Origin of the sequence: uncultured Sphingomonas sp., assembly GCF_936927845.1 — a bacterium.
Taxonomy (GTDB): Bacteria; Pseudomonadota; Alphaproteobacteria; order Sphingomonadales; family Sphingomonadaceae; genus Sphingomonas.
The window spans coordinates 118,390-228,004 of record NZ_CAKZHV010000059.1 but is presented as its reverse complement, the minus strand read 5'-3'; the positions used below and the strand labels follow the sequence as shown (position 1 = coordinate 228,004).

Annotated in this window: 117 protein-coding genes (2 of these 117 running past the window's edge); 80 read left to right on the top strand and 37 right to left on the bottom strand. The window is 68.0% G+C overall.

Annotated features, from left to right (window positions below; translation table 11 throughout):
* On the top strand, positions 1–101 hold the final stretch of the coding sequence (locus Q0579_RS11455; protein WP_298812274.1) for a TIGR02117 family protein. Its footprint begins 553 nt before the window's first position; the window shows 101 of its 654 coding nt (coding positions 554–654); its start codon lies beyond the left edge, outside the window; its stop codon occupies positions 99–101.
* A 13-nt stretch (positions 102–114) separates the two neighbouring features.
* Here Q0579_RS11455 and Q0579_RS11450 read toward each other — a convergent pair whose 3' ends face one another.
* Both Q0579_RS11450 and Q0579_RS11445 read right to left on the bottom strand, forming a co-directional pair.
* Entirely contained in the window at positions 115–489 is a 375-nt protein-coding gene (locus Q0579_RS11450) for a hypothetical protein (RefSeq protein WP_298812272.1), read from the bottom strand.
* A gap of 7 nt (positions 490–496) precedes the next feature.
* Positions 497–1,111 carry an SOS response-associated peptidase family protein gene (locus Q0579_RS11445; protein WP_298812270.1) on the bottom strand — a complete coding sequence of 205 codons (615 nt, stop codon included), beginning with the start codon at positions 1,109–1,111 and terminating at the stop codon, positions 497–499.
* A 466-nt stretch (positions 1,112–1,577) separates the two neighbouring features.
* Between Q0579_RS11445 and Q0579_RS11440 the strand changes: the two genes are divergently transcribed.
* From Q0579_RS11440 to Q0579_RS11420, 5 genes are all read left to right on the top strand, one after another.
* The gene (locus tag Q0579_RS11440; RefSeq protein WP_298812268.1) at positions 1,578–2,849 is read left to right on the top strand and encodes a hypothetical protein; all 1,272 of its coding nucleotides are present in this window, start codon (positions 1,578–1,580) and stop codon (positions 2,847–2,849) included.
* A gap of 379 nt (positions 2,850–3,228) precedes the next feature.
* Positions 3,229–3,501, top strand: a complete 273-nt coding sequence (locus Q0579_RS11435) for a BrnT family toxin (RefSeq protein WP_298812265.1) — start codon at positions 3,229–3,231, stop codon at positions 3,499–3,501.
* On the top strand, positions 3,461–3,760 hold the full coding sequence (locus Q0579_RS11430) for a BrnA antitoxin family protein (protein ID WP_298812263.1): 300 nt from the start codon (positions 3,461–3,463) through the stop codon (positions 3,758–3,760). Before Q0579_RS11435 ends, Q0579_RS11430 begins: the two co-directional genes overlap by 41 nt.
* Before the next feature lie 70 nt (positions 3,761–3,830).
* The gene (locus Q0579_RS11425; RefSeq protein ID WP_298812261.1) at positions 3,831–4,499 is read left to right on the top strand and encodes a hypothetical protein; all 669 of its coding nucleotides are present in this window, start codon (positions 3,831–3,833) and stop codon (positions 4,497–4,499) included.
* 15 nt (positions 4,500–4,514) lie between these two features.
* Complete coding sequence (locus Q0579_RS11420) at positions 4,515–5,375, top strand: FRG domain-containing protein (RefSeq protein WP_298812260.1); 861 nt, start codon at positions 4,515–4,517, stop codon at positions 5,373–5,375.
* A 4-nt stretch (positions 5,376–5,379) separates the two neighbouring features.
* On the opposite strand, the gene uvrA is transcribed toward Q0579_RS11420, so the two are convergent.
* Positions 5,380–8,292 carry an excinuclease ABC subunit UvrA gene (gene uvrA / locus Q0579_RS11415; RefSeq protein ID WP_298812257.1) on the bottom strand — a complete coding sequence of 971 codons (2,913 nt, stop codon included), beginning with the start codon at positions 8,290–8,292 and terminating at the stop codon, positions 5,380–5,382.
* 226 nt (positions 8,293–8,518) lie between these two features.
* Here uvrA and Q0579_RS11410 point away from each other — a divergent pair, with 226 nt between their 5' ends.
* From Q0579_RS11410 to Q0579_RS11395, 4 genes are all read left to right on the top strand, one after another.
* Positions 8,519–8,698 (top strand): hypothetical protein, encoded by a 180-nt coding sequence (locus Q0579_RS11410; protein ID WP_298812255.1) that lies wholly within the window; start codon positions 8,519–8,521, stop codon positions 8,696–8,698.
* A 231-nt stretch (positions 8,699–8,929) separates the two neighbouring features.
* Positions 8,930–9,988: a bile acid:sodium symporter family protein gene (locus Q0579_RS11405; RefSeq protein WP_298812253.1), complete on the top strand. Its 1,059-nt coding sequence runs from the start codon at positions 8,930–8,932 to the stop codon at positions 9,986–9,988.
* 108 nt (positions 9,989–10,096) lie between these two features.
* Positions 10,097–12,241, top strand: a complete 2,145-nt coding sequence (locus Q0579_RS11400; RefSeq protein ID WP_298812248.1) for a hypothetical protein — start codon at positions 10,097–10,099, stop codon at positions 12,239–12,241.
* Positions 12,242–12,271: 30 nt separating this feature from the next.
* Entirely contained in the window at positions 12,272–12,637 is a 366-nt protein-coding gene (locus Q0579_RS11395) for a hypothetical protein (RefSeq protein ID WP_298812246.1), read from the top strand.
* 10 nt (positions 12,638–12,647) lie between these two features.
* On the opposite strand, the gene Q0579_RS11390 is transcribed toward Q0579_RS11395, so the two are convergent.
* Entirely contained in the window at positions 12,648–13,409 is a 762-nt protein-coding gene (locus Q0579_RS11390) for a helix-turn-helix transcriptional regulator (RefSeq protein ID WP_298812243.1), read from the bottom strand.
* 105 nt (positions 13,410–13,514) lie between these two features.
* Here Q0579_RS11390 and Q0579_RS11385 point away from each other — a divergent pair, with 105 nt between their 5' ends.
* The 3 genes from Q0579_RS11385 (at position 13,515) to rpiA (ending at position 16,275) form a co-directional block, all read left to right on the top strand.
* Positions 13,515–14,594, top strand: a complete 1,080-nt coding sequence (locus Q0579_RS11385) for a zinc-binding dehydrogenase (protein ID WP_298812241.1) — start codon at positions 13,515–13,517, stop codon at positions 14,592–14,594.
* A gap of 85 nt (positions 14,595–14,679) precedes the next feature.
* Positions 14,680–15,570 (top strand): crotonase/enoyl-CoA hydratase family protein, encoded by an 891-nt coding sequence (locus Q0579_RS11380; RefSeq protein WP_298812238.1) that lies wholly within the window; start codon positions 14,680–14,682, stop codon positions 15,568–15,570.
* Between the two features lie 39 nt (positions 15,571–15,609).
* Positions 15,610–16,275: a ribose-5-phosphate isomerase RpiA gene (gene rpiA, locus Q0579_RS11375; RefSeq protein WP_298812235.1), complete on the top strand. Its 666-nt coding sequence runs from the start codon at positions 15,610–15,612 to the stop codon at positions 16,273–16,275.
* 41 nt (positions 16,276–16,316) lie between these two features.
* On the opposite strand, the gene Q0579_RS11370 is transcribed toward rpiA, so the two are convergent.
* Entirely contained in the window at positions 16,317–16,493 is a 177-nt protein-coding gene (locus tag Q0579_RS11370; RefSeq protein ID WP_298812232.1) for a hypothetical protein, read from the bottom strand.
* Positions 16,494–16,659: 166 nt separating this feature from the next.
* Between Q0579_RS11370 and Q0579_RS11365 the strand changes: the two genes are divergently transcribed.
* The 4 genes from Q0579_RS11365 (at position 16,660) to Q0579_RS11350 (ending at position 24,113) form a co-directional block, all read left to right on the top strand.
* Positions 16,660–17,280 (top strand): GDSL-type esterase/lipase family protein, encoded by a 621-nt coding sequence (locus Q0579_RS11365; RefSeq protein ID WP_298812228.1) that lies wholly within the window; start codon positions 16,660–16,662, stop codon positions 17,278–17,280.
* 9 nt (positions 17,281–17,289) lie between these two features.
* Positions 17,290–19,743 carry a DUF3772 domain-containing protein gene (locus Q0579_RS11360; protein ID WP_298812226.1) on the top strand — a complete coding sequence of 818 codons (2,454 nt, stop codon included), beginning with the start codon at positions 17,290–17,292 and terminating at the stop codon, positions 19,741–19,743.
* Between the two features lie 35 nt (positions 19,744–19,778).
* Positions 19,779–23,225: an amidohydrolase family protein gene (locus Q0579_RS11355; protein ID WP_298812223.1), complete on the top strand. Its 3,447-nt coding sequence runs from the start codon at positions 19,779–19,781 to the stop codon at positions 23,223–23,225.
* 66 nt (positions 23,226–23,291) lie between these two features.
* Complete coding sequence (locus tag Q0579_RS11350) at positions 23,292–24,113, top strand: rhodanese-related sulfurtransferase (protein WP_298812220.1); 822 nt, start codon at positions 23,292–23,294, stop codon at positions 24,111–24,113.
* A gap of 304 nt (positions 24,114–24,417) precedes the next feature.
* Here Q0579_RS11350 and Q0579_RS11345 read toward each other — a convergent pair whose 3' ends face one another.
* The 3 genes from Q0579_RS11345 to Q0579_RS11335 all read right to left on the bottom strand — a co-directional run bounded on the left by Q0579_RS11345 (position 24,418) and on the right by Q0579_RS11335 (position 27,899).
* Positions 24,418–25,038 (bottom strand): glutathione S-transferase, encoded by a 621-nt coding sequence (locus tag Q0579_RS11345; protein ID WP_298812218.1) that lies wholly within the window; start codon positions 25,036–25,038, stop codon positions 24,418–24,420.
* A complete protein-coding gene (gene yghU, locus Q0579_RS11340; protein ID WP_298812215.1) occupies positions 25,035–25,919 on the bottom strand; it encodes a glutathione-dependent disulfide-bond oxidoreductase in 885 nt (294 codons plus the stop codon). The genes Q0579_RS11345 and yghU overlap by 4 nt, the downstream gene beginning before the upstream one ends.
* A 117-nt stretch (positions 25,920–26,036) precedes the next feature.
* The gene (locus Q0579_RS11335; protein ID WP_298812213.1) at positions 26,037–27,899 is read right to left on the bottom strand and encodes an ABC-F family ATP-binding cassette domain-containing protein; all 1,863 of its coding nucleotides are present in this window, start codon (positions 27,897–27,899) and stop codon (positions 26,037–26,039) included.
* 187 nt (positions 27,900–28,086) lie between these two features.
* Here Q0579_RS11335 and uvrC point away from each other — a divergent pair, with 187 nt between their 5' ends.
* The 6 genes from uvrC (at position 28,087) to leuB (ending at position 36,771) form a co-directional block, all read left to right on the top strand.
* The gene (gene uvrC / locus Q0579_RS11330) at positions 28,087–30,003 is read left to right on the top strand and encodes an excinuclease ABC subunit UvrC (RefSeq protein WP_298812211.1); all 1,917 of its coding nucleotides are present in this window, start codon (positions 28,087–28,089) and stop codon (positions 30,001–30,003) included.
* A 98-nt stretch (positions 30,004–30,101) separates the two neighbouring features.
* Positions 30,102–32,897, top strand: a complete 2,796-nt coding sequence (locus tag Q0579_RS11325) for a DUF3857 domain-containing protein (RefSeq protein ID WP_298812209.1) — start codon at positions 30,102–30,104, stop codon at positions 32,895–32,897.
* A 66-nt stretch (positions 32,898–32,963) separates the two neighbouring features.
* Positions 32,964–33,917, top strand: a complete 954-nt coding sequence (locus Q0579_RS11320) for a polysaccharide deacetylase (RefSeq protein WP_298812207.1) — start codon at positions 32,964–32,966, stop codon at positions 33,915–33,917.
* Positions 33,914–34,795: a GNAT family N-acetyltransferase gene (locus Q0579_RS11315; protein WP_298812205.1), complete on the top strand. Its 882-nt coding sequence runs from the start codon at positions 33,914–33,916 to the stop codon at positions 34,793–34,795. Before Q0579_RS11320 ends, Q0579_RS11315 begins: the two co-directional genes overlap by 4 nt.
* Before the next feature lie 166 nt (positions 34,796–34,961).
* Entirely contained in the window at positions 34,962–35,693 is a 732-nt protein-coding gene (gene recO / locus Q0579_RS11310; RefSeq protein ID WP_298812203.1) for a DNA repair protein RecO, read from the top strand.
* A 28-nt stretch (positions 35,694–35,721) separates the two neighbouring features.
* A complete protein-coding gene (gene leuB, locus Q0579_RS11305; protein ID WP_298812201.1) occupies positions 35,722–36,771 on the top strand; it encodes a 3-isopropylmalate dehydrogenase in 1,050 nt (349 codons plus the stop codon).
* Here leuB and Q0579_RS11300 read toward each other — a convergent pair.
* Complete coding sequence (locus Q0579_RS11300; RefSeq protein ID WP_298812199.1) at positions 36,768–38,012, bottom strand: glycosyltransferase family 39 protein; 1,245 nt, start codon at positions 38,010–38,012, stop codon at positions 36,768–36,770. The two genes, leuB and Q0579_RS11300, sit on opposite strands and share 4 nt — an antisense overlap.
* A 104-nt stretch (positions 38,013–38,116) precedes the next feature.
* Here Q0579_RS11300 and Q0579_RS11295 point away from each other — a divergent pair, with 104 nt between their 5' ends.
* Genes Q0579_RS11295 through Q0579_RS11285 form a run of 3 tightly spaced genes read left to right on the top strand, consistent with a single transcriptional unit; the run spans position 38,117 to position 40,505 of the window.
* Positions 38,117–39,322: an aminotransferase class I/II-fold pyridoxal phosphate-dependent enzyme gene (locus Q0579_RS11295; RefSeq protein ID WP_298812197.1), complete on the top strand. Its 1,206-nt coding sequence runs from the start codon at positions 38,117–38,119 to the stop codon at positions 39,320–39,322.
* Positions 39,319–39,717 carry a Co2+/Mg2+ efflux protein ApaG gene (apaG, locus tag Q0579_RS11290; RefSeq protein ID WP_298812195.1) on the top strand — a complete coding sequence of 133 codons (399 nt, stop codon included), beginning with the start codon at positions 39,319–39,321 and terminating at the stop codon, positions 39,715–39,717. Before Q0579_RS11295 ends, apaG begins: the two co-directional genes overlap by 4 nt.
* Complete coding sequence (locus tag Q0579_RS11285) at positions 39,714–40,505, top strand: LysR substrate-binding domain-containing protein (protein WP_298812194.1); 792 nt, start codon at positions 39,714–39,716, stop codon at positions 40,503–40,505. Before apaG ends, Q0579_RS11285 begins: the two co-directional genes overlap by 4 nt.
* A gap of 203 nt (positions 40,506–40,708) precedes the next feature.
* Here Q0579_RS11285 and Q0579_RS11280 read toward each other — a convergent pair whose 3' ends face one another.
* Together Q0579_RS11280 and Q0579_RS11275 are read right to left on the bottom strand one after the other, a co-directional pair.
* Positions 40,709–41,086 carry a hypothetical protein gene (locus Q0579_RS11280; protein ID WP_298812193.1) on the bottom strand — a complete coding sequence of 126 codons (378 nt, stop codon included), beginning with the start codon at positions 41,084–41,086 and terminating at the stop codon, positions 40,709–40,711.
* A 62-nt stretch (positions 41,087–41,148) separates the two neighbouring features.
* Positions 41,149–42,000, bottom strand: a complete 852-nt coding sequence (locus Q0579_RS11275) for an ABC transporter permease (RefSeq protein ID WP_298812192.1) — start codon at positions 41,998–42,000, stop codon at positions 41,149–41,151.
* A 63-nt stretch (positions 42,001–42,063) separates the two neighbouring features.
* Here Q0579_RS11275 and Q0579_RS11270 point away from each other — a divergent pair, with 63 nt between their 5' ends.
* From Q0579_RS11270 to Q0579_RS11260, 3 genes are all read left to right on the top strand, one after another.
* Positions 42,064–42,861 carry a GcrA family cell cycle regulator gene (locus tag Q0579_RS11270; RefSeq protein ID WP_298812191.1) on the top strand — a complete coding sequence of 266 codons (798 nt, stop codon included), beginning with the start codon at positions 42,064–42,066 and terminating at the stop codon, positions 42,859–42,861.
* Between the two features lie 250 nt (positions 42,862–43,111).
* Positions 43,112–43,480: a TadE/TadG family type IV pilus assembly protein gene (locus tag Q0579_RS11265; protein ID WP_298812190.1), complete on the top strand. Its 369-nt coding sequence runs from the start codon at positions 43,112–43,114 to the stop codon at positions 43,478–43,480.
* Entirely contained in the window at positions 43,480–45,159 is a 1,680-nt protein-coding gene (locus Q0579_RS11260) for a pilus assembly protein TadG-related protein (protein ID WP_298812189.1), read from the top strand. The genes Q0579_RS11265 and Q0579_RS11260 overlap by 1 nt, the downstream gene beginning before the upstream one ends.
* A gap of 42 nt (positions 45,160–45,201) precedes the next feature.
* Here the strand turns inward: Q0579_RS11260 and Q0579_RS11255 are convergent, their stop codons facing one another.
* Positions 45,202–46,074: a hypothetical protein gene (locus Q0579_RS11255; RefSeq protein ID WP_298812188.1), complete on the bottom strand. Its 873-nt coding sequence runs from the start codon at positions 46,072–46,074 to the stop codon at positions 45,202–45,204.
* Between the two features lie 115 nt (positions 46,075–46,189).
* Between Q0579_RS11255 and parE the strand changes: the two genes are divergently transcribed.
* Positions 46,190–48,184, top strand: coding sequence for a DNA topoisomerase IV subunit B (gene parE, locus Q0579_RS11250; protein WP_298812187.1), 1,995 nt, complete (start codon positions 46,190–46,192; stop codon positions 48,182–48,184).
* A gap of 117 nt (positions 48,185–48,301) precedes the next feature.
* Complete coding sequence (locus tag Q0579_RS11245) at positions 48,302–49,450, top strand: VacJ family lipoprotein (RefSeq protein WP_298812186.1); 1,149 nt, start codon at positions 48,302–48,304, stop codon at positions 49,448–49,450.
* 127 nt (positions 49,451–49,577) lie between these two features.
* On the opposite strand, the gene Q0579_RS11240 is transcribed toward Q0579_RS11245, so the two are convergent.
* Both Q0579_RS11240 and Q0579_RS11235 read right to left on the bottom strand, forming a co-directional pair.
* Positions 49,578–51,557: an oligopeptide transporter, OPT family gene (locus tag Q0579_RS11240; protein ID WP_298812185.1), complete on the bottom strand. Its 1,980-nt coding sequence runs from the start codon at positions 51,555–51,557 to the stop codon at positions 49,578–49,580.
* A gap of 76 nt (positions 51,558–51,633) precedes the next feature.
* Complete coding sequence (locus tag Q0579_RS11235; protein ID WP_298812184.1) at positions 51,634–52,029, bottom strand: cupin domain-containing protein; 396 nt, start codon at positions 52,027–52,029, stop codon at positions 51,634–51,636.
* Between the two features lie 116 nt (positions 52,030–52,145).
* Here Q0579_RS11235 and Q0579_RS11230 point away from each other — a divergent pair, with 116 nt between their 5' ends.
* Positions 52,146–53,432 carry a homoserine dehydrogenase gene (locus Q0579_RS11230; protein ID WP_298812182.1) on the top strand — a complete coding sequence of 429 codons (1,287 nt, stop codon included), beginning with the start codon at positions 52,146–52,148 and terminating at the stop codon, positions 53,430–53,432.
* Positions 53,433–53,736: 304 nt separating this feature from the next.
* Here the strand turns inward: Q0579_RS11230 and ctrA are convergent, their stop codons facing one another.
* From ctrA to Q0579_RS11200, 6 genes are all read right to left on the bottom strand, one after another.
* On the bottom strand, positions 53,737–54,438 hold the full coding sequence (gene ctrA, locus Q0579_RS11225; protein WP_298812180.1) for a response regulator transcription factor CtrA: 702 nt from the start codon (positions 54,436–54,438) through the stop codon (positions 53,737–53,739).
* A 117-nt stretch (positions 54,439–54,555) separates the two neighbouring features.
* A complete protein-coding gene (locus Q0579_RS11220; RefSeq protein ID WP_298812178.1) occupies positions 54,556–55,656 on the bottom strand; it encodes an AI-2E family transporter in 1,101 nt (366 codons plus the stop codon).
* 220 nt (positions 55,657–55,876) lie between these two features.
* Positions 55,877–57,271: a dihydrolipoyl dehydrogenase gene (gene lpdA / locus Q0579_RS11215; RefSeq protein WP_298812175.1), complete on the bottom strand. Its 1,395-nt coding sequence runs from the start codon at positions 57,269–57,271 to the stop codon at positions 55,877–55,879.
* Positions 57,272–57,363: 92 nt separating this feature from the next.
* The gene (locus Q0579_RS11210) at positions 57,364–57,711 is read right to left on the bottom strand and encodes an acyl-CoA thioesterase (RefSeq protein WP_174193803.1); all 348 of its coding nucleotides are present in this window, start codon (positions 57,709–57,711) and stop codon (positions 57,364–57,366) included.
* 40 nt (positions 57,712–57,751) lie between these two features.
* Positions 57,752–57,967, bottom strand: a complete 216-nt coding sequence (locus Q0579_RS11205) for a hypothetical protein (RefSeq protein WP_298812173.1) — start codon at positions 57,965–57,967, stop codon at positions 57,752–57,754.
* A gap of 9 nt (positions 57,968–57,976) precedes the next feature.
* Entirely contained in the window at positions 57,977–59,353 is a 1,377-nt protein-coding gene (locus Q0579_RS11200; protein WP_298812170.1) for a pyruvate dehydrogenase complex dihydrolipoamide acetyltransferase, read from the bottom strand.
* Between the two features lie 145 nt (positions 59,354–59,498).
* On the opposite strand from Q0579_RS11200, the gene Q0579_RS11195 reads away from it, so the two are divergent.
* Together Q0579_RS11195 and Q0579_RS11190 are read left to right on the top strand one after the other, a co-directional pair.
* Positions 59,499–59,951 carry a universal stress protein gene (locus Q0579_RS11195; protein WP_298812167.1) on the top strand — a complete coding sequence of 151 codons (453 nt, stop codon included), beginning with the start codon at positions 59,499–59,501 and terminating at the stop codon, positions 59,949–59,951.
* 86 nt (positions 59,952–60,037) lie between these two features.
* Positions 60,038–61,384 (top strand): M20/M25/M40 family metallo-hydrolase, encoded by a 1,347-nt coding sequence (locus Q0579_RS11190; RefSeq protein ID WP_298812164.1) that lies wholly within the window; start codon positions 60,038–60,040, stop codon positions 61,382–61,384.
* A 161-nt stretch (positions 61,385–61,545) separates the two neighbouring features.
* On the opposite strand, the gene Q0579_RS11185 is transcribed toward Q0579_RS11190, so the two are convergent.
* On the bottom strand, positions 61,546–62,754 hold the full coding sequence (locus Q0579_RS11185) for an RcnB family protein (protein WP_298812161.1): 1,209 nt from the start codon (positions 62,752–62,754) through the stop codon (positions 61,546–61,548).
* A 142-nt stretch (positions 62,755–62,896) separates the two neighbouring features.
* On the bottom strand, positions 62,897–63,391 hold the full coding sequence (locus Q0579_RS11180) for a GAF domain-containing protein (protein WP_298812472.1): 495 nt from the start codon (positions 63,389–63,391) through the stop codon (positions 62,897–62,899).
* A 136-nt stretch (positions 63,392–63,527) separates the two neighbouring features.
* Here Q0579_RS11180 and Q0579_RS11175 point away from each other — a divergent pair, with 136 nt between their 5' ends.
* The gene (locus Q0579_RS11175) at positions 63,528–64,580 is read left to right on the top strand and encodes a hypothetical protein (protein ID WP_298812159.1); all 1,053 of its coding nucleotides are present in this window, start codon (positions 63,528–63,530) and stop codon (positions 64,578–64,580) included.
* Positions 64,581–64,586: 6 nt separating this feature from the next.
* Here Q0579_RS11175 and arfB read toward each other — a convergent pair whose 3' ends face one another.
* Together arfB and Q0579_RS11165 are read right to left on the bottom strand one after the other, a co-directional pair.
* A complete protein-coding gene (arfB, locus tag Q0579_RS11170) occupies positions 64,587–64,985 on the bottom strand; it encodes an alternative ribosome rescue aminoacyl-tRNA hydrolase ArfB (RefSeq protein WP_298812157.1) in 399 nt (132 codons plus the stop codon).
* Complete coding sequence (locus Q0579_RS11165) at positions 64,978–65,628, bottom strand: RluA family pseudouridine synthase (RefSeq protein ID WP_298812154.1); 651 nt, start codon at positions 65,626–65,628, stop codon at positions 64,978–64,980. The genes arfB and Q0579_RS11165 overlap by 8 nt, the downstream gene beginning before the upstream one ends.
* 54 nt (positions 65,629–65,682) lie before the next feature.
* On the opposite strand from Q0579_RS11165, the gene Q0579_RS11160 reads away from it, so the two are divergent.
* Positions 65,683–66,408: a M15 family metallopeptidase gene (locus Q0579_RS11160; protein WP_298812150.1), complete on the top strand. Its 726-nt coding sequence runs from the start codon at positions 65,683–65,685 to the stop codon at positions 66,406–66,408.
* 152 nt (positions 66,409–66,560) lie between these two features.
* On the opposite strand, the gene wrbA is transcribed toward Q0579_RS11160, so the two are convergent.
* Positions 66,561–67,160, bottom strand: a complete 600-nt coding sequence (gene wrbA / locus Q0579_RS11155) for an NAD(P)H:quinone oxidoreductase (RefSeq protein ID WP_298812148.1) — start codon at positions 67,158–67,160, stop codon at positions 66,561–66,563.
* Positions 67,161–67,242: 82 nt separating this feature from the next.
* Positions 67,243–67,983, bottom strand: a complete 741-nt coding sequence (locus Q0579_RS11150) for a pirin family protein (RefSeq protein ID WP_298812145.1) — start codon at positions 67,981–67,983, stop codon at positions 67,243–67,245.
* A gap of 95 nt (positions 67,984–68,078) precedes the next feature.
* Here Q0579_RS11150 and Q0579_RS11145 point away from each other — a divergent pair, with 95 nt between their 5' ends.
* Positions 68,079–68,966, top strand: coding sequence for a LysR family transcriptional regulator (locus Q0579_RS11145; RefSeq protein WP_298812142.1), 888 nt, complete (start codon positions 68,079–68,081; stop codon positions 68,964–68,966).
* A 26-nt stretch (positions 68,967–68,992) separates the two neighbouring features.
* Here the strand turns inward: Q0579_RS11145 and Q0579_RS11140 are convergent, their stop codons facing one another.
* Positions 68,993–69,721 (bottom strand): HPP family protein, encoded by a 729-nt coding sequence (locus tag Q0579_RS11140; RefSeq protein WP_366522284.1) that lies wholly within the window; start codon positions 69,719–69,721, stop codon positions 68,993–68,995.
* A gap of 38 nt (positions 69,722–69,759) precedes the next feature.
* Here Q0579_RS11140 and Q0579_RS11135 point away from each other — a divergent pair, with 38 nt between their 5' ends.
* On the top strand, positions 69,760–70,116 hold the full coding sequence (locus tag Q0579_RS11135; protein WP_298812140.1) for a DUF3140 domain-containing protein: 357 nt from the start codon (positions 69,760–69,762) through the stop codon (positions 70,114–70,116).
* Between the two features lie 61 nt (positions 70,117–70,177).
* Positions 70,178–71,200 carry an alpha/beta hydrolase gene (locus tag Q0579_RS11130; RefSeq protein ID WP_298812138.1) on the top strand — a complete coding sequence of 341 codons (1,023 nt, stop codon included), beginning with the start codon at positions 70,178–70,180 and terminating at the stop codon, positions 71,198–71,200.
* On the opposite strand, the gene Q0579_RS11125 is transcribed toward Q0579_RS11130, so the two are convergent.
* The gene (locus Q0579_RS11125; RefSeq protein ID WP_298812135.1) at positions 71,154–71,717 is read right to left on the bottom strand and encodes a hypothetical protein; all 564 of its coding nucleotides are present in this window, start codon (positions 71,715–71,717) and stop codon (positions 71,154–71,156) included. The genes Q0579_RS11130 and Q0579_RS11125 overlap by 47 nt on opposite strands.
* Positions 71,718–71,969: 252 nt before the next feature.
* Between Q0579_RS11125 and rpsL the strand changes: the two genes are divergently transcribed.
* The 27 genes from rpsL to Q0579_RS10990 all read left to right on the top strand — a co-directional run bounded on the left by rpsL (position 71,970) and on the right by Q0579_RS10990 (position 89,208).
* Positions 71,970–72,341, top strand: a complete 372-nt coding sequence (gene rpsL / locus Q0579_RS11120) for a 30S ribosomal protein S12 (RefSeq protein WP_022691828.1) — start codon at positions 71,970–71,972, stop codon at positions 72,339–72,341.
* A gap of 43 nt (positions 72,342–72,384) precedes the next feature.
* Positions 72,385–72,855 carry a 30S ribosomal protein S7 gene (rpsG, locus tag Q0579_RS11115; protein WP_298812131.1) on the top strand — a complete coding sequence of 157 codons (471 nt, stop codon included), beginning with the start codon at positions 72,385–72,387 and terminating at the stop codon, positions 72,853–72,855.
* A gap of 222 nt (positions 72,856–73,077) precedes the next feature.
* Positions 73,078–75,171 (top strand): elongation factor G, encoded by a 2,094-nt coding sequence (gene fusA, locus Q0579_RS11110; protein ID WP_298812128.1) that lies wholly within the window; start codon positions 73,078–73,080, stop codon positions 75,169–75,171.
* A gap of 218 nt (positions 75,172–75,389) precedes the next feature.
* Complete coding sequence (tuf, locus tag Q0579_RS11105; protein WP_219768194.1) at positions 75,390–76,586, top strand: elongation factor Tu; 1,197 nt, start codon at positions 75,390–75,392, stop codon at positions 76,584–76,586.
* A 205-nt stretch (positions 76,587–76,791) separates the two neighbouring features.
* Positions 76,792–77,100, top strand: a complete 309-nt coding sequence (gene rpsJ, locus Q0579_RS11100; RefSeq protein ID WP_019516011.1) for a 30S ribosomal protein S10 — start codon at positions 76,792–76,794, stop codon at positions 77,098–77,100.
* Between the two features lie 288 nt (positions 77,101–77,388).
* Complete coding sequence (rplC, locus tag Q0579_RS11095) at positions 77,389–78,141, top strand: 50S ribosomal protein L3 (protein WP_298812470.1); 753 nt, start codon at positions 77,389–77,391, stop codon at positions 78,139–78,141.
* Between the two features lie 2 nt (positions 78,142–78,143).
* Positions 78,144–78,770, top strand: coding sequence for a 50S ribosomal protein L4 (rplD, locus tag Q0579_RS11090; protein ID WP_219768196.1), 627 nt, complete (start codon positions 78,144–78,146; stop codon positions 78,768–78,770).
* Positions 78,763–79,077, top strand: a complete 315-nt coding sequence (locus Q0579_RS11085; RefSeq protein WP_298812121.1) for a 50S ribosomal protein L23 — start codon at positions 78,763–78,765, stop codon at positions 79,075–79,077. The genes rplD and Q0579_RS11085 overlap by 8 nt, the downstream gene beginning before the upstream one ends.
* 1 nt (position 79,078) lies before the next feature.
* Positions 79,079–79,912 (top strand): 50S ribosomal protein L2, encoded by an 834-nt coding sequence (gene rplB / locus Q0579_RS11080; protein ID WP_298812118.1) that lies wholly within the window; start codon positions 79,079–79,081, stop codon positions 79,910–79,912.
* Positions 79,912–80,187 (top strand): 30S ribosomal protein S19, encoded by a 276-nt coding sequence (gene rpsS / locus Q0579_RS11075; RefSeq protein WP_019516016.1) that lies wholly within the window; start codon positions 79,912–79,914, stop codon positions 80,185–80,187. The genes rplB and rpsS overlap by 1 nt, the downstream gene beginning before the upstream one ends.
* A complete protein-coding gene (gene rplV / locus Q0579_RS11070; protein ID WP_019516017.1) occupies positions 80,187–80,564 on the top strand; it encodes a 50S ribosomal protein L22 in 378 nt (125 codons plus the stop codon). Before rpsS ends, rplV begins: the two co-directional genes overlap by 1 nt.
* Positions 80,564–81,271, top strand: a complete 708-nt coding sequence (gene rpsC, locus Q0579_RS11065; protein WP_219768199.1) for a 30S ribosomal protein S3 — start codon at positions 80,564–80,566, stop codon at positions 81,269–81,271. Before rplV ends, rpsC begins: the two co-directional genes overlap by 1 nt.
* 15 nt (positions 81,272–81,286) lie before the next feature.
* Positions 81,287–81,721 (top strand): 50S ribosomal protein L16, encoded by a 435-nt coding sequence (gene rplP / locus Q0579_RS11060; RefSeq protein ID WP_019516019.1) that lies wholly within the window; start codon positions 81,287–81,289, stop codon positions 81,719–81,721.
* 1 nt (position 81,722) lies between these two features.
* The gene (gene rpmC / locus Q0579_RS11055; RefSeq protein ID WP_219768200.1) at positions 81,723–81,935 is read left to right on the top strand and encodes a 50S ribosomal protein L29; all 213 of its coding nucleotides are present in this window, start codon (positions 81,723–81,725) and stop codon (positions 81,933–81,935) included.
* Between the two features lie 13 nt (positions 81,936–81,948).
* The gene (gene rpsQ / locus Q0579_RS11050; protein ID WP_019516021.1) at positions 81,949–82,221 is read left to right on the top strand and encodes a 30S ribosomal protein S17; all 273 of its coding nucleotides are present in this window, start codon (positions 81,949–81,951) and stop codon (positions 82,219–82,221) included.
* 250 nt (positions 82,222–82,471) lie between these two features.
* Positions 82,472–82,840: a 50S ribosomal protein L14 gene (gene rplN / locus Q0579_RS11045; RefSeq protein WP_019516022.1), complete on the top strand. Its 369-nt coding sequence runs from the start codon at positions 82,472–82,474 to the stop codon at positions 82,838–82,840.
* A complete protein-coding gene (rplX, locus tag Q0579_RS11040) occupies positions 82,840–83,163 on the top strand; it encodes a 50S ribosomal protein L24 (RefSeq protein WP_246248589.1) in 324 nt (107 codons plus the stop codon). The genes rplN and rplX overlap by 1 nt, the downstream gene beginning before the upstream one ends.
* Entirely contained in the window at positions 83,156–83,743 is a 588-nt protein-coding gene (rplE, locus tag Q0579_RS11035) for a 50S ribosomal protein L5 (RefSeq protein ID WP_298812102.1), read from the top strand. Before rplX ends, rplE begins: the two co-directional genes overlap by 8 nt.
* 18 nt (positions 83,744–83,761) lie before the next feature.
* A complete protein-coding gene (gene rpsN, locus Q0579_RS11030) occupies positions 83,762–84,067 on the top strand; it encodes a 30S ribosomal protein S14 (protein WP_298812100.1) in 306 nt (101 codons plus the stop codon).
* An 11-nt stretch (positions 84,068–84,078) separates the two neighbouring features.
* Entirely contained in the window at positions 84,079–84,474 is a 396-nt protein-coding gene (gene rpsH, locus Q0579_RS11025; RefSeq protein WP_093005713.1) for a 30S ribosomal protein S8, read from the top strand.
* Positions 84,474–85,007 (top strand): 50S ribosomal protein L6, encoded by a 534-nt coding sequence (gene rplF / locus Q0579_RS11020; protein ID WP_298812099.1) that lies wholly within the window; start codon positions 84,474–84,476, stop codon positions 85,005–85,007. Before rpsH ends, rplF begins: the two co-directional genes overlap by 1 nt.
* Positions 85,004–85,360, top strand: coding sequence for a 50S ribosomal protein L18 (gene rplR, locus Q0579_RS11015; RefSeq protein WP_219768204.1), 357 nt, complete (start codon positions 85,004–85,006; stop codon positions 85,358–85,360). The genes rplF and rplR overlap by 4 nt, the downstream gene beginning before the upstream one ends.
* Before the next feature lie 3 nt (positions 85,361–85,363).
* Complete coding sequence (rpsE, locus tag Q0579_RS11010; protein ID WP_298812097.1) at positions 85,364–86,170, top strand: 30S ribosomal protein S5; 807 nt, start codon at positions 85,364–85,366, stop codon at positions 86,168–86,170.
* A gap of 6 nt (positions 86,171–86,176) precedes the next feature.
* Positions 86,177–86,356: a 50S ribosomal protein L30 gene (gene rpmD / locus Q0579_RS11005; RefSeq protein WP_219768205.1), complete on the top strand. Its 180-nt coding sequence runs from the start codon at positions 86,177–86,179 to the stop codon at positions 86,354–86,356.
* A gap of 98 nt (positions 86,357–86,454) precedes the next feature.
* The gene (rplO, locus tag Q0579_RS11000) at positions 86,455–86,973 is read left to right on the top strand and encodes a 50S ribosomal protein L15 (protein WP_298812096.1); all 519 of its coding nucleotides are present in this window, start codon (positions 86,455–86,457) and stop codon (positions 86,971–86,973) included.
* 180 nt (positions 86,974–87,153) lie between these two features.
* Positions 87,154–88,518: a preprotein translocase subunit SecY gene (gene secY, locus Q0579_RS10995; protein WP_298812095.1), complete on the top strand. Its 1,365-nt coding sequence runs from the start codon at positions 87,154–87,156 to the stop codon at positions 88,516–88,518.
* 42 nt (positions 88,519–88,560) lie between these two features.
* Entirely contained in the window at positions 88,561–89,208 is a 648-nt protein-coding gene (locus Q0579_RS10990) for an adenylate kinase (protein ID WP_298812094.1), read from the top strand.
* Here the strand turns inward: Q0579_RS10990 and Q0579_RS10985 are convergent.
* On the bottom strand, positions 89,195–89,338 hold the full coding sequence (locus Q0579_RS10985; RefSeq protein WP_298812093.1) for a hypothetical protein: 144 nt from the start codon (positions 89,336–89,338) through the stop codon (positions 89,195–89,197). The two genes, Q0579_RS10990 and Q0579_RS10985, sit on opposite strands and share 14 nt — an antisense overlap.
* 301 nt (positions 89,339–89,639) lie before the next feature.
* On the opposite strand from Q0579_RS10985, the gene Q0579_RS10980 reads away from it, so the two are divergent.
* From Q0579_RS10980 to Q0579_RS10915, 14 genes are all read left to right on the top strand, one after another.
* On the top strand, positions 89,640–89,873 hold the full coding sequence (locus Q0579_RS10980) for a hypothetical protein (RefSeq protein WP_298812091.1): 234 nt from the start codon (positions 89,640–89,642) through the stop codon (positions 89,871–89,873).
* Between the two features lie 173 nt (positions 89,874–90,046).
* Positions 90,047–90,415, top strand: coding sequence for a 30S ribosomal protein S13 (rpsM, locus tag Q0579_RS10975; protein WP_298812089.1), 369 nt, complete (start codon positions 90,047–90,049; stop codon positions 90,413–90,415).
* Positions 90,416–90,514: 99 nt separating this feature from the next.
* A complete protein-coding gene (gene rpsK / locus Q0579_RS10970) occupies positions 90,515–90,904 on the top strand; it encodes a 30S ribosomal protein S11 (protein ID WP_019516037.1) in 390 nt (129 codons plus the stop codon).
* Between the two features lie 91 nt (positions 90,905–90,995).
* Complete coding sequence (locus tag Q0579_RS10965) at positions 90,996–92,060, top strand: DNA-directed RNA polymerase subunit alpha (RefSeq protein ID WP_298812087.1); 1,065 nt, start codon at positions 90,996–90,998, stop codon at positions 92,058–92,060.
* A 215-nt stretch (positions 92,061–92,275) separates the two neighbouring features.
* Positions 92,276–92,698, top strand: a complete 423-nt coding sequence (gene rplQ / locus Q0579_RS10960; RefSeq protein ID WP_298812085.1) for a 50S ribosomal protein L17 — start codon at positions 92,276–92,278, stop codon at positions 92,696–92,698.
* A 156-nt stretch (positions 92,699–92,854) separates the two neighbouring features.
* Positions 92,855–93,484 (top strand): LysE family translocator, encoded by a 630-nt coding sequence (locus Q0579_RS10955; protein WP_298812083.1) that lies wholly within the window; start codon positions 92,855–92,857, stop codon positions 93,482–93,484.
* A gap of 126 nt (positions 93,485–93,610) precedes the next feature.
* On the top strand, positions 93,611–95,167 hold the full coding sequence (guaA, locus tag Q0579_RS10950; protein WP_298812468.1) for a glutamine-hydrolyzing GMP synthase: 1,557 nt from the start codon (positions 93,611–93,613) through the stop codon (positions 95,165–95,167).
* 79 nt (positions 95,168–95,246) lie between these two features.
* Complete coding sequence (locus Q0579_RS10945; protein WP_298812081.1) at positions 95,247–95,600, top strand: ArsC family reductase; 354 nt, start codon at positions 95,247–95,249, stop codon at positions 95,598–95,600.
* A 52-nt stretch (positions 95,601–95,652) separates the two neighbouring features.
* Positions 95,653–96,087 carry a hypothetical protein gene (locus Q0579_RS10940; protein WP_298812079.1) on the top strand — a complete coding sequence of 145 codons (435 nt, stop codon included), beginning with the start codon at positions 95,653–95,655 and terminating at the stop codon, positions 96,085–96,087.
* Between the two features lie 22 nt (positions 96,088–96,109).
* The gene (gene panB, locus Q0579_RS10935; RefSeq protein ID WP_298812077.1) at positions 96,110–96,988 is read left to right on the top strand and encodes a 3-methyl-2-oxobutanoate hydroxymethyltransferase; all 879 of its coding nucleotides are present in this window, start codon (positions 96,110–96,112) and stop codon (positions 96,986–96,988) included.
* Positions 96,989–97,061: 73 nt separating this feature from the next.
* Positions 97,062–97,772: a tetratricopeptide repeat protein gene (locus tag Q0579_RS10930; protein ID WP_298812075.1), complete on the top strand. Its 711-nt coding sequence runs from the start codon at positions 97,062–97,064 to the stop codon at positions 97,770–97,772.
* Positions 97,769–99,106 (top strand): PQQ-like beta-propeller repeat protein, encoded by a 1,338-nt coding sequence (locus Q0579_RS10925; RefSeq protein WP_298812073.1) that lies wholly within the window; start codon positions 97,769–97,771, stop codon positions 99,104–99,106. Before Q0579_RS10930 ends, Q0579_RS10925 begins: the two co-directional genes overlap by 4 nt.
* A 78-nt stretch (positions 99,107–99,184) precedes the next feature.
* Entirely contained in the window at positions 99,185–100,552 is a 1,368-nt protein-coding gene (gene der, locus Q0579_RS10920; RefSeq protein WP_298812071.1) for a ribosome biogenesis GTPase Der, read from the top strand.
* A 99-nt stretch (positions 100,553–100,651) separates the two neighbouring features.
* A complete protein-coding gene (locus Q0579_RS10915) occupies positions 100,652–101,062 on the top strand; it encodes an Hpt domain-containing protein (protein ID WP_298812069.1) in 411 nt (136 codons plus the stop codon).
* Here Q0579_RS10915 and Q0579_RS10910 read toward each other — a convergent pair.
* The 8 genes from Q0579_RS10910 to aroQ all read right to left on the bottom strand — a co-directional run.
* Positions 101,059–102,270, bottom strand: a complete 1,212-nt coding sequence (locus tag Q0579_RS10910) for a DUF418 domain-containing protein (protein ID WP_298812067.1) — start codon at positions 102,268–102,270, stop codon at positions 101,059–101,061. The two genes, Q0579_RS10915 and Q0579_RS10910, sit on opposite strands and share 4 nt — an antisense overlap.
* A gap of 5 nt (positions 102,271–102,275) precedes the next feature.
* Entirely contained in the window at positions 102,276–103,073 is a 798-nt protein-coding gene (locus Q0579_RS10905) for an enoyl-CoA hydratase-related protein (RefSeq protein ID WP_298812065.1), read from the bottom strand.
* Between the two features lie 66 nt (positions 103,074–103,139).
* Entirely contained in the window at positions 103,140–105,356 is a 2,217-nt protein-coding gene (purL, locus tag Q0579_RS10900; protein WP_298812062.1) for a phosphoribosylformylglycinamidine synthase subunit PurL, read from the bottom strand.
* A 233-nt stretch (positions 105,357–105,589) separates the two neighbouring features.
* The gene (locus Q0579_RS10895) at positions 105,590–107,020 is read right to left on the bottom strand and encodes a phospholipase D-like domain-containing protein (RefSeq protein WP_298812060.1); all 1,431 of its coding nucleotides are present in this window, start codon (positions 107,018–107,020) and stop codon (positions 105,590–105,592) included.
* Positions 107,017–107,337 carry an ArsC/Spx/MgsR family protein gene (locus tag Q0579_RS10890; protein ID WP_298812059.1) on the bottom strand — a complete coding sequence of 107 codons (321 nt, stop codon included), beginning with the start codon at positions 107,335–107,337 and terminating at the stop codon, positions 107,017–107,019. Before Q0579_RS10890 ends, Q0579_RS10895 begins: the two co-directional genes overlap by 4 nt.
* Before the next feature lie 141 nt (positions 107,338–107,478).
* Entirely contained in the window at positions 107,479–108,831 is a 1,353-nt protein-coding gene (gene accC, locus Q0579_RS10885; RefSeq protein WP_298812058.1) for an acetyl-CoA carboxylase biotin carboxylase subunit, read from the bottom strand.
* A 6-nt stretch (positions 108,832–108,837) separates the two neighbouring features.
* Positions 108,838–109,326, bottom strand: coding sequence for an acetyl-CoA carboxylase biotin carboxyl carrier protein (gene accB / locus Q0579_RS10880; protein ID WP_298812466.1), 489 nt, complete (start codon positions 109,324–109,326; stop codon positions 108,838–108,840).
* A gap of 43 nt (positions 109,327–109,369) precedes the next feature.
* Positions 109,370–109,615, bottom strand: partial view of a type II 3-dehydroquinate dehydratase gene (aroQ, locus tag Q0579_RS10875; RefSeq protein ID WP_298812056.1) — the 3' portion only. It continues 216 nt past the right edge of the window; the window shows 246 of its 462 coding nt (coding positions 217–462); its start codon lies off the right edge, out of view — the gene reads right to left on this strand; its stop codon occupies positions 109,370–109,372.

Below are 109,615 nucleotides of genomic sequence, written 5' to 3'. Positions count from 1 at the left end.
TCAACACCTGCAACAACTGGACGGGTCGCGCGCTCGCGGTGGCCGGGGTGCGGGTGGGGCGATGGACGCCGTTTTCCGCGACGGTCGGCTGGTGGCTGTGAGCGCGCGGGATCTTCAATTGGCGGCGCCGGTCTGATTGGCGATCTCACCACGGGTGGCGGCGAGCGTCGGGGCGGGGCCGGTGGCGGGGCGCAGCGCGTCGCGCTCGCTCGCCGGAACCGCGGCGGTCGGATCGGGGCGGAAATCGACCGGCGCGCGGGTGGTGCCGGGTGTCGGCGCGGATGGCTTCAGGTCGGGGGCGGGATGTTCGCCGCCCGACGGCCGGCTGGCGAGCAATTTGTCGAACAGGCCGAAGCGGAGCGCACCGAACAGGCCGGCGGCGACGACACCGATCCCGGCGGCGACGGCGACGCCGCCCTTTTTCTTCACCGGCTTGTCGGCGGGTTTGCGGTTCGCGCTGCGGCGGGTTGCGGGATTGTTCTGTGCCATGCGCGGGTCAACCGCCGGGCGAAGCAGGCGTTCCGTCGACGCGGGTGGCGACGAGCGTGCCCGCGGGCGCGGGGCGGCAGAGATCGGCGGACGATGCCGAGCCGTCGAGCCAGCCGCGCCAGTCGCTTCGGTCGAGTACCACCACCTGACGATCGTGATAGGGAGCGATGTCGGGACCAGGGCGGGTCGTGAGCATGGCGAAGGCCTGCCCGACCGCGGGGTCGTCGCGCCACACGCCGGCGATACAAAACCAGGGTTCGCCAACATGGGTGAACAGCCACCGGGTCTTGCGCTTCTGCCCCGGATCGGTCGGGGCGGTGAATTCGTAGAAGCCGTCGACGGGGATCAGGCAGCGCCCGTGCGCGATGTTCCGCCCGTCGGAGCGGTAATTGTAGACCGGACGACCGTGCGCGCCCGGCCAGCTCCAGCGACGGGTGACGAGTTCGGCCCCGCCCGGCGCATCCGATGATGAGCGGACGATGACGGTCGGGTCGGTGATCCGGATCGAGGCGAGCGGGGCCATGTTGGGAAGCCCCTCGGGAAAGCGCAGCGGGATACGCAGGTCGTGGACATCCTGGCGCAGGAGGCCGAGTTCGATCCGCCGGGCGGCTTCGTTGCACATCGCATGATGCTAGGCCGGAGGGAGCCGAATGGCGAGCGTCGTGCATCCGGGCACCGGCCGCGGGGGTCGGATCGGCGCTGCCGGGGTCGGTAGCACGGGGGACCGTGCCCGCGAGGTCGGCGGGGCTGGCAGGGTCGGCGGGGGTGACGGTGTCGGCATCGGAGGCGGTGACGAGGTCTGTGTCGGTGACGGGATCGGTGAGGCGGGTGAGGACGATGCCGTCTCGCGCACCGGCGGGGTTGTTCAGCGCTGCGCACGGCGAAGCGACCCCGCGCGGCGGATGGTGGGGGATGGTGTCGGCGGTGACGGGGGCGGGAAAGCCGGGGTAATCGGTGCTGTCCTGAGCGGCGGCGGAGGCGTCCTGTCTCACGTATGCCGGAGCAGTTTCACGGGGTCGATCGCCGGGGGGCGTGGCGGGAGTGTCGGGTCGGTCGTTGGGGGATGACAGGCGGGTGAAGCCGGGGGTTTGTTCGCCGCCTTGGTCGGGCGTGGAGGGGGCAGGGGGATCGGGGTCCGTCGGGAGGTTAGAGTCGGCGGCGGGGTCGTCGCCGTCGTCGTCATCGTCCGCGCGGGTCCGGGCGGCGTCGGCGAACCATTGGTCACGCTCGCGCGCCTCGGCGACGTGGCGGACGGCGGCGTGGATGCGGTGGGGGCGTTCGAGCTGGTCGAGCTCGTCGAAGGTGAGTTCGCGGCAGTAATCGCGGTCGCCCCATTCGCCGTCCTCCTCGCCGATGAAGTCGTCGGGCGGGGGGAAGCGGGTGCGCCAGGCGTCGGACAGGTCGCACCACCAGACGGGTTCGGGCTGGTCGGCGGGGCTGACGTAAGCGGGCAGGTCGCAGGCTGGCAGGTCCGGGCGAAGTTGAGAAAGTTGAGGTTCTCGCGCGGGCGCGGGAGCGGGTGCGAGCGCGAGGAGGCCGGCGGCCTCGGCACGGGCCCATTGCTCGGCGGACCAGCGCGCGCGGGCGGCGGGATCGAGGTCGGACACGTCGATGTCGCCGGCGAGCGCGGCGCCGCTGGCGATCCAGCGATCGGCGCGGGCAAGCGCGGCCAAGGGCGCGAGATCGGCGACGTGATGCGCTGCGCCGGGCTTCATGAGGCGGGGGGCGAGGAACAGCCCGGCGCGCGCGGGCGATGCGCCTTGGTCGATCAGGTCGAGAAAGGCGTCGAACTCACCCGCGACCGCACGCGCGGCGGTGCCGTGCGCGCTGCCGCTGGCGGCATCGGAGAAGCGGTCGAGCCGGTGGAGCATGTGGGTGGCGAGGCGATTGTCGTAGCGGAAGCGGGTGACGACCGAGCCGTCGGGGCGGGTGATCACCTCCTCCTGCCCCTCGAGCGCGCGGGTGAGGAGCGTGTCGGCGAGCGTTTCGCGCGCGAGCAGCCGCGCGCCGTCCCAGGCGAGCGCGAAGGCGGCCCCGTTGGCGCGGCGGCGAAAGGCGTAGGCCGCGCTGGCGGTCATCCCGGCGCGGCGGCAGGCCTGATCAACGGTGTCGCCGCCGGCGATGGCTTCGACAAAGGTGCGCTGACGCTCGGGCGTCCAGCCGTCGTGGCGGCTGGGACACGGGCCGGGGCCGGCTTCGGGCACCGGTGGCGCATCGGGAGCGGCTCGATGACCGTCGGGCGGGCGGGCGGGGGTGGGTGGGGCGAGCGGGGTCATCGGCGGCACAGCCCGCCCGAGCGGAACAGCGCCTCCATCGCGCGCGCGCGGCGATGTGTTCGGGGGCGAGCGGTGTGGTGGTGATGCGGCCGGCGTCGACGTGCGCCTGCCACTCGCGCCACGGCTGCTCGCCGCTGTCGGGGGAGGAGTCGATGGGGAAGGCGGGGTAGAGCGGTAGCGTGTCCATGCGCGTGGGTCCCGTTGTTTGGGGGAACCGGGGAGGTAGGCAGGGAAGGCGCGTGTAGGACAGGCCGGCGCGGCAAGGCGGTAGCGCAGCTAGCGCCGCGCGCACCAGCGCCGGCCCGGCCAGCGGCGCCAGCAGCGCCGACTGACGACGCGGCTTCGTCGCGGCGGGGCTTGGTTGTTCTTCCCCGTTGCTACTTCACCGCTAGCGCCACGTCCGAAGGCGAGGCTTCGCCGCGGCAGCACTTGACGCCGCATTAAGTAGGTACAAAATACCCTCGTGGAGATCAGCTACGATCCGGTGAAGCGGGATGCGACGCTGCGCGAGCGAGGACTGGACTTCGCCGAGGCGTCGGGCGTGTTTAACGGGCCGGCGTTCGAGTTCGAGGACGTGCGGTTCGAATACCCTGAGCGGCGGTTCTGCACGATCGGGCTGCTGGGCGAGCGGATGGTGGTGATCGTGTGCGCGGCGATCGAGCGCGGGCGGCGCGTCATTTCGATGAGGAAGGCCAATGAGCGAGAACAAGCACGATTTCGCAGCCGGCTCGCCTGACCCGGCGGACGACCTGCCGGAGTGGACCGACGAGATGCTGGACACCGCCGAGTTCTCGATCGGCGGGAAGGTGATCCGGCCGGCGACGGGCTATCTGGGGCCGAACGGCGTGGTGCGCGGCCGCCCGCCGCTGCGCGGGCGCGCGAAGGAGCAGGTGACGCTGCGGCTCGATCCCGACGTGATCGAGCGGTTTCGTGAGGGTGGGCCGGGGTGGCAGGGGCGGATGAACGAGGCGCTGCGGAAAGCGGTGGGGTTGTAGGCCCCCACGTAACCAATTCGGCGCGTTGATCGTCTTGGTAAGTGCGAACTTTAGATGATACGTAGTCGGAATGTCTCTGCAGGTGATTAATCTTCGCAAGCTGCTAAAGCTCATGTTCTACGGGCCGAGAGAACTTACCTCCGCCTTGCGCGACGATATTCGCGAAGACCGAGATCGGGAACGAGGCCAAGTCTCAGGGGGTGGAGACTTCTATGGCCCCTTTTGGCACGACGCAAAGAACCACGTTTTTGGTTTTTCAGATTTAACAGATACTACGGCTGAGAGAATATCAGCGAACGACCGAAGAAAGGGGTTGTATCCGACGTTAAAGGACGGATTTTTACTCTGGTGGAATCAACGTAGGCGATGGACTAATGCTCCATTTGAGCCAATCGATACCCCAAAGACGAGATTTAAAATCTCAGAACTCGACCTGACAGTTAAGATAGACTGCGTTTTGGCGGTTCAAGACGGTAGGGGTGATGATCATTACGTCTATCCCTATTGGTTTCCAGAGCCTGCTCTTACTGAGGAATCTGCACGTCTCGGACTCTGGGTCTTAAGTCAGTCACTGCCGCAGATTAATCCTTTTGAGTTGCGTTTGCTCGACGTTATTCGAGGCCAAACGTTTGCTCTCGATCGTATGCCTCTACAAGGGGACGAAGAAAGCGTGTTCAAAAGGCATTACCTTAGAATTAGTCAGCGCCGTCAGCAACTCCGAGATGAATATGATCACTGAGGCGAGGATCTAGCAGTGGTCAGGCCAAAGAGCGGCCCTCGCATTACAAGTACGCGAGGCTTTATCGATGCAGCTTTTAAGCTGCCCAAGGATAGAGAATACTTTTATGCCTACCGCGGACATAAGTCGGAAGACTACGACATTCTTCCATCTATTTTGAGAACAGCGCAGGGTAGGATACAGGAGCGGCGAGCATTTCAGGAACTGCTCGCAACCTCGTCCAATGAATTTCAAGGGGATGCGAACGCTTTTCAGCGATTAGTGAGAGCGCAGCACTATGGCCTTCCTACTCGGCTTCTCGATGTTCCACTGAATCCCTTGGTAGCCCTCTACTTCTCGACAGAAGAACTAACCCACAACGAAATTGAAGGGGAGTTTTCTCCGGTTGGAGAAGTGGTTGCATTCAAGATTCGTTGGGGGGATGTTAAATACTCCGATAGCGACGCTGTCAGTTGCATAGCCAATATGGCGTATATGACGGCTGATGAGCGTCGAGAGCTTCGAATACTCGGGCGGCTAAATGAGGCCGACTATAATAAACAGGCTGTTGTTGATCGCTTGCGGCAGTTTGTTCGAGCGGAAAAGCCTGGATTTCGTCCTAACATTGACCCTAAAGAGATACGAAATACCTATTTTGTAAACCCTAGAGACTCAAATAATCGTATGATTGCTCAAGCTGGTAAATTTTTGATATACGGAGAGAGGGTAGGTTACGGTCATATAGTCGATGACTTTGATGTTATGACTTTCAAGATATCTTCTTCGGCTAAGGCGACAATTCGAGAGCAATTAGACGCACTCTCGATCAATGGTCGTACTCTTTTTCCAGAGGTGGAGTCAGCTGCACGGTACATCAGGGCTAAATTCCTAACCTAGAGAGCTACTCCGCCGCAATCGCCTCCGCCACCTTCCGCTTCCCGAGCAACGGCGCGAGGTAATGCCCGGTGAAGCTGCCCTTCACCTTGGCGACCTGCTCGGGCGTGCCTTCGGCGACGACGCGGCCGCCCTTGACGCCGCCTTCGGGGCCCATGTCGATGATGTGGTCGGCGGTCTTGATGACGTCGAGGTTGTGCTCGATCACGACGACGGTGTTGCCCTGTTCGACGAGGGCGTGGAGCACTTCGAGGAGCTTGCGCACGTCTTCGAAGTGCAAGCCCGTGGTCGGCTCGTCGAGAATGTAGAGCGTGTTGCCGGTGGCTCGGCGGGCGAGTTCCTTGGCGAGCTTGACGCGCTGCGCCTCGCCGCCCGAGAGCGTGGTCGCCTGTTGGCCGACCTTGACGTAGCCCAGGCCCACCTCGACCAGCATCGCCATCTTGTCGCGGATGGGCGGCACGGCCTTGAAGAACTCGGCCGCGTCCTCGACCGTCATGTCGAGCACGTCGGCGATCGAGTGACCCTTGAACTTCACCTCGAGCGTTTCGCGGTTGTAGCGTTGGCCGTGGCAGACGTCGCAGGTGACGTAGACGTCGGGGAGGAAGTGCATCTCGATCTTCAAGACGCCGTCGCCCTGGCACGCCTCGCACCGCCCGCCCTTGACGTTGAAGGAGAAGCGGCCGGGCTTGTAGCCGCGCGCGAGTGACTCGGGGAGGCCCGCGAACCAGTCGCGGATCTGCGTGAACGCGCCGGTGTAGGTCGCGGGGTTGGAGCGCGGGGTGCGGCCGATCGGCGACTGGTCGATGTCGATGACCTTGTCGAGATGCTGCAGCCCGGTGATCTTGTCGTGCTTGCCCGCGAGGATGCGCGCGCCGTTCAGGGTGCGGCTGGCGGCGGCGAAGAGCGTGTCGATGGTGAAGCTCGACTTGCCCGAGCCCGACACGCCGGTGATGCAGGTGAAGGTGCTGAGCGGGATCGACGCGGTGACGCCGGTCAGGTTGTTGGCGGTGGCGTTGTGGACGGTGAGCTTCTTGCCCGAGCCCTTGCGGCGCTTGGCCGGGACGGGGACCTCGCGCACGCCGTTCAGGTAATCGGCGGTGACGCTGCCCTCGGTCGCCAGCACCTCGGCGAGGGTGCCGGCGGCGACGACCTGCCCGCCGTGGACGCCCGCGCCCGGCCCCATGTCGATGACGTAATCGGCGGTGCGGATCGCGTCCTCGTCATGCTCGACGACGAGCACGGTGTTGCCGAGGTCGCGGAGACGGCGGAGGGTCGCGAGCAGCATGTCGTTGTCGCGCTGGTGCAGGCCGATGCTCGGTTCATCGAGCACGTAGAGCACGCCCGACAGCCCTGAGCCGATCTGCGAGGCGAGGCGGATGCGCTGGCTCTCGCCGCCCGATAGCGTGCCCGAGGTGCGGTTCAGGTTGAGATAGTCGAGGCCGACGTTGTTGAGGAAGCCTAACCGCTCGACGATTTCCTTCAGGATACGCTCGGCGATGGCGCGCTGCTGATCGCCCAGATGGTTCGGGAGATCGGTGAAGAAGGCGAGCGCGTCGACGACCGAGAGGTGGGTGGCGTGGCTGATGTCCTGCTGCGCGATCTTGACCGCCAGCGCCTCGGGCTTGAGGCGCGCGCCGTGGCAGGTTTCGCAGGGTTGCGCGGACTGATACTTCGACAGCTCCTCCTTCATCCACGCGCTCTCGGTCTGGAGCATGCGGCGGTTGAGGTTGCTGATGACGCCCTCGAACGGTTTCTTCACGTCGTAGGACTTCTTGCCGTCGACGAAGGTCAAGGTGACGGGTTTGCCGCGGGTGCCGTGGAGGATGGTCTTCTGGATCTCGGCCGGAAGCTCGCCCCAGGGGGTGTCGAGCGCGAAGTCGAACTCACGCGCGAGGCTGCCGAGCACCTGCATGTAATAAGGCGAAGGCGGGTTGGACTTGGCCCAGGGGACGACCGCGCCTTTCTTGAGCGACAGTTCGTGGTTGGGGACGACGAGGTCCTCGTCGAAGATCAGCTTCTCGCCAAGACCGTCGCACGCGGGACAGGCGCCCTGCGGTGCGTTGAAGGAGAACAGCCGCGGCTCGATCTCGGGGATGGTGAAGCCCGAGACGGGGCAGGCGAACTTTTCCGAGAAGACGATGCGGCCGTCGGGGGCGTGGTCGCCGAGCACCGCGCTCTGCGGCGTGCGGGGTTCGACCGGATCGGCGGGGTCGACATAGGCGAGGCCGTCGGCGAGCTTCAAGGCGGTCTCGAAGCTCTCGGCCAGGCGCGTGGCGATGTCGCCGCGCACGACCAGGCGGTCGACGACGACCTCGATGTCGTGCTTGAACTTCTTGTCGAGCGCGGGCGCCTCGTCGATCTCGTAGAGGGTGCCGTCGATGCGGACGCGGGTGAAGCCCGCCTTCTGCCACTCGAGCATCTCTTTCCGATACTCGCCCTTGCGCCCGCGCACGACGGGGGCGAGCAGGTAGAGGCGGGTGCCCTCCGGCAGCGACATGACGCGGTCGACCATCTGGCTGACCTGCTGCGCGGCGATCGGCTCCCCGGTGGCGGGGGAGTAGGGCACGCCGACGCGCGCCCAGAGCAGGCGCATGTAATCGTAGATCTCGGTCACGGTCGCGACGGTCGAGCGCGGGTTGCGGCTGGTGGTCTTCTGCTCGATCGAGATCGCAGGGGACAGCCCCTCGATATGATCGACGTCGGGCTTCTGCATCAGTTCGAGGAACTGGCGCGCGTAGGCCGACAGGCTCTCGACGTAGCGGCGCTGCCCCTCGGCGTAGATGGTGTCGAAGGCGAGCGAGGACTTGCCCGAGCCCGACAGCCCGGTGATGACGGTCAGCGTGTCGCGCGGGATGTCGACGCCCACGTCCTTCAAATTGTGCTCGCGCGCGCCGCGCACCGAAATCGTCGTCAAAGCCATGTGGGGCGTTCTACCTTCGTTCCGCGGCGGATGCCAGTATGCGGGAGATAGTAACGCGGGGAGGGCCTTGCGAGGTTCGTGGGGCGCGGGCCGGGCCTGACATCCGCGCCCGAGGCCACGGCGCAGTCACGCTGACTCAGGTGAGGACGATTGCTGGTGACGCGCGCGCCCGGTTGCGGAGCGACGCCGACGCTTGCGCGTTCGAGCGGGCAAGGAGTTGAACGACATGAGCGACCTGCCCCCACGCGGGAACCCCGGGCCGAAGAGCCGCGGGCGCTTCCTGACGGTGACGTTGATCGTGCTGGCGCTGATTGTGGTGATCTTCGTCGGCACCAACCTGAACCACGTGAAGACCGAAGGCGACCGCCCGATGGGCGAGGACCGGCCGAGTCCGACGCAGCGGTGAGAGCGGAAGGAGCAGTGAGGCTCATATTCGGCGATGGGGTAATCCGCGCCGATTGAACGCGCGGCCGGTTGGTTGATCGCTGTGGAGCGCGCGCGCCCCGCCAGAGGCGTCTCTGATCCGATCTACCCGAGCGTGGAGGCGCCGCGCATGTCGGTTCGGCACGCGTGATTGCAGGCGGCGGTGGTCGCGTGTGGGGGCGGGGCGTGCCATGGGCGGGCGATCGGAGGTTTCATGTCGTTCATTCGCCGCTTCATCGATCCTTACCTGTTGCTGCTGCTCGCCACGGTGGCGCTCGCCGCGGTGTTGCCGGCGCGCGGTATGGGGGCCGAGATCGCCGACACCGCGGTGACGGTGGCGGTGGCGTTGCTGTTCTTTCTCTATGGCGCGCGACTGGCGCCGGCGGCGATCTGGGCCGGGTTGACGCACTGGCGGTTGCAGGGGCTGGTGTTCCTGAGCACCTTTGCGCTGTTTCCGCTGCTGGGGCTGGGCGCGAGCATCGCGGGGCGCGGCTGGCTGCCGCCCGAGATCGCCACCGGCATCCTGTTCCTGACGCTGCTGCCCTCCACGGTGCAGTCGTCGATCGCATTCACGGGGATCGCGGGCGGCAACGTGCCCGCGGCATTGTGCAGCGCGTCGGTGTCGAACCTGGTCGGCACGGTGTTGACGCCCGTGATCGTCGCGCTGCTGTTGCCGCTGACCGGGTTGCTGCCGGCATTCGGCGGCAGCGGCGGCGGCGGCGGGGGCGTGTCGTGGCACGCGATCGAGGGGATCGCGGCGCAGATCCTGCTGCCGTTCGTCGTCGGGCAGCTCGCGCGGCCGTTGATCGGCGGGTGGATCGCGCGGCACAAGGGGCCGACCACGCTGGTCGATCGCGGGTCGATTCTGCTGGTGGTCTATGCCGCGTTCAGCGAAGGCGTGGTGTCGGGCATCTGGAGCCGGGTGAGCGCGGGCGACCTGGCGCTGGTGGTCGTGCTCGACGTGATGCTGCTGGCGGCGGTGATCGTGGCGACGACGGCCGTGTCGCGGGCGCTTCGTTTCTCCAGAGCCGACGAGATCGCGATCGTGTTCTGCGGATCGAAGAAGAGCATGGCGAGCGGCATCCCGATGGCGACGATCCTGTTCGCGGGCTCGTCGGTCAGCCTGATCGTGCTGCCGTTGATGCTGTTCCACCAGATCCAGTTGTTCGTCTGCGCGGTGCTGGCGCGCCGTTATGCGGCGCAGACGGCGGCGGGGATCGATCCGGCGCGCGCGGACGAGCGCGTCGTCGAGGCGGCGGTGGATGGTCGCTGAACGGGCTTGCTTTAGGTGTGGTGGTGAAATAATACAGTAGGACGAAAACAAGCGTTGACGAACAATGACTACGTTTGTAGTCAACCGCATCGACGAGAGGGATGGGCGATGCCGGTGTGCGGATGGAAGGTGGGAACGACCGCGGGCGGGCTGGCGCTGGTCGTCGCGCTGGCGAGCGGACCGGCTGCGGCGCAGACCGCACCCGCGCCGACCACGGTGACCGCGCCCCGGCCGGTCGATCCGCAAGGGTCGCAGCCCGCCGGCCAGCCCGACCGCGTCACCGGGCGGCGGACGTATGACGCGGCGTGGTTCGCGACCTTTGCGCCCGCCACCGCGCTGCAGATCGTCCAGCGCGTGCCCGGCTTCACGATCGAGAGCATCGATCCGAGCGTACGCGGCTTCGGCGGGGCGGCGGGCAACGTCGTCGTCAACGGGCAGCGGCCATCGGCGAAGAGCGACACGCTGGAGACGATCCTGTCGCGCATTCCGGCGGGGCGCGTGGTGCGGGTCGAGGTCGGCCCGGGCGACCTGTACGGCGCGGAGTTCACCGGCAAGCCGCAGGTGCTGAACCTCGTCACCTCGGCGACCGGCGGGCTGGCGGGAACGCTGACCGGGAGCGTGCGACGCGATTACCTGGGCAAGTTCTACCCCGAAGGCAGCGCGTCGGCGCTGCTGCGATCGGGCAAGTCGACGTTCAACCTGGCGCTGAACGTCACCAACCAGAACAGCGCGCAGGAGGGGTTCGACCGCGTCACGTCGTTGCCCGACGAACAATTGGTCGAATATCGCTACCGCGTGAACCGGTACCGCGAGCCGGGCGGATCGCTGTCGGGATCGTGGGAATATAATGACGGCGCCAACCGCACCGCGCACCTGAACGCGCGCGCGGCGGTGGACCATTTCGCGCTCGACCAGTCGAACAGGGTCGACCGGGTCGGGGCACCGCGGCGCGAGGATGCGCTGATCAGCCGGTCCGACCTGACCGAATATGAGCTGGGCGGCGACGTGACGCGGCCGCTGGCGGGCGGCGGGATCAAGCTGATCGGGCTGGCGACGCGGCGGCGGCGCGACAATGACGATCTGTCGCTGGTGGACCTGTTCGCATCGAACGGTCCGGGTCCGACCGGGTTCAGCCAGACGCTGAACGATCGCGAGTCGGAGACGCTGGCACGGCTGGTGTGGAACCGGTCGGGGTGGAACGGCTGGAACGTCGAGGCGGGCGCGGAGGGCGTGATCAACGAGCTGCGCAGCCGGGTGAACCTGTTCGATCTGGCAGCAGGTGGCGCGCGGACGCGGATCGACCTGCCGGTGGACGACGCAACGGTGCGCGAGGTGCGCGGCGAGGCGTTCGTGAACGTCGGTCGCGCGCTGTCGCCGACGCTCCGCGTCGACGGCGGATTGACAGTGGAAGCGTCGCGGCTGACCGTGTCGGGCGACGTGGACGCCAAGCGGACGCTGTCGTTCCTGAAGCCCAAGCTGGTGCTCGACTGGCGTTTCGTGCCCGGCTGGCGCGCGCAATTGTCGGCGCAGCGCACCGTCAACCAGTTGCAGTTCACCGACTTCATCTCGGTCGCCGAACTGGGCAACGACCGCGTCAACGGCGGCAACGCGCAGCTCGTCCCGCAGCGTAGCTGGGAGCTGCTCGGCACGCTGGAGCATCCGATCCTAGGTGACGGGCTGGTGCGGCTGGAGGCGGGTTATACGTACATCAGCCTGGTGCAGGACCGCGTGCCGACGCCCGAAGGGTTCGATGCGCCGGGCAATCTGGGCGACGGCACCGTGCTGATCGCGCGCGCACGGGTCGAGGCGCCGCTCAAGACGCTGGGGGTGAAGGGCGGGCGGTTGACGCTGTACGGGTCGTACGTGCCGACGTTCGTGACCGATCCGTACACGCTGACGACGCGGCCGTTCACGGGCAACAGCGCCTTTTACGGCTCGGCCGAGTTCCGGCAGGATCTAGGCAGTTTCGCCTGGGGCGTGCTGGCGGAGAATGCGACGAGTTCGACGCAATATCGCCGTGACGAAACCGACCGAAGCTTTCGCGGGATCTACACGCAGGTGTTTGCGGAGTGGCGGCCGACCAAGACGAGCGTCGTCACCTTCACGCTGGAGAATGCGCTGGCGAAGCCCGCCTATCGCGAGCGGTTGTTCTACGTGCCCGATCGTACCTCGACCACGCCGGTGACGCGCGAGTTCCGGCGGCGCAACGGGTTCATCGTGCCGCTGCTCACCTTCAAGCGGACGTTCGGGTGACCATATAGACGCGCAAAGGAGTGTGTTCGCATGGCCAAGAAGAAGAAACGCATCCCCAAGACGATCGGCGGGGTGAAGCTGCCCAAGGAACTGCGCCGCGCGGGCGAGAAGATCATCGACCAGGCGATCACCACCGCCAATTCACCCCAAGGCAAGGCGATGATCGCGACCGGCCTGTCGATGGCGGCGGCCGCGGCGATGAAGGCGGCGGAGGCCAAGGCGGCCGAGCGCGCGACCGCGTCGGCGGAAAAGGACAAGCCGGCGGAGAAGCCTTCGCCCGCAAACGATGCCGGGGCGCAGGCAACCCGCCAGCCCGGCGCGAGCGGGATCGACGGCGACGCGATCGGGCAGGCAGTAGAGCAGGTGCTCGGGCGGTTGTTCGGTCGTCGCGCCTGAGCGCTACGCGTCACGCGCGCGTGTAGATGGTGAGGCGCAGCGACGGGTCGTCGTTGGCCTGAAAACTGGCGTGCGCGTATGACACCAGCCCGAGCACGGGATGGTGAAGCCGTTTGATGCCCGAGCGCGGCGTGCGGATGTTGTGATCGTCCCACCACGCGGCGAACGATGGCGAAGCGGCGCGAACGCGCGAGACCAGCGCGGCGAAGGCGGGGTCGCCGCGCCACAGGTCGTGGCTGACGCGGAACAGGTCAACGACGCGGCGCGCCTCGTCCGACCAGCCTTCGCCGAACAGCGTGCGGGCGGCGGGGTTGGTCAGCATCCAGTGCAGGATGTTGCGATCGTCGTCGGCGAGCAGCGCGAAATCGCCGAACAGCGCGCGCGCCGCTGCGTTCCAGGCGAGCACGTCGAAGCGCCGTCCGGTGACATAGGCGGGTTCGGCCATTCCCGCGACGAGCGTGCCCAGCAGATTGGGGACGACCTCGCGGTCGAAGGTGCGGGACGGTGCGGAGTCGGCTAGCGCGCGCAGGTGCGTGGTCTCAGCCGGGTCGAGCATGAGCGCGCGGGCGAGCGCGTCGACCGTGCCGGGCGAGGGCGAGACCCCGCGCCCTTGTTCGAGTTTCACATACCATTCGACGCTGATGCCGGCGCGTTGCGCCACCTCCTCGCGCTTCAGGCCGGGCGTGCGGCGGCGCGTGCGCGCCGCGTCGCTCGGTGGAAGCCGCGTGCGGCGCGAGCGGAGGAATTCGCCCAACGCGTGATTGCCCGGCATGATGCTCGCTCCAGCGTGGTGGCACCGGGTACCAGTATAAGTCCGTTCCTTCCTGCCGCCCAGCCGCTCGTTATCTGTTGCCCGAGACCACCAAGGAGATCGGGTGTGCGGGCTGCTGTTCTGAATGCGTTCGGCGAGACGTTGCGGGTCGAGGAGGTCGCCGATCCGGTGATCGGCACCGGCGAGGTGGTGGTCGACGTCGTCGCCGCGCCGGTGCTGTCCTATACCGCGGAGGTGATGAGCGGTGCGCGCGGCTATCTGCTGCCGACGCCGGTCGTGCCGGGGGCGGGCGCGATCGGGCGGGTGCGCCGCGTCGGGCCTGATGCGACACGGCTGCAGGTGGGGGATTGGGTGTTGTGCGATCCAACCGTCCGATCGCGCGACGGGGGCGTCGCGCCCGACATCACCTTGCAGGGGGCGAGCGCGCGCGGCGCGGGCGGGCAGTTGCTGCAACGTTATCACCGCAACGGCAGCTTCGCCGAGCAGATCCGCCTGCCGACCGAGAATGCCGCGCCGATCGGCGACATCGAGCCCGGTGAGGCGGGACGCTGGTGCGCGGCGACGACGCTGCTGGTGGCGTATGGCGGGTTGCTGGCGATGGAGTTCCGTGCTGGTGAGACGTTGCTGGTGAGCGGGGCGACGGGCAATTTCGGGTCGGCGACGGTCGCGCTCGCGCTCGCGATGGGGGCGCGCTGCGTCGTTGCGCCGGGGCGCAACACGCGCGTCCTGGACGACCTGCGACGACGGTTCGGCGAGCGGCTGATCCCGGTCGTGCTGACGGGCGACCGTGCCGCCGACACCGCGGCAATGCAGGCAGCGGCCCCAGCGGGGATCGACGCGGTGCAGGATTTCCTGCCGCCGTCGGCCGAGGCGGGCGCTGCGCGCGCGGCGATCATGACGCTGCGCCAGGGGGGACGCGCGGTGTTGATGGGCGGGGTGGGAATGCTGGGCGGCGAGGAGCTGTCGCTGCCGTATCCGTGGATCATGCGCAACCTGATCACGGTGCGCGGGCAATGGATGTACGACACGGCAGCGATCCCCGGGCTGATCGGGCTGATCCGCGCTGGGTTGGTCGATCTGGGCCAATGGACGGTGACCGGATATCCGCTCGAACAGGCGAACGAGGCGGTGGCGCACGCTGCGGCACATGCCGGACCGTTTCGCCAGACGGTGCTGCTGCCCTGATCGCGCGCGCGGGCGAGCGCGAAAAGCCGTTGCGCCGCGCAGCATAACTGCTGTTATGTTTGCTCCATAGCGAGGGAGAGCGGCGATGGAGTTCGAGCAGATCGGTTACGCGGTGGCGGACGGGGTGGCGACGATCACGCTGTCGCAACCCGACAAGCTCAACGCGTTTACCGGCCGGATGATGGTGGAGATGATCGCGGCATTCGACCTGGTCGACGCCGACGACGACGTGCGCGCGGTGATCGTGACCGGTGCGGGGCGTGCCTTTTGTGCCGGGGCTGACCTGTCGGCGGGTGGCGCGACGTTCGACTATGCCGACGCGGGTGCGGATTCGCCGGTCGGGCCGAAGGGCGAATTGCGCTACGGTGTCGAGCGCGCGCGCGACGGGGGCGGGCGGTTGACGCTGCGTATCTTCCAGTGCCTCAAACCCGTGATCGCGGCGATCAACGGCGCGGCGGTGGGGATCGGCGCGACCATGACGCTGCCGATGGACATTCGCGTCGCGAGCGAGACGGCGCGGTTCGGTTTCGTGTTCGCGCGCCGCGGGATCGTGCCGGAGGCGGCGTCGTCCTGGTTCCTGCCGCGCGTCGTCGGCATCAGCCAGGCGCTCGAATGGTGCTACTCGGGTCGCGTGTTCGACGCCGCCGAGGCGAAGGCGGGTGGGCTGGTCAAGGAGGTGGTGCCCGCCGACGCGCTGCTGGCGCGCGCTACGCGAATCGCGCGCGAAATCGCGGACAACACCGCGCCCGTGTCGATTGCGCTGACACGGCAGATGATGTGGCGGGGATTGGGCTATCAGCATCCGATGGAGGCGCACCGCGTCGACAGCCGCGCGATCCTGTCACGCGGGCGGTCGGGCGACGCGCGTGAGGGGGTGACGAGCTTTCTGGAAAAGCGCGCGCCCGCCTATCCCGACCGGGTGAGCGCGGACATGCCCGACTTCTTTCCGTGGTGGGAGGAGCCGGCGTATCGTTGAAGCCGGGAACGTCGCGCGCGCTGCTGCGTCGGGGCGAGCATGGCGGATGATGACAAAAGGCTGGCGGCCGAGGCGGCGCTCGGCGAGGTGCACGACGGGATGCTCGTCGGGCTGGGAACGGGATCGACGGTCGCGTTCCTGATCGCGGCGCTGGGCGAGCGGGTGCGCGCGGGATTGCGCGTCGAGGCGGTCGCGACCAGCATCGCGAGCGCGCGCGCCGCGGAAGGCGAGGGGATCATCGTGCGCGACTTCGCGGGCGTCGCGCGCGTCGACCTGACGATCGACGGCGCGGACGAGATCGACGCGCGGCTCTACGCGATCAAGGGTGCGGGCGGGGCGATGCTGCGCGAGAAGGTGGTGGCGGCGGCGTCCGACCGGATGGTGGTGATCGCGGATGCGTCGAAGCGGGTGGAGGCGATCGGGGCGGCGAAGCTGCCGGTCGAGGTGCTGCCGTTCGCGCGCAGCTTCGTCACGGCGCGGCTGGAGGCGATGGGCGCGGCGGTCGCGGTGCGGGCGGGCGGAACCGACAACGGCAATCTGATCCTGGATGCGCGGTTCGGGCAGATCGACGACCCGCGCGCGCTCGCGGCAGCGATCGACACGGAGCCGGGCGCGCTGGGCCACGGGTTGTTCCTGAGCGAGGTCGACGCCGCCTATGTCGCCGCGGATGGCACGGTTACGCGGATGGAGCGTAGAAACGGCTGAGCGTCTGAATGCACGCCGCGATCATGTGACGGAGATTTCCGTCAGGCGTGGTTCGCGCGCTGGCGATCGGACACGGGCAGGTCGACGGCGTCGAGCTTGCGCAGCAGATCGGAGAAAATGTCGTCACGCGGGACGGGGAAGTGTCGGGTGAAGCTGGTGCCGAGCACGTCCAGGTCGCGCTGTGTCAGCAATCCAACCGAGACGATCTTGTCAGTCACCGCGCACCTCCTGATGCTCGAACGGCCCGCCGGGCATTTGGTGCCGTGGATGGAGCGCGCGGGGACGAAAGTTGCAAAAAACTACAAGCTTCTCTGGTGTTTAACTTAGGTTAGTTGCGGAGTGAGCCTGGTCGCACGGGCGGGCGGCCGTTCCTATGTGCAGCCGATGGATGCTTCTGGTCCGACGATCCTGGCACTCGGCGACAGTCTGGTCGCAGGCTACGGTTTGAGCGTGGATGACGCGCTGCCGGCGCAATTGCAGCGGCGCTTGCGTGGCCGCTACCCGCAGGCGCGGGTGATCGGGGCGGGCGTGTCGGGTGCGACCAGCGCGGACGTGCTGCGGCGCTTGCCGGCCGCACTCGAGCAGGCGGGCGCGCTCGATCTCGCGCTGGTGCAGGTCGGGCCGAACGACGTCCTGCGTGGGGTCGCGCCCGACGTAGTGCGCGCGAACCTGGCGCGTGTTCTGGCGACGTTCGCGGGCCGCAGTGTCCCCGTGCTGCTGACGCGGGTCGACCCGCCGGCGATGCTGCGGGCGCGGGCCGCGCCTTACCGCACGATTCACGCCGATCTGGCGCGCGATCATGACGTGGGTCTGGTCAGTTTCTTTCCGCCGGGGGTGCTGGGCCATCCCGAAATGGTGCTGGCCGACCGTGTCCACCCCAATGCGCGCGCGATCGCCGCGGTGGCGGCGCATCTGCTGCCCGCGGTGGAGCACGCGCTGGCGCGCTCGCACGCCGGCGCGGGTCTGGTGGGCGAAGACTTTCCAAGCGGGGCGGAGCTTCGATAAGCGGATCGCATGGCTATGATCACCCGATTGCTGCGCGCCTGCTGGATGACCGCGCTGCTGGTGGCCGCAGGCGTCGGCTTGTTGGCAGGGCTGTTCACGGCGCGGCCGGCGGCGGCGCAGGCGACCCCGGTCGCGACGCTGACCGCGCAGCTCGCGCAGGCGGAGCGCGACGTGGCGAGCGTCGATGCCGCGCTCGACCGCCGCGTCGACCCCGACGATCGGCTCGCGCTGCGCACCAAGGCGCTGGCGGCGAAGGATGCCGCGACCGATGCTGCCGGGCGGTTGCAGGATCAATTGTCGCTGGTCGACGCCAAGGTGGCGCAGCTCGGCGCGCCGGCATCGGGTGTCGGCGAGGCGGCGGACATTCGCGCGCAGCGCGCCGACCTGGCGCGCCAGCATGCCGCGCTCGATTCGGCGGTGAAGCGCGGGCGGTTGCTGGGCGTCACCGCGCAGCAACTGGTCGACGAGATCGCGCAGGGGCAGGCGGCGCAGTTCAGCGAGCGTTTGTCGGCGCACAGCCCGTCGCCGCTCAGTTCCGCGTTCTGGCGTGCGGTGCTGCTGTCGGCGCCGCGCGACCTGCGCCGCATCTCCGCGTTCGTGACGAGCGGCGCGGCACAGGTGCGCGCGCAACTGCGTGATCGCTCGCGCGGGCAGGTGCCGTGGCAGGCGTTGCTGGGCGCGGTGTTGTTCGTCGCGCTGATGGGGCCGGGGCGGCTGGCGTTGCAGCGCGTCGGCAAGCGGTTCCTGATCGAGGGCGCGCCGGGGCACCGCGTGCGCCGTTCGGGCTACGCGATCTGGCGGATCGCGGTGGGCACACTCACGCCACTGTTGGCGAGTTTCACGCTGGTACAGGGCGTGCGCTGGGCGCGGCTGGAGGCGACGAGCTGGACGTCGATGCTCGACGGGCTGGTGGGGGCGATGACCTTTGCCGGGCTGACCGCGTCGGTGACGGGCGCGCTGCTGATGCGGACGCAGCCGTCGTGGCGGGTCGCCGCGATCGGCGATGCGGCAGCGACGCGGCTGCGGCCGTTCTCGCTGCTTCTCGCCGGACTGTCGTTCGCGACGATCATGGTCGAGGTGTTCAACCGCGCGGTGAACGCGAGCGGCGCGGCGCGGGTCGCGTCGCAGGCGGCGGAAGCGTCGCTCCACCTGCTGCTGCTCGCCGCGACGCTGCTGGCGCTGGGTCGGCTGCGCGCCGAGCAGGCACGCGACGAGCAGGGCGAGACGACGCGCGCGGGCCTTGCCGCGGTGACGCTGCTCGCCTGGGCGGTGGTACTGGTGGCAGGCGGCGCGCTGTTGATCGGCTATATCGGGTTCAGCCTGTTTCTGGTGCAATTGGTCGCCTGGGGCGTGGTGCTCGGCTCGGGCGCGTACCTGTTGATGACGGCGATCGACGACGTCGCGACCAGCGTGTTCAAGCGCAGCAGCGCGACCGGGCGGACGCTGGTGCGCGCGCTGGGCTTGCGGGGCAGCAGCGTCGACCAGTTCGGCGTGCTGTTGTCGGGGTGCCTGCGCGTCGTGGTGGCGCTGACCGCGGTCGGGCTGCTGTTGTCGCCGTTCGGCGCAGGCAACGGCGTGTCGACCCTGTTCGGGCGCGTCGGCACGCTGGCGCAGGGCGTCGAGATCGGCGGCGTCGCGATCTCGCCCGGCACGATCGTGCGCGGGCTGGTGGTGCTGTTCGTCGGGCTGGCGCTGGTGCGCGCGTTCATGGGATGGCTGGAGGGGCGGTACCTGCCCGCGACCGACCTGGACGGGTCGGGTCGCAATTCGGTGAGCCTGGTCGCGCGCTACGTCGGCGTCGCGCTCGCCGTGATCTGGGCGCTCGCCTCGCTCGGCATCGGGGTGGAGCGGATCGCGCTGTTGCTGTCGGCCTTGTCGGTCGGCATCGGTTTCGGGTTGCAGGCGATCACGTCCAACTTCGTGTCGGGGCTGATCCTGCTCGCCGAGCGGCCGATCAAGATCGGCGACCTGGTGCGCGTCGGCACCGACGAGGGCGACGTGAAGCGGATCAGCGTGCGCTCGACCGAGATCGAGCTCGCCGACCATTCGACGCTGATCGTGCCCAATTCGGAGCTGATCACCAAGTCGGTGCTCAACAAGACGCTGGCGAGCCCGCTGGGGCGGATCCAGATCCAGTTCTCGGTCCCGCTCGGCACCGACGCGGCGCGCGTGCGCGAGATCGTGCTGGCGATCTTCACCGCGGAAACAGCGGTGCTCGACGACCCTGCACCTTCGGCGTTCATCGATTCGATCGCGGACGGGCGCATCCTGTTCAACTGTTTCGCGCACGTGGAGACGCCGCGCGCGGCTTACCCGACGCGGTCGAGCGTGTTCATGGCGCTGCTGGGTCGGTTTGCCGACGAGGGGATCGACATCGGCACGGTGCCGCAGCGGCTGGAGATGATCGCCGCACCGCCGCGCGACGGGGGACGCGAGCGGGAAAGGGGTGACGCGCGCGATTGATCGGGTAAACAGGCGGCAAAAGAGGGGAAACCAGCATGACCTACCGTGCCGCCACCGCCATCGCCTTGTGCCTGATGGCGGGCCAGCTTTCGGCGCAGATTGCGCCGGCCCAGGGTTCCTCGGCGCAGAAGCCTATCGAGCAGACGCAGGCGCCCGAGAACCAGATCACGCAACCCAATCCCGAGGTCGTCACCGAACGCCCGCCGGTCGCGCCGCCCGCGACACCCGCGCCCGACGCCAACGCCAACGCCCGCACGGTCGCGGCGACGACGCCGGCCAAGCCCGCGAAGTGGGACGTCAACGCGCCGCCGGGAATGCGGACGCGCGAGGTGGCGATCAACACCGATAACGGCAGTTGGATGAACGTCGACGTGTCACCCGATGGTCGCTTGATCGCGTTCGACATGCTGGGCGACATCTACACCATGCCGCTCGCGGGGGGCACGCCGACGCGGATCGCGCAAGGATTGGCGTACGAGCATCAGCCGCGCTTCTCGCCCGACGGGCGGCGGATCGCGTTCACCTCCGATCGCGGCGGCGGCGACAACATTTGGGTGATGAACGTCGACGGCAGCGACAAAAGGCAGGTGACGAAGGAGGATTTCCGCCTGCTCAACCAGCCGTCGTGGAGCCCCGACGGGCGTTTCATCGCGGCAAAGAAGCATTTCACGACCGGCCGCTCATTGGGCACCGGCGAGGTGTGGCTGTACCACGTCTCGGGCGGCGGCGGCGTGCAGTTGGTCAAGCGCAAGAGCGAGCAGCTGCAGAAGGAGTTGGGCGAGCCGATCTACGCGCCCGACGGCAAGAGCATCTTCTACACGCGCAACGTGACGCCGGGTCCGATCTTCGAATATGCGCAGAACTCGCGCACCGACCTGTTCAACATCGAGCGCTACGACATCGACAGCGGCGAAGTGACCACCGCGGTGTCGGGGGTCGGCGGATCGGTGCGCCCGACACCGTCGCGCGACGGCAAGCGGATCGCGTTCGTGCGCCGCGAGAACAACAAGACCAAGCTGTGGGTCAAGGACCTGTCCACTGGCGTGGAGCGCGTCATCTACGGCGACCTCGACCGCGACGTGCAGGAAACCTGGGCGGTGACGGGCGTGTACCCCAACATGGCGTGGACACCCGACAATGCGGCCATCCTGATCTGGGCGGGCGGGCACATCCAGCGCGTCGCGGTCGACGGATCGGGTGCGCGCGTGGTGCCGTTCCGCGTCAACGACACGCGCGTGGTGATCGACGCGACGCACCCGCAGGTCGAGGTATCGCCCGACCGTATCCAGACAAAGATGCCGCGCTGGGCGAGCGTGTCGCCCGACGGGCGTCAGGTCGTGTTCGAGACGCTGGGCAAATTGTACGTCAAGCCGATGGCGGGCGGTGCGGCGCGGCGGCTGACGCGCGCCACCGACGAGCTGGAGCTGTGGCCGAGCTGGTCGCGCGATGGGCGGCAGATCGTGTTCGTCGGCTGGACCGATGCGGGGCTGGGGCAGATCAAGACGGTCGCGGCAGGTGGCGGCTCGGCCAAGGTCGTGACGAGTGCGGCGGGGCTGTATCGCCGGCCGCATTTCTCGCCCGACGCCAAGGTGATCGTGTTCGAGCAGGGCGAAGGCGGCGGGCTGACCGCGGCGCGTGGGGCCGGCGGATCGGGCGCGTACCGCGTCGCGGCGACGGGCGGCGCGCCGGTCAGGATCGCGGAAGGCGCGGCCGAGCCGCAGTTCGGTAACCGGAACGACCGCGTGTTCCTGCTGACGAGCGAAAAGGACAAGCGCCAGCTCGTCAGCACCGATCTGAACGGCGAAGCCAAGCGGGTCCACGCGCAGGGCGAGCTGGTCAGCGATTATCAGGTGTCGCCGACGGGCGAGTTCGTCGCGTTCAAGCAGAATTACCAGGCGTTCGTCATGCCGCTGATGCCCGGCACGCAGGGGGTGGAAACCGACAAGAAGGCCGGGCCGCTGCCCGTCACGCAGGTGAGCGCGGACGGCGCGGACTTCATCAACTGGTCGAACGACGGACAGGCGCTGCACTGGAGCACCGGGCCGACGCTCTACACCGCGCAGGTCAACGCGCTGTTCCAGCAGGCACCAGTGGGCGAGAACGCGCCGAAGTTCGCGGCGCCGCGCACCGGCGTGTCGCTGTCGATGGACGTGCCCGCGGCGAAGCCGACGGGCACGGTCGCACTGACCGGCGCGCGCGTGGTGACGATGGCGCGCGCGGATGGCGGGATCATCGACGATGCGACGATCCTGATCCGCGGTGATCGCATCGTCGCGGTCGGCCCGCGTGCCTCGGTTACGATCCCCGCCGGCACCAAGACGATCGACGTCGCGGGCAAGACGATCATCCCCGGGCTGGTCGACGCGCACGCGCACGGCCCGCAGGGCGACGACGAACTGGTGCCGCAGCAGAACTGGAACGCGATGGCGAACCTGGCGCTCGGCACCACGACGATCCACGATCCGTCGTCGCGCTCGGCCGAGATCTTCCCCGCGGCCGAAATGCAGCGCGCGGGGCTGATCCTGGCGCCCCGCATCTTCTCGACCGGCGAGATCATCTACGGCGCGAAGTCGCCCGACGTGTACGCGGAGATCAACAGCTACGACGACGCGCTCGCCGACGTGCGCCGGTTGAAGGCGCAGGGCGCGCACAGCGTCAAGAACTACAACCAGCCGCGGCGCGAGCAGCGTCAGATGGTCGTCGCCGCCGCGCAGGCCGAGGGGATGGAGGTCGTGCCCGAGGGCGGGTCGCTGTTCACGCAGGACGTGACGCTGATCCAGGACGGCAACTCGACCGTCGAGCACAACATCCCGCTCGAGCATTTCTACGACGATCTGGTTCAGTTGTGGACGCAGACCAAGACCAACTACACGCCAACGCTGGTCGTCACCTATGGCGGGCCGGCGGGTGATCCGTACTGGCGCGCGCACACCGACGTGTGGCGTCACCCGATCCTGTCGCGCCACGCACCGCAAGCGCTGCTCGCGGCGCAGAACGCGCGGCGTGAATTAGCGCCCGAGGAGGATTACGTCGACGGCGAGAGCGCGCGCGAGGCGAAGAAGCTCGCCGACAAGGGCGTGCAGGTGTCGATCGGCGCGCACGGACAGCAGGCGGGACTGGGCGCGCATTGGGAGATGTGGAGCTTTGCCAAGGGGGGGTGGTCGCCGATCGAGGCATTGCGCGCGGGCACGATCATGCCGGCGACGTCGCTCGGATATCAGAAGGACGTCGGCTCGCTCGAGCCGGGCAAGCTCGCCGATCTGGTGGTGCTCGACGCCGATCCGACGGTGAACATCCGCAACACCGACAAGGTGAGCCGCGTGATGCTGGGTGGGCATCTGTATGATGCGGCGACGCTCAACGAGGTCGAGACGGGCAACCGCCAGCGGATGCCCTACTGGTTCGAGGGCGCGAACGGCGGCGGGGGTACGGGCACGCGGATGACCACCGGGCACGGTTACGGCGACGCGGATCAGGATTGATCTGACGCGCCGGCGTCCGATCTGCTAGGGGCACGCGCTACCTCACGTGCCCCCAAGCGGATGAGAATGATCGAGACTTCGCCTCCGCCGCCGATCCTCGTCGCGGCGCTGTACCAGTTCACGACGCTAGACGACGTGGCGGCGGTGAAAGCCGCGCTGCGGCCGGTGTGCGAGGCGGCCGAGGTGCGCGGATCGCTGCTGCTGGCGCACGAAGGCGTCAACGGGACGATTGCGGGCAGCGACGACGGGATCGCGGCGGTGCTGGCGCATTTGCGCGCGTTGCCGGGATGTGCGGCGCTGGAGGTCAAATATTCGCGCACCGATGCGATGCCGTTCGGGCGGATGAAGGTGCGGTTGAAGCGCGAGATCGTAACGATGGGGCAGCCTGACCTCGATCCGGTGGAGGGCGTGGGGGCGTATGTCGCGCCCGAGGACTGGAACGCGCTGATCGACGATCCCGACACGATCCTGATCGACACGCGCAACGATTACGAGGTCGCGCTGGGCACGTTCACGGGGGCGATCGACCCGGGTACGCGGAGCTTCCGCGACTTTCCGGCGTGGTTTCGCGAACGGCGCGACGCGTTGCTGGGGAAGCGGCGCACGCCCAAAATCGCGATGTTCTGCACCGGCGGCATCCGGTGCGAGAAGGCAACGGCGTTCGTGCGCGCCGAGGGCATCGACGAGGTGTTCCACCTGAAAGGCGGCATCCTCAATTATCTGGAACAGGTGCCTGAGGCCGACACGCGCTGGCAGGGCGAGTGTTTCGTGTTCGACGAGCGGGTGAGCGTGACGCACGACCTGACGCCGACGCACCGGGCGATGTGTAAGCGGTGCCAGCGGCCGGTGGATGATGAGCGCGGGTGCGGGTGTGCGGCTGAGGCGTAAGCGGGACGGTTGGGCCTGACGGCGTCATCCCGGCCTTGAGCCGGGATCCCGCTGCTTCGGTCGCTCACTGGAAGCGGGACCCCGGATCAAGTCCGGGGTGACGGGGGGAGGGTGTGAGGTGGAGGATGCCTGCTCAACCTACCCACCCCCGACTCCTCCCTTGTCAGGGAAAAGGTGAGGGCTTGCGCTCGGCTGTTGGGCGCCAAGACTCACCTCCCTGACAAGGGAGGGGCCGGGGGTGGGTTGGCGCGACACGATGCGTTTCGGTGACGGCCAACCCACTCCTCCTAAAGAGGACAGAAGCTCAGACTCCGGCGCTGGCCGCGGGGCGGTCGCGCATCGCCTCGATCCAGCGCGCCAGGTGGGTGTGTTCGGGCGCGGGGGTGAATTTCACCATGCGCGCGAAGTCGAGGCCGGTGTAGGCGACCACGTCGGCGATGGTGACGCGGTCGGCGGCGATGAATGCGCTCTCGGCGAGGCGGCGGTCGAACACCTTCAATGCGCGCGTCGCGGCGGCGGTGTTGGTTTCGGCGATCGCCGCCACCTGCGTCTCGATCGCGGCGAGCGCGGGGTGGCCGTGGCGGACCGACATCATGAGCGGAGTCGCGAGCAGCATCTCGGCGCGGCGCATCCACATTTCGATCACCGCGGTTTCGAGCGGATCGCGGCCGAACAGGTTGGGCTCGGGGTAGACGCTCTCGAGATAGCGGCAGATCGCGATTGATTCGGTGATCGTCGTGTCGGCGTCGATCTCGAGCGCGGGGACGTTGGCGAGCCCGGCGCGCGCGAGGTAATCGGGGGTGCGGTGCTCGCCCTTGAAGATATCGGTTTGGACGATCTCGATATCCTCGATGCCCTTTTCCGCCATGACCCAGCGAACGCGGCGCGGATTGGGGGCGCGGCGGCTGTCGTAAAGGCGCATCATGCCTGTGCTTCCTTGTTATCGGGCGCGATCTTGTCCTGCGTCTTGGTGTCGAAATCGCTCGCGTCGTGGCGTTCGTGGAGCTGGCTGGCGGGGTCGCCCATCACGCGGTTGACCATGCGCCCGCGCTTGACCGCGGGACGCTCGGCGATCTGGTCGGTCCAGCGCAGCACGTTCTTGTACTCGTGAACCTGGAGGAAGGTGCCGGCGTCGTAGACGAGTCCCTTCACCAGCGCGCCGTACCACGGCCAGATCGCCATGTCGGCGATCGTGTAATCGGCGCCGGCAATGTATTCGCTTTCGGCCAGGCGGCGGTCGAGCACGTCGAGCTGGCGCTTCACTTCCATCGCGTAGCGGTCGATCGCATATTCGATCTTGGTTGGGGCATAGGCGTAGAAATGGCCGAAGCCGCCGCCGAGCAGCGGGCCTGCGCCCATCTGCCAGAACAGCCACGACAGGCATTCCGCGCGGGCGGCGGGTTCGGTGGGGAGGAAGGCACCGAACTTCTCGGCGAGGTAGACAAGGATCGAGCCCGATTCGAACACGCGGACGGGCGTGTCGCCGCTGCGGTCGACCAGCGCGGGGATCTTGGAATTGGGGTTGGCGGCGACGAACCCGCTGGAGAATTGGTCGCCCTCGTTGATGCGGATCAGCCAGGCGTCATATTCGGCGCCGCTGTGCCCGGCGGCGAGCAGTTCCTCGAGCATCACCGTCACCTTCACCCCGTTGGGCGTGGCGAGCGAGTAGAGTTGCAGCGGATGGCGCCCGACCGGCAGCTCCTTGTCGTGCGTCGCGCCCGCGGTCGGACGGTTGATGTTGGCGAAGCGCCCGCCGTTGTCCTTGTTCCAGGTCCAGATTTCGGGCGGCGTGTAGGTGTCGGTCACGGCTGCATCCTCTCAGACGACGATCGCCCGAGACTAGCGTCGCGCGCGGCGCGGGTCCAATCGCCCGCGCCGCGCGCTGATCGTGCCGCCAGCGGTCAAGCCGCCAGTGATCGCGTATCAGGCGGCGATCGCTTCCAACTGCTCGCTCAGTTCGAGCCAGCTCTGCTCGGACGCGTCGATCTGCTCCTGCACGCTGGCGCGGCGCTTCATCAGCTCGGTCATGCTGAGCTTGGCGAGCGGGCCTTGCGCGGTCGAGGGGTCGAACATCGCGCGGTCGAGCGCGCTCAGCTGCTCGGTCAGCTTGGCGAGCGCGGCCTCGGCATCGCGTGCCTGCTTGCGCAAAGCCTTGTCCTGTTCGCGCTGCTCGGCCTGCTTGCGCGCGTCGGCCTTTGCCTTGGCCTTCGACTGCTTGCCCGAGCCGTCGCCCGACAGGATCAGCTTGATATAATCCTCGATCGCGCCGTCGAAGTCGCGCGCGGTGCCCCCATCCACCAGCACGAGGCGGTCGGCGGTCATCTCCAGCATGTGACGGTCGTGGCTGACGATGACGACCGCGCCGGTGTAGCCGTTCAGCGCCTGGATCAGCGCCTCGCGTGCGTCGACGTCCAGGTGGTTGGTCGGCTCGTCGAGGATCAGCAGGTGCGGCGCGTCGCGGGTGATGAGCGCGAGCGCGAGCCGCGCGCGCTCGCCGCCCGACAATTTGCCGACCTTGGTGATCGCCTTGTCGCCCTGGAACCCGAAGCGGCCGAGCTGCGCGCGCACCGCGGAGGGCGACGAGCCCTCCATCAGCGCCGACATGTGCTGGAGCGGCGTCTCGTCGCGGTCGAGTTCCTCGACCTGGTACTGCGTGAAATAGCCGACGCGCATCTTGCCGCTCGCCTGCATCGCCCCCTCCATCGGGGTGAGCTGCGCGGCGAGCAGGCGGGCGAGCGTCGTCTTGCCGTTGCCGTTGCGCCCGAGCAGCGCGACGCGCTCGTCGGGGTCGATGCGCAGGTTCAATCGCTTGAGGATCGGCGTCTCGCCATAGCCGACGGTGGCGAGGTCGAGCGTGATGAGCGGCGGGCGCAGCGCGGTCGGATCGGGGAAGTCGAACGACAAGGACGGATCGTCGAGCACCTCGGCGATCGGCTGCATCCGCGCGAGTGCCTTGACGCGCGACTGCGCCTGTTTCGCGGTCGAGGCGCGGGCGGAGTTGCGCGCGACGAACTCCTTCAATTTCTCGCGCTCCGCCATCTGCTTCTCGCGCGCGGCGGCCTGCTGCGCCTGACGCTCGGCGCGCTGGCGCTCGAACGCGTCATAGCCGCCGGGGTAGAGCGTCAGCTTGCCGCGATCGAGGTGGAGGATATGGTCGACGACGTTGTTGAGGAAGTCGCGCTCGTGGCTGACGACGACGATCGTCGCCTGATAGGATTTGAGGAAATCCTCCAGCCACAGCACCGCTTCGAGGTCGAGGTGGTTCGACGGCTCGTCGAGCAGCAGCAGGTCGGGGGCAGAGAAGAGCAGTGAGGCGAGCGCGACGCGCATCCGCCAGCCGCCCGAGAAGCTTTCCAGCGGGCGGTTCTGCATCTCCTCGTCGAAGCCGAGCCCGACGAGGATGCGCGAGGCGCGCGCGGGCGCGGACCAGGCGTCGATCGCCATCAATCGTTCGTGGATGTCGCCGAGCCGATCCATGTCCTCCATGTTCTCGCTCTCGGCGAGCAGCGCGGTGCGCTCGACGTCGGCGGCGAGCACCGTTTCGATCGGGGTGGAGTCGCCGCCGGGCGCCTCCTGTGCGATGTAGCCCAGGCGCGCGCCGCGCGGCATGTCGGCGGAACCGGTGTCGGGCTCCAGCATCCCCGCGATCACGCGCACCAGCGTCGACTTGCCAGCACCATTGCGGCCGATCAGCCCGATGCGCCCGCGCGGCGGCAGCGCGGCGGTGGCGCGATCGAGGATCGTCCGCCCGCCGAGGCGAACGGTGATGTCGGAAAGATTGAGCATGCGCGCGCGCTTAGCAGATGCGGCGGGGAAATTCGATCGGGTTGTTTGAGCGCTTCGTCGCCCCGGACGTGATCCGGGGGCTCGCTGCTTGCGACGCACGGAGAGAAGGTAGCGGATCCCGGGTCGAGCCCGGGATGACGGGGGAGAGCGGTTGCCGGTGAGTCCGCCGGCACCTAGATGGCACATCATGTCAGGCTACGGCCCCCCCGAACGTTTCAACGAAGAAGCCGCCACCTTCACGATCCGCGGCAGCGACGCGCCCGATCTGCAGGCGGGGGTGGCGGCGATCCGCAACGTGCTGAAAACGCTGCCGCTCAAGCCCGGCGTGTACCGGATGCAGGACGCGAAGGGCGAGGTGCTGTACGTCGGCAAGGCGCGCGCGCTGAAGAACCGCGTCGGCAATTACGTCCAGATCGAGCGGCTGTCGAAGCGCATCCAGCGCATGGTGTCGCAAACGCGGTCGATGACGATCGTCACGACCAACAACGAGGCCGAGGCGCTGCTGCTCGAGGCGCAGCTGATCAAGCGCTATCGCCCGCCGTACAACGTGCTGCTGCGCGACGATAAGAGCTTTCCGTTCATCCTGCTGCGCGCCGACCACGACTTTCCGCGGGTGCAGAAGCATCGCGGGGCAAGAAAGGCGAAGGGCAATTACTACGGGCCGTTCGCGAGCGCGGGGAGCGTCAACAATACGCTGAACGCGTTGCAGAAGCTGTTCCTGCTGCGCAGTTGCACCGACGGGTTCTTCAAGACGCGCGACCGGCCGTGTCTGCTGTACCAGATCAAGCGCTGCTCCGCGCCGTGCGTCGGGCGGATCGATAAGGCGGGCTACGAGGAACTGGTCGGCGACGCGAAGAAGTTTCTCGCCGGCAAGACTACCGACGTGCAGGCGAAGCTCGGCGCGCAGATGCAGGCGGCGGCGGAGAACATGGACTTCGAGCTCGCGGCGGTGCTGCGCGATCGGTTGAAGGCGCTGACCTTCATCCAGGGGACGCAGTTCATCAACGCGGAAGGCGTGGGCGACGCCGACATCTTCGCGCTCGCGTGCCTGGAAGGCGTGATCGGCATCCAGGCGTTCTTCATCCGCGGCGGGCAGAATTGGGGGCACCGCAGCTTCTTTCCGTCGCACACCGCCGAGGTGAGCGAGGAAGAGGTGCTGCAACTGTTCCTGATGCAATTCTACGAGGAGGTGCCACCCGCGCGGACGATCTTCGTCGATCGCGAGCTGCCCGAGGCGGCGCTGCTGATGGAGGCCTTGTCCGAGCAGGCGAAGCGCAAGGTCGAGATCACCGTCCCGCAGCGCGGCACGCGGCGGCGGCTACTCGATCAGGCGACGCGCAACGCCAAGGAAGCGCTGGAGCGGCGGCTGGCGGAGAGCACGACGCAGACGCGGCTCAACCGCGAGGTCGCCGAGCTGTTCGAGCTCGCCGAACCGCCCGAGCGGATCGAGGTGTACGACAACAGCCATATTCAGGGGACGAATGCGGTCGGCGCGATGGTGGTCGCGGGGCCGGAGGGCTTCCGCAAGGGTCAGTATCGCAAGTTCAACATCAAGCAGGCGGCGACCGACGACGATTTCGCGATGATGCGCGAGGTGCTGACCAGGCGTTTCTCGCGCGCGCTGGAGGAGGATCCGGATCGCGACTCCGGCGAATGGCCCGATCTGGTGCTGCTCGACGGCGGGCGCGGGCAGTTGAACGCGGCCAAAGCGGTGCTGGAGGATCTAGGCATTGAGGACGTGTGCCTGGTCGGCGTCGCCAAAGGGCCGCACCACGGGCGCGAGGGGCGCGAGGTGTTCCACCTGATGGACGGGCGCGAGCTGACGCTGCCGGTCAACGCGCCGGTGCTGTTCTACTTGCAGCGCCTGCGCGACGAGGTGCACCGCTACGTCATCGGCGCGCACCGGGCGAAGCGCGCCAAGGCGATCGGCGCCAGCCCGCTCGACGAGGTGCCGGGCATTGGTCCTGCACGCAAGAAGGCGCTGTTGATGCATTTCGGCACCGGCCGCGCGGTGAGGAACGCGAGCCTGGAGGACCTGCAGAAGGCGCCGGGCGTGTCGGCCAGCGTCGCGCAAACGGTGTACGACTTCTACCACGCGCATTGAGGGGCGCACCGAGGCGAGCCAGAACTGTAAATTCCCGTCGCTTGTCCGCGGACGTCGGCACGCTAAGCTGTTTGCCGGGGCTTTCGGGGGAATGAGTCATGCGGCGTGCGCCGTTGTTTTTCGCGTTGCTGGCGAGTGCGGGAGCCGCGCAGGCGGGTGACAAGCCGGTGTATCAGGCGGCACCCGCCTGGTTGAAGCCGGCACCCGCGATCGACGTCGCCAAGCTGACGGACGAGACGCCGATGATCGTGCGCCTCGACAACCAGCAGCGGATCGAGAACGGGCAGGTGTGGTCGTTCTTCGACACCGCGACGCGCGCCGCCTCGGCACAGGCGCTGAGCACCATTGGCGACATCAAGCTGCAATGGCAGCCCGCGCAGGGTGATCTGGTGATCCACCAAGCCGAGATCATTCGCGGCACGCAGCATATCGACCTGATCAAGAACGGGCAGCCGTTCACGGTGCTACGCCGCGAGGAGCAGCTGGATCAACGCCAGATCGATGGCGTGCTGACCGCGACGATGAATGCGGAAGGCCTGTCGGTCGGCGACGTGCTGCACGTCAGCTTCTCGATCACGCGGCGTGATCCGACCTTGCAGGGTGCGGCGCAGAGCTTTGCCGGATTGCTGACCGAACCCGCGCGGATCGGCTTCGGCCGGGTCCGCCTGGTCTGGCCGGAGGCGACTGCGGTCAAGTGGCGCAGCTACGCCGAGGGCGGGAAACCGGTGGAGACGGTGGCGAACGGATGGCGCGAGATCAACCTGACGCTGCCGCTCGCCAAGCAGCCCGAGATGCCCGACGATGCGCCCGCGCGCTTCCGTGCCCTGCCGATCCTGGAAGCCACGACGTTCGCGGACTGGGGCGCGGTGTCGAAGGTGATGGCGCCGCTCTACCGCACCGAAGGGCTGATCGCACCCAACAGTCCGCTGGCGGCGGAGGTGGCGCGGATCAAGGCGGCGACGACCGATCCGCGCGCGCGTGCCGCGATGGCGCTGCAGAGCACGCAGGACAAGATCCGCTACCTGATGCTGGGCATGGACACGGGCAATTACGTGCCGCAGACACCCGCGCAGACGTGGGAGCGGCGCTACGGCGACTGCAAGGCTAAGACGCTGCTGCTGCTCGCGATGCTGCACGCGATGGAGATCGAGGCCGAGCCGGTGCTCGCCAGCGCGCAGCTGGGTGGTCTGGTGCCGAACCGGCTGGCGAGCGCGGGCGCGTTCGACCATGTCCTCGTCCGCGCGACGATCGCGGGTGACACGCTGTGGCTCGACGGCACGCAATCGGGCACGCGGCTGGCCGATATCGGCGACACGCCCGCGCTCGGCACGGTGTTGCCGATCCGCGCAGAGGGCGCGACGCTGATGCCGATCGTGCTTCACGCCGACGGTCGCCCGACCGCGGTGGTAACGACCGAGCTCGACGACCGCGGCGGGGTCGATACGCCCTCGGTCGCGAAGGTCGAAATGACGCTGCGCGGTGCGGCGGCGGAGGCGATCGGCACCGCGGCGGCGCAAGCCACGCCCGACCAGCGCCGGCAGCTGGCGCAGCGCCTGTTCGCCGAGCAGGTGGGCAGCGGCAATTACATCGACCCGAAGATTTCGTACGATGCCGCGACCGGCATCACCACGATCAGCGCCGTGGGCATTGCGTCGACGCGCTGGTCGAAGGTCGACCGGCGCTACCGGCTCCAGCTCGACAAGGCGGTTGGCGGGTTGAACTTCGACCCGGACCGCGCGCGTACGGCCTGGTCGGCGATACCGGTGGTGCTGCCCGGGCCCGGCAGCGTGATCTATCGCACCATTGTCCGCCTGCCCGACGGGGGCGAGGGTTATACGCTCGACGGCGACCGCGACCTGTCGGCGACACTGGGCGGCGCGCGCATCAAGCGCGCCATGTCGCTGAGCGGCGACACCGTCACGCTCGAGGACCGCATCGACCAGATCGGGGGCGAGATGGCGGCGGCCGACCTGCCGGCGGCGCGCGCGGCCTTGTCGCAGGCGAAGAACCGGTTGGTCACGGTCGTCGCTCCGGCCAGTGTCGCTGGCATGCCATATTACGAGGCGAAGCGCCGCGCCGGGCTGCAGAAGCCGGCCGACGCGATGTTCACGCGGGTAATGGCGGCCGACCCCAAGGTCACCGATCCGTACGAATGGCGCGCGCGCTTCCGCGCCGCCGCCGTCGACCGGGCGGGCGCGGTCGCCGATTACACCAGCGCGATCGCGATCGAACCGAGCATCGACCTGTACCTGGCGCGCGCGCGATTGAACGCGACGCTGGGCCAGGACGCCAAGCAGCTCGCCGACATCGAGGCGGCGCGCAAGCTGGACCCGGATTCGGACGACGCCATCGGGGCGTTGGCGGATTACAAGGCCAACCACAACCAGGCCGAGGCGGCGATCGCGCTGCTCGACGCACGCATCGCGCGGGCGGGGAGCAAGGACCGGGTCGACTGGCTGGCGAACAAGGCCAATGCGCAAGCCGAAGCCGGGCAAAAGGACGCCGCGCTGGCGACGATCGACGCGGCACTGGCGGAGAAGCCGGGCAGCCCCAATCTGCTGAACACTTGCTGCTGGTTGCGTGGGGTGGGCAATCAGGTGCTCGACGGTGCGTTGAAGGATTGCACCAAATCGATCGAGCTGTCCGATTCGACCACGGCCGCGCTCGATAGCCGCGCGATGGTCTATTACCGGCTCGGCCGCTTCGACGATGCGCTGGCGGACCTGAACGCGGCGCTGGACGCCTCGCCTGATCTGGCGGCGAGCCGCTACATGCGCGGGGTCGTGCTCTACCGCGCCGGCAAGAAGGTCGACGGCGATCGCGAGCTGGCGCGCGCGCGGTTGCTCAATCCGCAGATCGACAAGGAATATGCGCGTTGGGGCATCAATCCCTGAGCGACGGTGCCGAGCGTTCGGCCCGCGTAAGCGTGGCGTTTACGTCTGGGGGGTAAGGCGGGCGGCATGCCGGCCGTCTTTCTGACCATCGATACCGAATTCGCGTGGCGGCACCATGCCGCCGGGCTGGATGCGGCGACGATCCACGCGCGATCGGTCGAGCCTGCGGGTGTGGGGCTGACGTGGCAGCTCGCGGTGCTCGCGCGGGCGGGATTGAAAGCGACCTTCTTCGTCGATCCGCTGCCGGCACTGATCTACGGCGAGGAATGGGCGCGGCGGATGGTCGAGCCGGTGCTGGCGGCGGGGCAGGAGGTGCAGCTCCACTGCCATCCGAACTGGATCGGCGCGGTGGCGGGCGACCGGGGGGCGGCGCACGGCGTGTTCGAGCTGATCGACCTGTCCGCCGATCGCCAGCGCACGGTGCTGGCGTGCGCGATCGACCTGCTGGTGGCGGCGGGTGCGCCGCGGCCGGTGGCGTTTCGTGCCGGCAGCTATTCGGCGAATGACGAAACCCTGTGCGCGCTCGCCGCGCTGGGGCTTGCATATGACAGCAGCCACAATGGCGCGCACCATCCATGGCCGAGCGCGATCGCGCTCGATCCGGCGCAGATCGCGCCGGTCGTGCGGCGCGGGGTGACCGAGGTGCCGGTGACGGTGATCGAGGACAAGCCCGGCTGCTGGCGCAATTTCCAGATCTGCGCGCTGTCGACGCGTGAGATGCGCGCCGCGATCGATCATGCGGTGACGCAGGATCACGCCGCGGTGACGATCGTCGGACACAGTTTCGAGCTCGCCAACCGCGCGGGCACCGCACCCAACCGCGTCCACGTCCACCGGTTCGAGGCACTCTGCGCGATGCTGGCCGAGCGGCGCGACGTGGCGCCGACGTGCCGTTTCGCCGACCGCCCGGCGCTGCCGTTGGGGCAAGGCGATCGTCCGCTCGGGCCCGACGCGCTGCGCTTGCGCTGGCGGCAGGCGGAACAGCTCTGGTCGACCCTGGTGGCGGAGCGCGCAGCGTGAGCGCAAGCGCGCTGAAGCTGCAGGTCGGCGCGCGCACGCTGGTCACTTTCCCGCGTCGGCTGGTGCGCGTGGCGTGGTCGCTTGAGCAGGTGCTGGCGGCACGCGGGCCGGTGCTGCCCGCCTTGGCGGACGCCGATGACGGCTATCTCGTCACCTCGCTGCCCGAGCAGGTCGCGCTTGCTGCACGTGGGCTGCGCTTCGTGCGGCAGCGTTACGTACGTTACTATGTCGATCTGGCGGGCGGGCGCGAGGCGTGGGCGGCGGGGCTGTCGGGGCAAGCGCGGTCGGGGTTGAAGCGCAAGGCGAAGAAGCTGGCGGCGGCGAACGGCGGCGTGCTCGACGTGCGGCGGTATCGCTCCGCCGAGGAGATGGCGGTGTTCCACCCGCTGGCGCGGCGCGTGTCGGCGACGACCTATCAGGAGCGGTTGCTCGGGTCGGGGCTGCCCGCGGATGCGGCCGGGCTGGTCGCGGCGGCGACGCAGGACCGGGCGCGCGCGTGGCTGCTGTTCCTGGGCGACGCGCCGATCGCCTATCTGTGGTGCGGAGCGGACGGCGACACGCTGCGCTACGATTATGTCGGGCACGATCCGGCGCATCAGGCGCTGTCGCCGGGCAGCGTGTTGATGGGCGAGGCGCTGGGCGACCTGTTCGCCGATCGTTTTCGCTGGTTCGACTTCACCGAAGGCGAAGGCCAGCACAAGCGCGGGCTGGCGAGTGGGGGCGTCGCGTGTCACGACATGCTGCTGCTGCGCGCGACGATCGCCAATCGGGCGGCGGTGGCGGCGGTCGGCGGGTTCGATGCGGCGATGGCGGTGGCGAAACGGTGGGGCGAGACGCCGGCGTTGAAGGGGATCGCGCAGCGCGTGCGGCGGGCGTGAAGGGCGGAGTTCGGCGGGCGTTTCTCCCTCCGACGAGAGAGTGACGGTGGCGGGTTGGTCGGTGCGCTGCGTTTCGTGACGGGCCGACCCACCCCCAGCCTCTTCCTTTCAGGGAGGGGAGTGAAGGTGCCGTGACCCGCCGCGTCTCGCATCCTATGTAGCGAACATGCACCTCGTCGCCGATGCCATTGTCCTGTCCGTGCGCGCGCATGGTGAGCATGGCGCGGTGGTGCGCGGCTTCACGCGGGAAGCGGGGGTGTGGCCTGGTTACGTGCGCGGCGGGCATTCGCGGCGGCTGCGGCCGATCCTGCAACCCGCCAATCTGGTGCGGGCCGAGTGGCGCGCGCGGACCGACGAGCAATTGCCCGCGCTGACCGTCGAGCTGATCCACAGCCGCGCGCCGCTGTACGCCGAGGCGCTGGCGGCGGCGGCGCTCGAGTGGCTGGCGGCGCTGACCGCGGCGGCCTTGCCCGAGGCGCAGCCGTATCCGCGCGTGCACGACGCACTGGCGGGGGCGCTCGACGCGATCGAGGCGGCGCCGAGTGCCAAGGGCTGGGCGGGGGCGCTGGCGCGCTATGAGTTGCTGTTGCTCGCCGAACTCGGCTTCGGGCTCGACCTGTCGGCGTGCGTCGCGACCGGTCGGGTCGACGATCTCGCCTTTGTCAGCCCGAAGAGCGGCGCGGCGGTGAGCCGGGCGGCGGCGGTGGGGTACGAGGCCCGGCTGCTGCGCTTGCCCGCCTTCCTGAGCATGGGCGGCGCGGCGACGTGGGACGACGTGACCGACGCGCTGGCGATCACCGGGCATTTCCTGGAGCGCGACGTGCTGGTCGATCGCCGGCGCGAGACGCTGGCGGCGCGTGACCGGCTGGTCGACCGGCTGAAAATGGCGGTTGCCTGAGCGGGGCGGACGCGCCATTCGGATGGCCATGAGCACGCCCCTGATCGCGATCCTGGCCGGCGACGGCATCGGCCCCGAAGTCACCGTGCAGGCGCGGCGCGTGCTGGAAGCGCTGGAACTTGATCTCGCGTTCGAGGAAGCGGCGGTCGGCGGCGCGGCGTACCGCGTGAGCGGGCATCCGCTGCCGCCCGAGACGCTGGACCTTGCACAGCGCGCCGACGCGATCCTGTTCGGCGCGGTGGGCGATCCGGCGTTCGACGCGCTGGAGCGCGCGTTCCGGCCCGAGCAGGCGATCCTGGGGCTGCGCAAGGAATTGGGCACGTTCGCCAACCTGCGCCCGGCGAAGATCTTCGACGGGCTGGAGGATGCCTCGACGCTCAAGCCCGAGGTGGCGCGCGCGATCGACCTGGTGATCGTGCGCGAGTTGAACGGCGACGTGTATTTCGGCGACAAGGGGCGGCGCACGACCGCGGCGGGCCTATGCGAGGGGCACGACCTGATGCGCTACGACGAGGACGAGGTGCGGCGGATCGCGCGCGTCGGGTTCGAGACCGCGGCCAAGCGGCGCGGCAGGCTCTGCTCGGTCGACAAGGCGAACGTGCTGGAAACCTCGCAATTGTGGCGCGACGTGGTGATCGAGGTATCGGCGGACTATCCGAACGTCGAACTGAGCCACATGTACGTCGACAATGCCGCGATGCAGCTGGTGCGCAACCCGGGCGCATTCGACACGATCGTGACGGGCAATCTGTTCGGTGACATCCTGTCGGATCAGGCGAGCATGTGCGTCGGCTCGATTGGGATGCTGCCGTCCGCCTCGCTCGATGCGGCGGGCAAGGGGCTGTACGAGCCGATCCACGGCTCCGCCCCCGACATCGCCGGGCAGGGCAAGGCGAACCCGTGCGCGGCGATCCTGTCGGCGGCGATGATGCTGCGCCACTCGCTGGGGCAGGGCGCGGCCGCCGACCGGGTCGAGGCGGCAGTGGCGGCGGCGCTTCGGACGGGAGTGCGTACGCCCGACCTGGGTGGCGATGCGTCGACCGGCGCGATGGGCGATGCGGTGGTGGCGGCGCTCTAAACCCAGCTCGCGAACCACGTCCACCGGCGGAAGGCGCCGGCGTCGGTCAGCGGCTCGGCGCAGAGCACCGGCAGGAAGTAGATCAATAGCGCGAAACAGGCGAGCAGGTAGAGCTCGTCCCAGCCGCGCAAGGCTGCGCGCCAATGATCGAGCGCGACCGTGACCGCGACCACCAGGAAGATGCCGCTGGGATAGTAATAATAATAGAAGCCGAGCGATTTGGGGATCAGCGCCCAGATCAGCAGGCTCGCCACCCACAGCATCGCGGGCGCGAGCAGGCGGGCTGAGTCGGTCTTGACCCAGGCCCAGAACAGCGCCGCGACCGCGACCAGCCCGCCCCACATGATCGCAGGGTTGCCGATCATCAGGATGCCGCGCTGGATGCCCTCGACGGGTTCGTAGAGGTACCAGATCGGACGCTGCATCAGCGGCCAGGTCCACCAGTTCGACTGATAGGTGTGCGGCGGCAGGATCTGAGTCTGGCGCGCATACATCTCGAGCTGGAACGGGATCAGCCGCGAAAGCGTGAGCGGGTCTTGCGTGTAGAAGAACGCCGGCGCGAAGGTGAGGAAGTAGGTGCCGACCGACACGAGGCCGAGCAGTACGACCGCGAGCGCCGGGTTCATCCCCGGCCAGCGATCGGGCCGACGGTGGCGCAGCCGCAGATAGGTGACGGCGGCGAAGGCGACGTAGGGCCCCGCGGCCCATTTGCACGCGGTGGCGAGCCCGAGCAGCGCGGCACCCGCGCACCAGCGCGCATAACCGGCGTGGCGCATCGACCAGCTCAGCACGACGATGCCCCAGATGAGGAACGCGGCCAGGAAGGTGTCGAGCATCGCGATCCGCGCCTGCACCGCAATCGTGAACGACATCAGCGCGAGCGCGCTGCCGATCAGGCTGGCGCGCAGGCGGCCGGTGAGGAGGTGGACGAGCGCGAACACGCCCGCGATCGTTGCCGCGCCCGCGAGCGTCGAGGCGAAACGCCAGCCGAACGGTTCGTCGCCGAACCAGCGAAGCGACAGCGCGATCAACTCCTTGGCGAGCAGCGGATGCTCGATGTTGGTCGGGCCCGACAGGTCGCGCAACGCGCGGGCGGCGGGGACATAATGGACCTCGTCGAACACCAGCTTGTTCGGCACGCCTAGGCGGATCAGGAAGAGCAGCTCGCTCAGCAGCGCGACAAGCGTGCCGACGATGAGCGGGCGGGCGAACGGTCGTGTGGTGAGGGGGGAGGCGGCCACCTGCGCTCTCTCACCCGGCGCGCCGCCCGGGGCAAGCGGAAGCTTGGCGGGCCTGCATGAGGCGGGGGTTGAGAATGCCGCCACGCGCGGGCAAAGCGGAGCCCATGAAGCGTCGCACTGGCCAGAACCGTTCGATCACGCAGACTTGGCGCCCCGCCACCCAGGCGATCCGTGGCGGGACCGCGCGATCGGAATGGGGCGAGACGAGCGAGGCGTTGTTCCTCACCTCAGGGTACAGCTACGACCGGGCAGAGGACGCCGCGGCGCGTTTCGCGGGCGAGCAAGCCGGCATGACCTATTCGCGGTTGCAGAACCCGACGGTCGAGATGCTGGAAGAACGCATCGCGCTGCTGGAGGGGGCGGAAGCGTGCCGGACGATGGCGACCGGCATGGCGGCGATGACCGCGGTGCTGTTGTGCCAGCTCGAACAAGGCGACCACGTCGTCGCGGGGCGTGCGGCGTTCGGGTCGTGTCGCTGGCTGACCGACACGTTGCTGCCGAAGTTCGGTATTCAGACCACGATCGTCGACGCGCGTGACCCGCAGCAATTCGTCGATGCGGTGCGGCCCGAGACCAAGCTGTTCTTCTTCGAAACGCCCGCCAATCCGACGATGGACGTGGTCGACCTGCGCGCGGTGTGCGCGATCGCGCGCGAGCGCGGCATCCGCACCGTGGTCGACAATGCGTTCGCGACCCCCGCGCTTCAGCGGCCGATGGAGCTGGGCGCCGACATCACGGCCTATTCCGCGACCAAGATGATGGACGGGCAGGGGCGCGTGCTGGCGGGCGCGGTGTGCGGGACGGCCGATTTCGTCAACAACACGCTGCTGCCGTTCACGCGCAACACCGGGCCGACGCTGTCGGCGTTCAATGCCTGGGTGGTGTTGAAGGGGCTGGAAACGCTCGACCTGCGTATCAGGCGGCAGTCGGCATCGTCGGTGCAGGTTGGTAGCTTCATGGAAGCGCGCGTGCCGCGTATCCTCCACCCCGGGCTCGCCAGCCATCCGCAGCACGAGCTGGCGATGAGCCAGATGGAGGCGGCGGGGCCGATCTTCGCGTTCGAGGTCGAGGACCGTGCGCAGGCGCACGCGCTGCTCAACGCGCTGACGCTGATCGACATATCGAACAACATCGGCGATTCGCGCTCGCTGATGACGCATCCCGCCTCCACCACGCATTACGGCGTCGCGGAGGACAAACGGATCGAGATGGGGGTGACCGAGGGGCTGATCCGGTTGAACGTCGGGCTGGAAGACCCGCTCGACCTGATCGACGACCTCGACCAGGCGCTTCGCCAGGTCGGCCTGTGAAGTCGCTGTTCGACGTCGCCGAGACGACGCGCGGCGTGACGGTGCGCGTGTCGGTTAGCTACCTCGCCGAACAGTCGGAGCCGGCGCGCGGGCGGTGGTTCTGGGCCTATCATATCCGCATCGAGAACGAGTTTCCGGGTGCGGTGCAGCTGCTGACTCGGCACTGGATCATCACCGACGGACGCGGTGCGCGCCATAGCGTCGAGGGCGAGGGGGTGGTCGGCGAGCAGCCGGTGATCGCGACCGGCGGCAGCTACGATTACGTCTCGGGCTGCCCGCTCTCCACGCCGACGGGGGCGATGCAGGGCAGCTACCGCATGGTCGACGAGGCGGGTGCGGTGTTCGACGTCGCAATCCCGAAGTTCGCGCTCCACGCGCCCGCGGTGGCGGGATGAAGCGGACGCACCTGCCGCTGAACGGCCTGCGCGTGCTCGATGCCGCGGCGCGGCACCTGTCGTTCACGCGCGCGGCGGACGAATTGGCGGTGACGCCGGCGGCGGTCGGGCAGCAGGTCCGCGCGCTGGAAGATACGCTGGGCGTCGTGCTGTTCCGCCGCACGACCAAGGGGCTGGAGCTGACCGACGAAGCGGCGGCGGGGCTGGGGCCGCTCCGCGCGGGGTTCCTGCATTTCGAGGAAGCCGTGCGCGCGATGCAGGCGGGACAATCGTCCAAGTCGCTGACGATCGCCGCGCCGCGCGACCTGACCGAGAAATGGCTGCTGCCCCGCCTCGCCGAGATCGCGGCGGGCGACCCCGATCTGCGTTTCTCTTTGGTGGTGGCGGACGAGGGGCTCGACTTCACCGAGGCGAACCTCGACCTCGCGATCCGCTGGGGCGAGGGGCCGGGAGCGCACGAGGGCGAGGCGATCGAGAGCGACGGGCTGGTGACCGTCGAGCGACCGGGCGGCGGGGCGGACACGGTGATCGCATGGCCGGGCTCGCCCGAGGGTGCGGCGACGCCGGTGGTGCGCGTCGGCGACGCGGGGCTCGCGATCGACGCGGCGGCGGCGGGGCTGGGGCGCGCGATCGTGCCCGAATTGCTCGCGGCGCGCGATGTGGCGGAGGCGCGGGTCGCGGTGGTGGGCGCGGCGCAGCCGTCGCGGCTGGGTTACTGGCTGGTCGCGCCGACCCCGCAGTGGCGGCAGCGCAAGGTGCAGGCGCTGGTGGAAGCGCTGGCGGGATAAGTTAGAAGGGGTTGTCGAAACCGGCGATCGCTTGTCCCTTCGATCGTCATCCCGAACTTGATCCGGGGTTTCGCTTCTTCGCGAGCGTGGAGAACGCAGCGGGATCTCGGGTCAAGCCCGGGATGACGGGAGCGGGGGCGCTGCGTCCTGCGGCGACCTACCCACCCCCGGCCCCTCCCTTGTCAGGGAGGGAAGTGACGAGGTTACTTCTTGCGCGCGCGCTTCGGGGCGGCGGCGGCTTCCTGGTCCTCTTCCTCGTCGTGCTCTTCCTCGCCCGCCTCGGTCAGCGCCTCGCCGAGTGCCTTGAGCTTGTCCTGCGACTTGTCGGCCTTGTCGGCAATCTTGGTGGTAGCGACGCCCAGGCGATGGAGAAGGGCATGGACGCGGTCGGCGTCGGGCGTATCCTTTTCCAACTGCTTGCGCAGCGATCCGAGGTCGCGGAGGATGCCCTTCGACCCGCTGACCTCGCTGTCGGCGAGCGCGGCTTCCCAATCCTCGATCATGTCGGCGCCCTTGGTGGGCTTGGTCGTGTCGAGCCCGCGATTGATCGCGTTCATCGTTCCAGCGAATTTGACGGCCATGTGGACTGCTCCTGCGGGCGAATGCCCGCGCCCTCAAACGAGGCCGGCCGTCTAAATGTCCGTCAGTTCTTGAGTTTCCATCCGCGCTTGAGCAGCGTGTAGCACAAGACGCCCATCACCACGTCGATCCCGAGGATCACCGCGCTGCCGAGCATCACGGGCGAGTCGGCGGTGCCGAGGAAGCCGTAGCGAAAGCCAGAGATAACGTAGAAGAACGGGTTGACGTGGCTGAACGCGCGGAACGCGGGTGCGAGGTGGTCGACCGAGTAGAAGGTGCCCGACAAGAGCGTCAGCGGTGCGATGACGAAGTTGGTGACCGCGGCGGCATGGTCGAACTTTTCCGCCCAGATCGAGGTCAGCACGCCCGCGAGGCTGAGGAACAATGCGCCGAGCAGGCCGAACCACAAGACCGCGAGCGGATGCTGCGGCGTGACATGGACGTCGGGCCACAGCGACATCGCCAGCCACACCGCCGCGCCGACGCAGAAGGCGCGCGTGACCGCGCCGCCGGTCAGCGCCGCGAGCAGCTCGGCGGTGGAGAGCGGCGGTTGCAGACAGTCGACGATCGTGCCCTGGATCTTGCCGACGAGCAGCGAGAAGCTCGCATTGGCAAACGCGTTCTGCATCATGCCCATGATGATGAGGCCGGGGGCGACGAAATCGGCGAAGGGCACCACCGTGCCGCCGACGCGCACCGGCGCGCGCGCGCCGTTCGCGACCGTGAAGATGACGAGGAACAGCAAGGTCGTGATCGCGGGCGCCCACACGGTCTGGAGCTGCACCTTGAAGAAACGGCGCACCTCCTTCACATAGAGGGTTCTAAGGCCGCCCCAATTGACGTTCCGGATGACCGGGACGCCCGGTGCGTTCCTGACTGCCGATTGGACTTGGCCGATTGGGGGCTGGCTGCTCATCCCGCGTGCGGGTAAACGTTGCCGGTGCCGCCCGCAACCGGCACCGCTTGAGGAAACACACGAATGTCCTGGACCGACGAGCGCATCGACACGCTCAAGACCATGTGGGAAGCCGGCCAGACCGCCAGCCAGATCGCGGAAGCGCTGGGCGGGGTCAGCCGCAATGCCGTGATCGGCAAGGCACATCGCCTGGGCCTGCAATCGCGTCCGTCGCCCGTGGTCAGCAAGGAAGAAGCGCGCCAGCAGGCGGCCGCGGCGGCGCAGGAAGCCGCCGGGGGGGTGACGCCGGAGACGGTTGCGGAACCGGTCGAGGCGACGCCGGTCGAGACGGTCGTGATCCCCGCGCCCGAGCCCGTCATCGCGGCAGCGCCCGCGGCAGAGGCAGCACCCGCGCCGGTCGCCCCGGTGGCAGACGAGGTCGCCGATGCAGACGGCGACACCGACGCGGAAGAGGACGCCGACGAGGAAGAGGATGCGCCGGTGGCGGCCGCGCCCGCACCGCGCGAGCGTCCGGTCGAGTCGCAGCAGCCAATCCTGCGCTCGGTCGGACCCGGCGGTTTCGTGCGTCAGGCACCGGGCGAGCAGCAGGCGCCGAGCACGCCCGCGCCGCCTCGCCGGCTGGTGCCCGCGCGCACCGCGCCCGAATATGCCGACAAGACCTCGCTGCTCGATCTGAGCGACAAGGTCTGCAAATGGCCGCTCGGCCACCCCGGTGAGCCCGATTTTCATTTCTGCGGCGAGAAGGTGAACCCGGGCTTCCCTTATTGCGTGACGCACTGCGGCCACGCCTATCAGGCGCAATTGCCGCGCCGCGATCGTCGTGCGCCGCCGCTGCCCTTCGGTGGTCCGCGCATGCGCTGAACCGCGCGCATTCGGCAGCGCGGCCTCGCAAGTCCGCGTGATGTGAAGGGTCGGTCCGATCTGGAGAGATGGGCCGGCCCTTCGTCGTGTCTGCAGCACGTAAATTCCGTAGCTTAGCGCCATTTGGGCGTTCCCGATCGGATACCGGAGGCGTGCGACACACGGCCTGAAAGGTCAGGTCATGGTCGGCTCCACATCCGCATCCTTTACTTGCGCATATCGGCTTGCCCGCGACGCTCGCGGCGCCGCGTTGATCGAATTCGCGTTGCTGCTGCCGGCGCTGCTGAGCCTCGTCATGGGGGTGCTGTGCTACGGTCAGTATATCTGGCTCGCCCATAGCGTGCAGGCGGCGGCGAACGACGCGGCGCGCGCGATCGTCGCGGGCGTGACCCCGGCCGAGCGGCTGTCGCTGGCACAGGCGGCGGTGGCGACCGACATGGCGAGTGTGCCCGAGTTGCGCGCGAACCAGGTTTCGGTCTCGATCGACGAGGCGAATGCGCGCGCGACCGTGCGGCTGCGCGTCGACGCGCGCGCATTGACGCTGCTGTCGACCGGCATGGTTCCGCTGCCCGAGCCGGTGATCGAGCGCCGGGCGGTCAGCGCGCTGAGCACGTCGTGATGCCGCGCGGGATGACGCTGCGCCCGGTGCTGCTGTGGCACTTGTTGCTGTGGCGGGTGTGGCGTGATGCGCGCGCGGGCGTGGGCGTGTTCGTCGCGCTGGCGATGCCGCTGCTCGCGGGGTTCGCGGCGTTCGCGGTCGATCTGGGCACGGTGCAGCTCGACGCGCGGCGGTTGCAGGGGGTGGCGGACGCAGCGGCGCTGGCGGCGGCGGGCGATCCGGCGAAGGCCGACGCGGTGGCGCGCGGACTGGTGGCGGCGAGTTGGGATCAGGCGGCGGTTGTCCGCGTCGTGCCCGGCCGCTACCGCGCCGACGCGGGCATTCCGCTGGCGCAGCGCTTCGTCGCCGACGCGGCGGGCGATGCCGCGCAGGTGCAGGTGACGACGCGATCGCCGACCTTTTTCGCGAAGGTTTTCGGGATCGATGACGTGCCGATCGTGCGTCAGGCGACCGCGCAGCGCCGTGCGGTGACGAGCTTCTCGGTCGGGTCGCGGCTGGTCGGGCTGGACGGTGGCGTGCTGAACGCATTGCTGTCGGCGCTGACCGGGCGGCCGGTCACGCTGGGCGTGCTCGATCAGGGTGCGCTGGTGTCCGCGAACGTCGACATGGTGCACGTGCTCGACCGGGTGCGGGTGCGCGCGAACATGTCGGGGGCCGATTACGCGACGGTGTTGTCGAGCGAGGTGCAGGTGGGCGACGTGCTCGCCGCGCTAACCGACACGCTCAACGCCACCGGGCAGGGGACTGCGGGCGGTGCGGTGGGGCGGATCGGTGCCGCGGTCGGCGGGCAGACGATCAAGCTCGGAACGCTGATCGACGCAGGTCCGCTCGCGCATCAGGCAGGTGCGGGCGGGCTGAGCGCGCGCGTGCCCGTGCTGGCGTTCACGACCGCGGTGCTGCAGTCGGGCGGGGCACGGCGGCTGTCGCTCGACCTGGGGGCAGGCGTGCCCGGCGTGGCGTCGCTCAAGATGAGCGTGGCGATCGGCGAGCGCGCGCAATCCTCGCCGTGGCTCGCGATCACCGACAAGGGCGACACCATCGTCCGCACCGCGCAGGCGCGCATCTACGCGCGTGCGCGACTGGCGCCGACCTTGCTGCCGGGGCTGTCGAGCCTGGCGTCGGTCGACCTGCCGCTGTTCGTCGAAGCCGCGGGTGCGGAGGCGCGATTGAAGAGCATCGACTGCGCCGCGACGCCGCGCAGCGTGACGCTCGAAGGGCGCGTCAGCCCGGTGCAGGCCGCAATCGGGAGCGTCGACGAGGCACAATTGGGTGACTTCTCCCGCGCGATCACGCCGTCGAGTGCGCGCCTCGTCGACACCTTGCTGGTCGACGTGACGGGCAGCAGCCGCGTGTCACTGGGTGCGGCCGAGCCGTGGCAGACGCGTCGCTTCACCCAAGCGATGATCGATGCAGGCAGCACCGAGACGATCCGGTCGACCACGCCGGTGCAGGGGATTGCGGCCTCGCTGATCCAGCAGGCCTCGCTCAAGGTGTCGCTGGTTGGATTGCCGATCGCGATCGACCCGCTGTTGCGCGCGGTCGGAACGTTGTTGTCGGGCGTGGCGGGACCCATCGACACGGTGCTGAGCGCGGTGACGGGGACGCTGGGCGTCGGGATCGGCGAGGGCGACCTGCAGGTCAACGGCCTGCGGTGCAGCAACGTGGTGCTGGTGGGATAAGCCATCGGGCCGACGCGCGGACGCCGGCCCGATGGTGAAGGATCAGAAGCGGAATGCCGCCGTGGCGCGGATCGAGTGCCAGCGGAAGTTGTTGTCGCTGCGCGCGAAGTCGGTGCCGCCGGTGTTGGGCGTCAGGATAAACGGGTTGGTCGCGGGCGTGGTGCCGGTCGAACCCGCGCGCACGCGGTAGTCGCTGTCGTCATATTGGTGGAACAGATATTCGAGCCCGATCGAGAAGTTGTTCCCGATGCGCTGCTCGACGCCGCCGCCACCCTGGATGCCGAACTGGTTGCGCTTGCCACGCTGTGCGAACGAATTGGCGGTGTTGGTGGTGAAGAACTCGCGATCGATCCGCGCGTAGCCGGGGCCGAAGGTGCCGTAGAACAACGTCGAATCGTTCGGTGTGTAACCGGCGCGTGCGCGGATGCCGGCTTCCCAGCTGATCTCGCGGTACATCACGTAATTGGCCGGCGTGGTCGAATAGGCCGAGACGCTGTCGTTGATCTCGGTCTTGCCGAACTCGCCCACGACGCCGACGACGAAGCGACCCATCTGCTGATCGGCGCCGATGCGCCCGTAATAGGACCAGCCGTCCTTGTCGTTGCGGCACCCGGTGCCGGCGGGAACGGTCGGTGCGGCGGTCGCGGTGCGGCCGGGTGCGTTCACGCTGGTCGCGCGACCGTTGCAGAAACCGGGCGAGAAGGCGTTGGCGCCGGCCGCGGTCGTCACCGTGTCACCGAAGCGACCGTCGAGGTTGCGGTCGAACAGGATCGACGAGCCGCGATCGTTGCCCTGCACGTCGTAGCCGCCCGCCGCACCGACGTAGATGCCGCTGAAACCGGTGGTGACTTCCTGCGCGAGCGCGGGCGTGGCGGTGAGAAGCGCGGCTGCGCCGGCGATGAGCTTAACCTTCATTATAACCTCCCGTAAACTTGGCCGCAGAACCACCCGATCCGGCATTATGTTGCGTGACAAATTGTTGCGATGTTGTGCCCCTTCTGTTCACGGTCACGCTGGCGTATAGCGAAGCATGGCCGACGATCTCTTTGCCTCATCCACCACGAGCGCCGGCGATTACGACGCGTCATCGATCGAGGTGCTGGAAGGGCTGGAGCCCGTGCGCCGCCGGCCCGGCATGTACGTCGGCGGCACCGACGAGCGCGCGCTGCATCACCTGGCGGCCGAGGTGCTCGACAATGCGATGGACGAGGCGGTCGCGGGTCACGCGACGCGAATCGAGGTGACGCTGGAGCCGGGCAACCGGCTGACGATCACCGACAATGGTCGCGGCATCCCGGTCGACCCGCACCCGAAGTTTCCCGACAAGTCGGCGTTGGAGGTCATCCTGTCGACGCTCCACTCGGGCGGCAAGTTTGCGGGCAAGGCGTATGCGACGAGCGGCGGGCTGCACGGCGTCGGCGTATCGGTGGTGAACGCTCTGTCGGCGGAAACGGTGGTCGAGGTCGCGCGCGAGCGGCAATTGTACCGTCAGCGGTTCAGCCGCGGCGTGACGGTCGGCGCGCTGGAGCATGTCGGCGCGGCGCCCAACCGGCGCGGAACGAGCGTGTCGTTCGTGCCCGACCAGGAGATCTTCGGGCCCGAGCTGAGCTTCAAGCCGGCGCGGCTGTACAAGCTGGCGCGGTCGAAGGCGTATCTGTTCGCCGGCGTCGAGATCCGCTGGAAGTGCGCGGCCACAATCATCTCGGACGATACCCCGGCGGAGGCGGTGTTCCAGTTTCCGGGCGGGCTGGCCGATCACCTGCGCGAGCAGCTGGGCGGGCGCGAGTGTGCGACCGCGGACGCGTTCTCGGGCACGCAGGACTTCGCCGATGGTCCGGGCGGCATGAAGATGGGCAAGGTCGAGTGGGCGGTGGCCTGGCCGCTGTGGAGCGAGGGCAGCTATAGCTGGTATTGCAACACGATCCCGACCCCGGACGGCGGCACGCACGAGCAGGGTCTGCGTCAGGCGCTGGTGCGCGGGCTGCGCCAGTTCGGCGAGCTGGTGAACAACAAGCGCGCGAAGGAGCTGACCGCGGACGACGTGATGGTCGGAAGCGAGCTGATGCTGTCCGTCTTCATCCGCGATCCGCAGTTCCAGAGCCAGACCAAGGACCGGCTGACCAGCCCGGAAGCCGCGGGGCTGGTCGAAAAGGCGGTGCGCGACCATTTCGATCATTGGCTTAGCCACAACATGGAGCGCGGGCGTGCGCTGCTCGGCTACGTGCTGGAGCGGATGGACGAGCGGCTCAGGCGCAAGCAGGAGCGCGAGGTCAAGCGCAAGACCGCGACGAGTGCGAGGAAGCTGCGGCTGCCGGGCAAGCTGACCGACTGTTCGGCCGACGCGCCGGCGGGCACCGAGCTGTTCATCGTCGAGGGTGATTCGGCGGGCGGAAGTGCCAAGCAGGCACGTGACCGCAAGACGCAGGCGATCCTGCCGATCCGCGGCAAGATTTTGAACGTCGCCAGCGCGACGAGCGCCAAGATCCTGGCGAACCAGGAGATCGCCGATCTTGGCCTGGCGCTGGGGTGCGGGACGCGCAAGGACTGCGTCGCGGAAAATCTGCGCTACGAGAAGGTCATCATCATGACCGACGCCGACGTCGACGGCGCGCATATCGCGACGTTGCTGATGACGTTCTTCTTTCAGGAAATGCCCGACATCGTTCGCCGCGGGCATCTCTACCTCGCGCAGCCGCCGCTCTACCGACTGACGCATGGCGCGAAGAGCCTGTACGCGCGCGACGACGCGCATCGCGCCGAGCTGGAGCGCACCGCGTTCCGCGGCAAGAAGGTCGAGGTCGCGCGGTTCAAGGGGCTCGGTGAGATGAACCCGGGGCAGTTGCGCGAAACGACGATGGACCCAGGCTCCCGCTCGCTGATCCGCATCACGCTGCCGCAGAAATATGAGGAGCGCGCGGGGGTGAAGGACCTGGTCGACCGGTTGATGGGGACCAATCCGGCGCACCGTTTCGCGTTCATCCAGGAGAATGCAGCGCGACTGGATGAGGAAGCGATCGACGCCTGACGCTCGCTGCGCTGCGCCCCGGTTGTGCGTTGCAAGCGGGCTTTGTACTAGCCGGACGCGCGGTGTCGCGCTGGCCGGTGTTCCGGGCGGCGGGCACCGGCTGCTAGGAGCCGACGATTGAGCCTGTTGCTTTGGACCAGCGTGTCGGTCGCCGCGATGACGCCGGGTGCGTTCGAGACCGCGCTGTTCGCCGATCAGCCCGCCGGTGCCTCCATCGAAGCCGTCGCAGCGCCCCCCGTGTCGATGCAGCAGGCCGAGCCCGTCGTCGATCAGGGCGCCGAACCCGAGATCACACCGCCGCCGGTCGTCCGCACGCTGCCGCCGGCCGCCGCGCAGGGCGGCGCGGGCGTCGGGAGCGACATCGTCGTCACCGGCGAGCGCCGCGGGATCGCGCCCGATCCGTTCCGATCGGTCAACGAAACCGCGTTCAAGGCGACGCAGGCGGTCGACGACGCGATCACCGGCCCCGCCGCGCGCGCGTACAAGAAGACGCTGCCGCGCGAGGTGCGCAAAGGCATCCACAACTTCCTGTACAATTTTCGTGAACCGGTCGTGTTCGTGAACTTCCTGCTGCAGCACAAGATCGGCAAGGCGGCCGAAACCTTCGCGCGCTTCGCGATCAATACCACCGCGGGCGTCGCCGGCATCTTTGACGTCGCCAAGAAGAAGCCGTTCAAGCTGCCGCGGCGCAGCAACGGCTTTGCCAACACGCTGGGCTTCTACGGCGTGCCGAACGGACCGTTCCTGTTCCTGCCGATCACGGGTCCAACGACGCTGCGCGACCTGTTCGGCGGCGCGATCGACCGGCTGATCCTGCCGTTTACCTATGGCAGCCGCGTCACCAAGCCGGCGTTCGTTGTTCCCTTCGCCGCGCTCAGCATCCTCGATCACCGGTCCGAGTTCGACGATACGCTGAAGAAACTGCACGACAATGTCGACGATCCGTACGCCAATTCGCGCACCTTCTATCTGCAGCGCCGCCAGGCCGAGATCGACGCGTTGAAGCGCGGTCAGCCGCTGGTCGGCGGCATGACCGAGCCGCCCGCCGACGTCGATGAGCGCGGGCGACCGATCCGTGCGGAGAAGCCGACGGAGAGTGCGCCTGCGCCGGCCAGTACGCCTGCGCCGGCGAATGTGCCCACCGCCGCCGACGCGCCGCGCGCCGAGCCGGTGCCGGCGGCCGCGAACGACAATGGTGGTGGGGCTGCGATGAGCGACGTGGTTGCGCCGACGGCGACCGATGCGGAGCGGGTGCCGGCGGCTTGATTGGCGACCTAACACGCCCTTCTCGTGACCCTTGACTTGATCCGGGGTCCCGCTTTTTAAACGTGGCGTAGAAGGCAGCGGGATCCCGGATCAAGTCCGGGATGACGGTGCTTGGTACCGAATGCGGTCAGGCGATCGCTTCGCGCTTGGTGCCGCGGTAGAGCCACCAGACCAGCGTCAGAAACAGCACCGTCCCGCCGATCAGCGCGACGTGGGTGAAGGCGGGGCCGACCACCGCGAGCGGCGCGTCGCTGCCCGTCGCGGCGACGATGCCCGCGAACACGACCTGCCACAGCGACTCGCCGACGATCATGCCGGTCGCGACGAGCACGCCGAGGCGCCGTGCGAACTCGGCGTCGCGGGTGCGGTCGGCCCAACGGTCGTAGAGGTGGCCCACGACCGCGCCGATCGTGACGGGCAGGATCACCGCCATCGGCAGGTAGATGCCAATCCCGATCGCGAGCGGGGGCAGCCGGAGCCGCCCCGCGCGCCCGAGCGCTGCGTCCATGGCGATGAAGATCACGCCCGCGACCGCACCCCAGCCGAGCATCGACCAGTTGAGGTTGCCGCCGAGCACCCCTTGCGCGAGTGCGGAGATCAGCCCGGCCTGCGGCGCGGCGAGCGCGTTGGGGCCGGCACCTGGGGCGCCTGCGAAGCCGAACGCGGTCTGGAGCAGATCGAGCACCGGCGCGATCACGATCGAGCCGAACACGACGCCGATGATGAGGGCCACCTGCTGCTTCCACGGCGTCGCGCCGACGAGTTGCCCGGTCTTCAGGTCCTGGAGGTTGTCGTTGGCGATTGTGGCGATGCCGAACACGATGCCGGTGACGATCAGCGCATAGGCGACGAGCGCCTGCGTCTGTTCGGGTGCCACGTCGCGTCCGACCAGCCCGACGAGCAGCAGCGAGGCGGCGAGCACCGCGAGGATGCCGATCCCCGACACGGGCGAGTTGGACGCACCGATCAACCCTGCCATGTAGCCCGTCACCGCGGCGATCATCAGCCCGACGACGACGACGAAGACGAGCGCGCCCGCGATCAGCAGCGCGGCAGAGCCCGCGAGCGGCCCGCCCGACAGCACGCTCCACAACAGCCACGCGATCGGCAGCAGGACGGCGACCGCGCCCGCGGCGACGATGCCGATCGGCAGGTCGCGTTCCTCCAGCGCGAGCGTCTCGCCGCTGCCCCGTGCCGCGCTGGCGGCGAGTGCACCGCGAATGCCGCCGACGACCGGCCCCGCGATCTTGAGCAGGGTCCAGATCGCGGCGACGCCGATCACGCCCGCGCCGAAGAAACGCACGTCCTGGCGGAAGATGGTGCTCGCCCATTCCTCGACACCGAGCGTCGAGGGCGCCTGCGCGGTCAGGAACGGCAGCAGGATGAACCAGCCGGTGACGAGCCCGACCGCCTGTGCCAAGCCCACCGACAGGCCGACGAGGTGCCCGACGCCGAACAGCGCGAACGACAGCCCGCCCGCGATGCCCGTCGCGCCCGAGCCGACGCGGAACCAGGTCGCGGCCTCGGCGGCGGCGAGCTTCATCTGCGTGAGGATCGCGAACAGCGCGGAGACCAACGAGCCGCGCACCAGCACGCGCAGCCCCGCCTCGCTCTCCTTAACGCCGACTTGCGTGTTCGATCCGGCCTGCAACACCTCAGCCGCGGCGCGGCCCTCGGGGTAGGGCAGGTCGCCCCCGACCACGAGCGCGCGGCGCAAGGGGACCGAGAACATCACGCCCAGGATGCCGCCGGTCGCGGTGATCGCGCTGGTCGTCCAGAACGGAAAGCCGTTCCACCAGCCGATCATGACGAGGCCGGGCAGCACGAACACGATCGCAGCGAGCGTGCCCGCCGCCGACGCGATCGTCTGCACGATGTTGTTCTCGAGCATGTTGCTGCCCGGCAGCAGTCGGAGCACCGCCATCGAGATCACGGCCGCGGGGATGGAGGTCGCGAACGTCAGCCCGACCTTCAACCCGAGATACGCGTTGGCGGCGGTGAACAGCAGCGTGATGACGCCGCCGAGCACGATGCCGCGCAGCGTCAGTTCGGGGACGCCGGTCGGGGTGGCGAGCGTGGTGGTTGGGGCTGCGCTGGGGCGGGTCATGCCCCGTCATCGCGGGCGGAGCGCCGTAATGCAACTGCGCGGGAGCAACCGTGTGGGGGCGACCGGGTGTGGCGCGTCAGCGACGGTAATCCGCGTCGCTGACGGGTTCGAGCCACGTCACCGCGCTGCCGTTCACGCTTTCCTGGATCGCGATGTGCGACATCGCGCTGTTCGCGCTGGCGCCGTGCCAGTGACGCTCGTCGGCGGCGAAGCGGACGACGTCGCCCGCGCGTATCTCGGCGATCGGCTCGCCCTCGCGCTGAACCCAGCCGCGGCCGAAGGTGACGATCAGCGTCTGGCCGAGCGGGTGCGTGTGCCAGTTGGTGCGCGCGCCGGGTTCGAAGGTGACATGGGCGCCGGCGACCTGCGAGGGCGGCTCGGCGGCGAACAGCGGGTCGACGCGGACGGTGCCGGTGAACCAGTCGGGATTGCCCGTGGTGGACGGCTGCTGGCCGCTCCGCGTGATCTGCATGTCGGTTGCTCCGTGGTGGTCGCCATTCAACGCGCAGGCGCGGCAAAGGTGCGCGCGCTCGACACCTGCGCGGTGCTCGCTTAGGCGCTGAGGCCGAGCGACAAGGGGCGAAGAACATGGCGGATACGCTGAAGGTGGCGCTGGCGGGGCTGGGCACGGTGGGTGGCGGCGTGATCCGCCTGCTGGAGGAGAACCGCGCGCTGATCACGCGGCGTGCGGGGCGGCCGATCGAGGTCGTGGCGGTGTCGGCACGCGATCGCAGCAAGGATCGCGGGATCGACCTGTCGCGCTTTGCCTGGGTCGACGACACGACGCAGCTTGCCGCAAGCGACGCCGACGTGGTGGTCGAGCTGGTCGGTGGTGCCGACGGGCCGGCGCTGGCGCTTGCGCGCGCGACGCTGGCGGCGGGGAAGGGCTTCGTCACCGCGAACAAGGCGATGCTGGCGCATCACGGGCTGGAGCTCGGCGCGGCGGCGGAGAAGGCTGGCGTCGCGCTCAAGTTCGAAGCGGCGGTCGCGGGCGGCATCCCGGTCATCAAGGGTCTGCGCGAGGGCGCGGCGGCGAATGCGATCGGGCGCGTCACTGGCATCTTGAACGGCACGTGCAACTTCATCCTGAGTCGGATGGAGGCGGAAGGCCGCGATTTCGCCGACGTGCTCGCCGAGGCGCAGGCGCTGGGCTTCGCCGAGGCCGATCCGTCGTTCGATATCGACGGGGTAGATGCGGCGCACAAATTGTCGATCCTGGCGAGCATCGCGTTCGGCACGCGGCCGGCGTTCCCGGCGGTGGCGGTCAGCGGCATCCGCCACGTGCTCGCCGCGGACATCGCCGAGGCGGCGGCGCTCGGCTACCGCGTGCGCCTCGTCGGCGTGGCAGAAGCGGGGGAGCACGGGCTGTTCCAGCGCGTCCATGCGCATCTGGTACCGGCCGACCATCCGCTGGCGCACGTGACGGGCGCGACCAACGCGGTGGTGGCGGAGGGCAATTACGTCGGCCGTTTGCTGTTCCAGGGCGCGGGTGCTGGCGAGGGGCCGACTGCGAGCGCGGTGGTCGCCGACCTGATCGACATCGCGCGCGGCGAGTTCGGACCCGCCTTCGCGATGCCGGTCGAGGCGCTGGTCGCGGCAGAGGCGGCCGACAGCGGCGAGCGACGCGGGCGCGCCTATCTGCGCTTCACGGTCGCGGACCGTGTCGGCGTGCTGGCCGAGATCGCGGCGGCGATGCGCGACGCGGGCGTGTCGATCGAGAGCCTGATTCAGCGCGGCGCCAATCCGGGCGGGGCGGTGCTGGTCGCGATCGTGACGCACGAGGGGCCGGAGCGCTGCGTGGCGGCGGCGCTGGAGCGGCTGCGCGGATCGCAGAGCCTGGTCGGCGAGCCGCTGTGGATGCACATCCTGGGGTGAGGTGACTGGGATCGCCGTGCGGCTTGGGCGCGCGAGCATTTGAGCCGGCGTTGCTTGTTTACGGTCACCCCGGACTCGGTCCGGGGTCCCGCTCGTTCTCGGCGGGGACGAAGAAGCGGGATCCCGGATCAAGTCCGGGATGACAGGGAGGGAAGGGTGGCGTTTTGTGTCGCATCGACCCAACCCCGGCCCTTCGCTTCCAGGGAAGCGAAGTAGAAGAGGTGATGCGTGGGATGCGAAAAGGCCGCGGCGCCCCCCGGAGCCGCGGCCTTCGTGTCCGAAAACGCCGGAACAAACTGGTTCGTCAGGCGACCTCGGCCGCCAATACCTCGTTGGGCTCGCGCAGCACGTAACCGCGGCCCCACACGGTTTCGATGTAATTCTCACCGTCGCACGCCATGCTGAGCTTCTTGCGCAGCTTGCAGATGAACACGTCGATGATCTTGAGTTCGGGCTCGTCCATCCCACCGTAGAGATGGTTGAGGAACATTTCCTTGGTCAGGGTCGTGCCCTTGCGCAGCGAGAGCAGCTCGAGCATCGCATATTCCTTGCCGGTCAGATGGACCCGCGCGCCATCGACCTCGACCGTCTTGGCGTCGAGATTGACCGCGAGCTTGCCGGTCTTGATCACCGATTGCGAGTGACCCTTGGAGCGGCGGACGACGGCGTGGATGCGCGCGATCAGTTCCTCGCGGTGAAACGGCTTGGTGACGTAATCGTCGGCGCCGAAGCCGAACGAACGGACCTTCGAGTCCATTTCGTTGACGCCCGAGAGGATCAGCACCGGGGTCGACACGCGCGCAACGCGCAGCTTCTTCAGCACGTCGTAGCCGTGCATGTCGGGCAGGTTGAGGTCGAGCAGGATGATGTCGTAATCGTACAGCTTGCCGAGGTCCAAGCCCTCCTCGCCCAGATCGGTCGAGTAGACGTTGAAGCCCTCGGTCGAGAGCATCAGTTCGATCGCCTTGGCAGTGGTCGGCTCGTCTTCGATCAAGAGTACGCGCATCTGCTGTTCCCCGGTTTCCAGATCCCGCTGCTGCCCTGTTCGCTCGCGAGTCTGCCAGATAAATTAACTATCCGGCTTCTGAACGCAAAAGGTTAATTCCGACTTAAGCGCGCTCGTTCACTCATCTTTTCCACGGCGGCTGGGGAAGCGTGGCTTGCCCATGGCGGTGAACAGGCGCCGCTCGCGCGTGGTGGGGATGTCCTCGCCCAGCATCTCGCGCAGGTACAGGCTGCGCGTCAGCGTAAAGGCCACGACGAGGATGCCGCCCGAGAAGAACAGCCCGAACAGCCCGAACACCGCGCCCGTCCCGATGATCGCGAACAGGCTGAGCGCGGGCGGAATCGACACCACGCGGCTGGTGACGAAGGGGGTGACGAAGTTGGTCTGGATCACGCGCACCGCGGCAAAGACGACCAGCGCCCAGATCAGCTGATCGGTCCCCGCGGTCGCGGCGAGGCCGAGCGCGGGAAGCATCGCGCCGAGCGGGCCGACATAGGGGATGAACTCGCTGATCCCGGTCAGCAGCCCGAGCAAGGCGGGTGAGGGGACGCCCGCGATCCACAGCCCGATGCCGACCATCAGGCCCATCGCGGTCATTTGGATCAATTGCGCGCGCAGCCACAGCAGCAAGGTCGAGCCGACATCGCCGAGCGCGTCCTCTGCCGCGGCGCGCTTGGTCGGCGGCACGAGCAGCAGCGCGCCGCGTTCGTACACCTTGGGGTCGACCGCGAAGAAGATCGCACCGAACAGCACCAGCACGGCGTTCAGCAGCAACTCACCCGCGCCGCGCGCGAGGCTGCCGATGTCCTGCGCGATGCGGCTGCCCGCGAAGGCGGCCCGCGCGGCATCGGCGACCTTCGCGCCGACGGGCGATTGCGACATATAGTTCTGCAGCTTCTGCAACAGCCCCGGCAGCGACACGACCAAGGTGTTGACCTGTTGCCGGAACTCGACCCCGAACAGCCAGCCGAGCAGCCCCAGGAAGCCGAGCACGGAGAAGACGCCGAACCCGAGTGCGACCTTTGGACGCATCCGCAGATGCGTCTCGTACAGCTCCGCGATCGCGTGGATGACGATCGCGATCAGCATCGACCCGAAGGCGAGGATCAGCAGATGCCGGGCGAGGTACAGCGCGGCGATGACCGCGACGATGGCGATGAGCCACAGCACGCGCCGGATGAAGCGCGCGTCGTCCGCGTCGGGGCTGAGACGGTTCACGCGGCGCGCTGGGATCGTTGCATGCGCGACACAACGTATGTTCGCGCAAAAGGTGACGCGGGTTTGTTGCATGCCCGCCGCGAGTGGGTGTCGGACCCGGCCTCAACCGCCACCCCGGACTTGATCCGGAGTCCCGCTCTCCTGTCCACGCGAGAAGAGAAGCGGGATCCCGGATCAAGTCCGGGATGACGGTGAGGGAGCCGGGCTAGGCTGATCCGCCTTAAATGTGGATCGGGCGATCGTAGGCGGCGAGGACGCTTTCGTGCATCATCTCGCTGAGCGTCGGGTGCGCGAACACGGTTTCCTGCAGCTCGGCCTCGGTCGTCTCGAGCTGGCGCGCGATGACGTAGCCCTGGATCAGCTCGGTGACTTCCGCGCCGACCATGTGCGCGCCGAGCAGCTCGCCGGTCTTCGCGTCGAACACCGTTTTCACGAAGCCGTCCGCCTCGCCGAGCGCGATCGCCTTTCCGTTGCCGATGAAGGGGAACTTGCCGACCTTGACGTCGCGGCCGCTTTCCTTGGCCTTGGCCTCGGTCAGACCAACGCTCGCGACCTGCGGGCGCGAATAGGTGCAGCCGGGGATGTTCCAGGTCTCAAACGGATGCGGCTTCTCGCCCGCGATCGCCTCGACGCAGACGATGCCCTCGTGGCTTGCCTTGTGCGCGAGCCAGGGCGCGCCGGTCACGTCGCCGATCGCGTACACGCCCTCGACATTGGTGCGGCCGTAGCCGTCGACCTTGATCTGGCCGCGCTCGGTCGTGACGCCGAGCTCCTCCAGCCCGATGTTCTCGGTGTTGGGGACGATGCCGATCGCGACGATGACGTGGCTGTAGTCCTCGGTCTTGGACTGGCCGTCCTTCCCCTTGATCGTCGCTGTCACGCCGCTGGCCGACGTGTCGATCTTCTCGACGCCCGCGCCGGTCACGATGCGGATGCCTTCCTTGGTCAGACGCTTCTCCATAAAGGCGCTGACGTCCTCGTCCTCTACGGGGAGGATGCGCGGCAGCATCTCGACCACGGTCACGTCAGCACCCATGTCGTTGTAGAAGCTGGCGAACTCGATCCCGATCGCGCCCGAGCCGATGACGAGCAGCTTGGTCGGCATGACCTCTGGCACCATCGCGTGGCGGTAGGTCCAGATGCGCTTGCCATCGGCCTTGGCGAACGGCAGGTCGCGCGCGCGCGCGCCGGTGGCGATCATGATGTGCTTGGCGGTCAGCTCGGTCGTCTTGTCGCCCTGCGTGACCGTCAGCTTGCCTTTTCCGGTCAGCTTGCCGACGCCCTCGTGCACCGCGATCTTGTGCTTCTTCATCAACCCCTTGACGCCGGCGTTGAGCTGCCCCGCGACCTTGCGGCTGCGGTCGACGATCTTGCCGAGATCGAAGCCGATGTTGTCGGCCTTCAACCCGTAGTCGGCGGCGTGGGTCATGTAGTGGTAGACCTCGGACGTGCGCAGCAGCGCCTTGGTCGGGATGCAGCCCCAGTTGAGGCAGATGCCGCCCAGCCGCTCGCGCTCGACGATCGCGACCTTCATGCCCAATTGGCTCGCGCGGATCGCGGACACGTAACCGCCCGGACCCGAGCCGAGCACGATGAGGTCGTATTGGTCAGCCATTTACGTCAACTCCCGGGCTTGTCGCCCTGTTCGCTCGCATCGCCGGCGCGGGCGATGCCGTTTGATCCGATATAGGTGGGCGCGGCCCGAGATCAGGCGTCGACCGGGCGCGGGCGGCGGTCGCGGTCGATCGCGACGAAGGTGAAATGCGCCTCGGTCACCTTGCGCGTCGTCTCGCGGTGGCGGTCGCGCGCGTGCGCCTCGACCGCGATCGTCATGGAGGTGCGGCCGACCTTGACGATCTCGGCATAGACGCTGACCTCGTCGCCGACGCGGACGGGGGCGTGGAACTTCATGCCCTCCATCGCGATCGTGACGGCGCGGCCCTTGGCGCGGCGCGCGGCGACCAGCCCGGCCGCGGAGTCCATCAGGCTCATCAGCCAGCCGCCGAAGATGTCGCCGTAAGCGTTGGTGTCCGCGGGCATGGCGGTGACGCGCATCGCAGGGTCGCGAAAGCTCGGCTGCGTCACGTCCGTCTCGTCACTCACCGCGCACTCTCCACACTTCGCGCGCGCTCAGCACGCCCATCGCCAGCATCGTGGCCGCACCGACCAGCCAGATCGTCTCATACCCCTGCGGATAGCTCCACGCCGCGCCCCAGAAGACGAGCGCGGTGAAACCCAGCCCGAGCAGCCCCCAGGCGACCTCGCGGATCACCGGATTGAGCTCGAGCGGGGTGACGTGCGGTCGCGTCATGGTGCCGGCTCAGGCGAGCATGCCCAGCGGGTTCTCGACCAGGTTCTTGAACGCCTGCATCAGCTCGGCGCCGTCCGCGCCGTCGATCGCGCGGTGGTCGAAGCTGCCGGTCGCCGACATGATCGTGGCGACGCCGAGCGTGCCGTCCTCCATCACCCACGGGCGCTTCTCGCCCGCGCCGACCGCGAGGATCATGCCCTGCGGCGGGTTGATGACCGCCTCGAACTGCTTGATGCCGAACATGCCCATGTTGCTGATCGACGCGGTGCCACCGGTGAATTCCTCCGGCTTAAGCTTCTTGTCGCGTGCGCGGGCGGCCAGGTCCTTCATCCGGGTCGAGATGCTCGACAGCGAGGCGATGTCCGCCTCGGTGATGACGGGGGTGATCAGCCCCTCGGGCGTCGAGACGGCGACCGAGATGTCGGCGCGCTTGAACGAGATCAGCTCGTTCGGCGTGAACATCACGTTGCACTTGGGCACCTGTATCAGCGCGGCGGCGAGCGCCTTGATCATCAGGTCGTTGACCGACAGCTTGACGCCGCGCGCCGACAGGCTGGCGTTCAGGTCGCCGCGCAGTGCGAGCAATTTGTCGAGGCGCACGTCGACCGTCAGGTAAATGTGCGGCACCTGCTGCTTCGACTCGGTCAGGCGGCGCGCAATCGTCTTGCGCATGTTGCTGAGCTTGGTCGTCTCGTGCGGCACGTCGGGGATCTGTGGCGCGGCGGCGGCGGGTGCAGGCGCGCTGGCAGCGGCTGCGCTCGGCGCGGGCTGCGATGCCTCGGCCTTGGGCGCAGGCGCGGCGCCGGGCTTCGCCTGCTCGACGTCGGCCTTGACGATGCGGCCGTTCGGGCCGCTGCCCTGGAGCTGCGACAGGTCGAGCCCCTTGTCGGCGGCGATGCGGCGCGCGAGCGGGCTGGCCTTCACGCGGTCGCCGTCGTGCCGGGCGGGGGCGGGGGTGGGAGCGGCAGATGCAGCCGCGCCGATCTCGGCGCGCGCGACCTGGTCGTCGGCGGGCTTGCCGTGATCCTCGACGTCTTCGCCCGCCGGCTTGGCCTCGCTACCGGTCTTGTTCGGGTCCTCGGGCGATGGGCGCGGTTCGCTCTCCTTCGCGGCAGGCTCGGGCGTGCTTTCGCCCGCTTCCTCGCCGTCGCCGTTCAGCAGCGCGATCACCGCGCCGACCTTCACGCCGTCGGTCCCCTCGGGCACGGTGATCTTCGCGATCGTGCCCTCGTCGACCGCCTCGAACTCCATCGTCGCCTTGTCGGTTTCGATCTCGGCCATGATGTCGCCGGACTTCACCGTGTCGCCTTCCTTCACCAGCCATTTGGCGAGCGTGCCTTCCTCCATCGTCGGGGAAAGGGCAGGCATCTTGATCTCGATCGGCATGGCAAACCTTTGCGCGAATGCTTTCCTGGGGATGCGCGCGTCTCTCGCCCCCAGACACCGTAGCGTCAAGCCCGCGGCTTGATGCAGGTCGCTTGGCGCGGGTCGTAAAGCCTAGTAGCTTGGTAGGTGAGAAAGGCCTTTCTGCATGCGCATCTACCTGACCGTCATCGACGACACACCCGAGGCGCAGATCGCGCTGCGCTTCGCCGCGCGCCGGGCGGTGAAGACCGGGGGGGGTGTCGAGATCCTGGCGCTGATCCCGCCGCAGGAGTTCATCGCGTTCGGCGGCGTGCAGGCGACGATCGAGGACGACCAGCGCCGCCACGCCGAAGGGTTGGTGCAGCGCGCGGCCGGCACGCTGCTGGAGGAATCGGGATTGCGCCCGTCGCTGACCGTGCGCAGCGGCGACGGACCCAAGGTGATCCGCGAGCTGATCGCCGCCAACCCGCAGATCGCGGCGCTGGTGCTGGGCGCGGCGGCGAGCGGCACGCCGGGCGAACTGGTCGGGCATTTCGCCGCGGATGCGGGCAGCCTGACCGTGCCGTTGATGATCGTGCCGGGCGGGCTAGACCGCGAGGCGATCGACCGGCTGAGCTGAACGCGGCGCAGCCGTTGCCCAAGGGTTGGGCGGGGGCTTGGGGGGGGGCTTGAGCGAGGGCGCGTTCGCGGCCACAACCGGCGGCGATGAACCGCAAGCCCCTGCTCGCCAGCCTGTGCGCCGCCGCGCCGCTTCTCCTCGTGCACCCCGCCGCTGCCGCGCCGCGCAAGCCTGTGCCGGCGACGCCGGCGCTTCGCGAGATGCCGTCCAAGGAGCGGATGCGCGCCAGCGTCGAGAAGCTCGTGTCGTTCGGCACGCGCCATTCGCTGTCGTCGGCGACAGACCCGGTGCGCGGCATCGGTGCGGCGCGCCACTGGACCGCGGCGCAGTTCGCGTCGCTGTCGCAAGCGTGCGGTGGATGCATCACGACCGAGCGTCTGTCGCGCCGCTTCACCGGCCCGCGCGCGCCGCAGGGCGTGGTGATCGAGGACGTGCTGGGCATGCAGGCGGGGAGCGAGCCCGGCCGCTACGTGATCGTCGGCGCACATATCGACTCGCGCGTCACCGACGTCATGAACGCGACCAGCGACGCGCCGGGCGCGAACGACGATGCCTCGGGCGTCGCGCTGGTGCTGGAGGCGGCGCGCATCCTGTCGAAGCAGAAGTTCCGCGCGACGATCGTTTACGCGGTATTCTCGGGCGAGGAACAGGGTCTGTGGGGCGCGACGCTGCTCGCCGACACCGCCAAGGCGCGCGGGTGGCAGGTCGACGCGATGCTCAACAACGACATCGTCGGAAACTCGCTCGGACAGGGCGGGGTGGTCGACGCCAATCGCGTCCGCGTCTTCTCCGAAGGGATACGGTCGAGCGAGCCGCTGGCCGAGGATCAGGAACGCCGCGCGATCGGTGGCGAGGACGACGGGCCGAGCCGCGCGCTGGCCAAGGCGATCGACGGCGTGGCGGACGCGCTGCCGGGCAGGTTCGACGTCATGCTCGACCGGCGGCCCGACCGGTTCGGACGCGGCGGGGATCACGAACCGTTCCTCAAGCTCGGTTTCCCGGCGGTGCGCTTCTCGGTCGGGGCGGAGAATTGGGATCGCCAGCACCAGGACGTGCGGACCGAGAACGGGCGCGTCTTCGCCGACACGATCGACGGGATGGACTTCGACTATCTGGCCAAGGTCGCCGCGATCAACGTCGCGACGATCGCGCGGCTGGCGGCGGCACCCGCTGCTCCGGCCACCGTGTCGGTCGCGGGCGCGCTGACGCGTGACACGACGGTCAAATGGGCGGCGGTTCCGGGCGCGCAATCCTACCGCGTGCGCTGGCGCGCCAACGATCGCCAGGACTGGAGCGACGCGCAGACGGTGACGGGAGCCACCACGACCCTGCTCAAGAACGTGCCAGTCGACGACCATTTCGTCGGGGTCAGCGCGGTCGGGGCCGATGGCGCGGAAAGCCTTGTGACCTTTGCTGGGCGCGATCGGGGGTAAGTACGCTGCGCCGGTTCGAGGGCCGGGCAAGCTGGTGAGGTCAGTCTAGGGCTGGCGATGCACCAGCCTTTTTCGGTCCCGGTGATTGCCGACAAGAAAGGAAAACGCCGCCCCGCCGGTGATCGGCGAGGCGGCGCTCGTGATGGTCGGGGCGGTGTGCTTCAGCAGCGGCACTTGCCCTTGTAGCGATAGCCCTTGGCATGGCCGTAGGACATGTCTTCGTACACTTCCTCCTCGACCACGTTCGAGCCCGCGCCCCCGCTGACGGTCACCGTGGTGACGGTGGTGCCGGGGTAATACCAGCCGTTGGCGTAATAGCCGGGCGAACCCGCGGTGCTCGACGTCGTGACGACGGTGCCGTTGCCCGCGACGACCGAGGGCGCGGGATAGGCGATCTGCGGACCCGGGGCGTAGCCGCGCGGCGGCGGCGGGGCATAGCCTGCGCCGTCCGTGCCGTAATAGGTCACGCCCGAATAGGTGGTGCCGGCGTAATCCCCGCCGTAGCGGCCTTCCTGATAGGCGACCGTCGGCGCGCCTGCCGCCGGATAAGCGCCGCCGCGCGCGCCGGGCGCTGGATAGGGCGCGCCGTAGCCCGGGCCCGGACCCACCGGCGGGGCGACGGGGACGCGGCCGGCGCGATCGTTGCGATCAATCTCGCGTCCGACTAGGGCGCCGGCGCCCGCGCCCACGACGGTTCCGAGCAGGCGATTGCCGCGCCCGGCGATGACGTTGCCGGCGACACCGCCCGCGACGCCGCCGATCACCGCGCCGCCGAGCCCGCTGTCGCGGTCGCGCGTGGCATAAGGTGCGCCATAGCCGCCATCGTCGCGGTAGGTGTAATCGACGCCATCGCCGTCAAACTGATCCCAGCCGATCCCGCCGACGCTGTCGTAAACCGACCCGCGCCCGTCGACGAGCACCGCGTCATCGTAATAGCGCGACCAGCTATAGCCCGCCGGCGGCGCGTAGAGCCCGTAGTTCGACCAATCGTTAATGTACCAGTTGGGCGATATCCAATAGCCCGGAAGCACGTAGCCGCGCACCGGGCGGCGATAGGCGTTCCAGCCACCGGGCGCGCGCATGCCGCCCCACCAGCGATTGTTGATGTGCCCGCCCCAGCGCGGACGGCAACCGCCCAGGCACGAATTGCCGCCGATCGGACGCGGACCGTTCCACCCGCCCGGGTGCGCGCCATTCCAGCCGCCGGGGCGCGGTGTGTTCCAGCCGCCAGGGCGAGGGGCGTTCCAACCGCCGGGGCGCGGGGCGTTCCAACCGCCGGGACGGACGGGTGCCATGCCGCCGCGCTGCCCGGCGTCGGCGGGTGCGGCCAAGACGGTGGCGGCGGTTGCGGCGATCATCAGCATGCGCATGGCCGGTCATTTCCCCTGTGAAGTGCTGCGCGCTCGAACGCGCGTCACGTTTACCGGTTGCTTACCAAGACCGCTGTCGTGTCGCCACTGCAACGACCGTCCCGAAGTGGAGCAGCCCTCGTTCGCGGATCAAGCGCGATCGTCAGGCGGTTGCCGCCGCGATTCGCGGAGCGAGCAGCGCCATCAGCCGCTCGCACCCGGCGACATCCTCGGCATCAAACCGCCCGGTCGCTGGGCTGTCGAGGTCGAGCACGCCGATCAGGCGATCGTCGTGGACGATCGGCACGACCAGTTCGGACGCGCTCGCGGCGTCGCAGGCGATATGGCCCGGAAAGGCGTGAACGTCATCGACGCGCTGCGTCTGCCGCTGCGCCGCGGCCGTGCCGCACACGCCCTTGCCGAGCGCGATGCGGATGCACGCTGCCTTGCCCTGGAACGGCCCGAGCACGAGCTCGCCATCGCGCGCGCGGTAGAAGCCCGCCCAGTTGAGGTCGGGCAGATACTGCCACATCAAGGCGGCGGCGTTCGCCATGTTGGCGACCGCGTCGGGCTCGTCCGCGGTCAGTGCGTCGAGCGCCGCGTACAGGTCATGGTAGAGCTCGGCCTTGGAGCCGGCGGCGATGTCGAAGGTGTACATGGCCGCGCAGGTAAGCGCAGGCATGGCCGAGCGCCAGATAGTGCGTCGGTGGACGATGGGCGCGCGCTGGCGGTGCGATGCACCCCGGCTTGACCGCCTATGCGGTGCGTCTAGGCTGCCTGATGGGGGGAACGACATGTACAGCGACGGCGAGATACAATCGGCGGTCGAGGCCGGCGCGATCACTGCATCGGCGGCGGCGCTGCGCGACCATGTGGCGGGGCTGCGCGCGACGTCGATGGTCGACGAGGAACAGTTTCGGCTCATCACCGGGTTCAACGACATCTTCGTGTCGATCGCGTGTGTGCTGGTCGTGTTCGCCGCGGCGGCGGTGGGTGGCACGTTGATCGGCGGCGTGGCCGCAGGTGTGCTGGTAGCGATCGCATCGTGGGTGATGGCGGAGGTGTTCACGCGCCGGCGCCGCATGGCGCTGCCGTCGATCATCCTGCTGCTGACCTTTGTCACCGCGTGCGGCAGCGCAGTGGGCTTCACTGCCGCGCGGATCGTGGGAGAGGGTGAGTATTCGCAGCGGCGGGTGGCCGCGATCATGATCGCGGGAGCGATCGGTGCCGGGCTGGCGGCGCTGGCGCACTGGCGCCGGTTCCGCGTCGCGATCACGGTCGCGGCGGCGATCGGCGCGCTGGTGCTGTTCGTGCTCGCGCTGGTGGGCGCGATCCGCAACGAGCCGACGGGCGACCCGGCGCTGATCGCGGGCGTGGCGCTGGCGTGCGGCATCGGCGTGTTCGCTTATGCGATGCGCTGGGATATGTCCGACCGCGCGCGTACGACGCAGCGCGCCGACATCGCCTTCTGGCTGCATCTGGTCGCGGCGCCGTTGATCGCGCACCCGCTGTTCTACTGGATGGGCGTGACCGGCGGCGCGACGATCGGGGTCGCGGGCGCGATCGGCGTGCTCGCGGTGTACCTGGTGTTCGCGGTGGTGGCACTGGCGGTGGATCGGCGCGCGTTGCTGGTGTCGGCGCTCGCTTACGTCCTGGTCGCGCTGGCGCAGCTTTTCCGGTCTTACGGCGCGATCAAGCTCAACGTCGCGCTGAGGGCGCTGGTGATCGGGTCGGCGTTGCTGTGCCTGTCGGCATGGTGGCACACGATCCGTGCGCACCTGCTCGCACGCCTGCCCGATGATCTGCGTGCGCGTCTGCCCGAGAGCGCGATGCCCACGCTTCGCTGAGGCGCGTCAGTCGAGCCGGACCTTGCCGCGGCCGGCCTTGACCGCGCTGCGACCCTTTTTCTCGTCGACGCGGCGCGCCTTGGCGGCGCGGGTCGGCTTGGTTTTCACGCGGCGCGCCTCGCGCTTCTCCGCTTCGGCGAGCAGGTCGGCGAGCCGCTGGCGCGCGTCCTGGCGATTGGCCTCCTGCGTGCGGAACCGCCGCGCGACGAGGACCAGCGTGCCGGATGCGGTCAGGCGGCTGCCCGCCAGCAGCTTCAACCGGCGATAGGTTTCGGGCGACAGGCCGAGGCGGAACACGTCGACGCGCAATTGGCACGCGGTGGCGACCTTGTTGACGTTCTGCCCGCCGGGCCCGGTGGCGGCGAGGAAACGCTCGTCCAGCGCGTCCTCGGGTATGTCAACCATCGAAGCCGAGCGCGCGGAAGCGGTCGGGCCAGGGAGCCGCGACGACGATCGGCTGCTTGGACCCGCGCGGCACGGTGAGCTGCGCGGCGTGCAGCATCGTGCCGCCGTTGTGCGCGGTGCCGTAGGTCGGGTCACCGGTGACGGGCAGCCCGAGCCCCTCGAGCGCGTGAACGCGAATCTGGTGCGTGCGCCCGGTTTCGGGCCGGAACTCGACCAGCGCGCGGCCGTCGTGGGTGCCGAGCAGCGCCCAGGCGGTGCGGGCCGGCTTGCCCTTGCGGTCGCCCGTCATCCACCAGCCGCGCTCAACCGTGGATACCTTGGCGAGCGGCAGGTCGATCACGCCGCTTTCCCCCTCGGGCACGCCGTCGAGGATCGCGACGTAGCGTTTTTCTACCAAACCCGCTTCGAACGCCTGCTGGAACCGCGCGTGCGCCTTGGGGTTGCGCGACAGGAGCAGGCAGCCGCTGGTATCGCGGTCGAGCCGGTGCACGGCCTGGGGCCAGCGCTGGAAGCCGAAGGTTAGGGAGTTCAAGTGATTTTCCAGGCTGATCGCGCCGTCGCGCGGGCGATCGACGGGAAGCCCGGCGGGCTTGTCGATCACCAGCGCCTCACCATCCAGAAACAATACGCGTTCGCCAAGCATGGCACGCGCTCTGCCACCGCGCGGGCGCGGCGGCTAGTGCTGGCAGCATCGGCAATGCTGATCGCGCTGCCGGCCAGCGCCGAGGTATGCGCGGGCGCGCCGCCGGCGGTCGAGACGGACGGGCGCGTGCTGGGGCATCTGCCCTACGGCGATGCGCCACCGGGCGAGCTGGTGCCGGTGCCGAGCGGCCTGGCGGTGAACGGCTGTACGCTGAGGCGCGAGGTGCTGCCCGATCTCGAACGGCTGCTGGCGGCCGCGGCGGCGAGCCCGGCAGTGGGCGGCCGCGTGCTCGCGCTGTCGTGTCACCGGTCGCAAGGGCGGCAGACCGGCGTGTTCTGCCGTGAGCCGAGCGCCAGTCCGGACACGCGCGCGGTGTCGGTCGCGCCGCCGGGGCACAGCGAGCATGCAACGGGCTACGCGCTCGACTTTGCATTCCGGCCGCGGGTGAACGGCTGTCCCGACGCGGAGGCGTGCGTGGCAGCGACGCCCGCGTTCCGCTGGCTGCGCGAGAATGCGCCGCGTTACGGTTTCGAGATGTCCTTCCCGGTCAGCAACGCGCAGGGGGTGAAGTGGGAGCCGTGGCACTGGCGCTGGGTCGGCACCAGCGCGTCGGCACCGGGCGCGGCGCGCGCACGATCGCTGTTCGCGATCGCGCGGCGGCGGTTTCCGGCGTCGCCGGGTGTCGACACGGCGGTGGAGGTCACGAACGTATCGCCACCGCCGGTGTATCTCTCGCTGCCGGCCTGGGTCGAACCAAAGGGCAAACGGCGGCGGCGGTGAGGTAAGATCTCGCTTACACTGCCGTCATCGCGAGCTTGACCCGAAATCCCGCTTCCTGGCTGCGATCGAGAAGGAGCGGGGCCCCGGATCGAGTCCGGGGCGACGGAGAGCAGGTGACGACCGGGCGGACTGAACCGCCCGGCCTCACGCAGTTACTTCAGCTTGGCGGCGAGTTCGGCGATGCGCTTGCCCTGGTAACGCGCGCCGTCGAGTTCCTTGGCGTGCGGCTGGCGGCTGCCGTCGCCGTCGGCGATCGTCGACGCGCCGTAAGGCGTGCCGCCGAGCACCTCGTCGACGCCCATCTGACCCTTGAAGCCATAGTCGAGCCCGACGATCGTCATGCCGTGGTGGAGCAGGTTGGTCAGGATCGAGAACAAGGTCGTCTCCTGCCCGCCGTGCTGGCTGGCGGTGGAGGTGAAGGCACCACCGACCTTGCCGACCAGTGCGCCGCGCATCCACAGACCGCCGGTGGTGTCCCAGAACGCCGCCATCTGGCTTGGCATCCGGCCGTAGCGGGTAGGCGCGCCGACGATGATCGCGTCATAGGCGGCGAGCGCGTCGGGGCCCTCGATCTCAGGGTGCGCGGTGTCGGTCTTGAAGTGCGCGGCCTCCACCACCTCGGCCGGTGCGGTTTCAGCGACGCGGCGGATGTCGACCTCGGCACCGCCGGCGCGTGCGCCCTCGGCGACGGCATCGGCCATCTGCTCGATGTGGCCGTAGGAGGAGTAATAGAGAACGAGGACTTTGGTCATCTGGCGTTCCTTGATGCAGGTTGGGTGAAACCGTCCCGGCCACAATGCCGGGGCGGCCATTCGGTTCAGCGAGTCCGGCCGATCAGAGCGAGTCGACGAGCACCAGCTCGGCGTCGTCGAGCGCAGTGATGGTGACGGTCTGACCGCCGGTGAGCGCGATGCCGTCACGCGCCTCGTAGCGCTCGCCGTCGATCTCGACTGCGCCAGTGGCGGGGACGAGGTAGGCGTGGCGGCCCGGGCCGACCTCGTGGCTGACCTGCTCGCCCGCCTTGACGGTTGCGGCGAGTACGCGCGCCTCGGCGCGGATCGGCAGTGCGTCGCCGTCTTCGGCGAAGCCGCTGGCGAGCGTCACGAACTTGCCCGAACGCTCACCCTTGGGGAAGGGCTTGGCGCCCCCGGACGGGCTGCCGCCGGTGCGGGTCGGCTCGATCCAGATTTGGAACAGCGTGGTGGGTTCGCTCTCGAGATTGTATTCGGCGTGGCGGACGCCCGAGCCCGCGCTCATCACCTGCACGTCGCCAGCAGCAGTGCGGCCGGTGTTGCCCATCGAATCCTTGTGCGTGATCGCGCCCGAGCGGACGTAGGTGATGATCTCCATGTCGCGGTGCGGGTGCGGGGGAAAGCCGCTGTTCGGGGCGATCGTGTCGTCGTTCCAGACGCGGATCGCGCCCCAGCTCATCCGGTCGGGGTCGTAGTAATTGGCAAAGGAGAAATGGTGCCGCGCGTCGAGCCAGCCGTGGTCGGCGTGGCCGAGCGAGGCAAAGGGGCGGCGTTCGATACGGGATTTGTTGGCGATACGGGTCGCGACTGCGGTGTCGGTCATGATAGCCTCCATTGTTGCCGCAGAGATAAGCGGACACGGAGGGCGCGAAAACGGAAACGATTGAAACGCATCGTTTCACGAGCTAGCGAGGGGGTATGCGACTACCCGATCTGGAAGCATGGGCGATCTTCGCCGCGGTGGCGGAGCACCGCTCGTTCAGCGGCGCGGCGGACGCGATCGGGCTGAGCAAGGCGACGGTATCGAAAGCGGTGTCGCGGCTGGAGACGCATCTGGGGCAATCGCTGTTCCACCGCACGTCGCGCCGGCTCGCGCTGACCGAGGTGGGGCGCTCGCTCGCCGAACGCGCGGCGCGGATGGTGGCGGAAGCGCAGGGGGCGGAGGAGCTGGCGCGCGACGCCGCCTTGGCGCCGGTCGGACGGGTGCGGATGGCGGCGCCGATGTCGTTCGGCATCTCCAACGTCGCGCCGCTGGTGGCCGAGTTCCTGGTGGCGCATCCGGGCATCGAGATCGAGCTCCACCTGTCCGACGCGCGCGTCGACATCGTGGCGGAAGGATTCGACGTGGCGCTCAGGATCGCGGATTTGCCCGATTCGTCGTTGCGTGCGCGGCGGTTGTGCACGGTGGCGGCGCATCTGGTGGCGGCGCCCGATTATCTGGCGAAGCACGGCACGCCGACGCACCCGGCGCAGCTCGGCGAGCATCGGCTGCTCGGCTACACCAACCTGACGGGGCCGTGGCGGTTTCGCGGGCCGGGCGGGGCGGAGGTGTCGGTGAAGGCGGAAGGGCCGCTGTCGGCGAATTCGGGCGACGCGCTGGTGCCCGCGCTGGTCGCCGGGTTGGGGATCGCGCGGTTGCCGGCGTTCATCCTGGGCGAGGCGCTGACATCGGGAAAGGTGGTGCCGATCATGCCCGAGTGGATGCCCGCCGGCGTGGCGCTGCATCTGCTGACCCCGCCGAGCGCGCTGCGCCCGGCACGGGTCGAGGCGCTGATCGCGTTTCTGGCGGAGCGATTGCGCGACTAGCCGTGCGTGGTGGGGCGGTGGCGCGACTAGCCGCGCCGGGAAGCGTGCGCGGCGACGGTGCGGAACAGCAGGTCGAGATCGTCGCGCGACACGTCGAACGTCTCACCCAAATCCTCGAGCGCGCGGTCGATGTCTTCGGGGTGCGGTACGCCGAGGACGGGTGGTGCGTGCCCGGCGGCAGGCACGGGGCGGTGCGGGTAGCTGTGACCCGACAGACGGTGGAACAGCACGCCGGTCAGCGCCAGCACGACCGCGTTGGCGGCGACGGGTACGAGTGCGAACCCCCATCCTTGCGCCTGCACCGCATGGCCGCCCAGCACCGCGAGCAGCGAGGCCGCGCCGCCTGGCGGGTGGAGCGAGCGGGTGAGCGACATCAGCGCGATCGCGGCCCCGATCGCGACGCCGGCGGCGAGTGCGGGCTGCGGTATGACGCGCGCCACCGCGATGCCGACCAGCGCGGAGAGCATGTTGCCGCCGATCACCGGCCAGGGCTGCGCCAGCGGGCTCGCCGGCACCGCGAACACAAGCACCGCCGACGCACCCATCGGTGCGACGAGCAGCAGCGCGGGGCCGTGCGGCAGGAACGCGGTGCACAGCGCGGCGGTCAGCGCGATCCCGACCAGCGCGCCGACGGCGGCGATCATCCGGTCGCTCAGGTTGGCGCCGGCGAGGATGGGTTTGAACGACAGCATGTGCGCCGCGCTAGGCGAGCGATCGGCGCCGTACAATCCGTGCATGGCGGCGAAACCGCACATGGCGGCGCAGCGTTGGCCGCGACAAAGGAGAATGCACCGTGGCCGACCCGTCCGACGACCAGCAGAAGATCTACGAAGCGTTCAACGACGCGGTGAACATGACCCCGGCCGAGCTGGAGAAGTTCCTCGACACCGACGACAGCAAGCGTGTCGGCTGGAAGGGTGATGACGGCGACGGCAAGGGCGAGAGCGTCGGGCACAAGTCGGGCAAGCGGATCGTCGAGATCAAGCGCACCAAGAAGGCCGAGCTGAGCGACGACGATTACGCGCACATGAAGAAGGTGACCGGCTACGTTCACCGGCATCTGGCGCAGGGCGGTCCGGCGAAGGACAAGGAACATTCCGACTGGCGCTACTCGCTGATGAATTGGGGGCACGACCCCGAGAAGGGCTGACGCACGCGGCGCCGCATGGTTAAGGGTGCGGCACCGTAACGATCTCCGGGAGCCGCCACCGATGCCATTTCCGACGCGCCGCCTGCTCGCGCCGCTGCTGTGCGGGCTGATCGCCGCAGCCCCGGCACCGGCCGCAAAACCTGCGGACTATGGCGCGCGGCTTGAGCGATTCGCTTATCCGTTCGCGGTCAGGATGTTCCCGCTGACCGTCGTCGGCGAGCCGGCCGAGATGGCGTACATGGACCTGGTGCCCGATCGGCCGAACGGGCGCGCGGTGGTGTTGCTGCACGGCAAGAATTTCTGCGGCGCGACGTGGGAGGCGACGGCGCGGGCGTTGGCGGATGCGGGCTACCGCGTGGTGATCCCGGACCAGCTCGGCTTCTGCAAATCGTCCAAGCCCCGCGCGGCGCAGTACAGTTTCGAGGGGCTGGCAAGCAACACGGACAAGCTGCTCAAATCGCTGGGCGTCACGCACGCGATCGTGGTGGGGCATTCGATGGGCGGCATGCTGGCGATGCGCTACGCGATCATGTTCCCGGCGGCGGTCGACCGGCTGGTGCTGGTCAATCCGCTGGGACTGCGCGACCGGTCGGAGGACGGGTTGCCGTACACCGACGTCGATACCTTATGGACGGGCGAGCGGCGCGCCAGCGCGGCGTCGATCAAGGCGTATCAGCTCGAGAATTACTATCACGGGCAATGGCGGCCGGCATACGACCGCTGGGTGGCGATGCAGGCGGGCATGTACGTGGGGGCGGGGCGCGATCAGGTCGCGCTCGCGCAGGCGAAAACCGCCGAGATGATCAAGACGCAGCCGGTCGCGCACGAACTCTATCGTATCAAGGCGCCGACCACGCTGATCATCGGTACGCTCGACAAGACCGCGTTCGGGCGCGCGCAGATGCCGCCGTCACTGCGCGGGTTCCTGCAGGCGATCCCGCAGGTCGCGCCGGAGGCCGCGCGCAAGATCCCGCGCGCCACTCTGGTGAAGATGGACGGTCTGGGTCACTCCCCGCAGGTCGAGGACGCGAACCGGTTCAATCGTACGCTGCTGGGCGTGCTGAACGGCGCGCCGGGAAGCTGAGTGGCGCGATCGCGGTGGTCGCGATCGCCCAGCCTCCCGCGTCATTGTCGTTCGCGGCGCGCGGACGCGGCCGGTGCGGCGCGGCTAGTAAACAGCCGAGTGCAATGATCAGTGCGGGCAGCGGCGACCAGGGTGATGCCGCGAGTGCGAGCAGCGCGGCCGCACGGAGCAACTCGGCCGCGGTCCGCCGCGCAGACGATGCCCAGGCGGCCGACGTTGCCATCACGCCCGCCACCAGCGTGATCCAGGGGCCGGTCAACAGCGGCGGATAAGCGGCGGCTGCGCGAAGGTCGACGATGGTGGGGGCGGCCGCGATCCAGGCGAGAACCCCCACGAAGGCCGCGGCGCGCGCGCGCCTGCGCCACGCCTGCGCGGCGGCGAGCGGAAGCAACACCCAGGCGACCGGGGTCAGCGTGCAGGCGAGCGCGAGGACGAGCGTGATCGCGCCGGCGCGTCGCTGCGCCTGGCGGTGCCGGTGCGCCAGCGGCGTGGGGATGGTGGGGGCGAACGAGTCCACGCCGGCGTTGTTGGCATAGCGTGGGTTGTCGGCGGGTTAAGGCACGAGGCTCGCGGTGGCATTGACGCTTCGGCCTCCCGTGCGTATAGGCGCCGTCGTCCGACGGGAGGCGACTCCACGCCGGGCAAGCTTGAACATTGCTGGATGCTTGAAGGACCGCGAGGGCCGTTGTCGGCTGCTCCCAGGTCCTTTTCGTATTCCAAGTGCTGTTATGGCTCCAGCAAAGTAACCTATGGAAAGGTGAAGGCTTCAATGCCGACGATCAACCAGCTGGTCCGCAAGGGCCGCGACCCGCAGAAGGCCAAGTCGAAGGTCCCTGCGATGGAGCAGAACCCGCAGAAGCGCGGCGTCTGCACCCGTGTCTACACCACGACCCCGAAGAAGCCGAACTCGGCGCTGCGCAAGGTGGCCAAGGTCCGCCTGACCAACCAGCGCGAAGTCATCAGCTACATCCCGGGCGAAGGCCACAACCTGCAGGAGCACTCGGTGGTGCTGATCCGCGGCGGGCGTGTGCGCGATCTTCCCGGTGTGCGCTACCACGTGCTGCGCGGCGTGCTCGACACGCAGGGCGTCAAGGACCGCAAGCAGTCGCGGTCGAAGTACGGTGCGAAGCGGCCGAAGTAAGCCGCGCCGCCGTATCATCACAGCTGTTTGAAAGGTTTCTGTTATGGCGCGTCGTCGTCGTCCCGAGAAGCGGGAAATCCTGCCCGATCCCAAGTTCGGAGATGTGGTGCTGTCGAAGTTCATGAATTCGGTGATGCTGGACGGCAAGAAGTCCGTCGCTGAAGGCATCGTCTATGGTGCGATGGAAACCGTCGAGACCCGCGCGAAGCGCGAGCCGATCGGCGTGTTCCACGACGCGCTGAACAACATCAAGCCGGGCATCGAGGTCCGTTCGCGCCGCGTCGGCGGTGCGACCTACCAGGTGCCGGTCGAGGTTCGTCCGGAGCGCGCGCAGGCGCTGGCGATCCGCTGGCTGATCGCGGCGGCACGTGCCCGCAGCGAGAACACGATGGCCGCGCGCCTGTCGGGTGAGCTGCTCGACGCGTCGAACAACCGCGGCAACGCGGTGAAGAAGCGCGAAGACACGCACCGCATGGCGGAAGCGAACCGCGCGTTCAGCCACTACCGCTGGTAATTACTGGCGCTGGTAATGGCGACGGAGCGCCGGCCGATCGGTTGGCGCTCGCGGTAACATACACTATATGGGAGGAGCGGGTTCGCCCGCACTCCCGATAGCCGTTTTCCTCTGATCGCAGAGGTGTAGGGCCGAGCTTGGACAAGCTCGGCCCGAACGGCTAGGGGGCGACCTCGCAAACGTTGGCATCGCCGGGCTGATCCGGCACAGGAGTGAAGCATCATGGCCCGCAGCCATCCGCTCGAACTTTATCGCAACATCGGCATCATGGCGCACATCGATGCCGGCAAGACGACGACGACCGAGCGTATCCTTTATTACACCGGCAAGTCCTACAAGATCGGCGAGGTCCACGAGGGCACCGCGACCATGGACTGGATGGAGCAGGAGCAGGAGCGCGGCATCACGATCACGTCGGCCGCGACGACGTGCAAGTGGCGCGCCGAAGAGGGCAAGGGCCCCGAGCATCTGATCAACATCATCGACACGCCCGGCCACGTCGATTTCACGATCGAGGTGGAGCGTAGCTTGCGCGTGCTCGACGGCGCGGTCGCGTGCTTCGACGGCGTTGCCGGTGTTGAGCCGCAGTCGGAGACCGTGTGGCGTCAGGCCGACAAGTACGGCGTGCCGCGCATGTGCTTCGTCAACAAGCTCGACCGCACCGGCGCCGATTTCTACTTCTGCGTGCAGTCGATCATCGATCGCCTGGGTGCGCGCCCGGCGGTGCTGTACCTGCCGATCGGCATCGAGGGTGGCTTCAAGGGCCTGGTCGATCTGGTCGAGAACCGCGCGATCATCTGGCTCGAAGAGTCGCTGGGCGCGAAGTTCGAGTATCAGCCGATCCCCGACGACATGGTCGAAAAGGCGGCGAAGTACCGCAACGAGTTGATCGAACTCGCCGTTGAGCAGGACGACGAGGCGATGGAAGCGTATCTGGAGGGCAACGAGCCCGACGCGGCGCAGCTCAAGAAGCTGATCCGCAAGGGGACGCTCAACATGGCGTTCGTGCCGGTCGTCTGCGGTTCGGCGTTCAAGAACAAGGGCGTTCAGCCGCTGCTCGACGCGGTGGTCGACTTCCTGCCGTCGCCGCTCGACGTGCCGGCGATCAAGGGCGTCAAGCTCGACGGCGAAACGCCGGACGAGCGTCCGTCCTCGGACGAGGCGCCGTTCTCGGCGCTGGCGTTCAAGATCATGAACGACCCGTTCGTCGGCTCGCTGACCTTTGCCCGCATCTACTCGGGCGTCCTCACCAAGGGTGGTTACCTGAACTCGGTGAAGGACAAGAAGGAGAAGATCGGCCGCATGCTCCTGATGCACGCGAACTCGCGTGAGGACATCGACGAGGCACGCGCGGGCGACATCGTCGCGATCGCGGGTCTCAAGGAGACGACGACGGGCGATACCTTGTGCGATCCGGCGCACCCGATCATCCTCGAGCGGATGGAATTCCCCGAGCCCGTGATCGAGCTGTCGGTGGAGCCGAAGACCAAGGCCGACCAGGAAAAGATGGGCATCGCGCTCAACCGCCTGGCCGCCGAGGACCCCTCGTTCCGCGTGTCGACCGATCACGAATCGGGTCAGACCATCATCAAGGGGATGGGCGAGCTTCACCTCGAGATCCTGGTCGATCGCATGAAGCGCGAGTTCAAGGTCGAGGCGAACGTCGGCGCGCCGCAGGTGGCGTACCGCGAATACCTCAAGAAGCCGGTCGACATCGACTACACGCACAAGAAGCAGTCGGGTGGTACCGGCCAGTTCGGACGCGTGAAGGTGAAGCTGACGCCGGGCGAGCGCGGTCAGGGCATCGTCTTCAAGGACGAGATCAAGGGCGGCAACATCCCGCGCGAGTACATCCCCGCGATCGAGAAGGGTTTCCGCGAGACCGCGGCGACCGGCTCGCTGGTCGGCTTCCCGATCATCGACTTCGACATCGTGCTGTATGACGGCGCGTACCACGACGTCGACTCGTCGGCGCTGGCGTTCGAAATCACCGCCCGCGGCGCGATGCGCGAAGCGGCGCAGAAGGCCGGCATCACGCTGCTCGAGCCGGTGATGCGCGTCGAGGTGGTGACGCCCGAGGATTACCTTGGTGACGTGATCGGCGACATGAACAGCCGTCGCGGCCAGATCCAGGGCACCGACACGCGCGGCAACGCGCAGACGGTTGAGGCAATGGTCCCGCTGGCGAATATGTTCGGCTACGTGAACGCGCTCCGCTCGTTTACCCAGGGCCGCGCCAGCTACTCGATGCAGTTCTCGCACTATGACGAAGTGCCGCAGAACGTCGCCGACGAGGTGAAGGCCAAGCTCGCGTAAGGCGCACCGGGGCAGGGCGACCTGCCCCGAGGACGCCGCGCGCCGGGCGACCTCGGGCCCGCCCGGGGATCGACGACGCGGAATACCCTTCCGCGTCGCCCCGCGACCGGGATCAGCCCGGCCAAGGGGTTTGCGCAACACGAATTCAGCCGCTATGGGGCCGCCTTCACGGCGAGTCCTGCGTGCGGCTCAAGTGACATCCAGAAGGTAGGGAAACAATGGCTAAGGCTAAGTTTGAGCGGACCAAGCCGCACCTCAACATCGGCACCATCGGTCACGTCGACCATGGCAAGACCTCGCTGACGGCGGCGATCACGAAGGTGCTGGCGGAGAACGTTGCGGGTAACGCGGCGGTTGACTTCGCAAACATCGACAAGGCACCGGAAGAGCGCGAGCGCGGCATCACGATCTCGACGGCGCACGTCGAGTACGAGACGGCGAACCGCCACTACGCGCACGTCGACTGCCCGGGTCACGCCGACTACGTGAAGAACATGATCACCGGTGCCGCCCAGATGGACGGCGCGATCCTGGTCGTGTCGGCGACCGACGGCCCGATGCCGCAGACCCGCGAGCACATCCTGCTCGCACGTCAGGTCGGCGTGCCGGCGATGGTCGTGTTCATGAACAAGGTCGACCTGGTCGACGACGAGGAAATCCTTGAGCTCGTCGAGCTGGAAATCCGCGAGCTGCTGAGCTCGTACGAGTTCCCGGGCGACGACATTCCGATCATCAAGGGTTCGGCGACCTGCGCGCTGTCGGGTTCGGACACCAAGCTCGGCCAGGACGCGGTCCTTGAGCTGATGAAGAACGTCGACGAGTACATCCCGCAGCCCGAGCGTCCGCTCGACAAGCCGTTCATGATGCCGATCGAGGACGTGTTCTCGATCTCGGGTCGCGGCACCGTCGTCACCGGCCGCGTCGAGACCGGCGTGGTGAAGGTCGGCGAGGAAGTCGAGATCGTCGGTATCCACCCGACCGTCCGCAAGACCACGGTCACGGGCGTCGAGATGTTCCGCAAGCTGCTCGATCAGGGCCAGGCCGGCGACAACGTCGGTGCGCTGATCCGCGGCGTGGCGCGTGACGAGGTGGAGCGCGGCCAGGTGCTGTGCAAGCCGGGCTCGATCAAGCCGCACACCGACTTCGCGTCGGAAGTGTACGTGCTGTCGAAGGACGAGGGTGGCCGTCACACGCCGTTCTTCGCCAACTATCGTCCGCAGTTCTACTTCCGCACGACCGACGTGACCGGCACCGTCGAGCTGCCCGAGGGCACCGAGATGGTGATGCCGGGCGACAACGTCGCGCTGGGCATCAAGCTGATCGCGCCGATCGCGATGGACGTCGGCCAGCGCTTCACCATCCGCGAGGGCGGTCGTACCGTCGGCGCAGGGGTTGTCAGCTCGATCGACAAGTAATATAGGCGCCAGCCTTACGGAGACCGGTGGTTCAACCGCCGGCCTCTAGCAAAGCGGCCCGCACCGGCGACGGTGCGGGCCGTTCGCTTTTAGTAGGGACACCCTCACGCTGCGGCATCGCCCAGCATGCTCGTGTCCGGTCACTCGCGTATCAAACCAGCAAGAGCCGCTTCCGGCGGCCCGCTCTTTCGCATCGGTAGGGAACATGGACACCAACATCCGCATCCGCCTGAAGGCATTCGATCACCGCGTGCTCGACCAGGCGACCGGCGACATCGCCGACACCGCACGCCGCACCGGCGCGCTGATCCGTGGCCCGATCCCGCTTCCGACCCGTATCGAGAAGTTCACCGTCAACCGCGGCCCGCACGTCGACAAGAAGAGCCGCGAGCAGTTCGAGGTTCGCACCTACAAGCGCATGCTCGACATCGTGCAGCCGACGCCGCAGACCGTTGACGCGCTGATGAAGCTCGACCTCGCGGCCGGTGTTGACGTCGAGATCAAGCTGGCCTAATGCGCCGGCTCCCGCGGTTGACGTGAGTCCCGCGGGTTCGTCGTTTTCGCAGGTACGGGAACGACGGTGACGGCTTCGCCACGGCGGGGCTTGCCACAACAAAGAGATACCGCCGGCGGCAACGCCTCCGGGACAGCGTCTCCCGTCACGCCCCGACAAGGGGTGACCAGCCCGGGACGGGGGCACGCTTCGCTTATCCGGGTTGAACCGTCGTCCGTGCGAGAGTGCGGGCGGCACAAGCACCTGCGGGATGGGCTCGTGGGTGCCTCTGTCAAGGAGCACAAGATCATGCGCACTGGCGTGATCGCGAAGAAAATGGGCATGACGCGCCTGTTCCAGGATGATGGCCGGCACGTGCCCGTCACCGTTCTGCAACTCGAAGGCTTGCAGGTCATCGCCCGTCGCGAGATGGATCGTGACGGCTACACCGCCGTCCAGCTTGGTGCAGGTAGCGCCAAGGCAAAGAACGTCGCCAAGCCGCAGCGCGGCCACTTCGGCAAGGCCGAGGTCGAGCCGAAGGCGGTCGTCCACGAGTTCCGCGTGACCGAGGACAACCTCCTCGACGTCGGCGCCGAGCTGTCGGCCGACCATTATGTCGCCGGCCAGTACGTCGACATCCAGGGTCGCACGCAGGGCAAGGGCTTCGCCGGCGCCATGAAGCGCTGGAACTTCGGCGGTCTGCGCGCCACGCACGGCGTGTCGGTCAGCCACCGTTCGCACGGTTCGACCGGTAACCGCCAGGATCCGGGTCGCGTCTTCAAGAACAAGAAGATGGCCGGCCACATGGGCGACAAGAACCGCACCCAGCAGAACCTCGAGATCGTCGGCACCGACGTCGAGCGCGGCCTGATCTTCGTGAAGGGCTCGGTGCCCGGTTCGAAGGGTGGCTGGCTGTTCGTCAAGGACGCGGTCAAGCAGGGGCGCCACGAGGGTGCACCGTATCCGGCCAGCCTGAAGCAGGCTGCCAACAACAACACCGCCGCTGACACGCCGGCCGACAACTCGGCCGACACGCAGGCGACCGACGGCCAGGAGGGCTGAACGTGAAGGTCAAGGTTTCCTCCTTTGCCGGCCCAGGTAGCAATGGGGATGCTGCAGAGATCGAGCTCAACGACGAGGTCTTCGGCCTCGATCCGCGTGCCGACATCCTGCACCGCGTCGTGACCTGGCAGCTCGAGAAGCGTCGCGCCACCGCGCGCGGCACCCGCGAGCGCGCCGACGTCGCCCGTTCGGGCAAGAAGTTCGGTCGCCAGAAGGGCGGCGGTACGGCTCGTCACGGCGATCGCCGCGCGCCGGTGTTCATCGGTGGTGGTAAGGCGCACGGCGCCCGCGTCCGCGACTTTAACCCGGGGCTGAACAAGAAGGTTCGCGCACTGGGTCTGAAGATGGCGCTGTCGAGCCACGCCAAGAACGGTTCGCTGATCGTCCTCGACGGCTTCTCGGTCGCCAAGACCGCCGAGCTGAAGGGTCACTTCGCGACGCTCAACGCCGGCAAGCGCACGCTCGTCATCGATGGTGACGCAGGCGAGGGCTTCCGCGCCGGTCGCAACCTCGTCGGCGTCGACATGCTCCCCGCAGTGGGCGCGAACGTCTACGACATCATCAAGGCTGACACGCTGGTCCTGACCCGCGCGGCGGTCGAGAAGCTGGAGGCTCGCTTCAATGGCTAAGCAGGCAAAGGCGATCGACAACCGTCACTATGACGTGATTGTCGCGCCGCACATCACCGAGAAGGCGACCCTTCTCTCCGAGCAGAACGCGGTCGTGTTCAAGGTTGCCAGCAAGGCGACCAAGCCGGAGATCAAGGCAGCGGTCGAGGCGCTGTTCGACGTGTCCGTGAAGAGCGTGAACACGATCGTGCAGAAGGGCAAGACCAAGCGTTGGAAGGGTGCGCCCTACCAGCGGTCGGACATGAAGAAGGCGATCGTGACCCTCACCGAGGGTCAGTCGATCGACGTCACCGAGGGGGCCAAGTAAGATGGCACTCAAGCATTATAACCCGACCTCGCCCGCGCAGCGCGGCCTGATCCTCGTCGACAAGTCGGCGCTGTGGAAGGGCAAGCCCGTCAAGGCGCTGACCGAGGGCAAGAACAAGACCGGCGGCCGCAACAACAAGGGCCATGTGACCAGCCGCGGCATCGCGGGCGGCCACAAGCAGAAGTACCGTTTCATCGACTTCAAGCGTCGCAAGTGGGACGCCGAGGGTACGGTCGAGCGACTCGAGTATGATCCCAACCGCACCGCGTTCATCGCGCTGGTGTCGTATGCGGACGGCGAGCAGGCCTATATCATCGCGCCGCAGCGTCTCGCGGTCGGTGACAAGGTGATCGCGGCGAAGAAGACCGACACCAAGCCCGGCAACGCGATGGAGATCGGTCAGGTCCCCGTCGGCACCATCGTCCACAACGTGGAGATGAAGCCGAACAAGGGTGGTCAGATCGCGCGCTCGGCCGGTACCTACGTGCAGGTCGTGGGTCGCGACCGCGGCATGGTGATCGTTCGCCTGAACTCGGGCGAGCAGCGTTACATCCGTGCCGAGTGCATGGCGACCGTCGGTGCGGTGTCCAACCCGGACAACCAGAACACCAATCTGGGCAAGGCCGGTCGTTCGCGCTGGATGGGCAAGCGCCCGCTGACGCGCGGTGTTGCGAAGAACCCGGTCGACCACCCGCACGGCGGTGGTGAAGGCCGGACCTCGGGCGGCCGTCACCCGGTCACGCCGTGGGGCAAGCCGACCAAGGGTGCGCGCACCCGCCACAACAAGTCTACGGACAAGATGATCATCCGTAGCCGTCACGCGAGGAAGAAGTAATGGCGCGCTCCGTCTGGAAGGGCCCGTTCGTCGAATTGAGCCTGCTCAAGAAGGCCGAAGCCGCACAGGACGCGGGTGGCCGCGCACCGATCAAGACCTGGTCGCGTCGCTCCACCATCCTGCCGCAGTTCGTCGGTCTGACGTTCACCGTGTACAATGGCCGCAAGTTCGTGCCCGTCTCGATCAACGAGGACATGGTCGGCATGAAGCTCGGCGAGTTCGCGCCGACCCGGTATTTCCCGGGTCACGCGGCTGACAAGAAGGGCAAGCGCTGATGTCGAAGCCAGCATCCCCTCGCAAGGTCGGCGACAAGGAAGCCTTGTCCGTCGGCACGCAGATCCGCGGATCGGCGCAGAAGCTCAACCTGGTCGCGGGTCTGATCCGTGGTCGCAAGGTGAGCGACGCGCTCAACATCCTGCAGTTCTCGACCAAGGCAATGGCCGTTGACGCGCGCAAGGTGCTCGCCTCCGCGATCGCCAATGCCGAGAACAACCACAACCTCGACGTCGACGCGCTCGTCGTCGCCGAGGCGTCGGTCGGCAAGTCGATCACCATGAAGCGGTTCGCCACGCGCGGCCGCGGCAAGTCCACCCGCATCCTGAAGCCGTTCTCGCGGCTGCGGATCGTCGTGCGCGAGCAGGAAGAAGCCTAATGGGTCACAAGAGCAACCCGATCGGTCTGCGCCTGCAGATCAACCGCACCTGGGACAGCCGCTGGTTCGCGGAAGGCCAGGATTATGGTCGCCTGTTGCTGGAGGATCTGAAAATCCGTCAGTACATCATGGACACGCTGCCGCAGGCGGCGATCTCCAAGGTGGTGATCGAGCGTCCGGCCAAGCTGTGCCGCATCTCCGTCTTCGCCGCGCGCCCGGGCGTGATCATCGGCAAGAAGGGTTCGGACATCGAGAAGCTTCGCAAGAAGCTTGGCACGATGACCTCGTCCGACGTGTCGCTGAACATCGTCGAGATCCGCAAGCCCGAGGTCGACGCCAAGCTCGTCGCGCAGGGCATCGCCGATCAGCTCGAGCGTCGTATCGCCTTCCGTCGTGCGATGAAGCGCGCGGTGCAGTCGGCGATGCGCCTGGGTGCCGACGGCATCCGCGTCGCGTGCGGTGGTCGCCTGGGCGGCGCCGAGATCGCGCGGTCGGAGAGCTATCGTGAGGGCCGGGTGCCGCTGCACACGCTGCGCGCCAACCTCGACTATGCCGAAGCGCAGGCGCACACCGCTTATGGTGTCTGCGGCGTCAAGGTGTGGGTGTTCAAGGGCGAGATCCTGGGCCACGATCCGATGGCGCAGGACCGGCTGATGATGGAGGCTCAGACCTCCGGCGTGCGCCCGGCGCGCGACGATCGCCGCTAAGGTACTGGACAGAACATGCTGCAACCAAAGCGCACCAAGTTCCGCAAGGCGTTCAAGGGCCGCATCCACGGCGACGCCAAGGGCGGCACGGCACTTAACTTCGGCTCGTACGGGCTGAAGGCGATGGAGCCGGAACGCATCACCGCGCGTCAGATCGAGGCGGCCCGCCGCGCGATCACGCGTCACATCAAGCGCCAGGGCCGTCTCTGGATCCGCATCTTCCCGGACGTCCCCGTTTCGTCGAAGCCGGCCGAAGTCCGCATGGGTTCGGGTAAGGGTTCGCCGGAGTTCTGGGCCGCTCGCGTCAAGCCGGGCCGGATCCTGTTCGAGCTCGACGGCGTCGAGGGCAAGATCGCCGCGGAAGCGTTCGAGCGCGCCGCGATGAAGCTGCCGATCAAGACCAAGGTGGTGGCGCGTCTGGGCGACACGTCGCACCTGGGAGGCGAGTGAGATGGCAAAGGCAAAGACCAAGACCGATTTCGTCGGCCAGACCGATGATCAGCTCAGCGAGAGCCTGGGCCAGCTGAAGCGCGAGCAGTTCAACCTGCGCTTTCAGGCGGCGACCAACCAGCTCGAGAAGCCGAGCCGCGTGCGCGAGGTCCGCAAGGACATCGCCCGCATCAAGACCCAGCAGGCGCAGCGCAACGCTGCCGCTGGCAAGTAAGAGGACGAGAGACATGCCGAAGCGCGTGCTGACCGGGGTGATCGTCTCGGACAAGGGCGAGAAGACGGTGGTCGTGAACGTGGAGCGCAAGGTCAAGCACCCGCTCTACGGCAAGATCATCCGTCGTTCGAAGAAGTACCACGCCCATGACGAGGCGAACGAGTACAAGCAGGGCGAGACCGTGCGCATCGAAGAGACTGCGCCGATGTCGAAGCTAAAGAACTGGAAGGTGGTCGAGCGGGTCAACACCCACGCGACGCCGGAACGGGTCGACGTCGACGCATAACGCGTCGGACGTGAGAGCCCTTCGCTCGTTTCGTGCAGGGTCTGCTTCGTGCAGAGACCACATGAGCGAACGAAGGGGCGACGTAGCGATCGAGGCGTAGGTCCACCGCGGGCTTGCGTTTCATCGCCGGGGCGGTTACCGGACCGCTCCCCCTGGTGCAGGCCCGTCGAGAACGGTCGCCCGCGCCGGGGGTCGTTATTTTAGGCGGGGTTGGGTCGGTATCCACCCCATTTGATGAGGAATTGGGTCAATGATCCAGATGCAGTCGAACCTCGACGTCGCTGACAACAGCGGCGCGAAGCGCGTGCAGTGCATCAAGGTGCTGGGCGGCTCCAAGCGTCGCACGGCCGGCGTGGGCGACATCATCGTCGTCTCCGTCAAGGAAGCACAGCCGCGCGGCCGCGTGAAGAAGGGCGACGTTCACCGCGCCGTTATCGTTCGTACCGCCAAGGACATCCGCCGCGCCGATGGCTCGGTGATCCGTTTCGACGGCAATGCCGCGGTGCTGGTCAACAAGAACGAGGAGCCGATCGGCACCCGTATCTTCGGCCCGGTGGTGCGCGAGCTGCGTGGCCGCGGCCACATGAAGGTCATCAGCCTGGCGCCGGAGGTGCTGTGATGAGCAACGTGAAGATGAAGATCAAGAAGGGCGATCAGGTCATCGTCCTGTCGGGCAAGGACAAGGGCAAGACCGGAACGGTCACGCTCGCCAGCCCGCGCGACCAGAAGGTCGTGGTCGGCGGCATCAACGTCGCGACCCGCCACCGCAAGCCGAGCCAGGCGCAGCCGCAGGGCGGCCTGGAGCGCATCGAAGCGCCGCTGCACGTTTCCAAGGTCGCGCACGTGACCGCCGACGGCAAGCCGACGCGCGTGCGTTACGAGATGCAGGACGGGAAGAAGGTCCGTGTCGCGGTCAAGACCGGGAGCAAGATCGATGGCTGATTACAAGCCCCGCATGAAGTCGATGTACGACGACTCGATCGCGAAGGCGATGACCGAGAAGTTCGGGTACAAGAACGTGCTCGAGGTTCCGCGGATTGAGAAGATCGTGCTCAACATGGGCGTCGGTGAGGCGACCCAGGACAAGAAGAAGGTCGAGCAGGCAGCGTCCGAAATGGAGCTGATCGCCGGCCAGAAGCCTGTCATCACCAAGGCGAAGAAGTCGATCGCGCAGTTCAAGCTGCGTGAAGGCATGCCGATCGGCGTCAAGGTGACGCTGCGTCGCGAGCGCATGTACGAGTTCCTCGACCGCTTCATCACGATCGCGCTTCCCCGCGTCCGCGACTTTCGCGGGCTTAACCCGAAGAGCTTCGACGGCCGTGGCAATTACGCCTGCGGCATCAAGGAGCAGATCGTGTTCCCCGAGATCAACTATGACCGCATCGACAAGGTGCGCGGCATGGACGTGATCGTGACGACCAGCGCGAAGACCGATGACGAAGCGCGCGAGCTGCTGCGTCTGTTCGGCTTCCCGTTCCCGCAGGCTGAAGGCGAGGCCGAAGCGCCGCGTCAGGCCGCGTAACAAAGAGAGCTTAAGTCCATGGCGAAACTGAGTTCCGTGAACAAGAACGAGCGTCGCAAGAAGCTCGTCAAGCAATATGCCCCGAAGTTTGCGAAGCTGAAGGCGATCGCGAACGATGAGTCGCTCGACGAGACCGAGCGTCTCATCGCGCGCCTCAAGATGTCCGAGCTGCCGCGCAACGCGAACCCGACCCGTGTCCGCAACCGCTGCGAGATCACCGGGCGCCCGCGCGCTTATTACCGCAAGTTCCGTCTCGCTCGCGTCATGCTGCGCGATCTGGCCAACAAGGGCCTGATCCCCGGCCTCACGAAGTCGAGCTGGTAAGGACACGACAGATGGCAGTGACCGATCCCCTGGGTGACCTGCTCACCCGCATCCGCAACGGCCAGCGCGCGCGCAAGGACAGCGTCCTGTCGCCCGCCAGCAAGCTGCGGACCCGCGTTCTCGATGTGCTCCAGCGCGAAGGCTACATCCGTGGCTATAGCGAAGAAGAGATGGGCCCCGCCAAGGGCGTCCGCATCGAGCTCAAGTATTTCGAAGGCCAGCCCGCCATCAAGCATGTCGCGCGCGTCTCGAAGCCTGGCCGCCGCGTGTATTCGGGCAGCCAGGAGCTTCCCCGCGTGATGAACGGCCTGGGCATCACCATCGTCTCGACGCCGCGCGGCGTGCTCTCGGATGCCGAGGCGCGCGAGCAGAACGTCGGTGGCGAAGTGCTGGCGGAGGTGTTCTGATGAGCCGCATCGGTAAAAAGGCAGTTCCGGTTCCCGCCGGCGTGTCCGCCGACATCGCGGGCCGCGTGCTGAGCGTGAAGGGTCCCAAGGGCACCCTGTCGATGCCGCTCGCCGACGAGATCACCTATGACGTTCAGTCGGACGGCATTTCGGTGCAGCCGGCGAACGACACCAAGCGCGCGCGCGCGTTCTGGGGCATGCAGCGCACGCTGGTGCAGAACTTGGTGACGGGCGTGACGACAGGCTTCTCCAAGAAGCTGGTCATCACCGGCGTCGGCTACCGCGCCGCGGCGCAGGGTCGTAACCTGAAGCTGCAGCTCGGCTACAGCCACGACGTCAACATCGAGGTGCCCGAGGGCATCGAGGTGAAGACGCCGGACGCCACCACCGTCGAGATCAGCGGTTCGGACAAGCAGAAGGTGGGTCAGCTCGCCGCCGAGATCCGCCGCTGGCGCAAGCCGGAGCCGTACAAGGGCAAGGGCATCAAGTACGACGGCGAGTTCAGCTTCCGTAAGGAAGGAAAGAAGAAGTGACCAAGGGCCTTTCGCTTTTCGAGAAGCGGCGTCGCCGCAACCGTACCGCGCTGCGCGCGCGGTCGGGCACGCGTCCGCGTCTGTCGATCCACCGCTCGGGCAAGCACATCTATGCCCAGGTCATCGACGACGAGGCGGGCCGCACGGTTGCTTCGGCTTCGACGCTGGAGAAGGACGTGCGCGACACGTCGGGTGCCAACGTGGCGGCTGCGACCGAGGTCGGTCGTCGCGTGGCCGAGAAGGCCAAGGCGGCAGGCGTGACGCAGGTCGTGTTCGACCGCGGCGGCTTCCTCTTTCACGGCCGGGTGAAGGCGTTGGCGGAAGCCGCGCGCGAAGCCGGACTGGAGTTCTAAGACATGGCTGACGACAACAACCAGACGGCGGGCGAGCCGATGGCGGCGACCGCGCCGCAGGACGCCGGCCAGAGCGCCAACACCAATGGTGGTGGTCAGGGCGGCGGCTTCGGCGGCGGTCAGGGCGGCGGCTATCGCGGCGGCCAGGGCGGCGGACGCGGTGGCCCGGGCGGCAACCGCGGTCGCGGTGGCCCCGGCGGCAATCGTGGCGGCCGTGACGGCAACCGCGGCGGTCGTCGCGACGATCGTCGTGGCGGGCAGGACGATGGTGGCGAGGAGCTGATCGAGAAGCTCGTCCACATCAACCGCGTGTCGAAGACGGTGAAGGGCGGCAAGCGCTTCGGCTTCGCGGCGCTGGTCGTCGTGGGCGACGGCAAGGGCCGCGTCGGCTTCGGTCACGGCAAGGCGCGCGAGGTGCCGGAGGCGATCTCGAAGGCGACTGCCTCGGCCAAGAAGAAGATGCTGCGCGTTCCGCTCAAGGACGGCCGCACGCTGCACCATGACGGCAACGGTCATTTCGGCGCGGGCCGCGTGACGGTCCGTTCGGCGCCGTCGGGCACCGGGATCATCGCGGGTGGCCCGATGCGCGCCATCTTCGAGAGCCTGGGTGTTCACGACGTCGTGACCAAGTCGGTCGGCACGTCGAACCCGTACAACATGATCCGCGCGACGTTCGAGGCACTGGGTGAGCAGACCTCGCCCAAGGCCGTCGCACAGCGCCGCGGCAAGAAGATCGCGGACCTGCTCGGTCGCGGCCAGGGCGCTGACGCCCAGACCGCCGAGGCCGATGCCGCGGCGATCGTGGAGTAACGAGCAATGGCTACCATCAAGGTCAAGCAGACCGGATCGCCGATCCGCCGGACCAAGGACCAGCGCGCGACGCTGATCGGTCTTGGTCTCAATAAGATGCACAAGGTTTCGGAGCTGCAGGACAGCCCCGAGGTCCGCGGGATGATCCGCAAGGTGCACCACATGGTCGAGGTGCAGGAGGGCTGAGCCTTCCCCACCTTTACCGGTGACAAATTGAGGGAAGGGGGCTAAGCGGCCCCCTTCCTTTTCCTTTAGCGCGACAAAAGCGAAAGCGAGTGCATATCATGAAGCTCAACGAACTCCGCGACAACGAAGGTGCCCGCAAGTCCCGCATGCGCGTGGGCCGTGGCATCGGCTCGGGTAAGGGCAAGACCGCGGGCCGCGGCCAGAAGGGTCAGAAGAGCCGCGAGGGCGTCTCGATCGCCGGCTTCGAGGGCGGTCAGATGCCGCTTCACATGCGTCTGCCGAAGCGCGGCTTCAACAACATCTTCGCCAAGGATTATGCCGAGGTGAACCTGGGCGCGATCCAGAAGGCGATCGAGTCGGGCAAGCTGACCGCGACCGACATCGACCATGCGGCGCTGAAGGCGGCGGGCCTCGCGCGCGGCGGCAAGGACGGCGTGCGTCTGCTCGGCAAGGGCGAGCTGACCTCGGCGCTGAACTTCACCGTGGCGGGCGTTTCGGCCTCGGCGCGCGAAGCTGTCGAGAAGGCGGGTGGCTCGGTCACCGTGCCCGAGATCGTGCCTGCCGCGGAGAAGGCCAAGGCCAAGCACCGGACCGGCCGCGCGGCACCGCGCGCGTGATTGTTGCGCCCCGGCCACGCTGCCGGGGCAGACAGCACCAGCCGCTCGGGCTCGAGAATAGACACGGCATGTGATGTGCCTATATGAGCGGCGGGGTGGCACGGGCTTCCCCGCCGCTTTTGTTTGGATTCGCGCGCCGTTTTGTGCCGCGACATCCCGGTTCCAGGACATGCGACAACGATGGCATCCGTAGCCAACAATATGGCCTCAAGCGTCAGTCTGGCGAAGTTCGCGCAGGCAACCGACCTCAAGAAGCGACTGTGGTTCACGATCGGCGCGCTGATCGTCTTCCGTCTGCTCAGCTACGTGCCGTTACCCGGCGTCGATGCGACCGCGCTCGGCCTGCTGGCCGATCAGACCAAGGGCGGCGTGCTCGACTTCTTCAACACCTTCTCGGGTGGGTCGCTCAGCCGGATGAGCCTGATCGCGCTGGGCGTGATGCCGTACATCACCGCCTCGATCGTGGTGCAGTTGGCGACGAGCCTCAGCCCGCAGCTCGCCGCGATCAAGAAGGAAGGCGAGAGCGGGCGCAAGAAGCTCAACCAGTACACCCGCTACGGCACCGTCGCGTTGACCGCGGTGCAGGGGTATTTCATCGCAGTGGGTGTCGAGACGCTCGGCGCGAATTCGGGCATTCAGGCGGTGGTCGAGCCTGGCATGCTGTTCCGCATCAACGCGGTCGTGTCGCTGATCGGGGGCACGATGTTCCTGATGTGGATCGGCGAGCAGATCACCAGCCGCGGGATCGGCAACGGCGTGTCGCTGATCATCATGGCGGGCATTGTCGCGCATTTGCCGACGACGATCGTCAACCTGTTGGAGGGTGGTCGTTCGGGCTCGATGAGCGCGTTCGTGCTGCTCGCGATCATTGCGGTGGTCGTCGGCCTGGTGCTGCTGATCTGCTTCATGGAGCGTGCGCAGCGCCGCATCCTGATCCAGTATCCCAAGCGGCAGACGCAGCGCGGGATGCAGGCCGATCGCAGCCACCTGCCGCTCAAGATCAACACCGCGGGCGTGATCCCGCCGATCTTCGCCTCGTCGCTGCTGCTGATGCCGCTGACGATCACGCAGTTCGCGGGCAACCGCGTTCAGGGTGACAGCTGGTGGGGCGACGTGATCATCAGCCTCAACCAGTACCTCCAGCACGGCGCGCCGCTGTACATGGCGCTGTATGCCGCGGGCATCATCTTCTTCTCGTTCTTCTACACGGCGGTGGTGTTCAACCCCGAGGAGACGGCGGAGAATCTGAAGCGCTACGGCGGGTTCATCCCAGGCATTCGTCCGGGCAAGAACACCGAGACATATTTCGATTACGTGCTGACGCGCATCACCGTGATCGGCGCGGCGTACCTGACGTTCATCTGCGTGGTGCCGGAATATCTCGTCTCGGCGCTGTCGATCCCCTTCTATCTGGGCGGCACCAGCTTGCTCATCGTCGTCAACGTGACCATGGACACGGTGACGCAGATCCAGTCGCACCTGCTGGCGCACCAGTATGGCGACCTGATCAAGAAGTCGAAGCTGAAGGGCGCGCGTCGCCGCTGACACGCGGTGACGGGCAGTCGACAAACGGGGAGAAACGCGCGCGTGAACATCATCCTGCTGGGGCCGCCGGGTGCGGGCAAGGGCACGCAGTCGGAACGGCTGGTCGCCGAGCGCGGCATGGTGCAGCTCTCCACCGGCGACATGCTGCGCGCCGCGGTGAAGGCGGGGACGCCGGTCGGCGTCCAGGCGAAGGCAGTGATGGACGCGGGCGAGCTGGTGTCCGACGCGATCGTCTCCGCGCTGATCGGCGAGCGGATGGACGCGGGCACCGGTGCGGGCGCGATCTTCGATGGCTATCCGCGCACTGCCGCGCAGGCCGACGCGCTCGACCTGCTGCTCGCCGAGCGCGACCAGACGCTCGATCACGTGATCGAGCTGGAGGTGGACGAGGATGCGCTGGTCGAGCGGATCGTCGGCCGCTTCACGTGCGCCACTTGCGGTGCGGGCTATCACGACACGTTCAAGCAGCCCAAGGCGGCGGGGGTGTGCGACGTATGCGGCGGAAGCGAGTTCAAGCGCCGCCCCGACGACAACGAGCAGACCGTGCGCACGCGCATGGCCGAGTATCGCGCCAAGACCGCGCCGATCATCCCGATCTACGAAGCGCGCGGGCTGATCCGCCGCGTCGACGGCATGGCTGATATCGCGGTGGTGACCGCCTCGATCGAGGCGATCCTCAACGCGGGCTGAAGCGCGCCGCGACGACGATCGCGGCGCTGCCGAGCAAGATCATCGATACGCCGGTGCCGAGCGCGACCAGGCCGCGCGCGGTGACGTCCACCTTGGCGCGTGCCTCGGCTCTGCTGATCCTGATCGTCACGGTCGCGCGTTGCCGTTCCACGATTGTCTAACGCCTGCAGCGGAGGTCGGTGCCGACGCTGACATGACGAAGAGTTCATGCGCGGGTCACCGCGATCGCGGCGGTGACGCGGTAGAGAAGGGGCATCGGATCGCCGAACGCGATGCCGGGCACCACCCCCGCCTGGTACTCCCGCGGCTCTGACTACCCGCCGCCCACACTCCCGGTGGCGTCGGGTTCGCCGGCGAGGGCTTCGCGCTCTCGCCGGCGCTTTCTTTTGTCCCGCTCGACAAGCATTCGCACTCGTGGCAGCGCCGCGAACATGGATGGTCTGACCTTGTTCGGCTTTGCGGCGGTGCTGTTCATGCTGGTCTGCTACATGCTGGAGGACCGCGCGCCGTTCTGGACGTTGCTGTTCGCGCTCGGTTGCGTCGCGAGCGGGGTGTACGGATTTCTGCAGGGTGCGTGGCCGTTCGCGATGGTGGAGATCATCTGGACCGTCGTCGCGCTGCAACGCTGGATGAAACTCAGGCGGCGCGCGGAACCACGCGCTTGACTCGGCGTTTGCGCGCGCCTAATTGTCACAACTTCCGACACACCGGTCCCGGCGGCGCTTCGTTGCGTGCGCCGCGCTTTTGCGTAAGGGCGGGTGCGGCGGAAGTGTAATGCGACGAGATGGGGGGCGTGGCAGCCATGCCGCACCCCGTGGAGCACAGGAGAACGAACTTCATGGCACGTATCGCGGGTGTCAACATCCCGACCAACAAGCGCGTGATCATCGCGCTGACCTACATCCACGGCATCGGCCCGGCGCATGCAGAGGCGCTGACCACCAAGCTGAACATCGCGGAAGACCGCCGCGTGCAGGACCTGACCGATCAGGAGGTGCTGCAGATCCGCGAGGCGATCGACGCCGACTACACGGTCGAGGGTGATCTTCGTCGCGAGACCGCGATGAACATCAAGCGCCTGATGGATCTCGCCTGCTACCGCGGCCTGCGTCACCGCAAGGGCCTGCCGGTCCGCGGCCAGCGCACGCATACCAACGCGCGCACCCGCAAGGGCAAGGCAAAGCCGATCGCCGGCAAGAAGAAGTAAGCGCGGGGCGCTTACTTCTCCGCCGGAGGCTCCCGCACTGTCACGGTGCGGTTCCGCAGCCTGCCGGCGTCACTTGGAATATAGGTCAGGAACTACCACATGGCTCAGGCACCGCAGCGCATTCGTCGGCGCGAGCGCAAGAACATCACCGCGGGCGTCGCGCACGTGAACGCCAGCTTCAACAACACCATGATCACCATCACCGACGCGCAGGGCAATGCGATCAGCTGGTCCTCGGCCGGCATGATGGGCTTCAAGGGTTCGCGCAAGTCGACCCCGTATGCGGCGCAGGTCGCGGCCGAGGACGCGGGCAAGAAGGCCGCCGAGCACGGCGTTCGCACGCTCGAGGTCGAGGTGAAGGGTCCGGGTTCGGGCCGCGAGTCGGCGCTGCGTGCGCTGCAGGCGGTCGGTTTCCAGATCACGTCGATCCGCGACGTGACCTCGATCCCGCACAACGGCGTTCGCCCGTCCAAGCGTCGCCGCGTCTGATGCTCTCGCGCGGCTGCTGACGAGTGGCCGCGTTTCTTACCAGGCGGTGTCGCGTGCGCACGCGCTCCGCCCAACCCCAGGGGACGAGATCTTGTCTGTCAATGCAAAGAACTGGCAGGAACTGAAGAAGCCCAGCGGCCTCGAGAAGAAGAGCGGCGACGGGAAGCGCAAGGCGACGTTCATCGCCGAACCACTGGAGCGCGGCTTCGGCCTGACGCTCGGCAACGCGCTTCGGCGCGTGCTGCTGTCGAGCCTGCAGGGCGCGGCGGTGACCTCGATCAAGATCGAGAACGTTCTGCACGAGTTCAGCAGCCTGGCGGGCGTCCGCGAGGACGTGACCGACATCGTGCTGAACGTGAAGCAGATCGCGATCCGCATGCAGGGCGAGGGCCCGAAGCGGCTCCAGCTCTCCGCCACCGGTCCGGCCGAGGTGAAGGCGGGCGACATCGCGGTGTCGGGCGATATCGAGGTGATGAACCCCGAACTGGTGATCTGCCACCTCGACGAGGGCGCGACGCTCAACATGGAGCTGACCGCCGACACGGGTAAGGGCTATGTCGCCGCGACTGCGAACCGTTCGGCCGACGCGCCGATCGGCCTGATCCCGGTCGACGCGCTCTACTCGCCGGTGCGCCAGGTGTCGTACAAGGTCGACCCGACCCGCGTCGGTCAGGACCTCGACTATGACAAGCTGACGCTGACGATCGAGACCGACGGCACCGTCACGCCCGAGGACGCGGTCGGCTATGCCGGGCGCATCCTGCAGGACCAGCTCGCGCTGTTCGTCCACTTCGACGATTCGTCGGTCACGCGTTCGGCGCCGGTCGGCGTCGCGGCGCCGGCGGCGAGCACGGGCGAGGTCGCGGGCGATACCGCGCAGATCAACCGTTACCTGCTCAAGAAGGTCGACGAGCTCGAACTGTCGGTGCGTTCGGCCAACTGCCTCAAGAACGACAACATCATCTATATCGGCGATCTGGTCGGCAAGACCGAGGCCGAGATGCTGCGCACGCCGAACTTCGGCCGCAAGTCGCTCAACGAGATCAAGGAGGTGCTCTCCAGCATGGGGCTGCGCCTCGGCATGGAGATCCCCGGCTGGCCGCCCGAGAACATCGAGGAAATGGCCAAGAAGCTTGAGCAGGAAATCATGGGCTGAGCCGCATCGGCGTAGCGACGCTACGCTGAAGACGGCGACAGCTCGGCCGGCGGATCGGGTGCGCCGATCCGACCGACGACGCGGAATTCACTTCCGCGTCCCGGCCGCAACGAACAGGGCTCCCTCCCGGGGAGCGACGGACAATCGGTGGCCCACCGTCCCACCAGGCCCGGGGTACCTCGCACGGCCCCCTGACGAACGAGAAGGAATACACCATGCGTCACCGTGTAGGCGGTCGTAAGCTCCAGCGTACCTCGGCTCACCGCCAGGCGCTGTTCCGCAACATGTCGGCCGCGCTGATCAAGCACGAGCAGATCACCACCACCGTCGCCAAGGCGAAAGAGCTTCGTCCGTACATCGAGAAGCTGGTCACGCTCGGCAAGAAGGGCGGCCTGTCGAACCGTCGTCTGGCGCACGCGCGCCTGCTCGACGACGCGCAGCTGGTGAAGCTGTTCGACACGCTGGCGACCCGCTACGCGTCGCGCAACGGCGGTTACACCCGCATCATCAAGGCGGGCATCCGCGCATCGGACGCGTCGCCGATGGCGATCATCGAGTTCGTCGACCGCGACGTGTCGGCGAAGGGGCAGGACTCGGGCCCGGTGATGGCGGACGAGGACTATGACGACGCCGCATGAGCGCACGTGAGTAGCGCAAGCTAGTCACGAGACGCTCAAGGCCGGTCAGCGGCGCAGCGCGCCGACTGACGACGCGGCTACGCCGCGGCAGGGCTGACACGAAAGGCCGCTCCAGCGATGGAGCGGCCTTTCTCTTGTCGAAGCAAGGGGATTGCCATGACGCTTCACACCTGGTGGCTGTTCGTCGTTGCGGTGTTTCTGCTGTGCGGCACGCCCGGCCCCAACATGCTCCACATCCTGTCACGCAGCGTCGAGGTCGGCGTGCGTCGCACGACCTTCGCGATGGCCGGGTGTCTGTCGGCGATGCTGATCGTGCTCGCCGCCGCTGCAACGGGGTTGACGACGTTGCTGCGCGCGATCCCCGGCGCGTTCGACGTGCTGCGCTACGCCGGTGTCGCATACCTGATCTACCTGGGCATCAAGGCGTGGCGCAGCGACGAGGCTCCGGTCGATGTGGGCACGGGAACGCTGCCGAAGACGGTGTCGCGGCGCGCGCTGTTTCGCGGCGGCTTCGCCATCGGGATCAGCAATCCCAAGCTGATCCTGTTCGCCGCGGCGTTCCTGCCGCAGTTCGTGTCACGCACCGCGCCGCAGGCGCCGCAGTTCGCGGTTCTGGTCGTGACGTTCGTCGCGATGGAGTGCCTGTGGTACGCGGCCTATGCGCTCGGTGGCCGGTCGTTGTCGCGCTACATGGCGCGGGCGAGCGTACGACGCGTGTTCGACCGCGTGACGGGCGCGATCTTCGTCGCGTTCGGGGCGGCATTGTTCACCGCGCGGTTGGCCTAGCGGCTTTCCTTTCCGCGCGATCGCTCCTCGAGCTGTCCGCGTTTCTCATCAGAGACCTCTCGCGTGCGTGGGGGTGTGACCTTTGCGACCTTCCACGCGGGGCGCGCAGTCGCTACACGCGCGCGGATGGAGCATCCCGACAGTATCCTCATCATCGATTTCGGCAGCCAGGTGACCCAGTTGATCGCGCGCCGCGTGCGCGAGGCGGGCGTCTATAGCGAGGTCGCGCCGTTCAACACCGCCGCCGAGGCGTTCGAGCGGATGCAGCCCAAGGGGATCATCCTGTCGGGTGGACCGGCTTCGGTCACGCTGGAGCATAGCCCGCGCGCGCCGCAGCATCTGTTCGAGGCGGGCGTGCCGATCCTGGGCATCTGTTACGGCCAGCAGTTGATGAGCACGCAGCTGGGCGGCAACGTCGTGATCTCGGGCGACGGTGGCGAGTTCGGTCACGCGATGCTCGACGTGAAGGCCGAGTGCGCCTTGTTCGACGGCTTGTGGGAGATTGGCTCGCGCCATCAGGTGTGGATGAGCCACGGCGACAAGGTCGACGCGCTGCCGCCCGGCTTCACGCCGGTCGCGACCTCGGAAGGCGCGCCTTTCGCGATGGTCGCCGACGAGGAACGCCGCTTCTACGGCGTGCAGTTCCACCCGGAGGTCGTTCACACGCCCGATGGCGCCAAGCTGATCGCCAATTTCGCGCGCCACGTCTGCGGCCTTGCCGGCGACTGGACGATGGCGGAGTTCCGCGAGACGAAGATCGCGGAGATCCGCGAACAGGTCGGCTCGGGTCGCGTCATCTGCGGGCTGTCGGGCGGCGTCGACTCGGCGGTGGCCGCGGTGTTGATCCACGAGGCGATCGGCGATCAATTGACCTGCGTGTTCGTCGACCACGGCCTGATGCGCAGCGGTGAGGCCGAGCAGGTCGTGTCGCTGTTCCGCGGCGCGTACAACATCCCGCTGGTCCACGTGAATGCGGAGGCGCTCTTCATGGGCGGGCTCGCCGGCGTCACCGACCCGGAGGCGAAGCGCAAGTTCATCGGCAAGACCTTCATCGAAGTGTTCGAGGACGAGGCGAAGAAGATCGGCGGCGCGGATTTCCTGGCGCAGGGCACGCTATACCCCGACGTGATCGAGAGCGTCAGCTTCACCGGCGGACCGTCGGTGACGATCAAGAGCCACCACAATGTCGGTGGCTTGCCCGAGCGCATGAACATGAAGCTGGTCGAGCCGCTTCGCGAATTGTTCAAGGACGAGGTCCGCGAGCTGGGGCGCGAGCTGGGGCTGCCCGAGCATTTCGTCGGGCGACACCCGTTCCCGGGACCCGGCCTCGCGATCCGGATACCCGGCGAGGTCACCAAGGAGCGCTGCGACATCCTGCGCAAGGCAGACGCGATCTACCTGGAGGAAATCCGCAACGCCGGGCTGTATGATGCGATCTGGCAGGCGTTCGCAGTGCTGCTGCCGGTGCGCTCGGTTGGGGTGATGGGCGACGGGCGGACGTACGATTCGGTATTGGCGCTGCGTGCGGTCACCTCGACCGACGGCATGACCGCGCAGGCATTCGAGTTTCCGGGCGGGTTCATGGCGCGCGTGTCGACGCGGATCGTCAACGAGGTGCGCGGCGTCAACCGCGTAACCTACGATTATACCTCCAAGCCGCCGGGCACGATCGAATGGGAGTAAACCGGGAAGAACGAGCAGCCGGGGGCTGCTCGCCCGGTTTACTCGGCCGCGCGAGCGGGCGTACTTGGAGGAGTGGACGATGACTGTGCCGACAACAATGTACGGCATCCCGAACTGCGACACGATCAAGAAGGCGCGGACGTGGCTATCCGAGCACGGTGTCGACTACTCGTTCCACGATTACCGCAAGAACGGCCTCGACCGCGCGCTGCTCGACACGTTGATCGACCGCGTCGGCTGGGAGGTGCTGCTCAACCGCGCGGGCACCACCTTTCGCAAGCTGCCCGAGGCGGAGCGCGCCGACCTGGATCGTGCGCGCGCGGCCGCGCTGATGCTGGCGCAGCCCGGCATGATCAAGCGCCCGGTACTGATCGCGGGCGAGCGGACCGAGGTGGGGTTCAAGCCCGATCGCTACGCCGCGCTGTTCGGTTGATTGCATCGCCGCCCCGGCCGTCGCAGGATGCGCGCGAAAAGGGGAGGCGAAGATGGATCACCGGCCAACGCGTTCGCCGACGTGGTTTCGCGTCGTGTCGGTCGTGCTGCTGCTCTGGGCGCTGGCCGGCTGCTACGCCTGCGTGCAGCAGTTCCGGCTCGGCGCCGACGCAATGGGGCCGGCGAGCGACTATGACCGCGCGCTCTACGCGTTGCTGCCGGTATGGTACAATGCGGTTTACGCGGTAGCGGTCGGATGCGGGTTGCTCGGCGCAGTCGCGCTGCTGGCACGATCGGTGCTCGCGGTTCCGCTGACCACCTTGTCGCTGATCGGCGTCGTGATCCAGTTCGGCTGGCTGTTCGCGACCAGCGACATCGTCGCGGTGAAGGGCGCGTCGACCGCATTCTTTCCGCTGGTGATCGTCGCCGTCGCGGCGTTGTCGGTGTGGCTCGCCCGTCATGCCCGAGCGCGCGGCTGGATCGCGTGACGCCACCCGCGTAAGGAGAGCCATGTCCACCACCTTCACCATCGACACCTCGACCAGCCGCGCGACGCCGGTGTCCGCGCCGATGAAGCGGCTGACCGTGCCGGCTTTGCGCGCGCGCAAGGCGGCGATCGCGGACGGCAAGGGTGAGCCGCTGGTCATGCTGACCGCCTACACCGTGCGAATGGCGCAGTTGCTCGACCCGCATTGCGACATGCTGCTGGTCGGCGACAGCCTGGGGCAGGTGATCTACGGGCTGCCCTCGACGGTGCCGGTCACGCTCCAGATGATGGCGGCGCATGGTGCGGCGGTGGTGCGCGGCAGCTATCACGCGGTGGTCGTCATCGACATGCCGTTCGGCAGCTACGAGGCGTCGCCGCAGCAGGCGTTCGAGAGCGCGGCGTATCTGATGAAGGAAACGGGCGCGGCGGCGGTGAAGCTGGAAGGCGGCGCGGCGATGGCGCCGACGGTCGCGTTCCTGTCCGAACGCGGTATACCCGTCGTCGGGCACGTCGGGCTGACGCCGCAGGCGGTCAATGCGCTCGGCGGCTATGGCGCGCGCGGGCGATCGGAGGCGGAGGCGCAGAAGATCGTGTCGGACGCGCAGGCCATTGCCGCGGCGGGTGCGTTCGCGGTGGTGATCGAGGGTGTGGTGGAGCCGATCGCGCAGGCGATCACGCGCAGCATCGCGGTGCCGACGATCGGCATCGGCGCCTCGGCAGATTGCGACGGGCAGGTGCTGGTCGCGGAGGACATGCTGGGGTTGTTCGAGCGCACGCCGCGTTTCGTCAAACGTTACGGCGACCTGGCAGGCTATGTCTCCGAACGCGTGGAAACATATGCCGCGGAGGTTCGCGCGCGCACCTTTCCCACGGCCGAGCAGACCTACGCCCCCAAAGGTTGAGGCAGCGCCCCTTTCGTTTCAGCGGACGAGCGGCTAAGCCGCCGCGACTTTCGACGAGCATGTGGAGCAAGACGTGGCCCTGACGCCGCAGAATAATCAGGCGTTCCTGCGCGAGGTCGACGAGGAATATCGTCGCGATCAGATGATCGGCCTGTGGCAGCGCTACGGCCGCGTGATCGTGATCGCGGTGGTTGCGCTGCTCGTCGCCTTTGCCGGCTATCTGTTCTGGCAGCACCGGGCGCGCGTGGCGGCGGAGAAGGAGGGCGAAACGCTCCAGACCGCCTACGATTACCTGGGCGCGAACGACTTCAACGGCGCGGCCAAGCCGCTGGCCGAGCTCGCGCAATCGAAGCGCGACGGGTACCGGACGCTCGCCTTGTTCTCGCAAGGCGACGTGCTGCTTGCCAAGAACGACCTGAAGGGCGCCGCGGCCAAGTTCGCCACCGTGGCCAACGACACGAGCATCGCCAAGCCGTTCCGCGACCTCGCGCTGATCCGCCAGACCGCGGCCGAATATGACACGCTCAAGCCCGACGTGGTGATCCAGCGACTGAGTCCGCTGAGCGTGCAGGGCAGCGCCTATATGGGTAGCGCGGGCGAGATGGTCGGCGCGGCCTATCTGGCGCAAGGCAAGCGCGACCTCGCCGGGCAGACCTTTGCGCGGATCGCGCGGAACAAGACGGTGCCCGCGTCGCTGCGTCAACGTGCGGTTCAGATGGCGGGTGTATTGGGGATCGACGCACTGCCGCAGGATGTCGCGGCCAGCAGGGGCATGACGGAATGAAGGTTGGCAAGGCGGCGCGCGTTGCGCTGGGCCCCGTTGCGCTGAGCATCGCGCTGACACTGGGCGGATGCGGCGTGTTCAAGGGTTCGCCCAAGAAAACGCCGACGGTCGGCAATCGCGTGTCGATCCTGGCATCCGAGAACCGCGCCGAGATCGACCCGTCGCTCGCCAGCGTTCAGGTGCTGCTGCCGACGCCCGAGGTGAATACCGATTGGTCGCAGTCGGGCGGCAGCGCGGACAAGTCGATGGGGCATCTGGCACTCGCCGCCTCGCCGACGCGGGCGTGGACCGCGCAGATCGACGGCGGCAGCAACCGCCAGCGCCTGGGCGCCGCGCCGGTCGTCGCCGAGAACAAGCTGTTCGTGGTCGACGTCGATGCGACGTTGCACGCCTTTGCCGCCGACACGGGTGCGAAGCTGTGGACCGCCGCCGTGCCCGAGGGCGACAACAACCGCGCGGCACGCTTCGGCGGCGGCGCCAGCTACGACGATGGCAAGGTCTATGCGACCGATGGCCTGGGCGACGTGGTCGCGTTCAACGCGGCGGACGGCAAGCAATTGTGGCGCGCCAAGCCCGGCGGCCCGCTGCGCGGCGCGCCGACGCTCGCGAACGGCCAGGTTTATGTGCTGAGCCAGGACAATCAGATCTTCGCGCTCGACCAGGCCGACGGCAAGGTCGTGTGGACGCAGAGCGCCAGCCTGGAAACGCAGGGGCTGTTCGGCGTCGCGGCGCCCGCGGCGAGTTCGGGCACGATCGTGGCGGGCTTCTCCTCGGGTGAACTGAACGCCTATCGTTACGAGAACGGGCGCAATCTGTGGCAGGACGCCCTGTCGCGCACCGCGATCTCGACCTCGGTGTCGAGCCTCGCCGACATCAACGCCGACGCGGTGATCGAGAACGGCCGCGTCTACGCGATCGGTGAGGGCGGGCGCATGGTGTCGCTCGACCTCGGCACCGGCCAGCGGTTGTGGGAGCAGAATTTCGCCGGCATCTCGACGCCGTGGCTGGCGGGCGAGTGGCTGTTCGTCGTCACCGACGACGCGCGCGTCGTCAGCCTGTCGCGCGCCAACGGCAAGGTGCGCTGGATCGGCCAATTGCCGGCGTTCAAGAACGAGAAGAAGCGCGAGAACGCCTACACCTGGTTCGGCCCGGTGCTGGCGGGTGAGCGATTGTGGCTGACCAACTCGCGCGGGCAACTGGTCGCGGTATCGCCGGCGGATGGCAGCCAGCAGACGACGATCGAGGCGGGTAACGCCTTTTCGCTGCCGCCGATCGTCGCCAACAAGACGCTCTACGTGCTCGACGACAAGGGACAGCTCTCCGCTTATCGGTGAGCGATGCACGCGGGTTGGCTGCGAGCGTCGTGAGGTGAGGTGACGCGAACGGCATGATGCGCTAGGCGTCAGCGCATCATGTCCCGTTTACCTGTGGTCGCGATCGTCGGCCGTCCCAACGTCGGCAAGTCGACGCTGTTCAACCGCCTTGTCGGCAAGAAGCTCGCGCTGGTCGACGATCGTCCCGGCGTGACGCGCGACCGGCGCGAGGGCGAGGCGCACCTACTCGGCCTCGATTTCCGCATTATCGACACCGCCGGCTACGAGGACGAGGACCCCGACACGTTGCCCGGCCGGATGCGGCGGCAGACCCAGGCCGCGGTCGACAGCGCCGACGTCGCCTTGTTCCTGTTCGATGCGCGCGCGGGCGTGATCCCGCTCGACGAAGAGATCGCGCGCTGGCTGCGCAGTTCGTCGACGCCGATCGTGCTGGTCGCCAACAAGGCCGAGGGGCGCAGCGGCGAGCAGGGCGTGCTCGAATCGCTCTCGCTCGGCTTCGGTGACCCGGTGCAGCTCTCGGCCGAACACGGCGAGGGCATCGCCGACCTGTTCGAGGCGCTGCTGCCGCATATCGAGCGCGACGACGACGCGGTCGAGCAGGAGGACGAGGACGAGAGCCCCGACGCGCCGCTCAAGCTCGCGATCGTCGGGCGACCGAACGCGGGCAAGTCGACGTTGGTCAACCGGATGCTGGGCGAGGACCGGATGATCACGGGCCCCGAGGCCGGGATCACGCGCGATTCGATCGCGGTCGACTGGGAATGGCTTGGCAGCCCGATGGGGCCGCGCCAGGTGCGCTTGATCGACACCGCGGGGATGCGCAAGCGTGCCAAGGTGCAGGACAAGCTCGAAAAGCTGTCGGTCGCCGACGCGCTCCACGCGGTCGATTTCGCCGAGGTGGTGGTACTGCTGCTCGACGCGACGCTGGGGCTCGAATCGCAGGATCTGCGCATCGCCGATCGCGTGCTGGAAGAAGGCCGCGCGCTCGTCATCGCGCTCAACAAATGGGACATCTCCGAGGAGCCGTCGAAGACCTTCAACGGCGTCAAGGCCGCGCTGGAAGAAGGATTGGCGCAGGTGAAGGGCGTGCCGCTGCTGACCGTGTCGGCGGCGACGGGCAAGGGGATCGACCAGTTGATCGCCGCCGCCTTCGAGACGCGCGACGCCTGGTCGCGCCGCGTCGGCACCGGCGAGCTCAACCGCTGGTTCGAGCGCGCGGTCGAGGCGAACCCGCCGCCCGCGCCGGGGGGCAAGCGGATCAAGCTGCGCTACATCACGCAGGCGAAGACCCGCCCGCCCGGCTTCATCCTGTTCGGCACGCGCGTCGATCAATTGCCGATGAGCTACCAGCGTTACCTGATCAACGGTATTCGCCGCGAACTCGGCTTTGGCGCGGTGCCTGTTCGGCTCACCTTGCGCGCGCCCAAGAATCCGTTCGACAGTTGAGGCAATTGTAGGAAAGCGCGCGCCGCTCCTTACCGTCCGTTTACCCTCCCGCGTTTAACGTCGGCGCACGACTGTTCGAGAGTGCGAGGGAGGCGGTTAGTGTCGTTCGAAGGAGGAGTGCTGGTCGACCGCGTCGCGCTGGCGCGCGCGCGGGCCGAGCTGGGCAGCGATTTCGCGCGTATCCTCGGTTATTTCCGCGAGGATGGGATCAAGTCGCTCGACGCGATCGAGGCGGCGTCGCGCGACGGCAATGCGGCGGCACTGGTGCTGCCCGCGCACACGCTGAAAGGCGAAGCGAGCCAGTTCGGGGCGACGCCGCTCGCGGCACTGGCCGAGAAACTGGAAACGCTCGCGCGTGAATGCGTCGAGCTGCACACCAGCCCGGTCGCGGGGGTAACCGACGTGCTCGCGCTGCGTCCCCTGTTCGAGGCGACGCTCAACCTGCTGGAGCGCGAGGCGGCGGCGACGCCGCTGCGTCGCGGCGGGGGCTTCGGTCGCCGCGTCAGCTAGCGGCGAAGCGCAGCGGGCCGCCCGCGGACCAGGCTGCGCCACAGCCATTCGAGCGGACCATAACGATAGCGTGCGAGCCACGCGGGTGACCAGACCAGCATGACCAACCAGACCGCGGGCACGATCGCGTAGAGCCAGGCGCGGCCGATCGCGCCGAACAGGCCGAGGCCCCAGCCGGCGAAAACCAGGTCCATCAGCAGCGTGGTGCCGAGATAATTGCTGAACGCCATTCGCCCCACAGCCCCGATCCGCGCGGACAGCGCGCCGTCAGGGCGGAGCAGCAGGATCACGAGCGCGGCATAACCGAGATAGCCGAGTGTGCGGAACGGCTCGCTCAGCACCAGTGATCCCAGATATACGTAGCGCTGGTCGAAGCCGGTCGCCATCGTGTGCCAGCCGATCGCGGCATAGCCGATGAGCGAGAGCGGCACGCAGACGAGCGCGACCCGTGCATAGGCGTGGCGCGACCATTCACCCGTCACGAAGCCGGAGCGCAGCGCCGCCATCCCGAGCAGCATTGCGCCCAGCGTCTCCGCGCCGCCGATCGGCAGAAAGGTGAACGGATCGAGCGCGTGGTTCCACCTCCACGCGGCGGCTGCGCCAAAGCCGTCGCGCATCGCCGCGATCTGCTCCAGCAACTCGGCACGCGGCGGCACGCCGAACGCGCTCGCGAAACCGTTCCACAATGCGGTGTCGCCGGGGGTGGCGCGCGCCGCCGCGGCGAACAACGCGGTCGCGGTCGCTGCGTTGAGGAGGAGCGCCACGACAAGCGAAGCGAGCGACAGCAGCACCAGCGTGCGCGTGTTCTGCCGACAGAAGAACAGCGCCAATACGCCCACCAGCGCGTAATGCGCCAGGATGTCGCCCCACCAGAACAAATAGAGGTGGAGGCAGCCGAACACGAATAGCCAGACCATGCGGCGCAGGTGCAGCGCGGCGCCATTCTCCCCCGCTGCGTCGGCGCGCTCGATCACCAGCAGCATCGATGCGCCGAACAGGAACGAGAACAGGCCGCGGAAACGCCCCTCGACCAAGACAAAGTTGAGGAACCAGGCGGTCCTCTCCGCCGGTCCCGATCCGCCCCAGGCGAGCGGGGAGAAATACGCCGCCTCGGGTAGGCCGAACGCGACGATGTTGGCGAGCAGGATCCCCATCACCGCGACCCCGCGGATGACGTCGAGCGATGGGAAACGCGCGTTCGCCTCCACGCGCGTCAGCGGCCCGCGAAGGTCGGTGCGCGCTTCTCAAGGAACGAGCGCATGCCTTCCTGAAAGTCATCGGACGCGAACAGCGGCAGTAACTGGAGATAGACGTGCTGGACGTGCGTCTCGAACGTCTCGTTCAGGCCCATCCGCATCATCCGTTTCGACGCCTGCACCGCGAGCGGCGCGTTGGCGGCGATGTCGCGTGCGATCTGTTGTGCCTTGGCCAGCACCTCGCCATCGGGAACGACGTGGTTGGCGAGGCCGAGCGCGAGGCTTTCGACGGCATCGAGCGTCCGGCCGGTGAAGATCACCTCCGCCGCCTTGGCCCAGCCGATCATCCGCGGCAGCAGCCAGGTGCCGCCCGATTCGGGGACGATCCCGCGCTTGACGAAGGCCGGGGCGAGTTTCGCGCTCTCAGCCATCACTCGGATGTCGCACCCGATCGCCAAGTCCATGCCGTAGCCCGCGGCCGAGCCGTTGAGCGCGCAGACGACAGGCTTGTCCATCGCGAATAGCACGGTCGGAGGCGCGGTGCGCAGGTCGATCGTCGGTGGATGCCGCGCGTGGCTGGCGCCGATCCCGTCGCCGCTAGTGGCGGCGTTGAGGTCGAGCCCGGCGCAGAATGCGCGGCCCGCGCCCGTCAGGATGACAACGCGCACCGCGGGATCGTCGTTCGCGCGGGTGAGCAACGCCGCGAGCATATCGAGCATCGCGTGCGAGATCGTGTTCAGCCGTTCGGGGCGATCGAGCGTCAGCGTCGCAATGCCGTCTGCTACCTCGTAGCGGACATCCCGATCGTCACTCATATCACCATCCTCCCCGGTCGCACCGCATTGTGCGGCAGACCGGGGCGAAGGTACAGCCGCGACCGCTTACAACGCCGGCTCGGTCGCCATCAGCGTAGGGAAGAAGCCTTCATGCGCGCGGCGCAGGTCGGCGAGCGAGACGGCATAATCGCCGTCGCGCAACTCGAAGATCACGCGCGTGCCGATCGCGCGGCCGAGCGGCTCGGCATCGATCCCGGCGTCGAGCGCGGATTGCAGAAAGTCGAGCAAAGCATGGTCATGGACGGTCGCGACATAGACGCCCTGATCCTCGGCGAACAGCGAGGCGGCGGTATCGAACGGCAGCGCGCGGTCGATCATCGCGCCGATGTTGCCCGCGAGCGCCATCTCCGCGATCGTGACCGCGAGGCCGCCGTCGGAGACGTCGTGGACCGCGGAGAGCTGTCCCGCGTCGATCGCGCGGCGGACGAAGTCGCCGGTGCGGCGCTCCGCGTCCAGGTCGACGCGCGGCGGCGGACCTTCCTCGCGCGCGTGCAGTTCGCGCAGCCACAGCGACTGGCCGAGGTCACCGCGGCGGCGGCCGATGACGATGATGATGTCGCCGGCCTGTTTGAACGCGATCGTCGCGCTCTTGTCCCAAGCCTTCAGCAGACCGACGCCGCCGATCGCGGGGGTGGGCAGGATCGCCGAGCCGCCGCCGGTCGCCTTTGATTCGTTGTACAGGCTGACGTTGCCCGACACGATCGGGAAATCGAGCGCGCGGCACGCCTCGCTCATCCCCTCTAGGCAGCCGACGATCTGCCCCATGATCTCGGGCCGCTGCGGGTTGGCGAAATTGAGGCAGTTGGTGACCGCCAGCGGGGTCGCGCCGACCGCGGTCAGGTTGCGCCACGCCTCCGCAATCGCCTGTTTCCCGCCTTCGACCGGATCGGCGTAGCAATAGCGCGGGGTGCAGTCGGTGGTCATGGCGAGCGCCTTGTCCGTGCCATGGACGCGCACCACCGCAGCGTCGCCGCCGGGGCGCTGCACCGTGTCGGCGCCAACCATGTGGTCATACTGCTCCCAGATCCAGCGGCGGCTGGCGATGTCGGGGGAGCCCATCAGCGTCAGCAGGTCGGCGGCGGGGTCGCGGCACTCGGGCACGTTCACCAGGGCCTTGGCCGGCGGAGTCGGCACGTGCGGGCGGTCGTACAGCGGCGCGTCGTCGGCGAGGGGCCCTAGCGGGATGTCGCACACCGTCTCACCGCGCCATTTCAGCACCATGCGGCCGGTCTCGGTGACGTGGCCGATGACCGCGAAGTCGAGTTCCCATTTCTCGAAGATCGCTTGGGCGAACGCCTCGCGGCCGGGTTTCAGCACCATGAGCATCCGCTCCTGGCTCTCCGACAGCATCATCTCGTACGGCGTCATGCCGGTTTCGCGCTGCGGCACGTCGTCCATGATCAGCTCGATGCCGACACCGCCCTTCGACGCCATCTCGACCGAGGAGGAGGTGAGCCCGGCCGCGCCCATGTCCTGGATCGCGACGATCGCGTCCGACGCCATCAGTTCGAGGCATGCCTCGATCAGCAGCTTCTCGGTGAAGGGATCGCCGACCTGGACGGTCGGGCGCTTGGCATCCGCATCCTCGCCGAAATCGGCCGAGGCCATGGTCGCGCCGTGGATGCCGTCGCGCCCGGTCTTCGAGCCCACATAGACGATCGGATTGCCGACGCCGGATGCTGCCGAATAGAAGATCTTGTCCGTATCGGCGACGCCGACGGTCATCGCGTTGACCAGGATGTTGCCGTCATAGGCCGGGTGAAAGTTCACTTCGCCACCGACGGTCGGCACGCCGACGCAATTGCCGTAGCCGCCGATGCCGTGGACGACGCCCGAGATCAGGTGGCGCATCTTCGGGTGATCGGGCCGGCCGAAGCGCAGCGCGTTCATGTTGGCGACGGGCCGCGCGCCCATCGTGAACACGTCGCGCAGGATGCCGCCGACCCCGGTCGCCGCGCCCTGATAGGGCTCGATGTACGAGGGGTGGTTGTGCGACTCCATCTTGAAGATCGCGGCCTGCCCATCACCGATGTCGATCACGCCCGCATTCTCGCCCGGACCGCAGATCACCCAGGGGGCTTGCGTAGGCAGTTTCTTCAGGTGGATGCGGCTCGACTTGTACGAGCAATGCTCGCTCCACATCACCGAGAAGATGCCGAGTTCGACCAGGTTCGGCTCGCGGCCGAGTGCGTGGAGCACGCGGTCGTATTCCTCGGGCGACAGGCCGTGTTCGGCGACGATCTCGGGGGTAATCGAAGTCATGTGCGCGCGCATAGCGGGGGAGGCGCGCCGATGCCAGCGCAGCCGAAAGCGAGCTTCGCGCGTTTGCCGCGGCGAAGGAGAGTTATTGTATGACCGATCCGACCAAGCCGACGCCCGAGGAGTTGAAGGACATCGCCGCTGAAGAGGAGCAGGAAGGCGTGGTCGATCAGCAGAGCGCGAACGAGGCCGCAACCGAGGATTGAGCCGCCGCCGCGCGGCACGGCCGGGTGCACTCAGCGGCGGCGATGCCGGCGATGCCTGAGCCGCCGCAGCAGCCCGCGCTTCTCGAACGCTTCGAACATCTCGGCCGGACCTTCGGGGTCGAGCACCTCGTTCTCGGCCAGCCATGCCTCGACGCCGTTCAGGTCGGGGATCTCATACGGGATCAGCGTCTTGCCGCTCCCGCGCAAGCGTTCGATCGTCGCGATCAATCCGTCGCGCTTCACGCCGTCGCTGACCTGCGCCACATCGATCGCGAGATGTTCGGCGAGCAGGTCGTCGCGGATCGCCGCGATCCGGTCGCCGTCGTCGGCGATCGTCACGTCGCATTCGGTGTCGAGCCGGAGCGAGCGGTTGTTAAAGTTCGACGAGCCAATACGGATCACGTCGTCGTCGACCACCATCACCTTGGCATGGCAGTAGATGCCGGTGCCGTCGGTCGTCACCGGGTGGTACATGCGAAAGCGTTTGGCATGGTCGCGGTGTTGCAATTCAGCGACGAGGCGCGCCCGCGCGGTGTCCATCGCGATCGGCTCAAGCCAGCCCTGCGCGTTGGTGGGATTGATCACGACGATCTCGGGCGGGTCGGGTTCGACCAGGCGCTTGGCGATCGCCTCGGCGATGCGGCGCGAGGCGAAATACTGGCTTTCGGCGTAGATGCGACGCTTCGCGCGCGCGATCAGCGCGAGGTACAATTCCTCGATCTCGAGGATTTCATCCTGCCCGTCGTGAAGCGGTTGCGAGCGCGAGATTGCGACGTCGACGTCGCTGAACTCGACGGGCAGGCTCTCGGGCCAGCATTCGCCGGTGTGCGATGGCGCCGCGATCTCGGCGCCGCCCGCGATTGTCCAGCGTGTGCGACACAATTCGCCGAGCGCGCGCGCGACCGGGCCCTGCAACGCGGTGGTGACATCGTGCCACGGCTTGTACGAGAAACCGTTGGGCGAGCGGCGGCGCTCGTCGTCGGCGACATGATCGCGCGTGTCCCAGCGCTCGTCGGTCATGTCGATCCCGCCGCAGAACGCCATGCAATCGTCGATCACGACGATCTTCTGGTGCTGCGACGCGGCGGTCGGATGATGGCCGTCGAGTTTAAGGTGGATGCGTTTCTCGCGAAAGCGCCAGCGCGTCAGCATCCACAAGGTACGCCCGCGGAACAGTGTCTTGATCGCGCCCTTGTCCCAGCGGAGAATGTAGACCTGAAGCGTCGGCGTGCGCTTCACCAGCCAGTCAATAAAGTCGCCGACCGTGGTGGGGGCCTCGGGATGATCGTCCTCGTAGGCGAGCGTGATGCGCGCGTCGAAATCCCAGCCGACCAGCATGATCTGCTCTTTGGCGTTCAGCATCGCCTCGCGCGCGACGCGGAAATAAGCGTCGGCGTCGATGATCACCGCTGCCTTGGTCGCGCGCTCGACGCGCCAGCGCGTTTTCTCGGGCAGCGTCACAGGATCGCCCGGATCGCGGATGGCGGCCGGCCGAGGCGCACGCCCTTTTCGGTCGCGACCAGCGGACGCTCGATGGTGCGCGGGTCGCGTGCCATCAGGTCGAGTGCGGCCGCGTCGTCGGCGACCGCGGGCGCGTCCTTGCGCAAGCCGTCGCGCGGGCTGATCCCGGCGATCGTGTAGAGTTGGGCCAGTTCGTCGCGCATCGGCGGATGATTGAGGTAATCGACCACCGTCACCTCGGCGCCCACCTCGTGCAGGATCGCGAGCGCCTCGCGCGATTTGGAACAGCGCGGGTTGTGGAGGATCGTCGCCTTCATCGCCGGGTCTCGTGCATGATGCCTTCTACCGCGCATCGGCGGGTGGTCCAGCATGTCGGAACCTCGCACCATCAGGCGAAACGAAAAGCCGGGGCAAGCTCAGTCACTTGCCCCGGCGATAATCTGTCTCGTTGATGCAGGTTAGGCGTCCTGGCGGGCCAACCAGTCTTCGAGCCATTTGATGGTGTAATCGCCGGTCTGGAACTCGGGATCGTCAAGGAGCGCCTGGTGCAGCGGGATGGTGGTCTTCATCCCCTCGATCACGAACTCTTCGAGCGCGCGGCGCAGGCGGCGGAGCGCACCCTGGCGCGTGGTGCCGTAGACGATCAGCTTGGCAATCATGCTGTCGTAATAAGGCGGCACCTTGTAGCCCGCGTAGAGCCCCGAATCGACGCGGACGTGCATGCCGCCGGGTGCGTGATATTGCTTCACGAGGCCGGGCGAGGGCGCGAAGGTGCGCGGGTCCTCGGCGTTGATGCGGCACTCGATCGCGTGGCCGCGGAATACGACGTCTTCCTGACGCAGCGTCAGCGGTTCACCCTCGGCGATGCGGATCTGCTCGCGCACCAGGTCGAGCCCGGTGATCGCCTCGGTCACCGGATGCTCCACCTGCAGGCGGGTGTTCATCTCGATGAAGTAGAACTCGCCGTTTTCCCACAGGAACTCGATCGTCCCCGCGCCGCGGTAGCCCATGTCGGCCATCGCACGCGCGCAGATGCCGCCCATGCGCGCGCGCTCCTCGGGCGTGATGACCGGCGAGGGCGCTTCCTCCAGCACCTTCTGGTGGCGGCGCTGGAGCGAGCAGTCGCGCTCGCCCAGGTGGATCGCGTTGCCCTTGCCGTCGCCGAAGATCTGGAACTCGATGTGGCGTGGGTTGCCGAGGTACTTTTCGATATAGACGGTGGCGTCGCCGAACGCGGCCTTTGCCTCGCTGCCGGCCTGCGCCATCAATGTTTCGAGCTGATCCGGGCTGGTGCAGACCTTCATGCCGCGCCCGCCGCCGCCAGAGGCGGCCTTGATGATGACGGGATAGCCGGCCGCTTGCGCGATCGCCTTGGCCTCATCCACGTCGCTGACCGCGCCGTCCGAGCCGGGGACGAGCGGCAGGCCGAGTGCGCCCGCGGTACGCTTCGCCTCGATCTTGTCGCCCATCGTGCGGATGTGCTCGGGCTTGGGCCCGACGAAGATCAGGTTATGCAACTCGACGATCTCGGCGAACTTGGCATTCTCGCTGAGAAAGCCGTAGCCCGGATGGATCGCGTCGGCGCCCGAGATTTCGGCCGCAGAGATGATGTTGGGGATGTTGAGGTAGCTCTCGGCCGCGGACGGCGGGCCGATGCAGATCGCTTCGTCGGCGAGCCGCACGTGCATCGCATCGGCGTCGGCGGTGGAGTGCACCGCGACCGTCTTGATCCCCATTTCATGGCAGGCGCGGTGGATGCGCAGCGCGATCTCGCCGCGATTGGCGATCAGCAGTTTCTTGATCTGCGGCACCGATGCTTACTCGACCACCACGAGCGGCTGGTCGAACTCGACCGGCTGGCCGTTCTCGACCAGCACCGCCTTGACCGTGCCGGCCGACGGCGCGGTGATCGGGTTCATCACCTTCATGGCCTCTACGATCAGCAGCGTGTCGCCGGCGGCGACGGTCTGCCCGACGCTCGCGAACGGCTTCGCGCCCGGCTCGGCGGCGAGATAGACGGTGCCGACCATCGGCGAGCGTACCGCATTGGCGTCGCTCGGCGCCGAGGGACCGGCATTGTCGACCTGCGGGGCGGCGGCGGGTGCCGCGGTCTGCGCGGGCGCAGGTGCCGCGGCATAATGCATCGGCGCGGCGGCGACCTGCGCTGCCTTGCGCGCGACGCGGATCTTGCGATCGCCGTCCTCGACCTCAATCTCGGTTAATTGCGTGGTGTCGAGCAGCTCGGCGAGCTGGCGCACGAGGTTCACGTCGACCTGCATCGCGCCACCCCCATTTGCTTCGTTCATGTCGGCCATCAGCCTTGATTCCCCTTCAAGGGCGCGCGCTGTGTCAGAACTGTGCCGCCGCTTCAAGCGCGAGGGCGTAGGATAGCGCGCCGAATCCCGCAATGGTTCCGCGTGCGGCACGACCGACGAACGAGGTGTGGCGGAAATCCTCACGCGTGTGCGGATTGGACAGGTGCACCTCGATCACCGGCGTGCGGATCGCCTTGATCGCGTCGTGGAGCGCGATCGAGGTGTGGGTGAACGCGCCGGCGTTCAGGATCACCGCGCGCGCGTCATACGCCTGCGCCTC

What these genes read in the sequence shown, in the direction of transcription:
- Q0579_RS11270 (WP_298812191.1), top strand. Translation starts at nt 42,064, where the DNA reads ATGTCCTGGACCGACGAGCGCATCGACACGCTCAAGACCATGTGGGAA.
- rpiA (WP_298812235.1), top strand. Translation starts at nt 15,610, where the DNA reads ATGGCGGATGATGACAAAAGGCTGGCGGCCGAGGCGGCGCTCGGCGAG.
- Q0579_RS11335 (WP_298812213.1), bottom strand. Translation starts at nt 27,899, where the DNA reads ATGCTCAATCTTTCCGACATCACCGTTCGCCTCGGCGGGCGGACGATC.
- uvrA (WP_298812257.1), bottom strand. Translation starts at nt 8,292, where the DNA reads ATGGCTTTGACGACGATTTCGGTGCGCGGCGCGCGCGAGCACAATTTG.
- parE (WP_298812187.1), top strand. Translation starts at nt 46,190, where the DNA reads ATGGCCGACGATCTCTTTGCCTCATCCACCACGAGCGCCGGCGATTAC.
- Q0579_RS11320 (WP_298812207.1), top strand. Translation starts at nt 32,964, where the DNA reads ATGCCGGCCGTCTTTCTGACCATCGATACCGAATTCGCGTGGCGGCAC.
- rpsJ (WP_019516011.1), top strand. Translation starts at nt 76,792, where the DNA reads ATGGACACCAACATCCGCATCCGCCTGAAGGCATTCGATCACCGCGTG.
- Q0579_RS11240 (WP_298812185.1), bottom strand. Translation starts at nt 51,557, where the DNA reads ATGACCCGCCCCAGCGCAGCCCCAACCACCACGCTCGCCACCCCGACC.
- Q0579_RS11150 (WP_298812145.1), bottom strand. Translation starts at nt 67,983, where the DNA reads ATGACCGACACCGCAGTCGCGACCCGTATCGCCAACAAATCCCGTATC.
- recO (WP_298812203.1), top strand. Translation starts at nt 34,962, where the DNA reads ATGCACCTCGTCGCCGATGCCATTGTCCTGTCCGTGCGCGCGCATGGT.
- Q0579_RS11085 (WP_298812121.1), top strand. Translation starts at nt 78,763, where the DNA reads ATGGCTAAGCAGGCAAAGGCGATCGACAACCGTCACTATGACGTGATT.
- rpsS (WP_019516016.1), top strand. Translation starts at nt 79,912, where the DNA reads ATGGCGCGCTCCGTCTGGAAGGGCCCGTTCGTCGAATTGAGCCTGCTC.
- Q0579_RS10945 (WP_298812081.1), top strand. Translation starts at nt 95,247, where the DNA reads ATGACTGTGCCGACAACAATGTACGGCATCCCGAACTGCGACACGATC.
- rpsN (WP_298812100.1), top strand. Translation starts at nt 83,762, where the DNA reads ATGGCGAAACTGAGTTCCGTGAACAAGAACGAGCGTCGCAAGAAGCTC.
- Q0579_RS11275 (WP_298812192.1), bottom strand. Translation starts at nt 42,000, where the DNA reads ATGAGCAGCCAGCCCCCAATCGGCCAAGTCCAATCGGCAGTCAGGAAC.
- panB (WP_298812077.1), top strand. Translation starts at nt 96,110, where the DNA reads ATGTCCACCACCTTCACCATCGACACCTCGACCAGCCGCGCGACGCCG.
- rpsL (WP_022691828.1), top strand. Translation starts at nt 71,970, where the DNA reads ATGCCGACGATCAACCAGCTGGTCCGCAAGGGCCGCGACCCGCAGAAG.
- Q0579_RS11205 (WP_298812173.1), bottom strand. Translation starts at nt 57,967, where the DNA reads ATGACGCGACCGCACGTCACCCCGCTCGAGCTCAATCCGGTGATCCGC.
- Q0579_RS11425 (WP_298812261.1), top strand. Translation starts at nt 3,831, where the DNA reads ATGTCTCTGCAGGTGATTAATCTTCGCAAGCTGCTAAAGCTCATGTTC.
- Q0579_RS11430 (WP_298812263.1), top strand. Translation starts at nt 3,461, where the DNA reads ATGAGCGAGAACAAGCACGATTTCGCAGCCGGCTCGCCTGACCCGGCG.
- Q0579_RS11145 (WP_298812142.1), top strand. Translation starts at nt 68,079, where the DNA reads ATGCGACTACCCGATCTGGAAGCATGGGCGATCTTCGCCGCGGTGGCG.
- accB (WP_298812466.1), bottom strand. Translation starts at nt 109,326, where the DNA reads ATGAACGAAGCAAATGGGGGTGGCGCGATGCAGGTCGACGTGAACCTC.
- rplF (WP_298812099.1), top strand. Translation starts at nt 84,474, where the DNA reads ATGAGCCGCATCGGTAAAAAGGCAGTTCCGGTTCCCGCCGGCGTGTCC.
- Q0579_RS11180 (WP_298812472.1), bottom strand. Translation starts at nt 63,391, where the DNA reads ATGTACACCTTCGACATCGCCGCCGGCTCCAAGGCCGAGCTCTACCAT.
- arfB (WP_298812157.1), bottom strand. Translation starts at nt 64,985, where the DNA reads ATGGTTGACATACCCGAGGACGCGCTGGACGAGCGTTTCCTCGCCGCC.
- Q0579_RS11175 (WP_298812159.1), top strand. Translation starts at nt 63,528, where the DNA reads ATGTACAGCGACGGCGAGATACAATCGGCGGTCGAGGCCGGCGCGATC.
- Q0579_RS11400 (WP_298812248.1), top strand. Translation starts at nt 10,097, where the DNA reads ATGCCGGTGTGCGGATGGAAGGTGGGAACGACCGCGGGCGGGCTGGCG.
- fusA (WP_298812128.1), top strand. Translation starts at nt 73,078, where the DNA reads ATGGCCCGCAGCCATCCGCTCGAACTTTATCGCAACATCGGCATCATG.
- rplQ (WP_298812085.1), top strand. Translation starts at nt 92,276, where the DNA reads ATGCGTCACCGTGTAGGCGGTCGTAAGCTCCAGCGTACCTCGGCTCAC.
- Q0579_RS11160 (WP_298812150.1), top strand. Translation starts at nt 65,683, where the DNA reads ATGCTGATCGCGCTGCCGGCCAGCGCCGAGGTATGCGCGGGCGCGCCG.
- rpsM (WP_298812089.1), top strand. Translation starts at nt 90,047, where the DNA reads ATGGCACGTATCGCGGGTGTCAACATCCCGACCAACAAGCGCGTGATC.
- Q0579_RS11130 (WP_298812138.1), top strand. Translation starts at nt 70,178, where the DNA reads ATGCCATTTCCGACGCGCCGCCTGCTCGCGCCGCTGCTGTGCGGGCTG.
- Q0579_RS11185 (WP_298812161.1), bottom strand. Translation starts at nt 62,754, where the DNA reads ATGCGCATGCTGATGATCGCCGCAACCGCCGCCACCGTCTTGGCCGCA.
- Q0579_RS10925 (WP_298812073.1), top strand. Translation starts at nt 97,769, where the DNA reads ATGAAGGTTGGCAAGGCGGCGCGCGTTGCGCTGGGCCCCGTTGCGCTG.
- Q0579_RS11295 (WP_298812197.1), top strand. Translation starts at nt 38,117, where the DNA reads ATGAAGCGTCGCACTGGCCAGAACCGTTCGATCACGCAGACTTGGCGC.
- Q0579_RS11210 (WP_174193803.1), bottom strand. Translation starts at nt 57,711, where the DNA reads ATGCGCGTCACCGCCATGCCCGCGGACACCAACGCTTACGGCGACATC.
- leuB (WP_298812201.1), top strand. Translation starts at nt 35,722, where the DNA reads ATGAGCACGCCCCTGATCGCGATCCTGGCCGGCGACGGCATCGGCCCC.
- Q0579_RS11405 (WP_298812253.1), top strand. Translation starts at nt 8,930, where the DNA reads ATGTCGTTCATTCGCCGCTTCATCGATCCTTACCTGTTGCTGCTGCTC.
- Q0579_RS11325 (WP_298812209.1), top strand. Translation starts at nt 30,102, where the DNA reads ATGCGGCGTGCGCCGTTGTTTTTCGCGTTGCTGGCGAGTGCGGGAGCC.
- rplO (WP_298812096.1), top strand. Translation starts at nt 86,455, where the DNA reads ATGAAGCTCAACGAACTCCGCGACAACGAAGGTGCCCGCAAGTCCCGC.
- guaA (WP_298812468.1), top strand. Translation starts at nt 93,611, where the DNA reads ATGGAGCATCCCGACAGTATCCTCATCATCGATTTCGGCAGCCAGGTG.
- lpdA (WP_298812175.1), bottom strand. Translation starts at nt 57,271, where the DNA reads ATGGCTGACCAATACGACCTCATCGTGCTCGGCTCGGGTCCGGGCGGT.
- rpsG (WP_298812131.1), top strand. Translation starts at nt 72,385, where the DNA reads ATGGCGCGTCGTCGTCGTCCCGAGAAGCGGGAAATCCTGCCCGATCCC.
- Q0579_RS10905 (WP_298812065.1), bottom strand. Translation starts at nt 103,073, where the DNA reads ATGAGTGACGATCGGGATGTCCGCTACGAGGTAGCAGACGGCATTGCG.
- purL (WP_298812062.1), bottom strand. Translation starts at nt 105,356, where the DNA reads ATGACTTCGATTACCCCCGAGATCGTCGCCGAACACGGCCTGTCGCCC.
- Q0579_RS10940 (WP_298812079.1), top strand. Translation starts at nt 95,653, where the DNA reads ATGGATCACCGGCCAACGCGTTCGCCGACGTGGTTTCGCGTCGTGTCG.
- Q0579_RS11350 (WP_298812220.1), top strand. Translation starts at nt 23,292, where the DNA reads ATGATCGAGACTTCGCCTCCGCCGCCGATCCTCGTCGCGGCGCTGTAC.
- Q0579_RS11395 (WP_298812246.1), top strand. Translation starts at nt 12,272, where the DNA reads ATGGCCAAGAAGAAGAAACGCATCCCCAAGACGATCGGCGGGGTGAAG.
- rpmC (WP_219768200.1), top strand. Translation starts at nt 81,723, where the DNA reads ATGGCAAAGGCAAAGACCAAGACCGATTTCGTCGGCCAGACCGATGAT.
- Q0579_RS11200 (WP_298812170.1), bottom strand. Translation starts at nt 59,353, where the DNA reads ATGCCGATCGAGATCAAGATGCCTGCCCTTTCCCCGACGATGGAGGAA.
- rpsQ (WP_019516021.1), top strand. Translation starts at nt 81,949, where the DNA reads ATGCCGAAGCGCGTGCTGACCGGGGTGATCGTCTCGGACAAGGGCGAG.
- Q0579_RS11410 (WP_298812255.1), top strand. Translation starts at nt 8,519, where the DNA reads ATGAGCGACCTGCCCCCACGCGGGAACCCCGGGCCGAAGAGCCGCGGG.
- Q0579_RS10890 (WP_298812059.1), bottom strand. Translation starts at nt 107,337, where the DNA reads ATGAAGGCGACGATCCTCCACAACCCGCGCTGTTCCAAATCGCGCGAG.
- rplP (WP_019516019.1), top strand. Translation starts at nt 81,287, where the DNA reads ATGCTGCAACCAAAGCGCACCAAGTTCCGCAAGGCGTTCAAGGGCCGC.
- Q0579_RS10980 (WP_298812091.1), top strand. Translation starts at nt 89,640, where the DNA reads ATGGATGGTCTGACCTTGTTCGGCTTTGCGGCGGTGCTGTTCATGCTG.
- Q0579_RS11360 (WP_298812226.1), top strand. Translation starts at nt 17,290, where the DNA reads ATGGCTATGATCACCCGATTGCTGCGCGCCTGCTGGATGACCGCGCTG.
- Q0579_RS11165 (WP_298812154.1), bottom strand. Translation starts at nt 65,628, where the DNA reads ATGCTTGGCGAACGCGTATTGTTTCTGGATGGTGAGGCGCTGGTGATC.
- rplN (WP_019516022.1), top strand. Translation starts at nt 82,472, where the DNA reads ATGATCCAGATGCAGTCGAACCTCGACGTCGCTGACAACAGCGGCGCG.
- Q0579_RS11260 (WP_298812189.1), top strand. Translation starts at nt 43,480, where the DNA reads ATGCCGCGCGGGATGACGCTGCGCCCGGTGCTGCTGTGGCACTTGTTG.
- wrbA (WP_298812148.1), bottom strand. Translation starts at nt 67,160, where the DNA reads ATGACCAAAGTCCTCGTTCTCTATTACTCCTCCTACGGCCACATCGAG.
- rplC (WP_298812470.1), top strand. Translation starts at nt 77,389, where the DNA reads ATGCGCACTGGCGTGATCGCGAAGAAAATGGGCATGACGCGCCTGTTC.
- Q0579_RS11390 (WP_298812243.1), bottom strand. Translation starts at nt 13,409, where the DNA reads ATGCCGGGCAATCACGCGTTGGGCGAATTCCTCCGCTCGCGCCGCACG.
- Q0579_RS11365 (WP_298812228.1), top strand. Translation starts at nt 16,660, where the DNA reads ATGGATGCTTCTGGTCCGACGATCCTGGCACTCGGCGACAGTCTGGTC.
- der (WP_298812071.1), top strand. Translation starts at nt 99,185, where the DNA reads ATGTCCCGTTTACCTGTGGTCGCGATCGTCGGCCGTCCCAACGTCGGC.
- rpmD (WP_219768205.1), top strand. Translation starts at nt 86,177, where the DNA reads ATGGCTACCATCAAGGTCAAGCAGACCGGATCGCCGATCCGCCGGACC.
- Q0579_RS11345 (WP_298812218.1), bottom strand. Translation starts at nt 25,038, where the DNA reads ATGATGCGCCTTTACGACAGCCGCCGCGCCCCCAATCCGCGCCGCGTT.
- Q0579_RS11230 (WP_298812182.1), top strand. Translation starts at nt 52,146, where the DNA reads ATGGCGGATACGCTGAAGGTGGCGCTGGCGGGGCTGGGCACGGTGGGT.
- rplE (WP_298812102.1), top strand. Translation starts at nt 83,156, where the DNA reads ATGGCTGATTACAAGCCCCGCATGAAGTCGATGTACGACGACTCGATC.
- tuf (WP_219768194.1), top strand. Translation starts at nt 75,390, where the DNA reads ATGGCTAAGGCTAAGTTTGAGCGGACCAAGCCGCACCTCAACATCGGC.
- rpsE (WP_298812097.1), top strand. Translation starts at nt 85,364, where the DNA reads ATGGCTGACGACAACAACCAGACGGCGGGCGAGCCGATGGCGGCGACC.
- rpsK (WP_019516037.1), top strand. Translation starts at nt 90,515, where the DNA reads ATGGCTCAGGCACCGCAGCGCATTCGTCGGCGCGAGCGCAAGAACATC.
- ctrA (WP_298812180.1), bottom strand. Translation starts at nt 54,438, where the DNA reads ATGCGCGTACTCTTGATCGAAGACGAGCCGACCACTGCCAAGGCGATC.
- Q0579_RS11195 (WP_298812167.1), top strand. Translation starts at nt 59,499, where the DNA reads ATGCGCATCTACCTGACCGTCATCGACGACACACCCGAGGCGCAGATC.
- Q0579_RS11380 (WP_298812238.1), top strand. Translation starts at nt 14,680, where the DNA reads ATGGAGTTCGAGCAGATCGGTTACGCGGTGGCGGACGGGGTGGCGACG.
- Q0579_RS11235 (WP_298812184.1), bottom strand. Translation starts at nt 52,029, where the DNA reads ATGCAGATCACGCGGAGCGGCCAGCAGCCGTCCACCACGGGCAATCCC.
- rplV (WP_019516017.1), top strand. Translation starts at nt 80,187, where the DNA reads ATGTCGAAGCCAGCATCCCCTCGCAAGGTCGGCGACAAGGAAGCCTTG.
- Q0579_RS11255 (WP_298812188.1), bottom strand. Translation starts at nt 46,074, where the DNA reads ATGAAGGTTAAGCTCATCGCCGGCGCAGCCGCGCTTCTCACCGCCACG.
- rpsC (WP_219768199.1), top strand. Translation starts at nt 80,564, where the DNA reads ATGGGTCACAAGAGCAACCCGATCGGTCTGCGCCTGCAGATCAACCGC.
- Q0579_RS11285 (WP_298812194.1), top strand. Translation starts at nt 39,714, where the DNA reads ATGAAGCGGACGCACCTGCCGCTGAACGGCCTGCGCGTGCTCGATGCC.
- Q0579_RS11280 (WP_298812193.1), bottom strand. Translation starts at nt 41,086, where the DNA reads ATGGCCGTCAAATTCGCTGGAACGATGAACGCGATCAATCGCGGGCTC.
- Q0579_RS11190 (WP_298812164.1), top strand. Translation starts at nt 60,038, where the DNA reads ATGAACCGCAAGCCCCTGCTCGCCAGCCTGTGCGCCGCCGCGCCGCTT.
- uvrC (WP_298812211.1), top strand. Translation starts at nt 28,087, where the DNA reads ATGTCAGGCTACGGCCCCCCCGAACGTTTCAACGAAGAAGCCGCCACC.
- Q0579_RS11445 (WP_298812270.1), bottom strand. Translation starts at nt 1,111, where the DNA reads ATGTGCAACGAAGCCGCCCGGCGGATCGAACTCGGCCTCCTGCGCCAG.
- rplX (WP_246248589.1), top strand. Translation starts at nt 82,840, where the DNA reads ATGAGCAACGTGAAGATGAAGATCAAGAAGGGCGATCAGGTCATCGTC.
- Q0579_RS11450 (WP_298812272.1), bottom strand. Translation starts at nt 489, where the DNA reads ATGGCACAGAACAATCCCGCAACCCGCCGCAGCGCGAACCGCAAACCC.
- rpsH (WP_093005713.1), top strand. Translation starts at nt 84,079, where the DNA reads ATGGCAGTGACCGATCCCCTGGGTGACCTGCTCACCCGCATCCGCAAC.
- secY (WP_298812095.1), top strand. Translation starts at nt 87,154, where the DNA reads ATGGCATCCGTAGCCAACAATATGGCCTCAAGCGTCAGTCTGGCGAAG.
- Q0579_RS11355 (WP_298812223.1), top strand. Translation starts at nt 19,779, where the DNA reads ATGACCTACCGTGCCGCCACCGCCATCGCCTTGTGCCTGATGGCGGGC.
- Q0579_RS11140 (WP_366522284.1), bottom strand. Translation starts at nt 69,721, where the DNA reads ATGTGCGGTTTCGCCGCCATGCACGGATTGTACGGCGCCGATCGCTCG.
- Q0579_RS10955 (WP_298812083.1), top strand. Translation starts at nt 92,855, where the DNA reads ATGACGCTTCACACCTGGTGGCTGTTCGTCGTTGCGGTGTTTCTGCTG.
- rplB (WP_298812118.1), top strand. Translation starts at nt 79,079, where the DNA reads ATGGCACTCAAGCATTATAACCCGACCTCGCCCGCGCAGCGCGGCCTG.